Genomic DNA, 111,991 nt, shown 5'->3' on the forward strand with positions numbered 1-111,991 from the left:
CGGCGACGAGATTGTCGTACCCCTGGGGCAGGGTTGTTGTCAGGGGTGCTGCGAATGTCCGATTTGCCGACAACCGCCGAGACACACCCCTTTCACGTTCGAGGGCCCGGCATCGCACCGCGATGCCGGGCCCTGTCGCGTGCGGAGCCTAGTCGTCGGCGGCCTGGACCAGGTCGATCTCGACCACGATGTTGCCGCGCGTGGCGTTCGAGTAGGGGCAGACCATGTGCGCCTTCTCGACGAGGCCCTCGGCCACGTCGCGGACGGCGCCGGGGGTGGAGACCTCGAGGATGGCGTTGAGCCCGAAGCCCTCCCCCTCCTTGCCGATGCCGACGCTGGCCTCCACGGTGGAGGCGCCGAGGTCGACCTTGGCCTGGCGGGCGACCGCCTGGAGGGCGCTGTGGAAGCAGGCCGCGTAGCCTGCGGCGAACAGCTGCTCGGGGTTGGCCTTGCCGCCGGGGCCCCCGAGCTCCTTCTGGATGGCGAGTTCGAGGTCGATGATGCCGTCGTCGGTGGCGACGCGGCCGTTGCGGCCCTCACCGGAGGAGACGGCGTGCGCGACGTAGAGCGGTTCCATGTGGTGTTCCCTTACTCGTTGGAGGATTCGCGGGTTCGGATGGCGTGGGTGAACTCGTTGAGCCGGTCGCGCAGGGCGACGAGCTCGTCGTAGGACATGCCGGAGGCGGAGCCGACGACCTGGGTGATCTCGCAGCCCTGGCTCTCGAGCGCGGCCCCGGTCGCGGTGAGGTGGACGGTGACGCGGCGCTCGTCGTCCGACTCTCGGCGGCGCTCGACGAACCCGGCGGCCTCGAGCCGCTTGAGGAGCGGGGAGACGGTGCCGGAGTCGAGCTGGAGCTCGTCGCCGAGCTCGGAGACGGTGCGGCCGTCGGTCTCCCACAGCGACATGAGGACCAGGAACTGCGGGTAGGTGAGCCCGAGGCGGTCGAGCATGGGCCGGTACAGCCCGATCACCGCGCGCGAGGCGGTGTACAGGGCGAAGCAGGCCTGCTCGCGGAGTCTCGGTGTCGCTTCCATGCCGAGAACTCTAGTGCACAACTCAGTTGTCCACAACTCAATCGGGCGTGAGGCATCTCCTACCGAGCCCGGGACCGTAGGAAGCCGCGGGCGGCCCTGGGGCGGCGCGGGCAGCCGCGCCGAGCCCCGGCTCGGTATCGGGCTATTCCACTTCGAAGCGGGTCACGGTCGCGACGGCGCGGAAGGCCGCGTCGGGGTCGTCGGCGACGGCCTGCGGGAAGTTCCCGGCGAGCAGCAGCTCGGCGAAGCCGTGGACGAGGGACCAGGCCGCGAGCGCGGTCGGGTTGTAGCCGCCGTCGGCGGGCGGGTCGCCGGCGCCGCGGTAGAGGCCGGCGCGCGAGCGCGCCTCGGCGCGTTGGAGGTCGGGGTCGTCGGGGTGCAGGAGCTCGGGTCGGAACATCGTCTCGAAGTAGGGCCGGTTGTCGATGGCGAAGCGCACGTACGCGGCGCCGACGGCGTAGAAGTCGCCGGTGGTCCGCCAGGCGCGGTCGAGGGCGTCGGCGAGGCGCTCGAACCCCTCGGTGGCGACCGCGGTGAGGAGCCCGGCCTTGTCGCCGAAGTGGTGGGCCGGGGCGGCGTGCGAGACGCCGGCGCGCTTGGCGACGGCGCGCAGGCTGAGGGCGCTCGGGCCGGTCTCGCCCAGCGCCTCGACGGCGGCCTCGATGAGGGCGCGGCGGAGGTCGCCGTGGTGGTAGCGGTCGGTCACGGGACCACCGTACCCCAAATCTTGACAGTGTCAAATACCGCGGGCTACAATCACCGAGGAAACTTGACACTGTCAAGACGGCGGCGCGCCTTCCGACTCCGCGCCGCCGTCAGATCGGAGCCCCTGATGTTCGAATCCGCCTTCGCCCTGAGCGACGCCTCCCGGCTGCTCGCGGGGATCGTCCTGCTCACCGTCGTCACCATCGAGTTCGGCGGCACGTTCCTCGTCCGCGTCGTCTCCGGGAAGGTGCCGCTGACCGAGTTCCAGAAGTCCTTCTCGCGCGCCGGGCACGCCCACGCCGGCGTCCTGGTGATCCTCAGCCTCGTCGGCCTGGTCCTCGCCGACGCCACCGGGCTGGAGGGGTTCTGGGGCTGGACCGCCCGCGCGGCGATCCCGCTCGCCGCGATCCTCATGTCCGGCGGATTCTTCGCCGCGATGGCCGGCGCGGGCCGCACCGAGCCCAACCGGGCGATCGCGGTCCTCTACCTCGGGGCCGCGAGCCTCGCCGCCGGCACGCTGACGCTCGGGATCGGCCTCCTCGCCGCCTGAGCCGGCGGGCGCCCGCCCGCGGGACGGACCCCGGCCGCCCGACCCCCGCCCCGCAGGTGGGCGCCCCCTCCTTCCGAGGTCGCGCCGCAGGGCCGCGCCGCGGCGCCGCCTACACTTGACTCTCGTGAAACTCAGCATCGGTATCGTCGGCCTGCCCAACGTCGGCAAGAGCACGCTGTTCAACGCGCTGACCCGCTCGGACATCCTCGCGGCGAACTACCCGTTCGCGACGATCGAGCCGAACGTCGGCGTCGTCGCCGTCCCGGACGACCGGCTGCCGAAGCTGGCCGAGATCTACGACTCCGAGAAGATCCTCCCGGCCACCGTCACGTTCGTCGACATCGCGGGCCTGGTCAAGGGCGCCTCCGAGGGCGCTGGCAAGGGCAACCAGTTCCTGTCGAACATCCGCGAGACCTCGGCGATCGCCCAGGTCGTGCGCGTCTTCGAGGACGGCAACGTCACCCACGTCGACGGCAAGGTCTCCCCCGTGGACGACATCGAGACGATCAACACCGAGCTGATCCTCGCCGACCTCCAGACCGTCGAGAACGCCCTCAAGCGCCTCGAGCGCGAGGCGCGCATGAACAAGGACGCCCGGGCCAAGCTGGAGGCCGTCCAGACCGCGCAGCAGGTCCTCGACGGCGGCAAGACGATCTTCGCCGCCGGCCTCGACACCGAGCTGCTGTACGACCTGCACCTGCTCACGGCCAAGCCGTTCATCTACGTGTTCAACGTCGACGAGGACCAGGTCTCGGACGAGGAGCTGGCCGCGAAGCTGCGGGCGCTGGTGGCCCCGGCGCAGGCGGTGATCCTCGACGCCAAGTTCGAGTCCGAGCTCATCGACCTCGACGAGGCGGAGGCGCGCGAGCTGCTCGAGTCGACCGGGCAGACCGAGCCGGGCCTGGACCGCCTCGCGAGCGTCGGGTTCGAGACCCTCGGCCTCCAGACGTACCTGACGGCCGGGCCGAAGGAGACGCGCGCCTGGACGATCAAGCGCGGCGCGACCGCCCCCGAGGCGGCCGGCGAGATCCACACGGACTTCCAGCGCGGCTTCATCAAGGCCGAGATCGTGTCCTTCGGCGACCTGGTGGAGGCCGGCACGATGCAGGCGGCCAAGGCCGCGGGCAAGGTCCGCATGGAGGGCAAGGACTACGTCATGGCCGACGGCGACGTGGTGGAGTTCCGCTTCAACGTGTGAGCCGCGGCATTCGTTGCCGCGCAAGCGAGGAGGCCCGCACGATGTGCGGGCCTCCTCGCTGTGCGGCGGATCGCCGGGAGGTGGGGTTCCCGGCGGTCCGCCTTGTCGGTGTCGGCCGCCCGCGGGCGGCCATTCGGCTATTCGCCGCGCCTGAGCCATCGGAAGCGGCCCTTGGAGAGGTGGGTCTCCTGGGTCGCGAGGTCCCCTGCGATGGTGATGTAGGCGGTCTCGACGCGGCCGGCGAAGGTCACGTCGGTGAGGCTGAACCCGCCTTCACGGGCGAGCACGATGAGCGTGGCCTCGTCGGTCCGCCGCACGTCCGGGCGGACGCCGAGCGTGTCGGCGAAGATCTTGATCTGCTCCGCGAGCTCGGCGTGCTGGGAGTCGTCGAGCGGCAGCGACCGCGAGAGGCGGCCGTCGTCCGCTACCCAACCGTTGAGCTCCCTCAGTGCGTCCAGCAGCACGTTGTCGTCTTGCTCCGTTCTCCCCATGGCACCGTCGCCATTCGTCGTCGCCGTTCCGAAGTGCCGCGTTCAGCAGAGCTGCGCCCTGCCGGAGCAGGGCCGCGACCGATCAGTAAGGTTGGTCTGACAAGCGACCCGGCAGGCACGAGGGGCGTTCGTGTCTGAATTGTCGCCGGATCTTTATCATTTCTGAACCGAGTCTTCCCCGTTGTTCAGCTTCTGTCCAGGGCGGCAAACGGGATTAATCGGGTATCGCGGACTTCCCAGGACGGTTCTGCTCTTCTTTTGTGCCGACGGACACGATTCCTGACCGCCCGGGCCATGCAACATCATCCGAACGTATGAGCAACACGATGCTCACTGGTGTTCACGCATCGTTATGGCTCGTACGAAAGATAACGAAACGACGTCATCCCGGTCACAGCCCCCAGCGCCACCGCCCGATCCCATAGCGGCCGGCACGCCCCGCGCCTCACCCCCGGCGGCCCGCATCCCGGCCACACCCAGCGCCACCGGGCGGCCCCAAAACGCTCCGCACGCCCCGCGCCCCGCCCCTGCGGCCCGCTTCAGCTCCCCTTCAGGTTCCCCCGGCTACGGTCGAAACCGGGGGCCCTTTCCCAGACGGCGACCGCCCCGTCGCCATGCCCCGGAACCCGCCTAGACTCCGGCCGGTGAGCGAAGCAAGCACCGCCGGACCGCGCGTCGTCGTCGGCGCCGCGATCCTCGACGGCCGCGCCGTCCTGGCCGCCGCCCGCGCCTACCCGCCCGAACTCGCCGGCCTGTGGGAGTTCCCCGGCGGCAAGCTCGAACCGGGCGAGACCGAGGCCGAGGCGCTGCGCCGCGAGTGCCGCGAGGAGCTCGGCGTCGAGATCGAGGTGGGCGAACGCGTCACCGGCGACCTCGCGACCGGCGGCGGCCGGTTCCTGTTGCGCGTCTACTACGCCGCCGTCGCCCGCGGCGAGCCGCACGCGAAGGAGCACGCCGAGCTGCGCTGGCTCCTCCCCGGCGAACTCGACTCCGTCCCCTGGCTGCCGGGCAACCGGCCCGCGGTCGACGCGCTGCGGGAGGCGTTGGACGCCTGAAGCCTTCGAGCGAGGAGCGGCACGGAGCCGCGCCGATGCCGCGCTCGGCGCGGCGATCGTGTGGGCGGCGTTCGCCGAGAGGGTCCGCGTCCCGGTGGCGGCCGCGGCGATCGTCACGAAGTCGACGTTCCTAGCGCTCCTGCTCCCCGACCCCGTACTGCGGGCCGACGTCGCCGCGTTCAGCGTGTACTTCGCCCTGGCCTGCATCGTGCTGCTGGGCGTCCTCATCGTCCTCGAATCGGCCGGTCGGCGCGGACAGATGAACGCCCGGGCCGAGTCGGACCGGGTCGCGCCTTAGAAGAAGGTGTGGATCGCGTCGACCACGACGCCGCGCTCATCGTCGACGACGGGGATCAGCCGCCACTTGTCGAAGCTCGTGCACGGGTGCGAGAGGCCGAGTCGAACGGTGTCGCCGACTCGGAGGTCTTCCGTTGCGCCCGTGAGGAACAGGTGCTGGTCGCTGATCTGAGGGCAGGCGGTTCCGCTGCGGCCCAGCGGGATCGGAAGATCCTGATCGTAGGGGAAGTCGCGTCGGCCGCCGTCGAGGATCGCCAGGCCCGGCTCGGGCCGGGAGAGGACTCGGGCGCGGCCTTCGAGGGCCGGCAGGAGGTGCGGCCCGTCGCCGCCGCGGGCGGTCGGGGTCGTGCGGGCGTAGCAGCCGTGGTCGTGGACGAGGTAGGAGCCGGAGCGCAGCAGCACTTCGGCTTCGCCCGCGAGCGGCCCGAGGACGGCGGCGACCCGGTCGAAGTAGGCGCTGCCGCCCGCGCTGACGACGGGCCGGTCGACCTCGAAGTCCAAGGCGGCGTAGAGCGTTGCGAGGTCGTCGAGGTAGGCGTCGACGGCCGCGATCGCGGCCGGGTCGGTCCCGGCGGTCACTGAGCCCTCGTACCCGGCGACGCCCGCGAGCCGCAGGTTCGGCGCGGCGGCGACGCGCAAGGCGACGGCGAGCGCGGCCTCGATCCCCCGCGCACCGGCGCGGCCGCCGGGGGTGCCGAGCTCGACGATGACGTCGATGGTCGTAGAGAAGGCCGCGGAATACCTGTCGATAGTCAGGGTCGAATCGGAAAAAAGTCCGATGGCAGTGCCTGAGCCGGCCCATACGCTTAGTTGTGCCAGGGTGGCGGGATCAGCGACCTGGTTGGCGATGAGGATGCGCGGCACGCCGAAGCGGCGGGCCACGCCGGCTTGAAAGGGGGTGGCGACGGTGATGGCGGCGGCTCCGGCTTCGAGTTGCCGGTGCCAGAGCTGAGGGGCCATGGTGGCCTTGCCATGGGGCGCGAGCGAGAGACCACGCTCGGCGCACCAGGCGGCCATGGCATGGAGGTTGTGCTCAAGCGCTTGAGCGGAGATGGTCACGAGGGGGGTGGGGAGGGTGGGGGTGGGGGGCCCCGAAGCGATCCACTCGGCGATGGTCCGGCCGTGGGCCGAGGCGGGGATGCCCTTGTGGCGCCAGTCGAGGACTTCGTCGTAGAGCTCGGCGAGCCGGGCGGTGTCCATGGCCGGAGGGGTGGCGGTGGTCGGGTGCGGGTGCGGGATCAGGCTCAGAGGCGGGCCGGCCGCGGCTGCGGAGCGTGTCTCGGGATCGAACCGGGGCTGGAGCGCAGCGTTAGTAAGAGTGCCGGGACTAAGCGGCGACTGCGGAGGTTGGGCCGCGGCCGCGTGGCGGGCGTCGGGGCCGGGGCCGACCGGAGTTCGGGCCGCAGTCGCGAGACGGGCCCCGGGATCGAGCGGCGGCTGGGCCACCGTAACCGCGCTGGCGCTAGTACCGGTGCCAGGGCGAGGGCCGATCGGAGCCGGGGCCGCGGAGCCACCGCGGGCTGCGGGGTCGAGCGGAGACTGGGCCACTGGCTCGAGGCGGGCGGCGGAATCGGGCGCGGGTCGGGCCACAATCGCGGAGCTGGGCGGCGGCACCGCGGGCTCGCTCGGTCGCGAGGTCGGTTCGGGCTCGGTCATGGTCACCGCCGTCGCTCGGGTCGGAATCAATAGGAAGGTATCTTCACTATATGTCTGAGAAGATCGCGATCCGCACCGACGCCGCTCCCGCCCCCGCGCACGCCTTCCCGCAGGGGGTGCGCAAGGGCCCGCTGCTCACCGTCTCCGGTCAGGGCCCGGTCGACCCCGCCAGCGGCGAGTACCTGTTCCCCGGCGACGTGCGGGCGCAGACGCGGCGGACGCTGGAGAACGTCGCCGCGGTCGTCGAGGCCGGCGGGGCCGAGTTCGCCGACGTGATGATGCTCCGCGTGTACCTCAAGGACCGCGCCGACTTCGCCGCGATGAACGAGGTCTACGAGGCGTTCCTCGCCGAGCGGATCGGCGACCGCGCGCCCTACCCGACCCGCACCACCGTCGTCTGCACGCTCCCGAGGGCCGAGATGCTGGTGGAGATCGACGCCCTGGCCTGCGTAGACTGACCCGACGTGCCAGTCGGGGAGGGCGTCGCATGACCGAAACGGACTTCGTGATCCGGGGCGCCGAGATCGCGGACGGGACCGGCGCGCCCGTGTACCGGGCCGACGTCGCGGTCCGGGACGGCCGCATCGCCGGGATCGGCGAGCGCCTCGACGGCGCCGAGGCGATCGACGCCGGCGGGCTCGTGCTCGCGCCCGGGTTCATCGACATGCACGCCCACTCCGAGCTCGCGGTCCTCACCGACCGCGAGCACCTCGCCAAGCTCGGCCAGGGCGTCACCCTCGAAGTGCTCGGCCAGGACGGCCTCTCCTACGCGCCCGTCGACGAGACGACCGCGCCGCAGATGTGGGAGGCGATCGCCGCGTGGAACGGCCGCCTCGACGTCGACTTCGACTGGCGCACCGTCGGCGAGTACCTCGACCGCCTCGACCGGGGCGTCGACGGCGAGGGCCTGCCCGTGAACGCCGCCTACCTGGTCCCCCACGGCACGGTGCGGATGCTCGCGATGGGCTGGGACGACCGGCCGCCGACCGCCGCCGAGCTGGAGGTCATGAAAGCCCAAGTGGCGCAAGGCATGGAGGAGGGCGCGTTCGGGCTCTCGGCCGGGCTGAGCTACACGCCGGGCATGTACGCGGCGACCGCGGAGCTCGTCGAGCTGTGCAGGGTCGTGGCGCGGTACGGCGGCTACTTCGGCCCCCACCAGCGCAGCTACGGCGCCGGCGCGATGGAGGGCTACGCGGAGATGATCCAGATCGGCCGCGAGTCCGGCTGCGCCCTGCACCTCGCGCACGCCACCTTGAACTACGAGGTGAACGCGGGCCGCGCGGCCGAGCTGCTCAAGCTCGTCGACGAGGCCCTGGACGAGGGCGTGCCGGTCAGCCTCGACACGTACCCGTACCTGCCGGGCATGACGATGCTCGCCGCGCTCCTGCCGAGCTGGTCGCTCGCGGGCGGCTACGGGGCCCTGCGTGAGCGGCTCGCGGACGAGGCGGTGCGGGCGCGGATCGTGCACGAGCTCGACGTGACCGGCACCGACGGCGCGAACGGGGTGCCCGCCGACTGGGCGAGGTACGAGATCGCGAGCGTCGCGGACCCGCGGTTGCGCGGGTACGTCGGGAAGTCCGTCGCCGAGGCCGCCGGGGAGCGGCGGCCCGCCGAGTTCTTCCTCGACCTGATCGTGCGCGACGACTTCGGGACCGGCTGCCTCATGCACGTCGGGAACGAGGAGAACGTGCGCGCCATCATGCGTCACGGCGTCCACACCGGATCGTCGGACGGGGTGCTCGCCGGCGACAAGATCCACCCCCGCGCGTGGGGCTCGTTCGCGCGCTACCTCGGGCACTACACGCGGGAGCTGGGGCTGTTCAGCGTCGAGGAGTGCGTGGCGCACCTGAGCGGCCGCCCGGCCGCTGTGCTGGGCCTGACCGACCGGGGCCTCGTGCGGGAGGGCTACGCGGCCGACCTCGTGCTCTTCGATCCGGCCACTGTGGACGCCAGGTCGACGTTCGAGGAGCCGCGGCGCCAGGCCGCCGGGGTCCCGTACGTGTTCGTCAACGGCGCCTTGGCGATCCGGGACGGACGGCGGACCGGTGCCCTGGCCGGCCGGTCGGTGCGCCGCCCCCGGCGGTGACCGGCGCGCCCGGTGGAGCGCGGTACGCCGCGGGCGCTGCGGCCGTCTACGGCGGCCGGGTCAGTCGCCGCCGCCCCGCACCCCCGAGTTTCCCCCACCAGAGATCGAGGTTCCCTTGGACATCGCCAGCATCGAGACCTTCTTCGTCCGCCCCCGGTGGCTGTTCGTCCGCATCGAGACCGCGGACGGGATCGTCGGCTGGGGCGAGCCGATCGTCGAAGGCCGCGCCGAAGCGGTGGCCGCGGTCGTCGAGATCCTCGCCGAGCGGCTCGTCGGCGCCGACGCCTCCCGGATCGAGGACCACTGGCAGGTCATGACCAAGGGCGGGTTCTACCGCGGCGGCCCGGTGCTCTCCAGCGCCGTCGCCGGGATCGACCAGGCCCTGTGGGACATCAAGGGCAAGGCCCTCGGCGTCCCCGTGTACGACCTCCTCGGCGGCGCCGTCCGCGACAAGGTCCGCGTCTACACGTGGGTCGGCGGCGACACCGTCCAAGCGCTCGCCGAAGACGCCCTGCGCGCCAAGGAGAGCGGCTTCGACGCCGTCAAGTGCAACGGCGCGGCCCAGCTCGGGCCGATCGAGTCCCCCGCGGCCGTGCGCCGGATCGCCGCGCAGTTCACCGAGCTGCGCGCCGCGGTCGGCGACGACTTCGACATCGCGATCGACTTCCACGGCCGGTTCTCCACCGCGATGACGCGCCGGGTCCTGCCGCTCCTCGAACCGGTCCTGCCCCTGTTCGTCGAGGAGCCCGTCCTGCCGGAGTTCTCGCGCGACCTCGCGGCGGTCACCGCCGGCACCTCGATCCCGATCGCCACGGGCGAGCGGCTGTTCTCGCGCGCCGACTTCCGGGACGTGCTCCCCACCGGGATCGCGGTGGCGCAGCCCGACCTCTCGCACGCGGGCGGGATCTCCGAAGTGCGGCGGATCGCGGCCATGGCCGAGGCGTACGACGTGGCGCTCGCGCCGCACTGCCCGCTCGGGCCGATCGCGCTCGCCGCGAGCCTCCAGGTGGACTTCGCGACCCCGAACTTCCTCATCCAGGAGCAGAGCCTCGGCATCCACTACAACCAGGGCAACGACCTGCTCGACTACCTGGTGGACCCCGCGGTGTTCGCATTCGACGAAGGGTACGTCGCACGTCCGACGAAACCGGGCCTCGGCATCGAGGTCGACGAGGCGGCGGTCCGCCAGGCCGCGCGGGAGCCGCACCGCTGGCGCAACCAGGTGTGGCGCCTCAGGGACGGCACGTTCGCGGAGTGGTAGCGGCCGGGCGGAACAAAAGGCGTTCCGCCCCTTGCCTACCGGGCCGGCGCGGGTTCCGGCAGCGCCGCCGTCGCGATGACCTCGTCCAGGATGGACCTGGTGCGCTGGAGGTCCGCGATGGTGCGGTCGATCCGGTCGCGCTCGGCCATGAGCTCCCGGGCGAGGCTCTCCGTGGTGTGCTCGTTCGGGCCGCCGTCCTCGTCGTGGATGCACGGCAGGACCGAGGCCACCGTGGTCGAGTCGAGCCCGGCGGCGAACAGGACCTGGATGCGGATGACCCGGTCGACGGCCCGCTCCGCGTACTCGCGGTGGCCCCCGGGCGTCCGCTCCGAGGCGAGGAGGCCGCGCTCCTCGTAGTAGCGCAGCGAGCGGACGCTGACGCCGGTCCGCTTGGCGAGCTCCCCGATTCGCATGGCGTGCCTCACAATCCCTTGAACCTCACATCGGTGTCAGGTTCTACCGTACCCGTATGACGAACGAAACGACCGCCCGGCGCCTCTTCGAGCCGACGACGCTCGGGGCCCTGGAGCTCCCCAACCGCATGGTCATGGCCCCGATGACGCGCAACCGCGCCACGTTCGAGGGCGTCCCGCTGCCGCTCATGGCCGAGTACTACGGCCAGCGCGCCACCGCCGGCCTCATCGTCGGCGAGGCGTCCACGCCGAGCCCGTTCGGGTTCACGTACCCCGAGATCGCGGGCCTCTACGACGACGAGCAGGTCGAGGGCTGGCGGGCCGTGGCCGACGCCGTGCACGCCGGCGGCGGGCGCCTGGTCCTCCAGATCGAGCACGGGGGCCGGATCGGCCACCCGGACAACAACCCGGGCGGGCACCTGCCGCAGGCGCCGTCGGCGGTGCGGCTGCCGGGCGGGATCCACACGCCCACCGGGCATCAGGAGGCGCCGGTCCCGGTCGAGATGACCGCGGCGGACCTGGAGCGGACGCGGGGCGAGTTCGTCGCGGCGGCGCGGAACGCGCTGCGGGCGGGCGCGGACGGCGTGGAGGTCCACGCGGCGAACGGGTACCTGCTCAACCAGTTCCTGTCGTCGAGCACGAACCGGCGCACCGACGCGTACGGCGGTTCGGCGGCGAACAAGATCCGGTTCGTGGTGGAGGTCGTGGAGGCGGTGGCGGCGGAGGTCGGCGCGGAGCGGACGGGGCTGCGGATCTCGCCGTGGAACACGGGGAACGGGATCGACGTCTCGGACGGCGACGAGGTGTTCCCGGCGCTGCTGGACGCGGTGTCGCACCTGGGCCTCGCCTACCTCCACATCGCGCGGGCGCTGCCGGGGGAGCCGCTGTTCGGGAAGCTGCGGGGGCGCTGGACGGGCCCGCTGGTGGCGAATCCGGAGCTGGGCGAGGAGCTGCCGATCCCGGCGGACGGGGGGCTGGCGAAGGGGGTGGAGCTGCTGGAGGCGGGCGCGGACCTGATCGCGTTCGGGCGCGCGTTCCTGGCGAACCCGGACCTGGTCGAGCGGTACCGGACGGGCGCGCCGCTGAATCCGGTGCGGGAGGACCGGTCGATGTACGGGCGGGGCCCGGAGGCGTACACGGACTATCCGTTCCTCGCTTCCTGAAGCGCCGCAGGAGGATTCGGGACGTGAAGGAAGGGGCTCCCCGCCGCGGCGGGGAGCCCCTCGTGCGTCGGTTCGCTTAGGACTCGGCCTCCAGTTCGGCGTCGGCGCCGGTGACCTCGCCGTCGGCGACGGCCGCGTCGACGGTGGCGGTCGCGTAGCCGTCGGCGCTCACTTCGAGGGCGCGGTCGCCGGGGTCGGTGAAGAGGACGTACTCGCCGTCGGCGCCGGTGACGGCGGCCTGGCCGGAGGCCGCGTCGAGGACGCGGGCGCCGGCGACCGGGTCGCCGGTGGCGGCGTCGGTGACGGTGCCGCGCACCAGTCCGCCGTCGAGGGCGTCGCAACCGCCGACGCGGACGTTGTCGACCATCCACCAGTAGGCCCAGGTGGCGTTGTCGGTGAAGTGGAACTTCAGCTGGACGGCGGTCTGGTCGGCCCACGCGGAGAGGTCGACGGTCTCGACCGTGGCCTCGAGGTCCTCGTTGGTGTACCAGACCTGCTCCCAGGTCGCCCCGCCGTCGGCGGAGAGGAGCACCTCGGCTTCGGAGCCGATCCCGTCGTCCACGAAGAAGTTCGCGAAGGACAGCGTGGGCTCCGAGGCGGCGCTCAGGTCGAACGGCGCGGTGATCATGTCGGTGTCGGTGAGCAGTTCGATCTCGGACGCGTCGGAGTTGGCCTCGGCGTAGCCGCCGGAGCCGGGGGTCATGTTGCCGTAGCCCCACGGGTCGTCGAACACCCACGGGAACTCGTCCTCGCCGTTGTTGACGACCTCCCAGCCGGCGGGGGCCGCCAGGGACTCGAAGCGCTCGTCGAGCACGTCGGACCCGTAGCCGGGGGCCAGGCAGCCCGCGGCGAGCGGCACTTCGACGAGTGCGGCGTCGTCGGGGTCCACGGTGAGGGCCTCGTAGCCGGGGTAGTCGGTCTCGACGGTGAGCGGCCAGTCCCCTTCGGCGGGGATGACGAGGCTGTACTCGCCGGTGAACGAGTCGGTCTCGGCGGCGGCCTCGCCGCCGGCGGTCTCGACCGTGGCGTCGAGCGGCCAGCCCTGGCCGCCACCGTCGACGACCCTGCCGGCGACCGTCCGGGTCTCCAGCAGTTCGATCTCGGCGTCGAAGACCGCGGCGGCGTTGCGGTTCACGCGGACGGTGCCGGTGGCCTCGCCGTAGAGGAACTTCGAGACGGTGACGCGGTAGCGGCCGGCGGGGATGCGCTCGAACGCGTACTCGCCGTCGGCGTTCGTGGCGGTCTCGCGGACGACGCCGCCCTCGAAGACGAGGCGCGCCCCGGCGACCGGGTCGCCGTGCTGGTCGGTGACGGTGCCGGAGAGGGAGCCGAACTTGCCGGCCGGGGCCTCGTCGACGGCGTCCTCGACGTCGACGCGGCCGTGGCCGTAGACGTTGTTCGCCTCCTTGTCGCCGGTGCACTGGTCGTCGGCGGTGTCGACGGCGGTGCCGGTGACGGTCTCGTAGACGGCCTCGTAGTCGCCCTCCAGGGTGGGCGACGCCGACATGAGGAGGGCGATGGCGCCGGCGACGTGCGGCGCGGCCATGGAGGTGCCGTCGCCGGTGCCGTACTCGTCGCCGGGGAGCGCGGAGAGGACCTCGACGCCGGGCGCGGACAGGTCCGGCTTCAGGGTCCCGTTCAGGCCGTGGCCGCGGGAGGAGAAGTCGGCGATCTCGTGGTTCTCGTCGTAGGCGCCGACGGCGATCACGTTCTCGTACACGCCCGGGGTGCTCATGGTCAGGCACGCGTCGCCGTTGTTGCCGGCGGCGAAGACCGGGATGATGCCCGAGGCGTGCCACAGCTCGACGACCTCGGCGTAGATCGGGTCGTACCCGGGGAGGGTGGTGCCCCAGGAATTGTTGACGACGTGCGGGGCCTTCAGCGGGTCCGGGTTGCGGCCCTCCGAGTCCGTGGGGGCGGCGATCCACTGGCCGGCCTCGATGAGCGTCTCGATGCTCGGGCAGCAGCCGTTGACCGCGATCCACTCGGCGTCGGGCGCGACCCCGATGCCGTCGTTGCCGACCATGGTGCCCATGGTGTGGGTGCCGTGGCCGTCGGAGTCGCACGGGTCGTCGCCGACGCAGGCGTCCTGGATGTCGTAGAAGTTGTAGTCGTGCGTGTAGGTCCCGTCGCCGTTGTTGCCGCGGTAGGAGTCCGCGAGCGCGGGGTGGTCGAACTGCACGCCGGTGTCGATGTTGGCGACGACGATGCCCTCGCCGGTGAAGCCGTCCTCCCAGACCTCGGGGGCGCCGACGTCGGCCACGCCCCATTCGGCGGCGGCGGTCTGGACGGCGTCCCAGGTCTGGAACCCGCCGGTCGCCTCCTCCTTGCCGCCGGGCGCGACCGGCTCGATCATGCCGTACTCGGGGGCGGCCACGATCTGCTCGACGGTGTCGAGGGCGACGAGGTCGGCGAGGAGGTCCTCGTCGGCCCGGACCTTGATGGTCGAGGCGCCCCAGTAGGTCTCGTAGTCGGCGCCGGCCGCTTCGAGGGCGGCGACGGCCTCCTGCTGGGAGGTCTCGGCGTAGGCCTTGGCGGCCGCGACCGCGGCGGCGCCCTTCTGCTCCTTCGTGTCGGCGGCGAGCGCCGCGTCGTAGTCGGGGGCGCCGGTGAAGAGGAGCCACAGCTCCGCGTCGCCCGCGTCGCCGATCTCGGCGACGATGTCGGGGGCGACCTTCTCGGCGATGAGGGCTTCGGTGGTCTCGGCCTCCTGGGCGGCCGCGCCGGAGGCGACCGCCGCCGGGACGAGCGCGCCCGCGAGGGCGGCGGCGAGGATGCGGCGCGAGCGCCGCTGTGCAACTGTCACGAACTCTCCTTTGGGGGGGTGGCCCCGGCGGCGCCGGGGCCGTTGGGTGTGTTGTCCGGAGTAGTGGGTTTGGTGACTATTGACATGTTGGCAGGGGTAGCTCCACTTTGGGGTCCCCAACGGCTGTACGCCCCGAAGGCCCGTCCGGGTTGCATTGGTTGTGATTTAGGCACAACGGGAACCGCCCCCCGGCGCGGTGCGGCGGGGGGCGGTTTCACTTGCGTCTCAGCAGTTCAGCTCCTCCAGGGTGAAGCTCAGGTCGGCGGTGTCGCCGGCGGGGAGGGCGATGTTGCCGAAGTCGGCGGCGTAGCCGTCCTTGGAGGCGATGATCGTGAAGTCGCCTTCGGGGAACCAGTACGCGTACGTGCCGTCCTCGGCGGTCCAGAAGTGGAACGCGTCGCCGTCGGCGGAGCGGACCTGGACCTGGGCGTCGCCGATGGGGACGGTCTCGCCCTCGCAGGTGGCGGCGAGGACGGTGCCGGTCACCTTGCCCTGTTCGACCGTGGGGACGACGAGCATGGACACGTCGATGACGGGCGAGGGGTGGGGGCTGACGACGTTCGCGGTCAGCTGGGCGGTGTAGGTGCCCGGCTGGTCGACGCCGCCGGCGGCGGTGGCGCTGGTCTTCACGGTGACGGTGACGGAGCCGCCGGCGGGGACGACGACGGAGTCGGCGCTCGTGGTCAGCCAGGAGGTGTCGCCGGGGTACTCGTAGCCGAGGATCGCGAACCCGCCGCCGCCGGTCGAGAACGTGACCGTCCCGTCGGCGGTGCCGGTGTTCGTGAGCCTGACCCGGGTCGACCAGGACGCGCCCTGCTGCACGTAGGTGCTGATGCTCGTCGTGCTGGCGCTGATGTTCGCGACGCCGATCGCGAAGTCGGCGACGGTGACGGCGTCGGGGGCGATCGCGACCTGCTCGGTGGCGGAGCCGTGGTCGGCGACGACGGCGGTGAACTCGGACGGGCCCGAGCCGGGAGCGAACATCCAGTAGGCGCCGTCGGCGCCGGTGGTCGCCTGGTACCCGGAGGCGGTGTGGGTGACCGCGGCGCCGGCGAAGGGCTCGCCGGTCTCGAGGTCGGTCACGGTGCCGCGCACCAGGCCGCCGTCGAGCGGGGCGCAGTCGCGGGAGGTGCCGACGAACACGTCGTCGATCTGCCACCACCAGGCCCAGGTGCGGTTGTCGTGGTAGTGGAACTTGACCTGCGCGGCGGTCGCGTCGGCCCATTCGGACAGGTCGATCGTGACGGTCTGGTTGCGGGCGTTGGCGGTCGGGGCCCACACGGTCTCCCAGGTGACGCCGGCGTCGGGGCTGAAGAGGACCTCGGCGACGGTGTTGTAGGAGCCCTTGTAGTAGTCGGTCGCGAACGTCAGGACCGGTTCGTCGGCGGCGGAGAGGTCGAACACCGGGGAGACGAGGTCGGAGTCGAACAGCTTGCTGCCCGAGCCCTGCTCGTCGGAGTCGGCGATCGCGAACCCGCCGGAGCCGGGGGTGCGGTTGCCGCGGGCGCCCGGGTCGTCGAACTCCCAGGGGGTGACGCCGCGGTCGACGACGGTCCACCCGGCCGGGGCGGCCCCGGTCGCGAAGCGGTTGCCGAGCGGCGCGTACCCGTACCCGGGCGCGGTGCAGTCCTCCCCGATCGGGACCTCGACGACGAGGTCGGCCGCGGCGACGGCGTCCACGGTGACGTCCTGGTAGCCGGGGTAGTCGGCTTCGACGAGGAGTTCCCATTCGCCTTCGGGGAGGGTCAGGGAGAACTCGCCGGTGACCGGGTCGGTGGTGGTGGAGACCTCGCCGCCGGTGGTGCTCACGGTGGCCGCGAGCGGCCAGCCGTGGCCGCCGCCGTCGACGACGGTGCCGCTGACGGTGCCGGAGGGGACGGCGGTGAGGACGGCGTCGAAGACGGCGTCCTGGTCGGCGGCGACGGTCACCGAGCCGGTGGTCTCGCCGTACCCGAACTTGGTCACGGTCGCCGCGTAGGTGCCGGCGGGGATGACGGGGATGGTGAACGTCCCGTCGTCGCCGGTGGTCGCGGTGCGGGTGAACGCGCCGGTGAAGGCGAGTTCGGCGCCGGCGACGGGCGCGCCGTCCTGGTCGGTGACGGTGCCGGAGATCGAGCCGGTGTCGCCGATCGGGGACGCGAGGACGGCCGCGAGCGCGTCGAGCTTCCCGTGGCCCCACACGTTGTTGAGGTCGGCGGCGCCGCCGCACTGGTCGTCGTCGACGGGGACGGCGGTGCCGGTGAGGGCCTCGTAGACGCCGTCGTAGTCGCCGTCGAGCGCGGGCGCGGCCGAGAGCATGAGCGCGATCGCGCCGACGACGTGCGGGGCGGCCATGGAGGTGCCGTTCTTGAGGCCGTAGCCGGTCCCGGGGACCGCGGAGCGGACCGCGACGCCGGGGGCGGCGAGGTCGGGTTTGACCTGGCCGTCGCGGCCGGGGCCGCGGGCGGAGAAGTACGCGATCTCGCCGGCCGAGTCGTAGGCGCCGACGCCGATCACGTTCGGGTACAGGCCGGGCGAGCCGGCCGATTCGCAGCCCTCTTCGCCGTTGTTGCCCAGGGACATGACGGGGATGATCCCGGCGGCGTGCCAGAGCGCGACGACGTCCTCGTAGAAGGGGTCGTCGACGGACTGGGTGGTGCCCCAGGAGTTGTTGACGACGTCGGGCGCCTTGGACGGGTCGGGGTCGGAGCCGTCGGCCTTGGTGGGCGCGGCGATCCACTCGCCGGCGTCCAGGAGCGCGGCGGCGCTGGGGCAGCAGCCGTTGACGGCGATCCACTCGGCGCCGGGGGCGACGCCGATCTGGTTGGCGCCGCCGTCGTCGCCGACCATGGTGCCCATGGTGTGGGTGCCGTGGCCGTTGGTGTCGCAGGGGGCGTCTCCGGCGCAGGTGTTGGCGACGTCGTAGAAGTTGTAGTCGTGGGTGAAGGTGCCGTCGCCGTCGTTGCCGCGGTACTGGTTCACCAGGGCCGGGTGGTCGTAGTCGACGCCGGTGTCGATGGAGGCGACGACGACGCCGGTCCCGTCGTAGCCGAGGTCCCACACGTCGGGGGCGTTGATCGCGTCGACGCCCCACTCGGCGGCGGTGGTCCCGAAGCCGGAGCCGGCGACGGGCTCGATGAGCTCGTACTCGGGGGCCTGGACGAGGGCGTCCACATTGTCGATCTGGACGAGGTCGGCGACGAGGTCCTTGCCGCCGACGGCGCGGACGGTGTTCGAGCCCCAGTAGGATTCGTACTCGACACCGGACCGCTCCAGGAGGTCGATCACGTCCTTCTGCGAGGTCTCGGCGAACTCCCGGGCCGCTGCAACGGCTTCGGAGCCCTTCTCGGTCTTGGTGTCTGCGGCGAGGGCGGGGCCGAAGTCGGGGGCTCCTTCGAAGCGCACCCAGAGTTCGGCCTCGCCTTCGGTCTCGATGAGCGCGAGGAGGTCGGCGGCGGCCTTCTCCTCGATGAGGGCGTCGGTGTCGGACTCGGCGAGGGCGGCGGTACCGGGCATGGCCGATACCAGCAGGCCCGCGGCCGAAGCGGCGAGGATTCGACGCCATCGTCGTTGCGGATTCGTCACGACGGCTCCTGTTCTGTTGGGCTCCGGGCGCGGGGTGCCGCCCCGGAGCAAGGGGGGTCGCGCGGCGCTCGCGTGGATGCGCGCACGCCGACCAGGACACGGTGCCAGTCCACAAACGAACGCACAAGGCCCCACTTTGCATGGTTCGGGCAGGCGTTCACAGAACTCCGGTAACGGCCAGATGATCCAAAGTGAACGAAAGGCCCGTACCGGGAGGGTCGGTCAGAGCCCGTGAACTCGGGAGATTCCCGTGCAGCGCGGCGGAACCGGGACGCTCCGGCGGCGGAGGTAACGCTTCGTCAACCGCGCGGAAACGGACCGTCGACATTGAATAGTGACCAAGATCACAAGGAAGGTTGCGCATATCCGTTGGGGCCCTTGGGACTCGCAGCGAGTAGTGGCCGCATTACCCGTTCTGCACCCTGCCGGGGCCCGGACGCGGCGAGGCCTCCCGCCGGGAGCGGCGGGGGCCTGGAGTCCGTGCGGGCGGGGCTACTCGAAGCCGCCGCCGAAGTCGCCGCCCCCGAAGTCACCGCCGCCGAAGTCGCCGCCGCCCGCGTCGCCGGCGTCCCCGCCCGCGTCGCCGCCGCCGTCGGCGTAGCCGTCCTGGTAGCCGTCGGCGTACCCGCCCTCGACCGCGCCCATCGCGTACGCGGGCGTGATCAGGGCGTCGAGCACCATCATGCCGACGAACGCGCCCGCCGCGCCCGCGAGCGCGGGCTGCCACCACGGCGTGTTGTACCAGCCGGCCGGGACGGGGCGTCCGTCCACATTGCCGCCCGGGTAGTAGTGGCGGTTCTCGTCGCTGGGGTCGGGCGAGCCGGTGTACCGGCGGCCCTCGACCTCGGCGCTCACCGGCTCGGTGAGCGCGCCGGTGCGGCGCTGCCCGCGCATCTGGGGGATCTCCGGACCCGGGTCGAGGTCCATCGCGGTGCGGGCGGCCCGCACGTAGTGCAGGCCCTCGATCGCGGTCTCGGCCGCGAGCCGGTACTGGTTGATCGTGCGCGCCTGCTCCAGCTGGGAGCCGGCCGCGGTGTAGCGCTCGCCGGCGTCGGCGAGGGCCTGCCCGGCCGGGAGGTTGTCCCCCGGCGCGGTGAGGTTCATGGTCTGGCCGCCGAGGCGCTCGTGCAGGCGGCGCGCTTCGGCCTGCGCGTCGGCGAGCTCGGCCTCGGCGCGCTTCTTGTTGTTCCGCGACACGAGGAAGACGACCACGATCGCGACCACCAGCAGGGACAACCACAGCTCCATGTACCGAGCCTACCCGTGGCCGCACGCCTACACTGGCCCGTATGACGTGGGTCCTATTGGCGGCGGTGTGCCTCGCGGCGGGCGGCGTCGGCGGCTGGTTCGCGGGCCGCTCGCGGCAGGCCGCGGAGCTGGCGGCGGCGACGGCCCGGCTGGAGGCCGCGGCCGAGAACGAGCACCGGCTGGAGGCCACGCTCCGCGCCGTCGCGTACGAGGCGACCGACCACTCCCGCGACGCCGTCGGGCAGGTCCTCGCGCCGATCGCGGAGACGCTGGCGCGCTACGAGAACCGGCTCGGGGACGTGGAGCGGGCGCGCGTCGACGCGTACGCGCAGCTGCGCATCCAGCTCTCCGGCGTCGCCGACATCTCCGAGGGCCTGCGCGAGCAGACCGGGCGGCTCCTCGGCGCGCTCCGGTCGCCGCAGGTGCGCGGCCAGTGGGGCGAGGTGCAGCTGCGGCGCATCGTCGAGGCCGCCGGGATGGTCGAGCACTGCGACTTCTCCGAGCAGCACACCGGGTCCGTGGACGGGCGCGGCGTCCGGCCCGACCTGGTGGTGCGGCTCTCGGGCGGGCGGACCCTCGTGGTCGACGCGAAGGCGCCCCTCCAGGCGTACCTCCAGGCCCTCGAGGTCGAGGACGAGGCCGGGCGCGACGACCTGCTGCGCACCCACGCGAAGCACCTGCGCCGGCACGTCGAGTCCTTGGCGGGCAAGGAGTACTGGCGCGCGTTCGACGACACGCCGGAGATGGTGGTGCTGTTCGTGCCCGCCGACGCGTTCCTGGACGCGGCCCTGCGCGGCGACCCGTCGCTGCTGGAGGACGCGTTCGCGCGCGGCGTGGTGATCGCCTCCCCGGCGACGCTCATGGCGCTGCTGCGGACCGTGGCGCACACGTGGCGGCAGGAGGCGCTGGCGCGGCACGCGAAGGAGGTGCACCGGCTCGGGCGCGAGCTGCACGAGCGGCTCGGCTCGGTCGCGGGGCACTTCGCGCGGCTCGGCTCGTCGCTGGAGGCGGCGGTCGGGTCGTACAACGCGGCGGTCGCGAGCGTGGAGACGCGGCTGCTGGTGACGGCGCGGCGCTTCAGCGAACTCGAGGTCGCGGGCGACCCGCCCGAGTCGCCGGCGCCGGTGGTGACCCCGGCGCGGCGCCCGTCGTGGGACGAGCGGATCGGCTGACTCGCGGTCGTGCGCCATCCACAGGCGTTCGTGCGCCACCCACAGGGTGGGTGGGCCAGGTATGAGACCATCCCCAACCCCCACCCACCCGGGGAAGCATGGCTGCCACTCTGCCGGCGGGTCCGACAGGACGCGCCGCCTGCGGCGCGCGTGTCACCCGATCGGGCGAGGCCCCGGGTCAGGCCCGGCCGGCGGCGCGGAGGTCGGTGACGAGCTCGCGCGGGAGCTGGAAGGTGATCTTCTCGGTCACCGGCTCGAACTCCTCGACGGAGGTGAAGCCGCGCTCGGCGAGGTGCGCGAGGACGTCCTGCACGAGGTTGTCGGGCACCGACGCGCCCGAGGACAGGCCCACGGTGGTGGCGCCCTCGAGCCAGGCCTCGTCGATCTCGTGCGCGAAGTCGATGAGGTGCCCGGACCGCGCGCCGTGCTGCACCGCGACCTCGACCAGGCGCACCGAGTTCGAGGAGTTCTTCGACCCGACCACGAGCATCACGTCGCAGTCGGCCGCGATGTCCTTGACCACCTGCTGGCGGTTCTGGGTGGCGTAGCAGATGTCGTCGCTCGGCGGGCTCTGGAGCAGCGGGAGGCGCTTCTTGAGCCGGTCGACGGTCTCCATGGTCTCGTCCACCGAGAGCGTCGTCTGCGACAGCCACACGACCTTCTCGGGGTCGCGGATCGTGACGCCGTCGACCGCGTCGGGGCCGTCGACGAGCTGGATGTGCTCGGGGGCCTCGCCGGAGGTGCCGATGACCTCCTCGTGGCCCTCGTGGCCGATGAGGAGGATGTCGTAGTCCTCCTCGGCGTACCGGCGCGCCTCCTTGTGGACCTTCGTCACCAGCGGGCACGTCGCGTCGATCGCCTTGAGGCCGCGCTCGGCGGCCTGGTCGTGGACCTCGGGCGCCACGCCGTGCGCGGAGAACACGACGACGGACCCCGGCGGGACCTCCTCGTTCTCCTCCACGAACACCGCGCCCTTCGCGGCGAGCGTGTCGACGACGTGGCGGTTGTGCACGATCTCCTTGCGCACGTAGACGGGAGCGCCGTAGAGCTCCAGCGCCTTCTCGACGGTCACCACGGCCCGGTCCACGCCCGCGCAGTACCCGCGCGGCTTGGCCAACAACACTCGCTTCGGGTCTGCCACGCCTCGATGGTATCCGCACGCCCGGTTTGGTCACACCCCACAGTTACGCTTGCCACGTGACCGCCGCAGAGCAGAGCAGCGCAGGACCGCCCGCCCAGCCGGGCGCCCCGGACCAGGCCGCGAGGCCGGCCACCGGGCCCGGCGCGCCGATGAGCGCCGAGAACCCGTGGCCGCTGCGCGTCGTGTCGAAGAAGATCGGCGACTGGCTCGCGCGCCTCGGCGAGGTGTGGACCGAGGGGCAGATCACCGAGATCAGCCACCGCGGCCGCACCGTCTACCTGACGCTGCGCGACCCCGCCGCCGAGGTCTCGATGCGCGTCGTCGACTTCACCGGCGCGGTCGCCGCCTGCGACCCGCCGCTGCGCGACGGCGCCCAGGTCGTCGTCCGGGCCCAGGCCCAGTGGTGGGACAAGAACGGGTCCCTCTCGCTGCACGTGCGCGAGATCCGCCAGGTCGGCCTCGGCGAGCTCCTCGCGCGGCTCGAGCGCCTCAAGAAGCTGCTCGCCGCCGAGGGCCTGTTCGCGGCCGACCGGAAGAAGACGCTGCCGTTCCTGCCGTACCGGATCGGGCTCATCACCGGCCGCGCCTCCGACGCGATGCGCGACGTCCTCAAGAACGCCAAGGCCCGCCTGCCGTCCGCGGACTTCGAGGTCCGCGAGGTGGCCGTCCAGGGGCCGCGCGCGGTCACCGAGGTGTGCGCGGCGCTCGCCGAGCTCGACCGCGACCCCGAGATCGAGGTCATCGTCATCGCCCGCGGCGGCGGCTCGATGGAGGACCTGCTGCCGTTCTCCGACGAGACCCTGTGCCGGGCCGTGGCCGAGGCCGTCACGCCCGTCGTCTCCGCGATCGGGCACGAGCCCGACACGCCGATCCTCGACTACGTCGCCGACTGGCGCGCCTCCACGCCCACCGAGGCCGGGAAGAAGGTGGTCCCCGACCTCGCCGAGGAGCAGCGCGGCCTGAACATCAGCCGCACCCGGCTGCGCCAGGCGCTCAACGCGATGCTCACCCGCGAGTCCGACGCGCTCGCGGCGATGCGCGCGCGGCCGGTCCTGGCCCGGCCCGAGACGATGCTCGAGGCCCGGTCCGAGGCGGTCCAGAACCTGGTGCACCGCATCCGGTCCCGCACCAGTTCGCGGCTGGAGCGGTCCTTCGACGACCTGGTGCACCTGCGGGCCCGGCTCCGGGCCCTCTCGCCGCAGTCCACACTGGACCGCGGCTATGCGATCGTCACGGACGCGGCGTCGGGAGCGGTCCTGCGGGACGCCGCCGACGCCGGCGAGGCGGTCGAGGTGCGGCTCGCGGCGGGCGCGCTGCGCGCCGCGGTGGTGCAGACGATCACGGACACAAGGGAGGACGACGAGTGAACGACGAGCGGTTGACGTACGAGGAGGCCCGGGCCGAACTGGTGGCCACGGTGGAGCGGCTCGAGGCGGGCGGCGCCACGCTCGAGGAGTCGCTCAAGCTCTGGGAGCGCGGCGAGGCGCTCGCCGACCTGTGCCAGGCCCACCTCGAAGGCGCCCGCGAGCGCCTCCAGGCCCGCACCGGCGGCGAGGCCGGCGAGGACTGAGCCGGCGGCGCGCTACCGGGCCGCGGCCACGCCTTCGGCGAGCTCGTCGAGGTCCGGGATGCCGTCCGGCTCGGCCGACAGGACGACCGTGGCGCCGTCGATCTCGGCCACCCACGCCTCGCCGCTGTCGAGCTCGTACGAGGTCCACTGGATGCCGCCGGCCTCGACCGGGGTCCCGGCGCCGGTGAGGTCCTCGTCGACCTCGGTCGCGGCCCCGCTGGTCTCCGACATCTGGAGGCCGTTGCCGTCCGGCGAGTACCAGCCGGTCCGCAGGGTCGCGGTCTCGCCCTCGGCGGCGAGGTGCGTCGAGATCGGCTTCCAGTCCTCCGAGAGCTCCGGCTCGATCGCCGGCAGGCCCAGGCTCGCGGCCGTCGCGAGGTTCCCGGCCGTGTCGACCACGCTCACCTGGCGGTCCGCGGCGATCCAGCCCCAGCCCCAGTACACGAGCCCCAGGGGCACGAGCAGCACCGCCATCGACAGCGCCATGTCGCGCATCCGCCGGTGCTTCGGGCGGGCCGCCTTCACGGCCTCCGCGTTCGCCTCGGCCGCGGCCTGCGCCGCGTCGGCCTCCCCGGCCCGCTCGGCCTTGACCTCTTCGCTGGACATGACCCCATCCTGACCGACCGCCGCGCCGGCCCGGGCACCGCCCCGGCGCGGCGTGGCCCACGAGTCCCCCGCCGGGCGCGGCGAACCGGGACGCGGCCGGGCACGAGGCGCGAATGCGACTTCCGGGCCCGCACCGCCCTGGCATAACCTCTCCGCAGCACTCGCCCCCGATCGGAAGGAGCCCCCGTTGATCCTCGTGGCAGGCGAGAACGTCATCGACCTCGTGCCCGCACCCGGAGGACAGCTCCGGCCCACCTGCGGCGGCGGCCCCGCCAACACCGCCGTCGCCCTCGCCAGGCGCGGCATCCCCACCGCGCTCGTCGGCTCGGTCGGCGGCGACCACTTCGGCCGCCGCGTCTGGCGCCGCCACATCTCCGCCGGCGTGCGCCGCGACTGGCTCCAGCGCACCGACCTGCCCTCGACGCTCGGCCTCGCCGTCGTCAACGGCGACGGCACCGCCCACTACGACTACTGGACCACCGGCACCGCCGACTTCGCGTGGGAGGGCCGGCCCCTCCCCAAAGCCGACCCCGGCAGCGTCGACCTCGTCCACTTCGGGTCCCTCGCGGCCTACCTCGAGCCCTCCGCGCGCGCCATCGAGCACTGGGTCAACCGCGCCCGCGGGTCCGTCCCCGTCACCTTCGACCCGAACATCCGCCTCAGCGCCATGGGCGAGGCCGCGAAGGTCCGCGAGCGCACCGAGCGCCTCGTGGGCCTTTCGACCCTCGTGCGCGTCTCCGAGCGCGACCTCGCCCAGCTCTACCCCGAAACGCCCGTCGACCGCGTCGCCCGCGAATGGCTCGGCCTCGGGCCCGAACTCGTCGTCGTCACCCTCGGCGACGCCGGGTCGGTCGCGTTCCACCGCAACCACGTCACCGAGGCGACCGCGCCGCCCGTGGACGTCGTCGACGCGATCGGCGCCGGCGACGCGTTCACCTCCGGGCTCCTCGGCTGGCTCACCTCCGCGGGCTGGATGCGCCTCGACCGGCTCCCGTCCTGGGGCAACCCGACCGTGGTCGCCGCGGCCCTGCGGTACGCGTCCCAGATCGCCGCGCAGGCGTGCACCGTCCCCGGAGCGCCCTGACGCGGCTCGTTCACTCCGCCGCAACTCGGACAATCGCGGACTAGAATCGTCTTGTGCCTCAACCGGAACTGCGGATCTGCCTCGCGGACGACGATCTCGACGCGAGCCTCCGCCTCGACGCGCGGCGCGGCCTGACCTCGCGCCCCAAGCACCTCCCGATGCGCCTCCACTACGACGGCCGCGGCTCCGGCCTCTTCGGGAAGCTCACGGAGCAGCCCGAGTACTACCAGACCCGCAGCGAGCGCGCGATCCTGCGCGACCGCGCCCGCGAGATCGCCGCCGCGCTCGGCGCCGAGCCGGTCTCGGTGATCGAGCTCGGCGCCGGCCGGGCCGAGAAGATCCGGCCCGTGCTCGACGCGCTCGCCGCCGCCGGGCGCCTGGACGCGTTCTGGCCCTTCGACGTCGCCGAGGGCGAGGTGCGGGACGTGCTGGCGGAGCTCGCCACCGCGTACCCGGACGCGCACCTCGGGGGGATCGTCGGGGACTTCACCCGGCACCTCGCGCACCTGCCCGACCACCGCGACACGCGCCTCGTCGCGTTCCTCGGCGGGACCTTCGGGAACCTCCCCGGGCCCGAGCGGGCGCGGTTCCTGCTCGACCTGCGCGAGGCCCTGCGCCCGGGCGACCGGTTCCTGCTCGGCGCCGACCTCGTCAAGGACCCGCGGGTGATCCTGGCGGCGTACAACGACGCGGCAGGGGTGACCGCCGAGTTCAACCGGAACGTGCTGCACGTGCTCAACCACCGCCTCGACGCCGACTTCGAGCCCGGGAACTTCGAGCACGTCGTCACCTGGGACGCCCCGGCGGCCACCGTCGACATGCGGCTGCGCGCGATGAAGCCGATGGAGGTCGACGTCGCCGGGCTCGGCCTGGAGGTGCGGTTCGCGGTGGGCGAGGAGATCCACACCGGCATCTCCGTCAAGTTCCGGCCGGCCGAGCTCGAGGAGGACCTGCGCACGGCCGGGTTCGCGCCGTCGGCGTCGTGGACGGACGCGCGGGCGAACATGGGCGTGTTCCTCGCCGAAGCGGTCTAACGCGGGTGCCGGTCGCGTCCGCGGTTTAGGCTGGCGGGCATGGGAGAGATCGTGCTCATCCGCCACGGCGAGACGACCTGGTCGGCCTCGGGCCGCCACACCTCGGTCACCGACCTCGAACTCACCGACAACGGTGTGGCGCAAGCGAAAGCGCTGGGACCGCTGCTGGCGGGCCGCCGCTTCGCGGCGGTGTGGTCGAGTCCGCGCAAGCGCGCCCTGGTCACCGCCGGCCTCGCCGGGCTCGAGGTCTCGGCCGTGGTCCCCGAGCTGGCCGAGTGGGCGTACGGCGACTTCGAGGGCCTCACCAGCGAGGAGATCCAGGCCGACGACCCCGAGTGGACACTGTGGACGCACGGTGGGCGGGGCGAGGGCGGCGAGCGCCCCGAGGCGGTCGCGGAGCGCCTCGACCGGGCCCTCGCCGCGGCCGAGCCGCTGCTCGACGGCGGCGACGTCGCGTTCATCGCCCACGGGCACAGCCTCCGCGTCGCCGCCGCCCGCTGGCTCGGCCGCCCCGCGCGCGACGGCCGCGACTTCCGCATCGACACCGCGTCCATCGGCGCGCTCGGCTACGAGCACGGCGGCCACGCGATCAGCATGTGGAACCTGACGGCGGCGATGGCGGCGGGCTGACCGCCGCGGCGGCAGCGCCGGCCCCGCGGGGCGCGCGGGTCTGGTAGCGTTCCGGACCCATGAGCCCTCCCCTCCTCCTGCTGCGCTCCCAGGTCGCCCGCGTGCGGGCCCGCACCTGGCTGCTGGCGTTCGCGGTCGTCCTCGCCGTCGAGCTGGCCGCGGTCGCGCTCGGCTTCGACGCGGTGCGCTGGGTCAGCAAGCCGCTCCTGACGCTGCTGCTCCTCGGCCACCTCATCGTCTCGGTCGCGCCCGGTCAGGCGCCCGCGCGCCTGTTCGGGCTGGGCCTCCTCGTCGCGTGCGCCGCCGACACCGCGCTCCTGTTCGACGGCACCGCCGCGTTCCTGACCGGCATGGGGCTCTTCGCGGTCATGCAGGCCCTGTACATCGCCGCGTTCCTCAAGCTCGGCGCACTGCGCGCCTTCGGGCCCCGGTACCTGGTGCCCACCTGCTACCTGGCGTTCTGGGCCGGGCTCATCACCGCGCTGTGGACGCGGCTGGGCCCGCTCGCGGCGCCCGTCGCCGTCTACAGCCTGCTGCTGGTGGCGATGGCCGCGCTCGCGGCGGGACTCGGCATGGTCCGCGCGGGTCGCCTCGCCGGGATCGGCGGGGCCCTGTTCGTCGTCTCCGACCTGATCCTGGGCCTCGGGGTCGCCGGCTTCGACCTGCCCGGCGCCGACCTGGCCGTCATGTCGACGTACGGCGCGGCGCAGCTGCTCCTGGTCGTCGGCGTGCGTGGGCACCTGCGACCGCCTGCCGCGCACTAGGGTCGAGGCATGAAACGCGTCCTGTGGACCCTGGCGTTCGTCGTCGGCGGGTTCTTCATCGTGCGGGCCCTCATGGAGCCCTTCGTCATCGACTTCTCCGACCCGTCGAGCTACGAGGCCGACTGGGGCGGCCCGAGCCTCGCCGGGGTGCTCCTGGTCCACATGGGCCCCGGCGTCCTCGCCGCGGCGCTGCTGGTGTGGATGGTGCGGCGGGCCGGCCGCAGGGAGGCCGGGCCCGCCGACGAGTGAGCGTCAGCCCAGGTCGATGCGCTTGAGCCGCTGGGTGGCGCGGGTGAGCACCACGTAGGCGACGCCGGGGCCGTGCGACTTGGCGACCGCGTCGAGGTCGACGGCGATCACCGCGTCCCACTCCAGGCCCTTGGACTCCAAGGGGCCCACCAGGGTCACGCGGCCGTCGTGGACGGCGGCCGCGAGCTCGGCGTGCCGGTCGTACGGCGCGATGACGCCGACCGTGCCCTCCACGGACTCGAGCGCCTCGGCCACCGCGCTCGCGAGCTCCGGCAGGAGCGCCTGCGGGTCGACCGTGCGGGACTCGACGGGCACGCCGGTCTCGCGCACGGCCTCCGGGAGGTCGATGCTGCGCAGGCGCGGCTTCGCCCACTCGGCGGCGTACTCGAAGACCTCCTTGGAGTTCCGGTAGTTCTTCGTCAGGTGGAACTCGTGGAGGCGGCCGCTGGGGACGGCGCGGCGGCGGGCGTCGGCGCTCTCCTTCGGGCGCGGCCAGCTCGACTGGGCCTCGTCGCCGACGATCGTCCACCCGGCGGCGCGGCCGCGGCGGCCGAGCATCCGCCACTGCATCGGCGAGAGGTCCTGGGCCTCGTCGACGATGACGTGCGCGTAGTCCTCGTAGAACGCGTCGCGGGCCTGGCGCTCGGGCCGGTCGTAGAAGCGGTCCTGGGCGGTCGAGACCTCCTGGATGCCGTCCCACGAGCGGATGCGGTCGCGCCCGCGCGGCTGCGGCTTGACGCCGAGGAGGAGGCGCAGCTCGTCGAGGAGCGCCACGTCCGGGATCGAGAAGTCCGCCTCGCGCAGCGACGCGGCGACCGCCTCGATGGACTCGCGCTTGAGGTGGCCCTCGGCCGCCGAGGCGAGGCGGCGCTCGTCGCCGGCCCAGCCCAGGACCTCGGCCGGGTCGAGGTCGGGCCACCAGTGGTCGAGGAACGTGAGGAACTCCCCGCGCGAGCCGACGTCCCGTGAGAACTTCGCGGGCTCGGCGTCCGGGATCACCGGCTTCACCTTGCGCCACAAGGCGACCAGGAGCGCACGGCCGGCCTCGGTCTTGGCGAGGTTGGGGCGCGGCTCCTTCTCGAACACGCGGGCGCGGGCGGCGGCGAGGTCGGCGGCGTCGAGCTTGAACACGTCGCCGCGGTAGACGATCCGCAGCTCGCTCGGGGCGTCCGGCGGGGTCTGGCGGATCAGGCGGCGCAGGATCGGGAGCATCACGGTGCCGCCCTTCACGGCCGCGACCGCGGGCCGGTCCTGGCGGACCGCCTCGACGCCGGCGTACAGCTCGCCGAGCGAGTACAGGGCGGCGGTCTCCTCGCCGAGGCTGGGGAGGACGCGGCCGATGTACTTCATGAACACCGCGGAGGGGCCGACGACGAGGATGCCGGCGGCCTCGTAGCGGCTGCGGTCCTGGTACAGCAGGAACGCGGCGCGGTGCAGGGCCACCACGGTCTTGCCGGTGCCGGGGCCGCCGGTGATGATCGTGGCGCCGCGCCCGGGCGCGCGGATCGCGGCGTCCTGCTCGGCCTGGATCGTGGCCACGATGTCGCGCATCCGGCCGGTGCGCTTGCGGCCCAGGGCGGCCATGAGCGCGCCGTCGCCGATCACGGGGAGGCGCTCGGCGGCGTCCTCGTTGAGGAGGTCGTCGCTGATCTCCTCCACGGCGCGGCCGAACGAGCGGATGACGCGGCGCCGGGCCACGTCCTGGCGGTCGACGGCGGTCGCGCGGTAGAACGGGGCGGCGGCGGGCGCGCGCCAGTCGACCAGGAGCGTGCGGTACTCCTCGTCGCGCACGCCGAGGCGTCCGATGTGGCGGACCTTGCCGTCGTCGAAGTCGAGGCGGCCGAAGACGAGGCCCTCGTGCTGGGAGTCGAGGTCGGCGATGCGGCGGGCGGCGCGGTAGACGAACACGTCGCGCTCGAACTGGGCGCCGGGCACGGTCGCGGCGAGATGGCGGTAACCGGCGTCGCGGTCGCCCACGGCGTCGGCGCGCAGCACGTCGACCCGGTCGTAGACGCGGTCGACGAAGGCCTGCTCGATCGCGATCTCCTGCTCGGGGGTGTTCGCGGGATCGGGATCGGGCACTGCGTGGGAGGTGTCGACGTCCTCCGGCTGGCGGGCGTCGGCGGGGCCTGGTTCCTGGGACACGGCGCTCCTCGCTCGAATTCGGGACGCACCAGCCTAGCGCGCCCCCGCGACACCCGTCCGCCGAAGTTGGACTAGGGACGGGTGTCCCACACCCGGTACATCCAGGAGTAGTCGTCGGCGATGTCGTCGAAGCCGAACTGGCGGTACAGGCCCTGGGCGTCGCCGGTGGCGAGGAGGACGCGCTTGAGGCCCATCCGCTCGGCGTCGGCGACGATGCGCTCCATGACGAGCTTGCTCAGGCCCCTGCCGCGGGCGGCGCGGTCGACGAAGACGTCGCTGAGCCAGGCGAAGTAGGTCCGGTCGGTGACCAGGCGCGCGAACGCGACCTGCTTCCCGGAGCCGTCGTAGACGCCGTACGGGAGCGAGTGGTCGATCGCGTGGTCCATGTCCTCGCGGGTGCGGCCCTCGGCCCAGTACGTGTCGGTCGAGATGACCCGGTGGATCCACTCGCGGTCGAGCCGGTCGGGATCGGTCGAGATCTCGTACGCTTCGCTGCCCATGCTGCTCCTCCTCGCGGTCAGGCCCTCGCCCCGAGCGTGCCGCGACCTGCCTTGCGCCGCAAATGGATTTCGATGAACACGAGGTTGAGCACGATCGAGGAGACGATCGCCGCAGTGTAGGCGGTGTCGAACAGGGGCCCGAAGTCGCCGCCGTAGTAGCCGTCGAGCAGCGGCAGCTGCACGGCGATGAACAGGCCGAGGTAGACGCGCAGGTTGACGGCGGCGAACGTCGCGGCGAAGTTGCGCAGCATCCAGCGGCGGTGCGACTCGAAGTCCCGGGCGCGGACCGCGCGGTAGGCGCGCAGCGCTGAGTAGAACCAGAACACGTCGAGGAGGACGAACGTCACCAGCGCGATCGGCCCGGCCGTGGTGAGCACCGCGACGACGATGCCGCTGAGGCTGCCGGGCAGGACGCCGGCGAGGAGGTAGACGCGGCCGAGGACGCGGTGGACCCGCGGGTGCCTGCGGCGGATCGAGCCGAAGAACTGGAAGGGCCCCACCAGGAGCGCGATCCCGGCGGTCACGGCGTGGACGATGAGGAACGGCAGGTGGAACGGCACGTCCTCGCGGATGCCGACGCGGGATTCGACGTCGGGGACGAGGTAGGCGGGCAGGGAGTAGAGGACGATCGCGACGCTGAGGATCGCGACGACCGCGACGGCGACGCGTCCGCGGCGCGCGGGGCGCTTCGTTTCGAGGGTGGCGGTCATGGGGGGTGCTCCAGGTGTGAGTCATACTATCGATAGTGACGCTATCACTCTGAACGAGCCGGAGTCAACCGCGCTTCGGGTAAGAAGGAGCCATGCGAATCGGAGAGCTCAGCGCGCGGACCGGGGTGCCGGCGGCCACCATCAAGTACTACGTGCGCGAGGGCCTGCTCTCCGGCGGCGAGCGCCGCAGCCACAACCAGGTCGAGTACGGCGAGGACCACGTGCGGCGGCTGCGGCTCGTGCGGGCCATGGTCGAGGTCGGCTCGCTGCCGATCGCGAAGGTCCGGGAGGTGCTGGCCGAGATCGAGGAGCCCGACCGCGACCTCGACAGCACGCTGGGCGTCACCAGTCGGGCGCTCTCGCATCACCGCGTGCCCGCGGAGGAGCCGGCCGAGGAGGACCTCGCACTCGCGCGCGCCATCGTGCGCCGCCGCGGCTGGGACGCCGTGCCCGCCGACCACGCCCACATCCGGACCCTCGCCGACGCCATCGGGCGCCTCCGCGAGCTCGGCCTGGCCGACATGGTCGACATGACCGGCGAGTACGCCCGCGCGGCCGAGATCGTCGCCGAGATCGACCTCTCCCTCCTGTCCACCCGGCGGGAGCGCGACGAGATCCTCGAGGCCATGGTCGTCGGCACGGTCCTGGGCGACGCGATGTTCGAGGCGCTGCGCCGCATCGCGCAGGTCGAGGTCTCGGCGCGGGTATACCTACGTGGACAACAGGACCCGCAGGGAAGCGAGTAACACTCATCCACACAGGACCGTCTCCGGCCCTCCCCCATGCCCGTTCATGCGCGAATGGCAATGTCTGCACTTGTCGGGTTTTTGACTTCGCAAGTCGATTGGGTGGTTCTACGCTGATTGCACGCCCGGAAATGGCGTGGCGGCAAGCTCCAAGCCTGCTCGACAAGAGACTTTGCCGCCATCACCAGGAGGCCGTCCGCCGAAGTGGGGTAGACGGACGGCCCGCGGCGGGGTCCCGATCACCTGGCCCGGGGCCCCGCCGCCTTTTGGCGGGGCCGGCCAGGCGACCCGAAGGTCAGGTGCCGCCGACACGTCAGGGCCGGTTGAGCCATTCGATCAGTTCGGGAGGGCCCATCGTCCGCACGCGCTCGGAGTAGCACTCGAGATCGGCCTCGCTCAAGACCTCTGCCGCCGCCCCCGATCCTCCCCTCCGGAAGAACGCCTCGCGGCTCTTCATCACGCCCGACGGGTCGGGCGCGAAGCGGTCGGCCTTCGACTTCATGTCCGCGAAGGTCGCGGCCTTCACCAGTTCCGGCCAGCGCTCCGGATCGACCTCGATCTCGAGCCAGTCCGCGATGCGCCGCATCTCGCGCTCGAGGTCCGCGGCGAGGTCGGCATAGTGGACGAGCAGGAGGTTCGGTTGGTCGCGCCGGTTCCAGGCGTCGCCGAGATGGTGCATGACGCCGGGAAGGGCGTCGAGGTCGTCGCGCGGGCCGGCTTCCCTGCGGATCCAGCCGGCGAGCCACTGGGCGAGCGGCCACGGCGGCTTCGGCTTGCTGCCGGGTTCGGGTCGGGGAGCGCCGACGAGGGCGCGGATGCGGTCGTGATCGAGGTTGTTGCCCTGGTGGTAGAGGGATACTGCGGCGTCGAGGGGGTGCCGGGCGGCGACGATGTAGCGGGTGTCGGGGCGCAGGGGAATGCCGTCGAGCGGAGTGTGGGTCTTCATGACGCGGCGGTGGGACTGGGCCGCGAGGCGGGCGTGCATCTCGGCTTCGGGGACGACGAGCCAGTCGACCCACGGGGAGAGTTCGTGCAGGGGCGCGCCGAGGTCGGGCGTCTGGAGCACGAGGAGGGCGACGATGGCCTGGGTCCAGGTGGTGCCGTGCTTGGAGCGGGTGCTGATGACGATGTCGCCGGAGCGGGGCGGGAGGCGGAGCCAGCGGGCGGAGTCCTCGTCGCGGGACTGGTACCGGTGCGGTGCGTCGGGCATGCCCGGAGCGTAGGCCGGGTCCGCCAACGCGGCGATCGGATTCGGTCGCCTGCCGCCGCGGCGGTTGAGCGGGGGCGGGCGGCTCTCTACGATGGAGTCGACGACCGTCTATCTCCAGGAGTGCGATTCCCGTGGCCCTCAACTCGTCCATGGTCCCGCTCGGCACGGCCGCGCCGGACTTCTCGCTGCCGGACCTCGACGGCGCGCTGCGGTCGCTGGCGGACTTCGACGCCCCGGCGCTGCTGGTGGCGTTCACGTGCAACCACTGCCCGTACGTGCGGCACATCGAGCAGGTCTTCGGGTCGTTCGCGGCCGGGCGGGCGGACCTCGACGTGGTGGCGGTGTGCTCGAACGACGCCGAGAGCCACCCCGACGACGGGCCGGTGGGCCTCGCGGAGCAGGCGGCGCGGGCGCAGTGGGCGTTCCCGTACCTGGTGGACGCGTCGCAGGAGGTCGCGCGGGCGTACAGCGCGGCCTGCACGCCCGACTTCTTCCTGTACGGCCCCGACCGCAAGCTCGCGTACCGGGGCGCGTTCGACGGTTCGACGCCGGGCAACGGGGTGCCGGTGACCGGGGAGTACCTCGCGGCGGCGATCGAGCAGGTCCGCAAGGGCCGGCCGGTGCCCGAGCCGCACTACCCCTCGACGGGGTGCGGCATCAAGTGGCGGGCCTAGACGAGGGCGCCGTCGCGGGCGACGACGCGGCCGCCCTTGACGACGAGCCGGCGCGGGTGGTGTTCGAGGACGGCCTCTGAAGGGTTGCGGCCCTTGACGGCCACGAGGTCGGCGGTGTCGCCCGGTGCGAGGCCGTAGCCCTCGATCTTGAGCAGGCGCGCGCCGCCGAACGTCGCCGCTTCGAGGGCGAGTTCGATGTCCGCGTCGCGGCTGAAGCCGGCGTTGCGGGCGAACCACTGGGTGCGCTGGAGCAGGTCGCCGGTGCCGTAGGGGCTCCACAGGTCGCGCACGCCGTCGTTGCCGATCCCCATGGTGACGCCGGCGGCGTCGAGTTCGCGCAGGGGCAGGATCTGCTTGGGCGCCACGGAGGTCAGGCCGATCTCGAGTTCGGCGAGGTCGGCGATGAGGCGGGCGCGGGTGGCGTCGTCGGCGTCGCAGAGGGCGAAGGCGTGGCTGATGACGACCTTGCCGGCGTAGCCGAGGGCGCGGGTGCGCTCGATGATGAGGTCGAACTCGTGGACGCCGAGGTCGCCGCCGTCGTGGAGGTGGATGTCGATCTCGGCGCCGTACTGGGCCGCGAGGGCGAACACGAGGTCGAGGTGGGTCTCGGCGTCGAGGTCGAACCCGGCCGGGTCGATGCCGCCGATGCACTTGACGCCGGCCTTGAGGGCCTCCTCGAGGAGGTCGGCGGTGCCGGGGCTGACGAGGATGCCGGTCTGCGGGAAGGCCACGAGCTCGACGTCGATGCGCCCGTCGAGGCGGCCGGCGGCTTCGAGGACCGCGTCCACGGCGCCGGTGCCGATCCCGGGGTCCACGTCGACGTGCGAGCGGGCGTGGGTGGTGCCGGAGGCGACCATGTTCGCCAGGAGCGCGGTGATGTAGTCGGGGTTCGGGACGCCGAACTCCGCGCGGCGGTCGCGGCCGTAGGCGATGGCGGCGGCCAGGCCCGGGCCGGCGGTGCGCGGCACCCACGGCCCGCCCCACAGCGTCTTGTCGACATGGGCGTGCGCGTCGACCAGCCCGGGGATGACGACGGCGCCGTCGAGGTCCTCGACGTGCGCGCCCTCGGCGTCGAGCGCGTCGCCGAGGGCGGCGATGCGGCCGTCCCGGACGAGGAGGTCGGTGCGGCCCTCGCGGCCCCAGAGCCGGGCGTCGCGCAGGAGCAGGTCGGTCATGGGTCGGTCCTTTCGCCACCGGGCACCGCAGTTAGCGGTATACCGTTAACTCAGACGGTATACCTTTGACGGGTTTCCGTCCACCGAGAGGGAGCGAGATGAGCCGAGCCGACCAGGTCTACCGGGCGCTGCGCGAGCGCATCGTCACCGTCGGGCTGCGCCCCGGCGCGCGGCTCATCGAGCGCGACCTCGCCGCCGAGTTCGAGGTCTCCCGCATCCCGCTGCGCGAGGCGCTCCAGCGGCTCGCCGCCGACGGCCTCGTCACCGCCGTCCCCGGCCAGGGCAGCATCGTCACCGTCCCCACCCCGAAGGACATCGCGGACCTGTTCGACGTGCGCGCCGGGCTCGAACCGGTCGCCGCGCGGCTCGCCGCCGCGAACGCCGGACCCGAGGACCTGCTCCGGCTCAAGGAGTGCGTCCTCCCCCGCGCCGACCCCGAGTCGCGCACCGAGGCGAACGCGGCCTTCCACCGCGAGCTCGTGGCCGCCGCCGGGAACCCGCTCCTCGCGCAGATCATGGAGCCGCTGGAGGCCCGCATGCGGTGGGTCTTCCACCTCACCGTCGAACGCGACCCCGTGCGCCAGCGCGAGGAGCACGCCGAACTCCTCGACGCGCTCATGGAGCCGGACCCGGACCGGGCCGCGGCGATCGCGTACGCGCACGTCGAGGACGGCCGGGCGTTCACCCTGGAGGCGGCCCGCCGCTGGCAGCTGGAGGCCGTGGACGCGCGGGAGGCGACCCGCACGCGCCGCCGCCGGGTGGGCGCGGAGTTAGCGCCAGAGCTGGTGCAGGGCGATCTCGAGTTCGCCGAGCATGTTGCGCAGCAAGGGCATCGAGAGGCCGATCACGGTGCCGGGGTCGCCGTCGATGCGGTCGATGAAGGCGGAGCCGTAGCCGTCGAGGGTGAAGGACCCGGCGACGTGGAGCGGCTCGCCGGTGGCGACGTAGGCGGCGATCTCCTCGTCGGAGACCTCCGCGAAGTGCACGACGGTGCCGGAGGCGCGCACGATCTGCCGGTCGGCCTCGGTGTCGATGAGGCAGTGCCCGGTGTACAGGGTCCCGGAGTTGCCGCGCATGCGCTTCCAGCGGGAGGCGGCCTCCTCGGGGCCTTCGGGCTTGCCGAGGATCTCGTGCCCGAAGTGGAGCACGGAGTCGCAGCCGAGGACGAGGGAGCCGGGGGCGACCTGGTCGAGGACGGCCTGGGCCTTGAGCTCGGCGAGGGTGCTCGCGAGCTCGGCCGGGTCGTGGCCCATGACGCGGCTCTCGTCGACGCCGGAGACGATGACGAGCGGCTCGATGCCGGCGGCCTTGAGCAGTTCGCGGCGCGCGGGCGACTGCGAGGCCAGGACGAACGGGCGCGCCGCCTCGCTCCGCGGAGCGGGCCGGCTCAACGGTCCATCCCGCGGCGGGCGGGGACGGCGGTGTCGCGCCAGGAGCGGCGCACGCGCAGCTTCAGGCCGGGGTTCTGCCAGGAGGCGCGGCGCGCGGGCGCCTCGGACTCCTCGACCGGCCGCGGCAGGGCGGTGATGAGGCCGACCAGGGCGGCCAGCTCCTCGTCGGTCGGGTTGCCCCGGAGGACCTTGAGCTCCAGACCCATCGCGCTACTCCTCGTCGTAGTCGAACTCGCGGTGCACCCGCTCCCAGAACCCGTCGCGGACCCAGATCCGCGCTTCGGGGTGGTCGCGTAGAGAGTAGCCGAGTTCCTTCTCGGCTTCCACCAGCAGCTCCTTGTCGATGACGGTGGGCAGCTGGGGGCCGGGCAGGAGGTCGGCTATGTTGTCGGCGCCCCTGGTCAGGAGCCATTTGTGGCCGACGTACTCGCCGATGGAGCGCACGGTCTCGGGGTCGAGCTTCTCCCCGGTCTGGGTGGTGCGCACGAACTTGGGCCGGGCCGACTCGGCCTGGGCGAGCGCGTCGGCGGCGGTCATGGTGACGGCCACGGACTGGCGGGTGCCGAAGACGACCGCGGGGTTGGGGACGCGCGGCTCGGGCTGGGCCATGGGGGCGCCGACCATGCCGTGGGTGGCCGCGGCGGCGGTGCCGCTCTTGGTGAAGTACGCCCGGAGCTCCTCGGCCTCGATGGTCTCGACGGTGTCGGACTCCCACACGAGGCGTTCGGCCTGGTTGGTGCCGTAGGGGGGTTCGACGCCCCAGAGGTGGACGCGGACGCCGTAGGCCTGGGCGACCTCGACGGCAGGGACCATGTCCTCGTCGCCGGCGAGGAGGATGGCCTCGTGGATGGCGCGGTGGCGGGCCAGGAGCTCCAGGTCGGAGCGGATCTGGGCGTCGACGCCCTTCTGCTGGCCGCGCGAGTTGAGGTTGCCGAGGCGGACCTTGACGTAGTCCATGTTCGCGATGACGCGCTGGTCGACGGTGGGGACGCGGTCGCGGGCGGCGTCGAACCAGTAGAGGCGCAGCAGCTCGCCGTCGGAGAGGCGGATCGCGGCGCGTTCGATGAGGGACTTGATGAGCTTCTCGGCGTCGACGCGGTAGTCGCGGCGGGAGGTGGCGTCCAAGAGGAGTTCGGCCGCGGCGGCGTAGAGGTAGCCGACGTCGATCAGGATCGCGTACCGCCGGGACGGCAGTCCGGGAAGCACTCCTCCGATTGGTGTCATCGCCCACACTCCCAACATCCGGCGGGACGATTCGTCCCGCTTCCCCCAGCTGTATAAGACGGTACCCGGATCGGACTCCGGGGATGGGAGTGGTGCGTGCCGCTTCGCGCGGAAATGCGGTTTCCGCCGGTAGCCGGGGCGCGGACGGGGCGGGACGCGGGGAGTCCTCACCGGATCGGGTGAGACGGGGGCGGCGCGGCCCGGCCGCGCCGCCCGTCCGGTCTAGAGCGGGATGTTGCCGTGCTTCTTCGCCGGCAGCTCGTCGCGCTTGGAGGCGTTCATGCGCAGGCCGCGCACGAGCTGGGCGCGGGTCTCGCGCGGCTGGATGACCGCGTCGATGAGGCCGAGCTCGGCCGCGACGTACGGGTTGTTCAGCTTCTCCTCGTACTCGGACATGAGCTCGGCACGCTTGGCCTGCTCGTCGTCGGCCTTCGCGAGCTCGCGGCGGTAGAGGATGTTCACCGCGCCCTGCGAGCCCATGACCGCGATCTCGGCGGTCGGCCACGCCAGGCACAGGTCGGCGCCGACGCCCTTGGAGCCCATGACGCAGTACGCGCCGCCGTAGTCCTTGCGGCAGACGACGGTGAGCTTGGGGACGGTGGCCTCGGCGTACGCGTAGATGAGCTTCGCGCCGCGGCGGATGATGCCGTCGTGCTCCTGCGAGGTGCCCGGGAGGAAGCCGGGGACGTCGACGAAGGAGATGATCGGGATGTTGAACGCGTCGCAGAAGCGGATGAAGCGCGCGGCCTTCTCGGAGGCGTCGATGTCGAGGCAGCCGGCGAAGTGCATCGGCTGGTTCGCGACGACGCCGACGGGCCGGCCGTCGAGGCGCCCGAACCCGGTGAGGATGTTCTTCGCGAACAGCGACTGCGTCTCGAGGAACTCGCCGTCGTCGAGGACGGCCTCGACGATCTTGTGCATGTCGTACGGCTGGTTCGCGGAGTTCGGGATGACCGTGTCCAGCGCGAGGTCGTCGGCGGTGAGGTCGAGCTCGAAGTCCTTGGACTCGTAGGCCGGGGGCTCGTCGAGGTTGTTCGACGGCAGGTACGACAGCAGGTGCTTGACGTACTCGAGCGCGTCGGACTCGTCGGAGGCGAGGTAGTGGGCGTTGCCCGCGACCGCGTTGTGGGTGCGCGCGCCGCCGAGCTCCTCCATGCCGACGTCCTCGCCGGTCACCGCCCGGACCACGTCGGGCCCGGTGATGAACATGTGGCTGGTCTGGTCGACCATGACGGTGAAGTCGGTGATCGCCGGCGAGTACACGGCGCCGCCCGCGCAGGGGCCCATGATGAGCGAGATCTGCGGGATGACGCCGGAGGCGCGCACGTTCCGGAAGAAGATGTCGGCGTACCCGCCGAGGGACGCGACGCCCTCCTGGATGCGGGCGCCGCCGGAGTCGGAGATGCCGATGATCGGGCGGCCGGTGCGCAGCGCCAGCTCCTGGATCTTGGTGATCTTCTCGCCCGAGACCTGCCCGAGCGAGCCGCCGAGGACGGTGAAGTCCTGGGCGTAGACGCACACCTCGCGGCCCTCGATGGTGCCGTAGCCGGTGACGACGCCGTCGCCGTAGGGCCGGTTGGCCTCCATGCCGAAGCTGGTGGAGTGGTGGCGGCGCAGGCTGTCGAGTTCGACGAACGACCCCTCGTCGAGCAGTTCCTCCAGCCGCTCGCGCGCGGTGCGCTTGCCCTTCTCGTGCTGCTTCTCGATCGCCCGGGGGTTCCCGGTGGCCGCTTCGGAGAGGCGCTCGGCCAGGTCGGCGAGCCGCCCGGCGGTCGTGTGGAAGTCGATGTCGGTCACGCTTCGGATCGTATCGACTGCCCGAGTGGCTACGCTATGCGCGTGGACACACCGACGAGAAAGCCACTGGACCGGCACGCCCTCTGGTCGCTGTTGTCGGAGAAGTCCGACTTCTGGACCGAGGTCGACGTGGTCGGCGTCACTGGCTCGACGAACGCGGACCTGGCGGAGGCCGCCCGGCACGGCGCCGGGCAGGGCCGGGTGCTCCTCGCCGAGGAACAGGTGAGCGGCCGCGGGCGCCTCGACCGGCGCTGGGAGAGCCCGGCGCGGGCGAGCCTGATGATGTCGTTCCTGCTGCGGCCGACGCTGCCGCGCGAGCAGTGGGGGACGCTGAGCATCGCCGCCGCGGTCGCGCTCGAGGAGGCCCTGCACGCCGTGTGCGCGGTCCGCGCGAAGCTGAAGTGGCCCAACGACGTCCTCATCGGCGGCAGGAAGGTGTGCGGCATCCTCGCGCAGGCCGAGGGGAGCGCGGTGGTCGTGGGCGCGGGCCTGAACGTGTCGCAGACCGAGGCGGAGCTGCCGGTCCCGGGGGCGACCTCGCTGCTGCTGGCCGGGGCGGCGACGCTCGACAGGGAGGAGATCGCGGCGGCGTTCCTCGCGCACGTCGCGGCCGTGTACCGCACCTGGGAGGAGCAGGGCCCGGCCTCGGTCGTCGAGCGCTGGGAGCGGAACTCGGACACCCTGGGCCGCCAGGTCGCGGTATCGTTCCCGAACGGCCGCAGCCTCACCGGCCGAGCCGTCGGCATCGACGCCGACGGCCGCCTGCGAGTGGACCCCGGGGACGGGCCGGTGGAGACGGTCGCCGCCGGCGACGTCGTCCACCTGCGGCCGCGGGCGTGAACCCGCGTCCGAGAGGAGTGGCGCATTGACCGACCAGGCGAACGGCGGGCAGGCGGCGCCCGGGACCCGGCCGGCCCGGCAGCCTCCGGGCGCGCGCACCGGCCTCGACGCCGACGGCGAAGGGCTGTACCGGCTCCTGCTGTCCCGCGCCGACGCGACCGTGGCGCAGCTCGCGGCCGAGTCGGGGCGCTCGATCGAGCACGTCCGCACCGTCCTGGCGCGCCTCGTCGACGAGGGCTTCGCGGTGATGGTCGCCGACTCGCGCTTCCGGGCCGTGGGCCCCGACGCGGTCCTCGGCGGGCGGATCGCCTCCCAGCTCGGGGAGGTCCTCGGCGAGTACGAGGCGCTGCGCGAGCTGCTGGAGATCCACCGGGCCGGGCCCGGCGGCGCGTCCGGCGGGCACTGGGAGGTCGTGACCGGGGCCGTCGCGATCCGCTCCCGGCTGCGCCAGCTCAAGGCCGGGGCCGAGCGCAGCCTGCGCACGTTCGTGCGCCCGCCGATGGTGCTCCCGGTCCCCGAGGACCGGCTGCACCAGGACCTCCAGGCCCGCGGCGTGTGCCACAAGATCCTGTTCGACCGCTCGGTGCTCGACATCGACCCGTACGCCGAGTACCTGCGGCACGCGCTCGACTCCGGCGACGAGGTCCGGTTCGCCAAGCGCCTGCCGCTCAAGCTCCTCGTCGTGGACGACCGCACCATCGTCATGGAGGAGCCCGGCGGGGGCCGGCCGCGCGCGATCGTCACCGGGAACCGCGCGATCGTGGAGCTGGCCGCGGCCCTGTTCGAGCAGCTGTGGTCGAGCGGCATCCCCGCCACGACCGCGGCCTCGGACGGCGTGCGCCTCGACGAGGACGACGCGGTGCTCCTCGGCCTGCTGATCGCGGGCCTGACGGACCAGTCCATCGCGTCCAAACTGGGCATCGGACTGCGGACCGTGCAGCGGCGGGTCCGCGAGCTCATGGACCTGGCCGATGTGGACACCCGCATCCAGCTCGGCTGGCACGCGGCGAAGAACGGCTGGGTGCCTTAGGGTCCGGGCGCGAGCGTCGCTCGGGACCGCGCGCAATCGTGGGGAAAGGGCCGGTGACGAAGTGTTGTACTGTGCTTTTGAACAATTCACACCGCCCCCGCCCGTTTCTCACTCCTGGAGGTCCGCAGTGGGATATCCCGACGACCAGCTCGCCCGCGGCGAGGTTGTCAAGCTCCACACCCACCCGCACTGGAAGGAAGGCGTCGCCCCGATCCTGTGGTTCGTGGTCTTCCTGGCGATCGGCGCCATCGCGATCACGTACACGACCCAGCTCGACTGGGACGGCAAGATCTGGCTCGTCCTCGCCGAGGTCGTCATCACGCTCGCCCTGCTGGTCTGGCTCTCGGTCATTCCGTGGATCCGCTGGCGCTCGACCCACTACGTCATCACCGACCAGCGCATCATGTGGCGCGAGGGCCTCGTGACCCGCGAGAGCCGCCACATCCCGCTCGCCCGCGTGAACACCGTCTCCTACACCCAGAACGTCTGGGAGCGGATCTTCGGCTTCGGCGACATGAACATCGACTCGGCCTCCGACGACGGCGAGATCAACCTGGTCGACGTCCCGCGCGTCGACAAGACCAAGGCGCTGCTGTACCAGCTCGCAGAGGACGACCGCGCCCGCCGCGCCGGCGAGGGCGACGGCGCCTAGCCCGACGCACGCCCAAGGCCCGCACCGGATTCGGTGCGGGCCTTCGTCGTCCGCGGGCTCAGGCGCGCTCGAGGGCCTCGCCGGGCAGCGCCTCGGCGGACTCGGGGCTGTTGAAGATCCAGGTGCGGTAGGCGAAGAAGCGGAAGACCGAGCCGAGGCCGACGCCGAAGACGTTGGCGGCCAGGTTCACCGCGATCGCGTTGTCGAAGTACTGCGGCCACACCTGCGCGAGTCCCGCGTTGGCCCAGATGCAGGCGAGCGCGATGAGCAGGCCGATGCCGTTGAAGAAGAAGTAGAGGGCGTACTGGCGGTGGGCGGCGGCGGTGCCGCGGCGCTCGCGCCAGGTCCAGTGCCGGTTCCCGAAGAACGCGAGCGTCATCGCCAGGACGGCGGAGAGGATCTTCGCGTACCAGTACGACCAGTCCATGCCGAGGTACAGCAGGTTGAACAGGCCGACGTCGACCACGTAGGCCGTGCCGCCGACCCCGGCGAACTTGAGGAGCTCGCCGGCGTGGCGCTTGACGAGGCCGGCGGCGCGCGCGATCGGGCCCCGGTCTCGCTCCGGGGATGCAGGGGTCTCGGTCGTGGTCATCAGGGCCAAGCCTACCCGCCGGGGCGCCCGCGCGGGACGGCCGAGCGGGCCCCCTACGGCGCGACCGCGGGCTGGGCGACGGCGACGACGCCGACGACGAACGGGTCGTCGCCGCGCTCGAAGCGGACCACGGCCTCCTCGCCGGTGTGCGCGCGGTGGACGCGCACGTCGACGCCGAACGCGTACCAGTCGGGGTTGTCGACGGCGCCGTTCGCGTGGCAGGTGGCGGGCTCGCCGAGGCTCTGGCCGCCGGCGCTGAGGTCGTCGCCGCGCAGGTACGCGGAGCCGCCCCACAGGGTCGCGGCGACCTCGACCTCGCCGCCGCCCTCGATCTCGATCTCGGTGTCCGCGGCGGCCGCGCCGTCGTAGACCGCGACCTCCCTGGCATCGGCGCCGGGCTCGGCGTAGACGACCGTGAGCGACCAGCCGGCCCAGTGCGGCTCCAGGCAGTGCGCGCCCGCGTCGACCGGCCAGGCCTGGCACGGCGAGGTCGGCAGCTGGTGGTTGTCGGCGGCGACCCAGTACTCGCCGCCGCCCGCGACGAGGCCGGTGACGTCGGCGAACGCCTGCACGCCCGGCTCGGCGTCGGTGAGCGCGTCGGCCGCGAGGTCGGTCCAGGAGCCGCCGGGGCCGTGAAACGACACCGAGGTCGGCAGGTCCTCGTGGACGCCGGCCCAGTACAGGCCCGCCCAGCGGATCTCGGCGCCGCCGGGGACGTCAAGGACCGCGCCGGAGGCGGCCTCGCCTTCCCGGCCGGCGGGCGCGTCCCCGGGCTTGTACGCCTTCATCGGCCAGCGGTCGCCCGCGCCGAGGAGCGCCGCCTCGCGGCAGCCGGGCAGGGAGCAGGTGAGCCAGGTGTTGCCGGAGGCGGTGACGCCGGTGGCGTCGAGGCTGGCGTAGCCGACGGTGCTGCCGGCGGGGGCGATCGGGACCTGGAGCGCGGTGGTGCCGGAGATCCCCGGGCCCTCGACGGTGACCTGAAAGGTCTGGTAGCCGCTGACGTCCTCGCCGATGCTGATGCGCACGTTCGCCTCCGCGGGGCTCGGCATGCGCGCGATCGAGCACTGCACGGTGGCGCCCTCGACGCAGGTCCAGCCGGGGTCGGCGGTCTCGGAGGCGAGGGCGACGCCTTCGGGGAGGACGATGTCGAGCAGGACGCGGTCGCTCGCGGCGGCCTGGCCGTGGCCGAGCCGCGCGGACTCGGGGGCGCGCTCGGTGCGGGGCGCGGCGGCGCCGCCAGTGCCGTCGGCGGCTTCGCCGGTGCCGCCGGGGGCTTCGAGCCGAATCGGGAGGACCGCTTCGCCGCCCGCGACGAGGCCGCTGGTGCCGAGGCCGTGCGCGATGCCGTACGAGGCGGGCTCGGCCCCGGGCGCGGGCTCCTCGGCCGGGTCCTCGGGGTCCGGTTCCGGCGCCGGGTCGGCCGGGTCCTCGGGCGCGGGGTCCTCCGGGTCGGGTTCGGGCTCCTCGTCCTCGGGTTCGGGTCCGGGCTCGGCGGGCTCGGTGACGGCGGGCGCCTCGGGCGCGGCCTGCGGCTCGTCCTCCTCCTCGCCGGAGGTGAGCGCGAAGACGGCGACGGCGGCGACCACGGCGGCCGCGGTGCCGGCCGCGAGGGAGCCCTTGGTGCCGAGCTGCTGCACGATCCGGCGGATCCAGTTCGCGGCCGCGACGAACGGCGCGCCCACGGCCGCGAGGAACCCGCCGACGGCGACCCCGGCCGCGGAGACCGCGCCGGCCGCGAGGTACGGGGACGCGGCGCCGCCGAGGAAGACCGCGGCGACGACGACGCGCAGGCCCGAGTTCAGCTCGGTGAGCTCCGCGAACAGGAGGTTGCAGGTGACGCACGAGTCGAGGTGGTCGTCGACCTTCTGCACCTCGCGCTCGCCGAGCTTGCCGCGCACGCGCGCGCCGAGCCGGTCGACGGTCCAGCGGCACTCCTCGCGCGGGGAGTCGGCGGCGTGCTCGGTGAGGTAGTTCTGGCGGAGCTTCTCGCGGGCCCGGTACGCGAGCGCGGAGACCCCGTTCGGGGTCATGCCGAGCATCGTGGCGATCTTGGCCGGGGAGTCCTCCTCGACCTCGGTGTGCCACAGGACCATCCGCCAGCGCTCGGGGAGCTTGCCGAAGGCGAGGGCGGCGTAGCGGCGCTCCTGGCCCTCGACGGCGGGGTCGACGAAGACCTCGCCGGGGTCGTGGGGCGAGAGGTCGTCGGTGAACTCGACCTTCTTGTCGCGGCGGAGCCGGTCGTAGAAGGTGTTGCGGAGGGTCTGGAGCATGTAGGGCCGGAAGGCGAGGTCGGGGCCGCCGCCGTCGCGGAAGGTGTGGAGGAGCTTGGCGAAGGTCTCGGAGACGAGGTCGTCGGCGCCGGCGGGGTCGCGGGAGAGGATGCGCGAGAGGCGGCGGGCGGCATGGACGTGGCGCTCGTAGAGGACGGCGTACGCGGTGGTGTCGCCGCGGCGGGTGGCGGCGATGAGCTCGGGGTCGGAGCGGTTCGCGGGGTCGTCGTCGGGGTCGCGGGGGGCCTGGTCAGGCGCGGCGCCGGGTTCTAGGCCGCGGGGATCGCCGGCGGGTACGGTCTCGGGCATCGTGCGCCGGTGCTCCTTCCTGGTTGCGCCGAGCTCGTACGATCGGGGGGCTCGGAGGCGTCTCTCTGCGAGAGCGGGCGGGTCGACTGGATTGGAGGAGTTCTCGCTGTCTCCCTTGGCTTAACGATCGAGTCGGCCTCCGGTTGCGCCTTGGACGCACGGTGTCCCCGAACGGGACATTCCACGGAGTTTAGGGCAAAAACCCGCCATAGTCGTGAATTGTGATGCGATTGTGACCAGGTGTGATGGTATTGGGACTTCCCGCCCGGGTTCCAGCGGTCTGTCGGAAATACGTCAGGCGATTGCGTACCGTGGGGTAACGCAGACTGTGACGCGAACGACGCAAGGAGGTGAGCGATGCCCGCTTCGGTACTGCTGGCGCTGCTGGTCGGCACGGCCCTGCTGGCCCTGACCCCGGCCCTGGTCCGCCGGTACGACCCCGACGAGCGGATGATCGAGGACCGCTCGACCTCCGACGCGCGGGTGCTCACCCGGGAGGGGGCCCGGCCCCCGCGTCCCGCCGCGCACCGGACCGTCCCGCTCGATCCCGCCACCACCCCGGACGAATCGGGTGAAACGGGCGCTTCGCTCGACGACATGCTTGCGTCCCAAGGATCTCGGCGCACGCCGAACGCGCGCGGGTGGGAGCGGCGCGGCACGCGCCGCGGCGACTCGGTACGGTTGGAGACCGACCAGTCGTTGACCGGCGAGGACCCCGAGATGCACGAGCAGGCCAGGCTCCGGCAGATGCGCGCCGAGTGGTGGCGGCGGCGCCACCGCCGCATCCTCTACGTGCTCATCGCACTGACCCTGCTGGAGCTCGCCGGCGTCGCCGTCGCGGGCCCCGGCTTCTGGATCGGCGCCGGCGTCGCCATCGCGGCCCTCGGCGGGTACGTGTGGTTCCTGCGCGAGCGCGCCAAGAGCCTGCGCCCCCGCCGCCGCCCCAAGGCGATGCTCACCGCCGAGCCCGAGCACGAGGAGGTCGGCCCGCCGACCTACGTGCCCGAGCAGCCCGACGGCGACTACGTCGAGGAGGACACCCGCGAGTCGTTCCTCTTCGCGGACGACGACGAGGACGACGAGCCCGCCCCGCCGCCGCGCCCCGACCCGCGCCGCCCCGACGGCCCCGCGGGCGTGCGCGGGCGCTCCTACGAGGCCCCGGCCAAGCTCGAGCGCTGACCAGGGCCCTACACTTGCCCGGTTATGCCTGATGAGGAACCGCAGCACCGCCACATCCTGACGTTCAACTTCCGCCAGGGCCGCAACAAGCCCCGCCACGACGAGGCCTTCGCGCGCCTGTGGCCGCGCTACGGCCTGGAGTGGCGGCCGGAGGACGGTCGGCTCGACTTCGCGGCGCTGTTCGGGCGCACCGCGCCGGTGGTGCTCGAGATCGGCTCCGGCAACGGCGAGGCCGCCGCCGCGATGGGCGACGCCGACCGCGACCGCGACCTCCTCGCCGTCGAGGTCTACCCGCAGGGCATCGCCGACCTCATGGACCGCGCCGAGGAGCGCGGCCTCGACAACCTGCGCATCTACCAGGGCGACGCGCTGCCGCTGCTGTGGCACGGGATCGCGCCGGAGGCCCTCGACGAGATCCGGGTGTACTTCCCCGACCCCTGGCCCAAGAAGCGCCACCACAAGCGCCGCATCATCCAGACCGAGCACGCGCGCACCATGGCCGGACTGCTGCGCCCGGGCGGACTCCTCCACTGCGCCACCGACATCGCCGACTACGCCGAGCAGATGCTCGAGGTGCTCACGGCCGAGCCCGCGCTGGAGAACACCGCCGAGGGCTACGCACCGCGGCCCGAGCGGCGGCCGGTGACCAAGTTCGAGCGCCGCGGCGTCAAGGCCGGCCGCGACATCTTCGACCTCGTCTTCCGGAAGCGGTAGAGCGGCGCCGCTCAGGCGGCGGTGAGCCGCCGGTGCCACGACTCCGCCGACGCGTCCGTCAGCGACGCGACCTGGTCCACGACCGCCCGCAGGCGCGCCGCGTCGTCCCCGGCGCGCGCGTACGCCTCGGCGAACATCGGGTCGAGCGCGTCCGCGCCCCGGTCGCACAGGAGCGCGACGAGGTCGTGGAGGATCTCGCGCTGGCGCGTGTACCAGGAGGCGGAGGTGCGCGGCTGCATGACGTACCGCCAGGCGATCCCCTTGAGGAGGGCGCACTGGACGCGCTCCTCGGCGGGGACGACGAGGTCGGCGTCGTAGCGGCGCAGCTGCCCGTCGCCGAACTGCTCGCGGGTGGCCCGCGCGGCGGCCTTCACGAAGCGGCCCACGGTGTTCGAGGTGAAGTTCTTCAGGGCGACCTGGGCGCCGAAGGAGCCGTCGTAGTCGTGGAGGGCCGCGAGCGCGGGGTCGCGCAGGAGGTCCTTCAGGGCCTCGCCGAGGGCCGCGGGCGACTCGTCGGTGTAGCGGCCGGCGGCGGCCTCGCAGACGGCGGCCTGCTCGCCGGCGTCGTCGAGGAGCTTCGCGAGGTTGATGTACTCGCCGTAGATGCCGTCCTCGACGTCGTGCACGGAGTAGGCGACGTCGTCGGACCAGTCCATGACCTGCGCCTCGAGGCACTTGGCGCCGGCGGGGGCGCCGCCGCGGAACCATTCGAAGACCGCCCGGTCGTCCTCGTAGAACCCGAACTTGCGGACGCCTTCGTCTGCGGCCCAAGGGTATTTGCACATCGCGTCGAGTGAGGCGCGGGTGAGGTTGAGGCCCACGGACGCGCCGTGCTCGTCGAGGGTCTTCGCTTCGAGGCGGGAGACGACGCGGAGGGTCTGGGCGTTGCCCTCGTAGCCGCCGCAGGGCCCGGACACCTCGTGGAGGGCGTCCTCGCCGTTGTGGCCGAACGGCGGGTGGCCGAGGTCGTGGGCGAGGCCGGCGACGTCGGCGACGTCGGGGTCGCAGCCGAGCGCGGAGCCGAGCTCGCGGGAGATCTGGGCGACCTCGAGGGAGTGGGTGAGGCGGGTGCGCAGGAAGTCGTCGGTGCCCGCGGTGTGGACCTGGGTCTTGTCGGCGAGGCGCCGGAACCCGGCGGAGTGGAGGATGCGGGCGCGGTCGCGCTGGAAGGGGCTGCGCGTCGACCCGGGTTCGGCCACCAGCCGCGCCGCCGAGGGCCAGCGCTTGGCCAGCGGGTGCAGTGCGGGATCGGTCACGCTGTCGAGCCTAGCGCGACCGATCCCCGGCACCGCGTCTCAATCGGTCAGGTACAGGCGCAGGACGCCGGTGCCGTCGCCGCCGTCGGAGCCGTGGGCCCACGCGAACGCCGAGAGCGGTTCGCCGCCGTCGAAGTCCTCCGGGTAGGTCTCGACGGCCGCGGCGAGGTCGACCCAGACCGCGACGGCGGCCTGGTCGGGCGCGGCGGCGGCGAAGTCGCTGAAGCGGGCGTCCTCGGCGAGGGTCCCGGAGGCGGTCTCGCCGCCGGTGTAGGAGATCTCGGCGCCGTCGGCGGTGACGCCCTCGGGGAGGGCGCCGCCCTCCTCGGCGACGAGCTCCTCGACGAGGGCCTGGAGGTCGGCGGCGCGGTCCTCGGCGAGGTGGGCGGAGAGCAGCATCGACTCGGGGTTGACGCCCTCGTCGGCGCTGAAGTCGCCGGCGACGCTGAGGTCGGCGCCCGCGAGGAGGTCGGTGATCTCGGTGACCTGGGCCTGGATCTCCTCGGCGGTGGGCCCGGTGTCGTAGTCGTCGACCCAGGGGTCCTCCTCGGTGCCGGCGGTCCAGTACCGGTTCTCGAGTTCGAAGTAGCGGGACTCCTCTTCGGGGGTGAGGGTCCCGGCGTAGTAGCCGGTCTCGAGTTCGAGGTACTCGGCGTACTCCTCGGCGGTGAGGGGGTCGAGGGCCGGTTCGGCGGGTTCGGCGGTGGCCTCGCCGTAGAGGAGGCCGTAGGCGCCGAGCCACTCCTCAGTGAGCTCGCCGATGTCCTCGGGGACGTGCACGGTGGCGGCGAAGTCGGCGGCGGGCAGCTCGCCCATGCCGGCGAGGAGGTCGCCGGAGCCGGTCCAGGGGTCGTCCCGGTCGCCGAAGAGGCGGTAGGAGAGCTCGAAGCCCTGGTCGAAGGCGGAGAAGCCGGCGATGAGCTGCCCGGAGTAGAACTCGGAGAACATGTCGGCGTCCTCGCCGGTCATCTCGGCGAGCTCGGCGACGGCGTCCATGTCGACCCAGTAGACGGCGAGCTGGTCGCCGTCGAGCCAGGAGCGGGCCTCGTCGTAGTCGGCGGAGGCCGAGAGCGGGTCGGCGCCGGCCTCGCTCCGGGCGGCCTCGAGCGCGGCGGCGGCGTCCTGCTCGCCGACGACCATGAGGACGTGGTCGTCCTCGACGGTGTAGGCCATCTGGTCCTCGGTGGCGCCGGCGGCGGCGCGGATGCTCGCGAGGCCGTCCTCGGCGGCGCCCGCGTCGGTGCTCGCGAGGCTCACGACCGCGTACGGCTGGTCCTGGTAGGTCCACATGGCGAGGCCGTGGCGGTTGCCGATCCAGGAGGTGAGGTCCTCCTCGGCGTCCACGCCTTCGAGGCCGGTCTCCTCGAGGAGGTCGGTCAGGAGGTCGTCGGTGGAGTCGTAGTCGAGGTCCTCGAACTTCGAGAGGTGCTCGAGGAGCTTCGGGGTCTGGTCGAGCGAGGGGTCGAGGTTGACCTCGAGGTACATGCCCGCGGACGCGGGGAAGCTCTCGGCCGGGTCGGGGCCGCCCTTGAGGACGAACTTGAAGAGCACGACCGCGCCGACGGCGGCGATGAGGACGACGGAGAGGATCGCGGCGACCGCGACCTTCGCGCCGCGGCCGCCGCGGGGCTGGGGCGGCGGCACCGGGACGTACGCGCCCGGCGGGAGGTACGGCGGCTGGCCGGCCTGGGGCGCACCGGGTTCGACGTACGGGACGGGCTGGTAGGCGCCCTGCGGGGACTGCTGGGGCTGGTAGGCGCCCGGCGGAGACTGCTGAGGCTGGTACGCGCCCGGCGGCGGCTGCTGCGGGCCGGGGCTGCCGTACGCGGGGCCGCTGGGCGGGCCCGGGTACTGCTGGGGGTTGGCGTCGCTCGACATCCTTCGACGCTACGGCACGTGTGCAACGGCCGTATCCCGCGAACGTGCCAATACGGCCGCAGTGGACGCCCGCAGGCCCTCAGAACTCGAAGACCTGCCCGGGGCGGACGACGTCGACGGGGCCGGTGTAGGCGGCCTTCGCCTCGGCGAGGGTCGCCTCGCGGGAGTTCCACGGCTCGACCAGGTGGGTGAGGAGGAGGCGTCCGGCGCCGGTCTTGGTGGCGTACTCCCCCGCCTCCTTGCCGGTGAGGTGGACGTCCTTCGGGTTGTCGCGGCCCTCGATGTAGGAGGCCTCGGCGAGGAACACGTCGCAGTGCGCGGCGAGGGACTCCAGGGCCTGGCAGGGGCCGGAGTCGGAGGTGTACGCCAGGGACGAGCCGGCGTGCTCGACGCGGACGCCGTAGGTCTCGACCGGGTGCGCGACGCGCTCGACGGCGACCGAGAGCGGGCCGAGCCGGAACGAGCCGGTGCGCAGTTCGCGGAAGTCGTAGACGTCGCGCAGCGACGGGTGGCACAGCTCGCCCTGGCCGCCGTACGCGGCGACGATGCGGTCGGCGACGCCGGTGGGCCCGTACATGGGGACCGGGTGCTTGGGGGCCTCGGGCGCGTAGCGGCGCATGACGGCGTAGCCGCAGGCGTCGAAGAAGTGGTCGGCGTGGAGGTGCGTGACGATCACGGCGTCGATCAGGTGCGGGTCGACGTGCTTCTGGAGCTCACCGAGCGAGCCGGTCCCGAAGTCGATCAGCAGCCGGTAGCCGCCCGCCTCGACCAGGTAGGCCGAGCAGGGCGTGTCGGGCGCCGGGAACGAGCCGGCGCATCCGATGACCGTGAGTTTCATGGCAGATCACACCTTGTCCAGTACGGCTGCGGCCGCGCTCGGGAACAGGTTCCCCAGGAACCTCCGGGAGGTCCTGGTGAACGCCTCCGGGTCCCCCGTGGCGAGGAACCGGTGCGCGGGCGGGTCGGTCCTGGCGGTCAGCAGCTCGTGCTCGGTGAGCACGCGGTAGAGTTCGCGGGCGCACTCGCTTGCGGAGTTCACCAGTGTCACGTCCTCTCCCATCACCAGTCCTATGAGTCCCGACAGCAGCGGATAGTGGGTGCAGCCCAACACGACCGTGTCGACGCCGGACTGCTGTAGCGGCTCAAGGTACCCCTGGGCGAGGCCCAGGAGCTGTCGGCCGGTTGTCACACCGCGTTCCACGAAATCCACGAACGCCGGGCAGGCGACCGCGGTCACCTCGACGTCCGGGACGGCGTTGAAGGCGTCCAGGTACGCGCCCGAGGAGATCGTGGAGACCGTCCCGAGGACCCCGACCCGGCCGGTGCGCGTCGTGGCGACGGCGCGGCGGACGGCGGGCCGGATGACCTCCACGACCGGGATGTCGTAGCGGTCGCGGATGTCGGCCAGGCTCGCCGCCGAGGCCGAGTTGCAGGCGATCACGAGCGCCTTGACCTCCTGTTGGACCAGGTGGTCGCAGACGTCGAGCGACAGCTTGCGGACCTCGGCGATGGGCCTGGGACCGTACGGGACATGGGCGGTGTCGCCGACGTAGACGAGTCGCTCGGCCGGCAGCAGTTCGCTGATCGCCCGCGCGACGGTCAAACCTCCGACACCGGAGTCGAAGATCCCGATGGGCGCGTCGTTCATGGGCTCCGAGCGTACGTCCAAACCGCCGTTCAGCGCCCCTGCTCGGCACGGGAATGTCGCCAAAATGACAACGTGTCGATCGCCACACCGACAGTGCGCGGCGCGCGGATATGTCGGGGTCGGCGGGCACGATCGGGAGGCGGTCCCCGCCTCGGGGAGGGCGCCCCTCCCACCCTGGGCGGGAGGTCCGCCCGCGGGCGTGCGGGGCCACTCGGGCGGCGGGCGCGGCGGGGCTCAGGCCAGGCGCAGCATCATGAACGCGGCCAGGAGCGTGACCGTCGAGGCGGCCATGAACATCCAGGGCACGCCCTTGAAGCGCACGGTCGCGAAGGCCATCATCGCCAGCATCATGCCGACGACGCCCACGGTGATGAACGCGGGCGTGAACCAGGCGGGGCCCTCGCCGAAGATCTTGAACAGGCCCACGATCGACGAGGCGACGCCCGCGAGCACGAGGACCAGGGCCCAGGCCGCGACGCCCGCGAGGCGGCGCAGCCGGACCGCCGGCTTCTCGGGGAGGCGCGGGCCCGAGACGGCGGCGCCCTCCACCTTGAGCGACAGCCCCTGCTGCGGGGCCGCCTCCGGTTGCGGCGCAGCGCCTTGGCGCGGGACGCCGCCGGGCTTGCCGATGGTGAACGTGCGCGGGTCGCCGGTGGTCATCCACTCAGGCTAGCAACCCACTGAGGACTCCTCAGGAGTGCGTCCGGCGGCGGTGGGGCGGGCCTCGCGGACCCGGGCGCGCACGCGACGGGGCCGGACCGCGCGGTGCGCGGTCCGGCCCCGTCGGTCGCTCAGGCCCAGACCTGGCCGTCGAGGGCGTCGACCGCGTCGTCCAGGACCTCGGAGTACGCGCCGGTCGACAGGTACTTCCAGCCGCCGTCGGCGACCAGCAGCGCGATGTCCGCGCGTCGGCCGGCCTTCGCGGCCTCCTTCGCCAGCGCGAGCCCCGCGTGCAGGACCGCGCCGGTCGACAGGCCCACGAACAGGCCCTCCTCGGAGAGCACCTCGCGGGTGCGGCGCAGCGCGTCCTCGGTGCCCACCGAGAGGCGCCGGTCGAGGACCCGCTCGTCGTACAGCTCGGGCACGAAGCCCTCGTCGAGGTTCCGCAGGCCGTAGACCAGCTCGCCGTAGCGCGGCTCGGCCGCGACGATCTGGACGCCGGGCGCGTGCTCGCGCAGGTAGCGCCCCACCCCCATGAGGGTCGCGGTGGTGCCGAGGCCGGCGACGAAGTGCGTGATCTCCGGCAGGTCGCGCAGGAGCTCCGGGCCGGTGCCCTCGTAGTGCGCGGCGGCGTTCGCCGGGTTCGCGTACTGGTTGAGCATGACCCAGTCGGGCCGCTCGGCGGCCATCGCGCGGGCCTTCGCGACCGCGGCGTTCGACCCGCCGGCGGCCGGGGAGAACACGATCTCGGCGCCGAACGCCGAGAGCAGCTGCCGCCGCTCCAGGGACGTGTTCTCCGGCATGACCGCGACGAGCTTGTAGCCCTTGCGGCGGGCGATCATCGCGACCGCGATGCCGGTGTTGCCCGAGGTCGGCTCCAGGATGGTCGCGCCCGGGTGCAGCAGGCCGTCGGCCTCGGCGGCCGCGATCATTTTGGCGGCGACGCGGTCCTTAACCGAGCCGGTCGGGTTCGCGCCCTCCAGCTTCGCCCACAGCCGCACCTCGGGCGAGGGCGACAGCCGCGGCAGTCCCACCAGGGGCGTGTCGCCCACGGTGGCGGTGATGTCGTCGAAGCGCGCCACGGACCGTCCCCTTTCCGGCTTTACATGCCGCCCGCGACGGCGGGCAGGATGGTCACGGAGTCGCCGTCGGCGAGCTTGGCCTCGAGGCCGCCGATGAAGCGGACGTCCTCGTCGTTGATGTAGACGTTGACGAAGCGGTGCAGGGCCCCCTCCTCGGTCACCACGCGGGCGCGCAGGCCCGAGTAGCGGGTGTCGAGGTCGGCGAAGAGCTCGCCGACGGTCTCGCCCTCGCCGGTCACGACCTTCTCGTTCTTGGTGTGCGGGCGCAGGATGGTGGGGATGCGGACTTCGATGGACATGCGGGTTTCCTTTGCTGTTCGAGCGGACGCGGGGCCGCTCTGTGTGTCTGGCGCGGTGTCTCGAGAGCACGACCGAGCGCTGTGTGGACCGGGCCGCCCCGGGGGGCGGGGAGCTCAGTGACAGTCGTAGACCGTGGAGTCGGGCGTGTGCGCGAACTTGTAGCTCTGCACGGCCTCGGGCGCGCCGGTGACCTCGATGGGCTCCTCGGTGACGACGCCGTCGGCGATGCGGAAGGACCGGACCTCGGCGATCTCGGGGTCCTTCGTCGTCACGAGCACGTAGTGGGCGCCGGGCAGGCCCAGCTGGGAGGCGATGCCGGCGTCGGAGCGCGACGGGTAGGCCTCGGTGTGGGTGTGGGAGTGGTAGGCCACGACGACTTCCTCGTCGTTGTCCCACATGCGGTCGTACTCGCGCTTCCACTCTTCCGCGTCGAACTCGTAGAAGGTGGTGGAGCGGGCAGCGTTCGTCATCGGGATGTGCCTCTTCGGCTCTCCCGTGCCCTCGGGGCCGGCGATGAGGCCGCACGCCTCGTCGGGATGGTCCGCGCGGGCGTGCGCGACCATCGCCTCGACCAGCTCATGCGCGATCCGCAACACGTCAGCAAGCGTACACGCGCCGACACCGCCGCTCCAGCCCTCGTTCAGAGCGTGAGACGAAGCTCGCGACCTGGGGCGGAAGGGAATAAGGAGCGGTCCGTGAGCGCCGCTCGCGCAGGAGGCCCGCGCCTCGGCGGGGTGCATTACGCTCACCCCTATGTCCGTCACGCTCCCGCGCACGCCCCTGTACACCGACCACTACGAGTACACGATGCTGGAGGCCGCCCTCCGGGACGGCACCGCCGAGCTGCCGTGCGTGTTCGAGGTGTTCGGGCGCCGCCTGCCCACCGGCCGCCGCTACGGCGTCGTCGCCGGGATCGGGCGCCTCTCGGAGGCGATCGAGCGCTTCCGCTTCGAGGACGACGACCTCGAGGACCTGACCTCCCGCGGGGTGGTGCGGGAGTCGACGGCCGAGTGGCTCTCCGGCTACCGGTTCAAGGGCGACATCGACGTGTACGCCGAAGGCGAGCTGTACTTCCCCGGGTCGCCGATCGTCACGGTGACGGGGACGTTCGCCGAGTGCGTGCTGCTGGAGACGCTGACGCTCTCGATCCTCAACCACGACAGCGCGATCGCGAGCGCGGCGGCGCGCATGGTGACCGCCGCGCGCGGGCGCCCGATCCTGGAGATGGGGTCGCGGCGCACGCACGAGGCGGCGGCGATCGCGGCCTCGCGGGCGGCGTACCTGGCCGGGTTCGCGGCGACGTCGAACCTGGAGGCGGGCCGCCGGTACGGGGTGCCGACCTCGGGCACGAGCGCGCACGCGTTCACGCTGCTGCACGTCTCGGAGACGGCGGCGTTCCAGGCGCAGATCGACGCGTTCGGGACCGACACGACGCTCCTGGTGGACACGTACGACATCTCGCAGGGCATCCGGAACGCGATCGCGGTCGCGGGGCCGCGGCTGCGGGCGATCCGGATCGACTCGGGCGACCTCGACGTGATGGCCACGAGCGCCCGGGAGCTGCTCGACGAGCTGGGCGCCAAGGACACCAAGATCGTGGTCTCCGGCGACCTGGACGAGTACTCGATCGCGGCGCTGGCGGCGGCGCCGGTGGACATCTACGGCGCGGGCACCGCGGTCGTGGTCGGCTCGGGCGCGCCGACGGCGCAGCTGGTCTACAAGCTCGTCGAAGTGGAGGGCCGGGCGGTCGCGAAGCGCTCGGAGCACAAGGGCACCAACGGGGGCCGCAAGATCGCGGTGCGCCGGCACAAGCCGACCGGGACCGCGGTGGAGGAGGTCGTGGTGTCCCAGGGGGAGCCGGACGCGCAGCCCGGTGACAAGCGGCTCCAGACGCCGCTGTTCCGGGGCGGGGAGCTCACCGCGCAGCCGTCGCTGGAGCAGTCGCGGGAGCTGCTGCGCCAGCGGTTGATCTCGATCCCTTGGGAGGGACTGAAACTGTCGCCCGGGGACCCGGCGATCCCGGTGGTCCAGAAGCACGGCGGCGAATAGTCCCGTTCGCCCCCAGGGCCCGCGACCGGGAGTCGGGCGGCCGTGACGCTGTGCCTGTCACACCCGACCTGCGCTTCCGGGATACGATGCCGTTGCCCCCTGTCCGTGTTCCCCCGCGACGTTCCCGCGATCCTCCGAAAGGAACCGCCCCAATGGTCTTCAGCAAGCTCAAAGCCATTCTCGGTAGTGGCATCCAAGTCGACACGCTCCTGCACGAGAAGCACGTCGTCCCCGGCGGGACCCTCAAGGGCGAGGTGCGGATCTCCGGGGCCGAAGTGGACGCCTCCGTCGAGAGCGTCGAGATCGAGTTCACCGCCCTGGTCGAGGACGACAGCAAGGGCGAGGACGCGGCCGGCGCGGTCCACGACTACTTCAAGACCGAGATCTCGGGCAAGTTCGACCTCGCGAAGGGCGCGGCGCACCCGATCCCGTTCGAGGTGCAGGTCCCCTGGGAGACCCCGTTCAACAACGTAGAGGAGCGCCCGCTGGTGGGCGGCATGAAGCTCGGCGTCTCGACGCACCTCGCGCTGGACCAGGCCCTGGACAAGGGCGACCTCGACTGGCTGACGGTGGAGGCGCTGCCGGTCCACAAGGCGGTGTGGGAGGCGCTGGAGTCCCTCGGCTTCGCGTTCCAGGAGACCGACCTGGAGCTCGGGACGATCCAGGGGGCGACCGTGCCGTTCTACCAGGAGGTCGAGTTCTGGGCGACCGAGGGCGAGTTCCACGGGCGCATCCGCGAGCTGGAGGTCGTGTTCGTGGCCGGCGAGGCGAACACCGACGTGGTGTTCGCGGCCGACAACGCCGCCGAGCTCCTGGCGCCCGACCTGAACTCGACGATCCGGTTCTCGGTGCCGACCGCGTCGACCGACGCGGTGGAGACCGTCAAGGCGCAGCTGACCCAGCTGGCGGCCCAGAAGGGCGTGTAAGCCCAGCTCAAGACGTCCGGAGGGCGGTCCCGCGAGTCATCGCGGGGCCGCCTTTCCGCGTGTCCGGCGAAAACCCGGGGCCCGGGCTTGCGCATCCGTCTACGTATACGTATAGTCTATACGTATACGGAGGGCACCCCTGGAAAGGAGGTTAAGATGCCGCTATGCCCAACAAGACGATCTACGTCTCCGACAGCGACCTGCCGATCTACAACCGGGCGCAGGAGCTGGCCGGAGGGAACCTCTCCAAGGCGATCTCGATGGCGCTCAAGCGCTACGTGGACGCCGAGGAGGGGCGCCTGGAGGGCTACAAGGAGATCACCGTCCACGTCGGCCCGGGCACCGGCCGCAACCGGCAGCGCCAGCGCTTCACCGGCGTCAAGCTCGGCGAATGGGTCTGGTCGAACCAGAACAAGGCCGAGATCTACCGCGTCTACCGCTCGCGGTCGGGCAAGTTCGTCGTGCACGTCGAGAAGACGCCCGACTACGTGCAGGTCACCAATGAGACCGGGCTGCGCAAGCTCCTCGGCCTGGGCGAGCAGGTCTTCGCCTCCAACACCGGGGACTCGACCCTCGAAGTGGTCGAGACGCTCGAGGAGCTGAAGACGAAGATCCCCGCCGAGCTGTACGAGATGGTCGCCGCGACCGCCGAGGCCCCGCCCGTGCAGGACCTCGACATCTAAGCGCCGCAAGGCCCCCGCGCCTCACGCGATCCCGAACCGCGTCCGACCGGGGCGGAGCCCTGCCCGCTGAAAGTCCACAGTAGACAAGTCCACAGTATACATGAGACTGCGAGTCGGCCCGTGATCGACCTCGGGATGCTCCTCACCCTCTACCCGCCGCGCCGCGGCCTGACGGCCCCCGAGGGCCCGCGTCAGGACGGTGTCAGCACCGTGTCAGCGGACACGGCCACAGTACCCACATGCCCGGCGCGGGACACCGCGCCGGAACCGGAACCCGAACCACCGCGAAAGAAGGAAGCATGACCGCCAAGCCCCTGGCCATCGAGGCCCGGAACCTCGCCAAGTCCTACGGCGAGAACGACGTGCTCAAGGGCATCGACATCGAGGTCCCCGCCGGCACCGTCTTCTCCCTGCTCGGCCCGAACGGCGCCGGCAAGACCACCACCGTGAACATCCTCTCGACGCTCATCCCCGCCTCCGGCGGCCGGGCGAGCGTCGGCGGGCACGACGTGGCCGCCCAGGCCGACGCGGTGCGCGGGTCCATCGGCGTCACCGGCCAGTTCGCCGCCGTCGACGGCCTGCTCACCGGCCGCGAGAACCTCCACCTCATGGGCCGCCTCAACCACCTGCCCAAGCAGGAGGTCCGCCGCCGCACCGAGGACCTGCTCGAGCGCTTCGACCTGGTCGAGGCCGCCAAGCGCCCGCCGGCCACCTACTCCGGCGGCATGAAGCGCCGCCTCGACATCGCGATGTGCCTCATGGGCGACCCGAAGATCATCTTCCTCGACGAGCCCACCACCGGCCTCGACCCGCGCAGCCGCCGCACCATGTGGTCGATCATCCGCGACCTCGTCAAGGCCGGCACCACGATCTTCCTGACCACGCAGTACCTCGAGGAGGCCGACGAGCTCGCCGACCGCATCGCGGTCCTCGACGGCGGCAGGATCGTCGCCGAGGGCACGCCCGAGCAGCTCAAGCGCATGATCCCCGGCGGCCACGTGGGCCTGCGGCTCCACCGCGCCGACCAGGTCGAGCGCACCGCCCGGGCCCTGGGCGCCGGCTCCTTCGACGCCGAGCAGCTCACCGTGCAGGTCCCCTCGGACGCGTCCGTGGACTCCCTGCGCAAGATCCTCGACACCCTCGACCGCGAGGGCATCGAAGTGGACGAGTTCACCGTCCACACCCCCGACCTCGACGACGTCTTCCTCGCCCTCACCGGCCAGGCCAAGGCCGACGCGTAACCCGCCCCGAACCACGACTTCCCAGAAGGAGACGCTTCCATGAGCACCCTCGCCCACTCCGTGTCCGACACCTCCACCATGCTCCGCCGCCAGCTCAAGCACATGCTGCGCTACCCGTCCCTGACGCTCATGCTCGTCGGCATGCCGGTGGTCTTCCTGCTCCTGTTCGTGTACGTCTTCGGCGGCACCATCGGCGACGGCCTCGGCGGCCCCACCGGCGGACGCGAGGCGTACCTGACCTACCTGACACCCGGCATGCTGCTGATGGCGATCGTCGCCGCGGTGCAGGGCACCGCGATCAGCGTGGCCATGGACATGACCGAAGGCATCGTCGACCGGTTCCGCACCATGTCGATCGCCCGCGTCTCCGTCCTCACCGGACACGTGATCGCCTCGATGATCCAGTCGTTCCTGTGCATGGTCGTGCTCATGGCCGTCGCCGTCGCGATCGGCTTCCGGCCCGAGGCCGACGCGCTCGGCTGGCTCGGACTCGTCGGCGTCCTCGCCCTGATCTCCTTCGGCCTCACCTGGCTGACCGTGGGCCTCGGCATGACCGCCAAGACCGTCGAGGAGGCGTCGAACACCCCGATGCCGCTCATGCTGCTGCCGTTCCTCGGCTCGGCGTTCGTCCCCACCGACTCGATGCCGACCGCGATCCAGTACTTCGCCGACTACCAGCCCTTCACCCCGTTCATCGAGGTCACCCGCTCGCTCCTGTTCGGGAACGCGGTGGACGGCGTCAACCTGGCCCTCACGGTCGCCTGGTCGCTGGCCTTCGCGCTGATCGGCTACCTGGTCTCGAAGAAGAAGTTCAACAAGCGCTGAGCGCCGCGAGGCTGACACAGGAGATCCCACCCGGAGGCGGGCCGCGACCGCGGCCCGCCTCGCCGCGTCGCGGGGAGCGCGGACGCCGCGACGGGGGCGCCCGTTCCGGGCGCCCCCGTCGCGGTCGTGCGGATGGCGGGCGCTACCAGCGCCACCAGAGGAAGCGGCGTTCGTAGCGGACGACGACGCGGCCGTAGCGGCTCGTCCCGGTGAGGTGGATCCGGGGTCCGTCGACGGCCTTGTGGCACTTGTTGACCACGGTGCCGCCGTGGAGGTCGACGCCGTCGTCCACCGCGGAGGCGTTCGGCGGGAGGATCACGGTGACATGCGAGTGGACGAGGTCGACGTCGAGTTCGACGTCGTCGGCGGCGAACACGGCCTCGCGGCAGTCGAGCCGGACGCCGCTGTGCTTCTGCCGGGTGGTGATGCGGGCCGGGACGGTCCAGGCGCCCTGGCGCCTCACCTGGCTGTGCACCGGGTTGAGCACCAGGGCGGGGGTGTCGGCGACGGGCTTGGGCCGCTTGGGGACCGCGAGCGCGCGGCCGTCCTCGGGGAGGTCGGCGAGGAGGCGCTCGACGTCGCGGTAGGTCTTGGCCTCGTACACGCGGCTGGAGCGCTCGGCGAACTCGTCGAGGTCGAGCCGGCCCTCCTCGGTGGCGGCCTGGAGGCGGCCGATCAGGGCCTCGCGGTCGGCGTTGGAGAGGCGGATGTCGGGATCGGGTGCGGACATGGCGGTTTCCTTCTGCTGGTTCCGCCACCGAACATACCGGTTCCCCGGTTCCCGCTCCAGTCCTCTCCGGAGCTCAGGCGTGGCAGCAGAACTCGTTGCCCTCGGGGTCGGCCATGAGGATCCACTTGGCGCCGTCCTCGTCGAAGGCGCCGAGGCGGATCGCGCCCAGGGCCTCGAGGCGGTCGGCCTCGGCCTCGTACCGGTCGGGGCCGTAGTGGAGGTCGAGGTGGAGGCGGTTCTTCACGGTCTTGGCCTCGGGCACGGTCTGGAACAGCAGGCGCATGCCCTTGCCGACGCCGCTGTGCGGGTCGAAGGGGGCGTCGGGGTCGCGGACGGCGGCGGCGGTCCTCCAGCCCTTGCGGCCGTGGACCTCGACGGTCTGGTCCTCGGTGACGACCCCCTGCTCGAGCAGGGTGGCGATGAGCCCGGAGTGGTCCTCCACGACGTACCCCATCGCCCCGGCCCAGAAGTCGGCGAGGCGGTGCGGGTCGGCGCAGTCGATGCAGATCTTGAATTTGACGGCCATGCCCCGATCGTAGGACGGGGGTCCGACACCCGCGCCGCTATTCGCCTTCGATGTACGCCTGGGCGTTGGCGAAGTACCCGTCGATCTCCTCCTGCCAGGCCACGATCTCGGTCTCCTTGCCGATCAGGCGCTCGGTGTACATGCGGGCCCAGTCCTCCTCGGGGCCGTCGCGCAGGCCGGCGTCCTCGGCGCAGCGGGCGAAGTCGAGGGCGATGGTGGTCTCCAGGGCCTGCGGGTCGTCGGTGCGGTCCCGGACCTCGTCCGGGATCTCCGGGACGACGACCTCCTCGCCGTCGAGCTCGGCCGTCAATCCGGCGTCGAAGACGCCGTTGGCGATGAAGTCGTAGGTGTCGAGCCAGCCGTACTCGTCGAACTCGAAGCCCTCGTATCCGCCGTCGACCAGGCAGTCGAGGAACGCCTCCTCCTCGTCGGCGTAGTCCTCGGACAGCTCCGCGTACAGCTCGCCGTCGCCGACCGAGGTCAGCGGGCTCTCGCCGGGCCCGGGCTCGACCCAGTAGTCGCCGTCCTCGCCCTCGTGGAGCTCCGGCTCCCCGTAGACGGCGGTGATCGTCTCGAGCTCGCAGCCGCCGAAGGGCGGCTGCTCGAGGTCGAACCCGTCGTCCCCGGCCTCGAACGCCTCGCTCGCGGCCTGCTGGTACTCGTAGCGCTCGTCGCCCATGAAGGCGCGCTCCCACTCCTCCCGGTACTCCTCGGTCTGCGCGTCGAACTCGGCGCCGCCCTCGTCGAAGGACGGGTCCCACCAGCCCTGGTCGTCGGCGGTGAACGCGATGAACTCCGGGTCGGCGCGCATCTCCTCGGCGGCGGGGGTGTCGAGGAAGAAGGGCCACATGGCGAAGCCGAACCGCTCGGCCTGCTCGACGGTGGGGATGCGGGCGTACGGCGAGGCGAAGCCGGTGAAGCGGTCGGGGATCGTGTTGCCGGACAGGGCGAGCGGGTCGTGGACGGTGAAGCCGTGGTCCTGCATGCACAGCGAGCCGATGCGCTGCTCGAGGAGGACCAGCTCCCAGGCGGTCTCGGAGCCGTTCACGATCGCCTGCTCGATGCGGGCGACGTCCTCGTCGGTGACCTCGGCCGGCTCCTCTGCGGTGCAGGCGGTCAGGAGGAGCGGTAGGGCGAGGAGCGGGAGTGCGGTTCGGCGCATCGGCGGAGCCTTCCGGAGATCGGCGGTCGGGGCGGCAGTCCCTAATATGCGCCCCGTCCGCCGGCCGGTTGCCTCCGGCCCGGGTGTTCCGGATCAGACGTGGTCGCGCCAGGAGTGCCGCGGATCGTAGCCGAGCACGGTGCGCGCCTTGTCGATCGACAGGAGCGTCTCGTTGCCGGAGACGGGCCGCCGGAGCTCCAGGTCGGGGTAGTAGCGGGCGACGAGGTCGGCGGTGGGGGTGGTCATGACGGTGTCCGGGGAGGCGATCACGAAGACCTCCTTGCCGGTGCCCTCGCGTTCGAGGGCGCGGCGGACCGCCAGGGCGCCGTCCCTGGCGTCGATGTAGGACCACAGGTTCCACCGGCGCAGCTCGGGGTCGGCGTCGAACGCGGGGAAGGCGGCGTAGTCCTCGGGGTACATGACGTTCGAGAAGCGCAGGCCGGTGGCCTTGAGCCGCGGGTCCCAGCGGCAGAACTGGTCGACCATGGCCTCCTCCATGGTCTTCACCAGGGAGTAGGTGGACTCGGGGCGCGGGGCGTACTCCTCGTCGACCGGGAGGTACGGCGGCGGGGTCTCGAACGGGAGGCCGAGGACGGTCTCGCTGGAGGCCCACACGATGTTGGTGATGCCGGCGAGGCGCGCGGCCGCGAACACGTGGTAGGTGGTGAGCATGTTGTTGCGGAACACCGCCGAGTTCGGCTGGAGCCCGGGCGCGGGGACCGCGGCGAGGTGGACGACCGCGTCGAAGCCGTCGAAGCGGTCGTCGATGCGGGTCAGGGCCTCGACGGCCTGGCCGTAGTCCGTGAAGTCCACATTGGAGTAGGGGAAGGCGAAGGGGTCCGGGTGGTCGGGCGAGGGCCGCCGGTCGAGGTTGACGACCTCCCAGCCGTGCTCGACCAGGTCCCGCACGCAGGCCCTGCCGAGCTTGCCGCTGCCTCCGGTGACCGCCACGCGCGCCATCGCGCTCCCCCTTCGTCGGTGTGAACGCTCGCAGCCTACGTCCTGGAGTGCACTCCATGACAACCCCGCAGGTCGCGGGTGGCGACCGGTCGTCCGCCGAGCGCGTCAGGGGCGCCCGACGGCGAGGGCCTCGAAGTCGACGACGAGGTCGGCGCGGTGGCGGGTGGCGCGGATGCGCGCCGCGTTGCGCTCGTCGACCTCGGCCACCCAGCGGCGCGCGGCCTCGGGGCTCTTGCCGAAGCGCTCATGGCGGGCCACCAGGCGCTCCAGGCGCAGCGGCTCGGGCGTCTCGCAGTACCAGACCTCGGTGAGCGCGGCGCGCACCGCGGGCCAGGGGCCGTCCTCGTCGAGCAGGTAGTTCCCCTCGGTCGCCACGACCTCGGCCTCAGGCGGGACCGCGATCGACCCGGCCACGGGCTCCTCGACGCGGCGGTCGTACTCGGGCGCGTAGACGACGGCGCCGCGGTCGGCCGCGAGGCGTTCGAGGAGGGCGCGGTAGCCGTGGCCGTCGAAGGTGTCGATCGCGCCCTTGCGGTCGCGCCGGCCCAGGCGCACCAGCTCGGCGTTCGCGAGGTGGAAGCCGTCCATGGGGACCTGCACGGCCGGGGTGCCGGCCGCGGCGAGGGCGCGCGCGAGCCAGGCGGCCGCGGTCGTCTTGCCGGCGCCGGGGCAGCCGGCGATGCCGATGAGGGTGCGCCCGTCCGCGCCGCCGAGGGCCTTGACGCGGTCCAGGAGCGCCTGGGGGTCGTCTGCGTAGTCCACGCGCCGAACTTAGCCCAGGGCGCGCCGGGCGGGCGGCGCCGGTGCGCGGTGCGGTCGCGGGCGCGTCCGGGGACGGGTTGACGGCCACTGGACCCTAGAGCTACGATGCATAGAACAGCAAGGCATAGAAGTTCTAGGTAACGAAGGAGGCGCTCCCCTCATGCACATCGCAAAAGACCTCGTGGCGGCCTCGGCCACCCCGCTCGTCCTCGGCATCCTCGCCGAGGAGGAGAGCTACGGGTACGCGATCCTCAAGGAGATCAGCGACCGCTCCGGCGGCCGCCTGGAGTGGACCGAGGGCCTGCTCTACCCGCTCCTGCACCGGCTCGAGCGGCTCGGCCACGTCGAGTCGTCCTGGCGCACGCCCGAAGGCGGGCGGCGCCGCAAGTACTACGCGATCACCGAGGAGGGGCTGCGCGAGCTCGCCGAGCAGCGCAAGCAGTGGGCCGCCGTCACCGACGCGCTCCAGGACGTCTGGAAGGCCACCCGCGCCCTCGCTCCCGTCGCCCCACCGGCCCTGGAGGCATGACATGACCGGCACCGACACCGAACTCGAGGCCCAGATCGCCGAATGGCGCTCGTACATGCTGCGCCGCAAGGCGATCAGCGAAGCCGACGTCGACGAGCTGGAGGACCACCTGCGCGAGCGGGTGGGCGACCTGACCGAGTCGGGACTCAAGTCCGACGAGGCGTTCCTCATCGCCGTCAAGCGCATGGGCCGCATGGACGAGCTCTCGCGGGAGTTCGCCCGCGAGCACTCCGACCGGCTCTGGAAGCAGCTCGTGCTCGACCCCGACCGGGACGCCGCCGCGGAGGCCGAGCGGCGCCGCGGCCTCCTCGTCATGCTCGCCTGCGCGGCCCTCGGCGTCGTCGCGGTCAAGCTCCCGGCCCTGTTCGGGTACGGCTTCGACGGGAGCGGGGACTTCTACGGCCGCAACCTGGGCCTGCTCGTGCTCGCGCCGCTCGCGGCGTACTTCGCGTGGCGCCGGCGCCTCGGGGCCGGCGCGATCGGCGCCGTCGCGGGCCTGTTCGCGCTCGGCGCGGTCGCGAACAACGCCTACCCGCTCGACGCCGACTCGCAGTCGATCGTCCTCAGCGCCATCCACCTGCCGCTGCTGCTGTGGTTCGTCGTCGGCGTCGCCTACGCGGGCGGCGAGTGGCGCTCGGGGCAGCGGCGCATGGACTTCATCCGGTTCACCGGCGAGTGGTTCATCTACCTCGTCCTCATCGGACTCGGCGGCGGCGTGCTCACCGCGTTCACCGTCGGCGTGTTCGGCGCCATCGGCGTCGACGCGGAGGTGTTCATCTCGGAGTGGCTCATGCCCTGCGGGCTCGCGGCCGCGATCGTGGTGGCGGCGTGGCTCGTCGAGGCGAAGCAGAGCGTCATCGAGAACATGGCGCCGGTCCTCACCCGCGTGTTCACGCCCCTGTTCGCCGTCACACTCGTGGCGGTGCTCGTGGCGATCGGCGTGACCACCAATGCGATCGACGTCGAACGCGACATGCTCATCCTGTTCGACCTGCTGCTCGCGGTCGTGCTCGGCCTGGTCCTGTACTCGATCTCGGCGCGCGACGCCGCGGCGAAGCCGGGGGTGTTCGACTGGATGCAGCTCGCGCTCGTCGTCAGCGCCCTGCTCATCGACGTGCTGGTGCTCGTGGCGATCCTGGGCCGCATCACCGAGTGGGGCTTCACGCCGAACAAGAGCGCCGCGCTCGGCGAGAACCTGGTCCTGTTCGTCAACCTCGCCTGGACGGCCTGGCTGTACGTCGCGATCATCAGGCGCCGCAAGCGGTTCGCGGTGCTGGAGAACTGGCAGACCGGGTACATGCCGGTCTACGCCGCCTGGGCCGCGGTCGTGGTGCTGGTCTTCCCGCCGCTGTTCGCCTTCGCGTAGCGGGGGAACCGGGCCCGGGCCGCCCCGCGCGGGGCGGCCCGGGCCCGCGCCTACTTGGACCCGAACGCGGCGTCGAAGGACGCGGCGGGCGGGTCGAAGTTCAAGCCGCGCACGAACTCCACGGCCTCGGCGGCGCCGCGGAGGCGGTCCATGCCGGCGTCCTCCCACTCGACCGAGATCGGCCCGGCGTACCCGATGCGGTTGAGCACGCGGAAGCAGTCCTCCCACGGCACGTCGCCGTGGCCGGTCGAGACGAAGTCCCAGCCGCGCCGCGGGTCGCCCCACGGCAGGTGCGAGCCGAGCCGGCCGTTGCGCCCGTCGAGGCGCCTGCGGGTGTCCTTGCAGTCCACGTGGTAGATCCGGTCGCGGAAGTCCCACAGGAACGCGGCCGGGTCGATGTCCTGCCACACCATGTGGCTCGGGTCCCAGTTGAGCCCGAACGCGGTCCGGTGCCCCACGGCCTCCAGCGCGCGGTGCGTCGACCAGTAGTCGTAGGCGATCTCCGAGGGGTGCACCTCGTGCGCGAAGCGGACCCCGACCTCGTCGAACACGTCGAGGATCGGGTTCCAGCGGGCCGCGAAGTCGTCGTAGCCGGCCTCGATGACCGCCTCGGACACCGGCGGGAACATCGCCACGTACTTCCACACGGCCGAACCGGTGAAGCCGATGACGGTGTCCACGCCGAGCTTCGCGGCGGCCCGCGCGGTCGCCTGCATCTCCTCGGCCGCGCGGCGGCGGACCCCTTCGGGCTCGCCGTCGCCCCACACGTGCGCGGGCACGATCGCCTTGTGCCGGTCGTCGATCGGGTCGTCGCAGACCGCTTGGCCCACCAGGTGGTTCGAGATCGCCCACAGGCCGAGCCCGTGCGATTCGAGGATCGCCTTGCGCTCGGCGACGTACTCGTCGTCGGTGGCGGCGCGGCGCACGTCGAGGTGGTCGCCCCAGCACGCGACCTCGAGGCCGTCGTAGCCCCACGAGGCCGCGAGCCGGCACACCTCCTCGAACGGCAGGTCCGCCCACTGTCCGGTGAACAACGTGATCGGTCTAGGCATCGAGACTCCTCAGATAGGTCAGGCCGTCGACGGCGATGGCGTCCTGGGTCGGCGCGAGCGGCCGCCAGATCGAGGCGGCGGTCGCGATGGTCGCATTGTGCGCCGTGAACGACTCGATGACAAGGGGCCCTGCGTATCCGGCGTCCCCGAGGGCGCGCAGGAGCGCGGGCCAGTCGAGGTGGTCGCGGCCGGGCGCGCCCCGGTCGTTCGCGGAGACCTGGACGTGTGCGATCCGCCCGGCGGCCCTGGCGATCGCCGCCGGGAGGTCGGTCTCCTCGATGTTCATGTGGTAGACGTCGAGCGCCAGGCCGACGCCGTCGAGGCCGTCGAGCGCCTCCAGGGCCTGGTCGACGGTGTTGATCAGGCTCGTCTCGTAGCGGTTGAGCGGCTCCACGGCGACGGTGACGCCCCGCTCGGCGGCGTACTCGGCGACGGGCCGGAGGTTGGCCCGCAGCTCCCGGTACGCCGCCGCGCGGTCCCCGATCCGCCAGGTGCGGCCCACCGACGCGTACGCGGGCCCGGCGATCACGCCGGAGCCGACCGCGGCGGCGGCGTCCACGACGCGGCGCAGGTACTCCTGCGTCGCGGCGACGACTTCCGCTGGGGCCGCGACGAGCTCGCGCCCAGGGCCCATGACGAGGACCACCGTGGCGGCGAGGCCGAGCCGTTCGAGGAGCCCGGCCGCGCGCGCGGCGTCCCAGTCACCGGGGGACTCGACCGGGAGCTCGATGACGTCGAACCCCCAGTCGCGCACGCGCGGCGCGAGCCGGGCCAGGGCCTCGTCGTCGAGCGGCGAGGCCCAGACCCAGGTGTTGACGCCGAGGCGGGTCAACGGTCCTGCCAGGCGTCGGGGAAGCCGGGCAGGTCCTCGCCGCCGAACTTGGCGTAGTGCAGCGAGGGCATGTCCGCGTTCGTCTCCAGGTACTGGTCGAGCTCGGCCTCGGTGATCGGCTCCTGCGGGAGCACCCACTCGGCCGGGACCTGCTCGCCCGCGAGGATCATCGTCGCGGCGATCACCGGGGTGCGCCACTGGAAGTTCGAGTACACGGGCGCGAGCGCGGTCATGCCGGTCTCCTGCCACTTGCGCATGAACGACAGCTCGTCCTCGCCGGTCATGACCGGGTAGGGCGCGCCGGCGTCCTCGAACGCCTCGATGGCCGCGACGGCGCCGTCGCCGGCGTCCATCCAGATGCCGTCGACCTCGCCGCGCTGGAGGTACTGCGTGACGATGTTCTTGATCTCGGCGGCGTCGCCGCCGGTGAACTCGTCGCCGAGGATCTCCAGCTCGGAGTCGGCGAAGATCTCCTCCGCGGCGGCCCAGCGGTTCTCGAGGACGTCGACGCCCGGGAGGATGCGCAGGGCGAGCACGGTCGAGCCGGGCTCCAGGTTCTCCACCAGGAACTCGGCGGCGTCGGCGCCGAAGGCGTAGCCGCCGATCGGGTGGATGAACGTGACGGCGCAGTCGGTGTTGACGCCGCGGTCGAAGATGATGACGGGCACGCCGGACTCGCAGGCCGCCTCGACGGCGGGCGTGAGGGTCGCGGTGGTCGACGGGGAGATGATGAGGGCGTCGCAGTCGCCGGAGTCGACGAACGCCTGGATGTCGCTGATCTGCTGGTCGTCGTCGTCCCCGGCGTCGGAGTGGCGGAACTCGCCGATCTGGCCGGACTCCTGGAGGACCTGGACCTGCTGCTGCATGGTGATCCAGCCGGTGACGCGCCACGGGTTGGAGACCGAGGCGTTCGAGAAGCAGACGGTGGCGTCGCCGCCCTCCTGCGCGAACGCGCTCGTGTCGACCCATTCGGGCTCGATGGCCTGGAGCCACGGCGTGGCCGGGTCCCCTTCGGGTTCGATGTCGCGCTGGGCGAGCTGCCGGTCGTAGTCGGCCTGCACGAACCACTCGTCGCCTGATTCGGCCTCGGTGGCGGTGTCCTCGGCCTCCTCGGTGGGGGCGTCGGTGGTGCAGGCGGTCGCGAGCAGGATGCCGAGGGCTGCCGCGGCGGCCGCGGCGATACGGGTTGTCCGCATGGTTGACCTTCTTCTCATGAGGGAGTGGGAGTTGCGGTGGCGGTCGGAACGGGTCGGCGCCGGGCCGCGTACGCGACGGCGGCGATGATGATGGCGCCCTGCACGGCGGGCCGGAGCGTCGCGGGGAGCGCCATCTGGTTGAACAGGGTGAACAGGGCCTCGATGACGAGGGCGCCGGCCATGGCGGCGAGGACGGAGCCGCGGCCGCCGCCGAGGACGACGCCGCCGAGCACCACTGCGGTGATCACGGTGAACTCGAGGCCGTCGCCGACTTGGGCGCTGACGCCGGCGAAGCCGCCGATGAGGACGCCCGCGATCGTCGCCGACAGTCCTGAGAGGACGAAGGCGAGGGTGCGGGCGGCGCCGACGCGGGCGCCGGAGAGCGCGGCGGCGCGCTCGTTGTCCCCCGCGGCCATGAGGACGCGGCCGAAGCGGGTGCGCATGAGCAGGACGGAGCCGGCGCCGACGGCGATCATGATGAGCAGGGCCCACGGGATCTGGCCGAGGACGGGGACGTCCTCGATGCCCATGCGCCCGAAGACGCGGAAGGACTCCGAGAGCGAGCCGGTGGGGGCGCCGCCGGTCCACAGGCGGATCGCGCCGTAGAGGACCAGGAGCATCCCGAGGGTGGTGATGAACGACTGGACCTTGAGCGCGGTGGTGATGAGGCCGTTGACGAGGCCGACGCCGATCCCGAAGAGCACCATGGCGACGAGCACGGGGGCGGTGCGGGACTCCTCGCCGTCGATGAGGCGGGCGGCGATGACGACCTGGGCGCCGACGAGCGCGCCGACGGACAGGTCGAAGTTGCCCGACACGATGACGAAGTACTGGCCGGCGGCGAGGATCACCAGGGGCGCGGCCTGCTTGAGGAAGGCCATGAGCGAGGGGCCCTGGAAGAAGCCGGGGTTCATCGCGAACACGGCGGCGAACACGAGGACGAGCAGGACGAAGACCGTGGCGGTCGGGTTCGTCGCGCGCAGCAGCAGGTCCTTGGCGCGGGTCATGACGCCCTCCCTTCTGCGAAGCGGGGCCTGCGGGCGGCGGGGTCGAGCTGGCGGCGGGCGTAGATGGCGACGGCCGCGATGATGACGGCGCCGCGCAGCACGTCCTTGGCGAACGGGTCGATCTGCATGACGTTGAAGACGGTGTCGAGGACGGCGAGGATCGCCACGCCCGCGACGGTGCCGGCGACGCCGCCCTTGCCGCCGAGGAGGAGGGTGCCGCCGAGGACGACCGCGGCGATCGCGTCGAGCTCGTACAGGTTGGTGTACGCCTCGGCCGAGCCGGTGCCGAAGCGGGCGGCCAGGAGCAGGCCCGCGACGCCGGCGGTCATGCCGCACAGGACGTGCGCGGCCATGAGGGTGCGGCCGGTGCGGATGCCGGACATGCGGGCGACGTCGGCGTCGCCGCCGACGGCGTACATGTGGTGGCCGGTGCGCGTCGAGCGCAGGAACCAGATCGCGGCCGCGGCGACGGCGAGCATGACCACTGTGGAGACGGGCACGGGCCCGATGCGGGTGTAGCCGAACTGCTGGAACAGCGCGGGCACGTCCCCGGCGGGGCCCTTGTACTGGGTGTCGAGGTAGCCCTTGATGATCAGGCCGGTGCCGAGGGTGGTGATGAACGGGTTAACGCCGAGGTAGGCGGTGACGGCGCCGTTGGCGGCGCCGATGAGGCCGGAGACGAGGAGGACGGCGGCGACGGCGAGCGGGATGTTCGCCACCTGTCCGTCCATGGTGGTCGCGGCGACGAGGCTGGAGAGCGCCGCGGTGTACCCGACCGAGAGGTCGAGGGAGCGGCACAGGATCACCAGGGTCATGCCGATGGCGAGGAACCCGGTGAGGCTGGTGCGGGTGAGCATGTCGACGAGGTTCGCGGTGGCGAACAGGTTCCCGCCGTCGATCGCGGTCGCGACGGCGCCGGCGGCGAGGACGCCGGCGAGCGCGAGGTAGATGAGGGCGGTGGTGCCGAGGCGGGGCTGGTGGGGGCGCTGGGTCATTCCGGTGCCCTTCCGGTCGCGTAGGCCATGACCTGCTGCTCGGTGGCGCCGCCGGGGAGCTCGCCGGCGATGCGGCCGTCGTGGAGGACGACGATCCGGTCGGCGAGGCCGATGACCTCGATGAGCTCGGAGGCGATGAGGAGCACCGCGAGTCCTTCGGCGGCGAGGTCGCGGACGACGGAGTAGAGCTTGTGCTTGGCGCCCACGTCGATGCCGCGGGTGGGCTCGTCGAGGACGATGACGCCGGGCTCGGCGGCGAGCCATTTGGCGACGACGACCTTCTGCTGGTTGCCGCCGGAGAGGAAGCGGACCTCCTGGTCCTCGCCGCGGGCGACGAGGTCGAGGCTGGAGAGGATGCCGGAGACGCGGGCGAGGCGGCGGCGGGAGTGGACGCGGGCGTTCGCGTCGAGGACCATGCGGGCGTTGGCGCGCACCGACTGCCGCAGGGCCAGGCCCTGGGCCTTGCGGTCCTCGGTGACGAGGGCGATGCCGGCGCCGATCGCCTTGCGGGGGCCGGTGATCCGGACGGGCCGGCCGTCGACTTCGACGGCGCCGCGGGTGAAGGGCGCGATGCCGAAGACGGCCTCGGCGATCTCGGTGCGGCCGGAGCCCTGGAGCCCGGCGAGGCCGACGATCTCGCCGGCGCGCACCTCCAGGTCGATCCCGTCGACCCAGTCGTTCCCGCCGCCGGCGACCTTCAGGCGGACCTCGCCGGGCGCGGTGCCGGGCAGGGGCGCGGGGAACTGGGCCTCGATGCGGCGGCCGACCATCTTGGCGACGAGGTCGTCGGGGGTGGTGTCGGCGGTGGCGGTGGTGTCGACCAGTCGGCCGTCCTTGAGGACGGTGATGCGGTCGCACAGGTCGAAGATCTCCTTGAGCCGGTGGGAGACGTAGAGGACGGCGGTGCCGCGCTCGCGCAGGCGGCCGACGAGGCGGTAGAGGAGTTCGACCTCGGCGTCGGCGAGCGCGGCGGTCGGCTCGTCCATGCAGACGAGGCCGGCGCCCTGGGAGAGGGCCTTGGCGATCTCGGTGATCTGCTGGTGCGCGACCGAGAGGGAGCCGACCTTGGCGGTGGGGGCGAGGTCCTCGACGCCGAGGTCGGCGAGGACCGCGGCGGTCGCGTCGACCATGGCGCGGCGGTCGATGAGGCCGCGCCGCTTGGGTTCGCGGCCGAGGTGGACGTTCTCGGCGACGGTGAGCTCGGGCAGGAGGTTGAACTCCTGGAAGACCGAGGCGACGCCGGCGTGCTGGGCCTGGAGGGGGTGGGTGAAGGAGACGGCGCGGCCGTCCAGCTCGATGGTGCCGGCGTCGGCGGTGTGGACGCCGGCGAGGATCTTCATGAGCGTGGACTTGCCGGCGCCGTTCTCCCCCACCAGGGCGTGGACCTCGCCGCGGGCCACGGTGAGATCCACTGAGGAGAGCACGGGGACGCCGAGGAACGCCTTGTCGATGCCGCGCATGGCGAGCAGCGGCGCGGTGGCGCTCATGCGGGCACCTCCGCCCAGTCCCTGGCGCGGGCCGAGGCGGCGACGGCCTCGGCGATGCGGGCGGCGCGGAGGCCGTCCGCGAACACCGGCAGCCCGTCGGGGGCGTCGCCCGCGATGGCCGCGCCGGTGTCGGCGACGAAGGCGTTGAAGCAGTCCTGGTAGCCCTGGGCGTGGCCGCCGGGGACGCGGGCGAGGCGGGCGGCGTCGGGGCTGAGGTGGTCGGGGTCGCGCATGAGGACGCCGTTGACCTCGCGGCCGCCGATCCACAGCGTCTCGGGCCGCTCCTGGTCGAAGGCGAGGGTGGCCTCGGTGCCGGAGACCTCGAGCAGGAGGCGGTTCTTGCGCCCGGCGGAGACCTGGCTGACGACCGTGGAGCCGATCATGCCGCCGGCGGTGGCGAACTGGAGCGTCACGATGTCCTCTGTGGAGACGTCGCGGCCGCCGCGGCGGCGGTTGGCGGTCGCGAGCTGCGCGGAGACGGCGGTGATGCGGTCGCCGGTGACGAACTCGAGAAGGTCGCACCAGTGGGAGCCGATGTCGCCGAAGGCCCGCAGGGCCCCGCCCTTGTCGGCGTCCACGCGCCAGTTGTCGTCGTCGGGTCGCAGCAGCCAGTCCTGGAGGTAGGAGCCGTGGGCGAGGGTGAGGCGCCCGATGCGGCCGGCGGCGACGCGGGCGCGGGCCTCGCGGACCATCGGGTGGAAGCGGTAGACGAACGGCACGGTCGCCACCACCCCCGCCGCGGCGGCGGCCTCGGTCATGGCGCGGGCCGTGTCGAGGTCGGTGGCGAGGGGCTTCTCGCACACCACGTGCTTGCCGGCGGCGATGGCGGCCAAGGCGATCGGGGCGTGGAGGTGGTTGGGGACGCAGACGTGGACGACGTCGGCGGCGTCGATGAGCGCGCCGATGTCGTCGAAGACCGCTTCGGCCCGCAGCGCGGGGGCGGCGCGGCGGGCCCGCTCGGGGGTCGAGCCGGCGATCCCGGCGACCGTGCCGCCGGCGGCGGCGATGGCGTGGGAGTGCACCCGCCCCATGAAGCCGGTGCCGATGACGGCGGCGCGGTAGGTCGTCGGCCGAGTGATCGTGACGTGAGCCATATGACGACCGTAGGGCAGACTTATGACGAAGCACAAGCAAAAGTTGCCCGCGTTATGAAACAGTTATGACATGAGCACGACCGAACCCGTGTGGTTCACTAGTCCCGTGACAGATGGTTCGACCGAGCGGCACCGGCCGGCCCCAGCGGCCGCCGCCGGGGCCGGCACCCTGCTCCAGCTGCTGCGGGACGGCGTGCCCCGCACCAGGTCCGAACTGTCCGCCCTCACCGGCCTCGCCCGCTCCACCGTCACCGGCCGCGTCGACGCGCTCCTCGCCGCCGGGCTCATCGCCCCCTCCGGCGAGACCGCCTCCACCGGCGGCCGGCCCCCGGCCACGTTCGCGTTCAACCCCGCCGCGAAGATCGTCCTCGGCGCCGACCTCGGCGCCACGCACGCCCGCCTCGCCGTCACCGACCTCGCCGGGACCGTCCTCGCCGCCGTCAACGCCGACCTCGAGATCGCCTTGGGCCCCAAGGCCGTCCTCGACTGGGTCGTCGAGCACGGCCGCAAGCTCCTCGACGAGGTCGACCGGCCCGCCGCCGACCTCCTCGGCATCGGCGTCGGCCTCCCCGGGCCCGTCGAACACTCTGCCGGGCGCGCCGTGAACCCGCCGATCATGCCCGGCTGGGACGGCTTCGACGTCCCCTCCTATGTGCGCGAACGGCTCCCGGTGCCGGTCCTGGTCGACAACGACGTGAACATCATGGCCCTCGGCGAGCACTTCACCGCCTGGCCCGAGTACGAGCACCTGCTCTTCATCAAGGCCGCCACCGGCATCGGCTGCGGCATCATCGTCGGCGGCCAGGTCTACCGCGGAGCCCAGGGCGCCGCCGGCGACATGGGGCACATCCGCGTCGCGGGCGCCGACGACGCCCAGTGCCGCTGCGGGAACACCGGCTGCCTCGAAGCCGTCGCCTCCGGGGCCGCGATCGCCGCGGCGCTCACCGCCGAGGGGATCCCCGCGGGCGGCTCGCTCGACGTCGTCGAGCTCGCCCGCTCCGGCTCCGTCCCGGCCCTGCGGCGGGTGCGCCAGGCCGGACGCGACATCGGCGAGGTCCTCGCCGGGGCCGTCAACTTCTTCAACCCGTCGATCATCGTCATCGGCGGCTCCCTCGCGCTCGCGGGCGACCACCTCATCGCGGGCGTCCGCGAGGTCATCTACCAGCGCTCGCTCCCGCTCGCCACCAGGCACCTGCGCATCGCCGCCGCCCGCACCGGGGAGTCGAGCGGCGCGATCGGCGCGGGCGTCATGGTCATCGAGCACGCCCTCGACCCGGCCCGCCTGAACGCGGGCACCGCGATCTGAATACCAACTCGATAGGACGGACCACCATGCAGCGCAACACCCTCGGCAAGACCGGACTCGAAGTCGGCCCGCTGTGCATCGGCACCAGCACCATCGCCGGGTTCACCGAGACGTACGGGTACGACGTGGACGACGAGCGGGCGGTCGAGACCATCCTCGCGGTCTTCGACAGCGACGTGAACTACCTCGACACCGGCAACAACTACGGCAAGGACGGCCTCGCCGAGCGCCGGGTCGGCGAGGCGATCCGCCGCCGCGGCGGCCTCCCCGACGGCTTCGTCCTACAGACCAAAGTGGACGCCGACCCGGTGACCGGCGACTACTCGGGCGCGCGGGTGCGCCGCTCGGTGGAGGAGAGCCTGGAGCGCCTCGGCGTCGACCGCCTCCCGATCCTGGCCCTGCACGACCCCGAGTTCATGTCCGGCGGCCAGGACGGCTTCGGCCCCGGCGGCGCGCTGGAGGCGCTGGTGGAGCTGCGGGACGCGGGCGTGGCCGACCACCTCGCGGTCGCGTCGGGCTCGGTGGAGGTCTCGCAGCGGTTCCTGGACACCGGCGAGTTCGACGTGGTCCTCAACCACAACCGGTTCACGCTGCTCAACCGCGAGGCGCAGGGCCTGTTCGAGGGCGCGCGGGCCAAGGGCCTGGGCGTGCTCAACGCGGCTCCGTACGGCGGCGGCATGCTCGCGAAGGGCCCGGCGCGGCAGCCGAAGTACTGCTACGGCGAGCGCGACGAGGCGTTCGCCGCGAGCGCCTTCGCGATGGCGGAGGCGTGCGAGGCGGCGGGCGTCCCGCTCGCGGCGGCGGCCCTCCAGTTCTCGACGCGCTCGCCGCTCGTGGACGCCACGGTGGTCGGCGTCTCGCGGCCCGAGCGCATCCGCGAGACCCTCGACCTGCTCGCCGTCGAGATCCCCGACGCGCTGTGGGAGGAACTCGAATCCCTGCGCCCCGAGGCCCGCATCTGACCGAGCCCGGCCCGGTGCCGGTGCGCCGGCCACCCTGAAGGCCCGTCGGGGCCCTGGGGTTGGGCCCCCGGTCTGCAATGGTGCCCGGCGGGTACGACAGTCCGCCGGGGTCTGACGGCGTTCAGCGGCGGCCGCCGCTCGCCGGGCACCACGCAGGTCTTCCGGGACCCCGGGGTTGGGCCCCCGATGTCCAAGCGTGCCCGGCGGGTACGACAACCCGCCGGGCGCGGGCTCAGTTCGAGCGCGAGAGGCGCGTCACGGTCCGGAGCGCCTCGGAGATCCGCACCGGGTCGACCTCGCCCGTCTCGGGCAGGCCGACCGAGATCTTCGTGATCGTCTGCTCGCCGTCGTCGTAGCCGTACCCGGGGTGGACGCCCGGGTCCGAGTTGATGAGCAGGTAGCCGCCCTCGGGGAACCGGCAGAACACGCCGTAGGCGCCCTGCGCGGCCTCGCCGAAGTGCCAGCCGCGCTTGAGCAGGCCGATGATCGGGCCCGCGCCGGTCTTCGCGCCCTCGAACCGGGCGACCCGCCCGGACTCGCGCTCCTCCGCCGTCAGCTCGAACACCGGCCGCACCAGCTGCTCGAACGGCTGGAGGATCTCGTAGTCCGCGAAGACCTCGGCCCACGCCTCGACCCCCTTGCCGAGGCTCAGGGGGTGCGCGATGCGCACCTGCGCGTCCTCCGGCAGGTCGAACGGCTCGTCCTCGACGTCGGCCGGCGTGCGGTCCTCGGCGAGCCGGAACGACCGCCAGCCGTCCTCAGTGGAGTACTCCCAGACGAGGCGGCCGGTGAGCTGCCACGTCACCGGGTGCTCCACCAGGTAGCGCCGGAACTCCGCCACCGTCCAGCTGCGGCACTGCACCATCGCGTCCTCCAGGCGCTTGACCTGCTCGGTCGCCGCGGACTTGATCTCCTTGCGCAGCAGCGCGAACCGCTCGTACGCGGGCTGGGCCAGGTCGGGGTCGTCGCTCACGGCCGGCTTCGGCGCGCTCGCGCGGCGCTTGCCCTTGGCGTCGACGACGTACGGCTTCAGCGCCTCGTCGAACTTCACGGTGAACGCGCGCGGCCCGTAGTCGAGGACGAGCGGCGCGTCCGAGGAGAGCCCGAAGTCCGGCACCAGCCGGTCGGCGAGCTGGTCGAGGGTGAGCTCCAGCCGCTCGGCGATGACCTCGATCTGCGCGGCCGCGGTCTTCTTGAGCGCCTTGAACTTCGCGTTCGAGGCGATCGACTGCACCGACCGCAGCGCGGCCTCCGACCCGATGTGGCCGAGGATCTCCAGGCCCCGCACCGCCTTGCGGTTCTGGCTCTGGCCGGGCCATTCGCGGATGAGCGCGGTCAGGCCCCGCACGGTGCGGTCGTCGGCGAACCGGCGCAGCTGGTCCATCGCCCAGCCGTCCTTCGACGGCGAGCCCACCGAGAGCCACAGCTCGAACAGGCCCCACGAGAACGCGGTGAGCGACACCGGGTCGCATTCGGCCGCAAGGAGGTCCGCGCCCGGGTAGAGCCGGTCGGGGTCGTCGAGCGCGAGCGCCGCGATGAACGTGCGCACCGCGTCGGCCGGCAGCGCGGCCCCGCGCCCCCGCAGCAGCAGCGGCGGGAGCATCCCGGGGTCGGCCCAGGCCGGGGCCTTGGAGACGCGGCGCTGCGGGTCGAGCGGGTCGGCGTCGACGATCGCGGCGACCGCCGCGGCGGCTTCGGGCCCGTACGCGGCGGCCTGCTCGTCGAGGACGGGCCGGTGCGCGGCGGCGAGGTGCCGGAGCGCCTCGGCCGCGCTCAGGCGGCGCTTGGCGTCCTTGCCGAGGGCGTCGGGGATGAGCAGCGCCGCGGCGTCGGCGGCGTGCCGGTCGAGCCAGGCGCGGCCGAGCGCGCGGTCGCCGCGGGGGCGGGCGACGAGGTCGGCCGCGACGCGGGCGGCCTCGACGTGCACGAAGGGCAGCAGGACGCTGCGCATCGAGGGCCGCTTCTTCGCGAGTTCGAGGACCCGCGAGGCGGCCTCGTCGCCGAACCTGGCGAGGATGGCGCGGAGGGTCCCGACGTTCTCCAGCTCGGAGAGCCCGCCCTCCCACAGCGCCAGCGCGGCGCGGGCCTCCTCGTTGCTGGACCAGGCGAGGTACTGGCCGAAGTAGTAGTGCTTCGGGTCGGGGCCGTTCGGCATCATGCGGCCCCACCGCGCGGGGTCGTTGATGAAGTAGGAGGCCCAGGAGCCCGGCACGATCTTCCGCCACTCCTCGCGTTCACCCGGGGCCCAGCGGAGTTCGTTGACGTCGGGGGCGGCGAGTCCGGCGACGGCGGTCTTGGCGGCCTTCCCGAACGGCGCCCACGGGGGCGTGGCGAAGGCGTCGGGGAGCGTCTCGGCGACGGGGTGGCGGCGGGTCGAGGCGAGGAGCTCCTCGACCACCGCGCGCCGTTCGGCGTCGAGGTCGGGCAGGCGGTGCTTGAGGCCGAGTTCGATGACGAGACCGGCGATGCGGGCCCGGGCGTGGGGCGGGGCCGTCGGCGCGGTCGCGGCGACGGCGCGGAGCGTGCGCACCGGGAACCGGCCGGCGGCCTCGCGCAGTGCGGCCAGCGCCTGGGGGCGGACGGTGTGCTCGGTGAGGTAGGCGATGCCGTCGTCGGAGGGGAGCCGGGCGATGAGGTCGTAGATGCGCTCGCGGTTGTCGGCGCTGGGCTTCGCGTCGCCGTCGAGGGTGGCGGTGAGGAGCGGGAGGGCGTCGGTGCCGAGGGTGTGGGCGAGCCTGGCGAAGGAGGGCTCGTCGAGCCAGGGCTCGTCGTCGAGGGCCTTGATGCCGATGAGGTCGAGGTGCTCGGCGGTGGAGGCGATCGCCCAGACGATGTTGGCGCCGTGGGTGTAGCGGCGGTGGGAGGCGAAGACCGTGCAGGCGTCGCGGACCCAGTCGTCCTGCTTGGGCATGAGCATGGCGGCCACGAGCACGTGCGCGTCGGAGGTGCGCCTCGCGGCGAGGGCGTTCCGGGCCCGCTCGTAGTCCTCATCGGACATCGCGGCGAGGAGTGAGCGGGTCTCGGCGAGGGCCGTGAAGGCGTGGAAGCGGTGCCGGGTGATGCTGTAGACCGAGTGCGGGCTGAAGTCGAATCGGGAGCCGGTCGGGTGGTGCTCCCTGCTGCGGTGCCAGACCAGGGAGTTGGCGAACAGCTCGGCGACGGCCTCGACGGCGAACACGGCGCCGTGCCGGGCCGTCCAGGCGCGCATTGCGATGCGGTGGATCTCCTCCTGCCGGCCGCCGGTCACGGAGCGGAGGTAGTGGGGGGTCCCCTTGTGCGCCAGGCGGTCGAGGAGGGCGACGGCGAGCGCGGCGGCGTGGGGGTCGGTCTCCTGGGCGATGCCGGAGCGCAGCGTCTGCTCGACCGGGGTCCCCTTGACCACCTCGAACGGGGCTTCGAGGGCTTCGGAGTGGGCGGTGAAGAGGTCGAGGAGGCGTTGGGGCGCATCGGGTTCGGCGGGGACGGGCCGGGGCGTGCCGCGGCCGCGGCGGTCGAGGAGGTGTTCGGCCCAGTCCTGCGGGAGCGCGGGCGCGTCTTCACCGGGGACGGAGGAGGAGCGGTTCAGGTTCACGTGAGCGAGCATAGGAACCCGGTACGACACGGGCGGGCCGGGGAGCGGCGGCGTCCGGTGCGCCGCGGCGGGCCCGGGAACGGGGGTCCCGGGGGCCGCGCCGCGGCGTGTTCGTCCTCATCGGACTGGTTGGCGGGTGTTCATGGCGCTCACCGCTTCCGGTAGGTCTGGACGGTCATGCCGGAGTCGAAGGTGCGGTTCTCGACGAGGTCGAAGCGCAGGGGCGCGTAGGGGCCGTCGAAGAGCGGGAGGCCGCCGCCGAGGACGAGCGGGTACCGCTTGAGGACGATCTCGTCGATCTCGTCGACCAGGGAGGCGGCGAGCTTGCCGCCGCCGCAGAGCCAGATGCCCTTGCCCTCTCGGCGTTTGAGTTCGCGGACGGTCGCCACCGCGTCGCCGGCGACGAAGGTGACGTCGGGGGCGAGCGCGGGGTCGAGGGTCGCGGAGAACACGTACTGCTCGAGGTGGGCGTACGGACTCGGGTAGCCGGTCTCCAGGCCGGGCAGGTAGGTGCCGCGGCCCATGATCACGGTGTCGTACAGGCGGTTCGGGGCCCCGGCGAGGCCGACCGCCTCGCGCGCGGCGGTCGGGACGGTCTCGGGCCGCACCTCGTTGATGAACTCGACGAGGTCGGGCTCGATGGGGAGCCGGTCGTATTCGCCGTTCGGGCCGGCGATGTAGCCGTCGAGGGTGGCGCCGACGTAGTAGGTCAGCTCGCGCATATACACTCCGTTTGAAGTACTATGAATGAAGTGGTTTCAAGTTACCACTACACTCGGAGTGGTGTCAACCCAGGATCGAGGAGCCCGATGCGACAGAACCCCGAACGCCGGACCGCCCTGACGGACGCGGCCATCGAAGTGCTCGCCGAGCAGGGGGCCCGCGGGCTCACGTTCCGCGCCGTGGACCAGCGCGCGGGCGTGCCGACCGGCACGGCCTCGAACTACTTCCCCAACCGCGATGCCCTGCTCACGCAGGCCGGCCGCCGGGTGTTCGAACGCCTCGACCCCGGCCCCGAGGCCGTGGGCGAGGCCCTCGCACTCCCCCGCACCCGCGCGTCGGTCGACCGGCTCATGCACGAGATGGTCGACCGCATCACGGCCTTCCCCTCGGGCCACCTCGCGATGCTCGAACTGCGCCTGGAGTCGACCCGCCGCCCCGAGCTGCGCGCCGTCCTCACCGAGCAGATCCGCGCGAACCTCCAGGAGAACATCGACTTCCACCTCGCCTCGGGCCTCCCCGGCGACGCCGAGACGGTCGTCCACCTCTACCTGGCCCTGAGCTGGCTCATCGTCGAGCGCCTCACCCTCCCCGACCTCTTCGACGCCGACCGCACCGCCGACCTCATCACCACCCTCGTCGCCCGCCTCATCCCCTGAAAGACAAGCCGACGCCTCAGCCGGAAGAGCACACGCGGGCCGCGTTCCCGCACGGCGGTAGGGTGCTTGCCATGCGTTTGTTGGTGGCTCGTTGCCAGGTCGACTACACGGGGCGCCTGTCCGCCCACCTCCCGATGGCTACCCGCCTCATCATCTGGAAGGCGGACGGGAGCGTGCTGGTGCACGCCGACGGGGGGTCGTACAAGCCGTTGAACTGGATGACGCCGCCGTGCACGGTGGTGGAGGGCGCGACCGAGTGGACCGTCACCTCGAAGAAGACCGGCGACCAGCTGAAGATCTCGATCGAGGAGGTCCTGCACGACTCCAGCCATGAGCTCGGGGTCGACCCGGGGCTCCAGAAGGACGGCGTCGAGGCGCACCTCCAGGAGCTGCTGGCGGCCGACACCGCGCCGCTCGGCAAGGGGTGGACGCTGGTGCGGCGGGAGTACCCGACCGCGATCGGGCCGGTGGACCTCATGTGCCGCAACGCGGACGGCAGGCACGTCGCGGTCGAGATCAAGCGGCGCGGGGAGATCGACGGCGTCGAGCAGTTGACCAGGTACCTGGAGCTGCTCAACCGCGACCCGCTGCTCGCGCCGGTCGACGGGGTGTTCGCCGCCCAGGCCATCAAGCCGCAGGCGCGGGTGCTCGCCGAGGACCGCGGGATCCGGTGCGTCGTCCTCGACTACGACGACCTGCGCGGCGCGGTGGACGAGAGCCAGCCCCGGCTGTTCTGAGCGAAAGCGCGAAGGGCCGCAGCGCGTTCGCGCTGCGGCCCTTTCGTTTGGGGGTCTACTCGCCGTAGACGGAGTCCTCGGCGTCCTCCCAGATCTGCTCGCACTCCTCCTGGGTGCCCGCGCCGGAGTCGACGCAGTCCTGGATCGTCTGCTCGCGGATGTCGTCGGCGGCCTTGCCGATCTCGTTGAACACCAGGGCGTTCATGGCGAAGGTGACGCCGATGGCGAGGATGCCGAGCACGAGGCCGGTGCCGCCGGTCCCCTTGCCCTTGCCGGCGCGCTTGCCGGCGGCGACGAGGCCGATGATGCCGAAGATGACGGCGAGGATGCCGAGGGGGAGGGCGGTGAAGACGTTCGCGATCGGGATGAACGCGAAGACGAGGCCGATGATGCCCAGCACGAGGGCGGTGACGCCGAAGCCGTTGCCCTGCTTCACGGGGACGGGCTGGGGGACGGGCGCCGGGGCAGGCGGGTAAGCCACGGGGGAACTCCTTGGTACTCGTTCTCTTTGGGTGGGCGGAACTGCGGCGAGTCTAAGGGGTCGCTGCAAGTGCGCGGCATTCCCATACCGGCGGAAAACCGAGATACCGCTCAGCGGTGACCGCTCGGACCAGGACCATCACCGACCGTGTCGATCCTGTGTGTACTCACCCAAAGCGCCCTCGGCGCCACGGTGCGCAGTCCCGGGGTCGCGGAGTGCCCGCGGCGGCGGCCCGGGCGGACCGGGGCCGGGCCGGCGCACCTGCGTGCACGGGACGCCAGGGCTCCGGCGGACCGGGGCCGCGCGAGAAGTGTCGGCAAGCGGTATCTCCGCTCGTCGGCGGCGAGAATTGACCGCGACTTCACCCCGCGGCAACGGCCGCGTCACCGCGGCGGCGCCGTCGCGGGGGTGAACACGCACGTGGGAGCGGCATGTAAGACTAGTGGCATGCTTCACGCGGTGGTCCCCGCAGGCGGTTCCGGAACCCGGCTCTGGCCCCTGTCTCGCGCGCAACGACCCAAGTTCCTCCTGCCGCTCACCGGCACGGACTCGTCGCTGCTCCAGTCGACGGTGGAGCGGGTCCGGCTGCTGTCGCGCCCCGACCAGGTCTACGTCGTCACCGGCGCCGCGCACGCGGTCGACGTGGCGCGCCAGCTCCCTGAGGTGCCCGGCGACAACATCCTCGTCGAGCCCTCCCCGCGCGACTCCGCGGCCGCGATCAGCCTCGCCGCCGCCGTCATCGCCGAGCGCGAGCCGAAGGCGGTGATGGGCGCGTTCGCCGCCGACCATCTCGTGCAGGACGGCGAGGCGTTCGCGAAGACCGTCGAGCGCGCCATGGAGCTGGCCGAGACCGGCCTGCTCATGACCATCGGCATCAACCCGACCGGCCCCGACACCGGCTACGGCTACCTGCGGCTCGGCTCGGCCGTCGGCCCCGGCTACCAGCTGGAGGCGTTCGTCGAGAAGCCCGACCAGGTCTCGGCGGTCGAGTACGTCTCGGCCGGGAACTACCTGTGGAACGCCGGCATGTTCGTGTGGCGCGTCGACGTGTTCCTGGAGGAGCTCGCCCGCCGCCGCCCCGCGCTCCACGACGCGGTCCGCACCCTCGCCGGCGCCTGGGACTCCACCGGCCGCGAGGCCCTGTTCTCGCAGCTGTGGCCGACGCTGGAGAAGATCTCGATCGACTACGCCGTCATGGAGCCGGCGGCCGCCGCCGGGCGCGTCGGCGTCGTCCCCGGCGACTTCGACTGGCACGACGTGGGCGACTACAACACGCTCGGCCAGGTCCTCAAGGCCGCCGACAAGGTCGGCAACGTCGTCGTCGGCAACCGCGGCGCGGGCGAGGCGCTGCTGACCGAGTCGAAGCGGAACGTCGTCGTGCCCGCGGCCGGGCGCCTCGTCGCCGCCGTGGGCGTGGACGACCTCATCATCGTCGACACCCCCGACGCGCTCCTGGTGTGCCCCCGGGACCGCGCGCAGGAAGTGAAGGGCCTGGTCGAGGAGTTGAAGCAGTCCCAGCGGGACGACCTGGTCTGATGGCGCCCCCGCAGCTCGGGCCGCGCGCCCGCACCGTCCTCGCCGCCGTCCTGCTCGTCTTCGCCGCGACCGTGATCGCGGTCGCGGTGTCGCAGTGGCTGACCGGGGCCGGGAGCGACCCGCGCGACGACGTGCTCAGCCGCGCCGCCGGCATCGGGTTCACCGACGAGGCCCGCGGCACGCTCTTCTCGATCCTGCCGGTCGCTTTGCCCCCCTTCGCGGCGGTTCTCGTGCCCGGGACGCGACCCGGACGGGTGATCGGCGGCCTGGCCCGTCTCGTGTCCGTCGCCTATCTCGTTATCGGAGTGCTGCTGGCGCTGTCGGCGGCGCGCTACGGATTCGACGACGCCAGGCAACTGGCGGAGGAGGGACAGGTCTTCATCGACACGCGGGCGGCGGTCGAGCGACTGGTGCTCGACGGCGTCTGGCTCGCTTTGGCGGGAATCGGACTCGCGTTCGCCGTGAAGGCGCGTCCACGCGAGCGAAACTCCACTGCGGAGGCTGTCAAGCAAGGTCCCCCGCAAGCGTGAGTCTGAGGGGTCCTTCCATCGTTCGGATCACTGTGCGCTATCGTCTGATATCGAACCGTTATCGAATAGCGATGAGGACTCATCGTCCATAGAGATGAGTCAGGCGGCGCGGCCCCATCTTCAGGCCGCCCGCGGGGGCACCGGGCTTTGTAGAAGCACAGTATTCGGATTTGACCGAGCGGGCGACCGGCGCGCCCGCCGCAGGGCCGTACGCGTTTCAGGGGAGGGGACGCGTCCGCGCTCCGAGTCCGCGTACCCGGTGCCGTGCAAGTGATTGCAAGGGGGGAGCACCGGTTCACCGGTGCGCGAACGAGGAGGCGGACGTATATGGACGGCCGTGACTACTTGGCCGACCTGTTGGGTAACGTTCCGGAGTGGCAGGTTCGCGCATTGTGCGCGCAGACCGACCCGGAGGCGTTCTTCCCCGAGAAGGGGGGCTCCACGCGCGATGCGAAGCGCATCTGCGCGCGGTGCGAGGTCAAAGAGAACTGTCTGCAGTACGCACTCGACCACGACGAGCGCTTCGGGATCTGGGGCGGGCTCTCCGAACGGGAGCGCCGCAAGATCAAGCGCCAGGCCAGGGAGGCGGCGCGCCGGCGCCACGAGCGGCTGCCGGTCGTGGTGTGCCTGCCGAGCCCGATGATCAACCCCGCGCTCGCGTCGGAGTTCGCCTTCACGGCCGAGACTCCGCACCCGGAGCCGGTCCTCACGGGCGGGTTCCGCAGCGAGGCGCTGATGGACGAACTGGTCGGCCCCCGCCGGGGCGAGCCGGCCGCGACGCGGGCATCCGAGCCCGCGCCCGAGCGCGCGATGGTGGCGGCTTAGGGACATCCCTGCGAGCGGATTGAGGGGGCGGGATCGCGCGATCCCGCCCCGTCGCCGTCTCAGAACTCCAGGTCCTCCGGCGGCAGGTTCAGCAGGGACGCGAGCTGCTCCACGAGCACCGACCGCACCAGCGACTCCATGTCCGGCTTGCTCTCGGCCCGCAGCTCGATCGGCCTGCGGTAGAGCACGATCCGCGGCGCGGCCGCGACCGTGCCGGGCTGGGCCGGGTAGAGCTTGGAGAGCGGCACGCCCCGGTCCTCGACGATGTCGGCGTCGTACGTCTGCGACTCCGGCGGCACCTCGTCGACCGCGAACTCGATGTGCCGCAGGTCGGTGAACTTCGAGCCCAGGGTCTCGGCCAGGCGCCGCTCGATCGCGACGACCGACTCCATCACCAGCGCGTCGAACTCCTCGACGGGCGTGCGCCGCAGCGGCAGGGCGCCGGGCGCGAGCGGGCCCCGCATGCCCCGTCCGTGTCGATCTCTGCGCATGGGGCCACCTTAGCGTCCGGGTCGGACGAAACCGGCCCCCGAGACCCGCCGGCCGCGAATCGATCCGCGGCCACTGGTCAGCAACACCGACTTCGACACCGCGAGTGGTAGTTTCGTGGGGTGAGGTCGGATCGGCGTTGCTCCCGGAACGGCTGCCGCCAGCCTGCGGTGGCCACTTTGACATATATCTACTCGGATTCGACGGCTGTGGTCGGCCCGCTCTCCACGACGCGGGAGCCCCACAGCTACGACCTGTGTGATGCGCACGCCCGGCGCCTCACCGTGCCCCACGGCTGGGAGCTCGTCAGGCACCAGGGCGACTACGCCGTGCCCATGCCCACCGACGACGACCTGGTCGCCCTGGCCAACGCCGTGCGCGAGGCCGCCGCCGGCGACCGGCACGAGGCCGACCCCGGTGCGCCCGACGACGCCGCCACCCTGGCGAGCCGCCGCCTCGCCGAGACCGAACCGGCTCCGCGCCAGGGCTTCCGGCCCGCGGGCCCCCAGTTCGGTGCCCGGCGTCACCTCCGGGTGGTGTCCGGCGACGAGGACATGCAGGGATAGTCTCGTCTGCGGGGCGGCCCCTCCGCAGCGGCGCGGCGCGGCCGCGGAGGCCGACTCCCCCGACAGGCCCCGCACGACCGGAAAGGCGGCATCGACCGTGGCTCCCAAGCTCAGTGAATTCGTGAAGGCCTACGACGTCCGCGGACTCGTCGGTTCGCAGCTCACGCCCGAGGTCATGGAGGCGATCGGCGCTGCCGCCGTCGCCGTCACCGGCGAGACGACGTGGGCCGTCGGCCACGACATGCGCGACTCGGGGCCCGGCTTCGCCGAGGCGTTCGCGCGCGGCGCCGCCCGCGCCGGAGCCGACGTCGTCGACGCCGGCCTGTGCTCCACCGACATGCTGTACTTCATCGCCGGGCAGCGGAACGTCGCCGGCGCGATGTTCACCGCCAGCCACAACCCCGCCGAGTACAACGGCCTCAAGATGTGCCTGCCCGCCGCGCGGCCCATCGGCCTCGACACCGGCCTGGCCGACATCCGCGACAAGGCGCAGGCGATCCTCGACGGCGAGCCGGCGCCGGTCTCCGACAAGCCCGGGACGACCACCAGCGAGGACTTCCTCGCCGCGTACGCCGCCTACATGCGCGAACTCGTCGACCTCTCCGGCATCCGCCCGCTCAAGATCGTCGTCGACGCGGGCAACGGCATGGGCGGCCACACCGTGCCGGCCGTCCTCGGGGACCAGCTCCTCGACGCGCTGCCGCTCGAGATCGACGCGCTCTACTTCGAACTCGACGGCACCTTCCCCAACCACGAGGCGAACCCGCTCGAGCCGGCGAACCTCGTCGACCTCCAGGCCCGCGTCAAGGAGGTCGGCGCCGACCTCGGCCTGGCCTTCGACGGCGACGCCGACCGCTGCTTCGTCGTGGACGCCGAGGGCGCGCCCGTCACCCCGTCCGCGATCACCGCGCTCATCGCGACCCGCGAGCTCGAGAAGCACCCCGGCTCCGCCGTGTGCCACAACCTCATCACCTCGAAGGCCGTCCCCGAGATCATCGCCGAGCACGGCGGCCGCCCGCTGCGCACCCGCGTCGGCCACTCCTACATCAAGGCCGTCATGGCCGAGGAGGACGCCGTCTTCGGCGGCGAGCACTCCGGGCACTACTACTTCAAGGACTTCTGGTTCGCCGACACCGGCATGCTCGCGGCGATGCACGTGCTCGCCGCGGTGGGCGGCTCCGACCAGACGCTCGCCGAGCTGGCCCAGGACTACGTCCGATACACCGCCTCCGGCGAGATCAACTCCAAGGTGGACGACCCCGGCGCGAAGATCGACGAGGTCGCCGCGCACTACGCCGGCCAGGGCGGCGTCGAGACCGATCTCCTGGACGGCCTCACCGTCTCCTTCGCAGACGGCTCCTGGGCCAACCTGCGCCCCTCCAACACCGAACCGCTGCTGCGGCTGAACGTCGAAGGCCCCGACCAGGCCTCGATGGAACGGCTGCGCGACGACATCCTCCGCATCGTAAGGAACTAGCCCATGCCCGCCACCGCGCCCAAGCCAGTGCTCCTCGAACTGCTGCGCTGCCCCGAGCCCCACCACGCCCCGCTCTCGTTCGACCGCGAGACCAACGCGCTCACGTGCTCCGAGTGCGCCAAGGTCTTCCGCGTCGAGGACGGCATCCCGGTGATGCTCCTCGACGGCGCCGGCGACCAGGACTGACCAGGGCGCGGCGGGCCGGCCCCGACGGCGATCCCCACCCGGCAACCGAAGCGAACCGCGACGGCCGCGAAGGCCAAGGAGGAACAGCATGGGTCTTGACGACGACGGCATCGCCGGCATCACCGGCGACCGTCTCCCCGACGAGCGCCGCATCGAAGGCGACCTGAGCGAGTCGATCCGACCCGGCGGGGCCCTCTGGGCGCTCGCGTCGGCCGGACCGCAGCTGCGCGAGTCGGCCGCGCTCGCCGCCGACGCCGGACTCGGCGCCCTCGCCGAGGAGGGCCGGCCCCGGGCGCTCGTCGTCGCGGGCGTCGGCACCGCCGCCCGGACCGGCGACATCCTCGCAACCGTCGCCGGGCCCCGCTGCCCGGTCCCGATCCTCGGCCACCGCTCCGCCGGCGTCCCCGGCTGGGTCGGCGCCGCCGACGTCGTCATCGCCGTGTCCGCGTCAGGGCGCAGCCCCGAGGCGCTCGCGGCAGCCGAGGCCGCCGCCCGCCGCGGCGCCCGCCTCGTCGCCATCGGCGCCCCCGACTCCGAACTCCAGTCGCTCGCGGAGCGCGCCCGCGCCCCGTTCGTGGCCGTCCCGCGCCGCGCCCCCGCGCGCCTGAGCCTGTGGGCGCTCACCGTCCCGGTCCTCATGGCCGCCAGGGAGCTCGGGCTCGTCAGCCTCGTCGAGGCCGACATCGCCGAGACCGCCCGCCGGCTCGACGAGGACGCCGAGCGGTGCCGCCCCGACGCCGACGCGTACGTCAACCCGGCGAAGGAGCTCGCGATGAACCTCGCCGGGTCCATCCCGGTCGTGTGGGGCTCCAGCCCGCTCGCGGGCGTCGCCGCCCGCCGCTTCGGCGACATGCTCGCCGCGAACTCCCGCTACCCGGTCGTCTCCGGCGAGCTCGGCGAGGTCGGGCGCGGCCGCGTCGGCCTCCTCGACGGCGTCTTCGGCTCGCTCGCCGAGGGCCAGAAGGACATCTTCGCCGACCCGGAGGAGGACGAGGACCTGACGCGGCTGCGGATCGTGCTCATGCGCGACGACGGCCTCGACGGCGACGACTCCACCCCCAAGCCCGACACGCGCCGCGCCGACGCCGTCGCCGACCTCGCCTCGCGCCGCGGCATCCGCTGCGACGTGATCCCGGCCGAGGGCGGCTGCGCCCTCGAGCGGCTCGCCTCGCTCATCGCGGTGCCCGACTTCGCGTCCGTGTACCTCGCGCTCGCCCACGGCCTCGACCCGATGCGGGTCCCGGCCGTCTCCGAGATGAAGGACCTCACGCTCGGCGCCGAGTAGCGGACCGCGCGCTCCAGGCCGCGGACGGCACCGCCGTCCGCGGCCTTCCGCGTCCGAGGCCGTGAGAGACGCGAGGGCCGAACCGATAGAGTTGAGGCCTCCGGACAGAGACAGGTGAGGAGCGGCGGTGCAGGGGCTCTACGGCGTCATCCGCAACTACGCGTGGGGATCGCAGGACGACATCGCCAGGCTCCAGGGCCGGGAGGTCCCCGCGGACCTGCCCGAGGCCGAGGAGTGGTTCGGCGCCCACCACAGCGCGCCGTCGACCCTCCACGACGGGCGGCCCCTCGACGCCGCGATCGCCTCCGACCCGGCCGGGATGCTCGGCGAGCGGACCCTCGCGCGGTTCGGCCCCAAGCTCCCGTTCCTGCTCAAGCTGCTCGCCGCCGGCAAGCCCCTGTCGCTCCAGGCGCACCCGAACGCCCGCCAGGCCCACTCCGGCCACCAGCGGGAGATGCGCATCGGCATCGACGCGGCCTACCGCAACTACGTGGACGACAACCACAAGCCCGAGATGCTGGTGGCGCTCACCGAGTTCCGCGCCATGTGCGGCTTCCGCGACCCGCTCGCGGCCGCCGCCGACATCGAGGCCCTCGGCGTCACCGAGCTCGAAGGGCTCGCCGCGACCCTCCGCGACCGCAAGGCCGGGCTCCGCAAGGCCGTCCCCGACCTCCTCGGGCTCGCCCGCGACGAGTGCCGCGCGATCATCGACGCCGCCGCGAAGGCCGCCTCCGAACTCGACACCGACGACGGCGCCGACCTCGTCATGCTCGCCCGCACCTACCCCGACGACCCGGGCGTCCTGGTGAGCCTCCTGCTCAACCACATCACGCTCCAGCCCGGCGAGGCCGTGTACATGCCGGCCGGGAACCTGCACGCGTACCTGCACGGTTTCGGCGTCGAGGTCATGGCCGCCAGCGACAACGTGCTCCGCGGCGGCCTCACGAACAAGCGCGTGGACGTCCCCGAGCTGCTGCGCGTCCTCGACTTCCAGGCCATGGCCGACCCGCGCGCGGCCGCCGAGGACGACGGCCCGGTCCGCACCTGGCCCGTCCCCATCGAGGACTTCGCGCTCCGCCGCGTCGAGCTCACCGGCGGGCCGCAGACCATCGCCGTCGACGGCCCCCGCATCTGCCTGTCCACCGGCGGCAGCGTGACCGTCGCCGACGACGACGGCGAGTCCGCCCTCGCCCCCGGCCGCGCCGCGTTCTCCACCGGCACCGCCGGCCCGCTCGTCGCGAGCGGCGAAGGCGAACTCTTCATCGCCAGCGCCTAGGTCTCCAGACGAGAAGACCGGCCCGGCCTCGACGAGGCCGGGCCGGTTCCCATCTGCAACGCGGGAATCTCCGGGCTAGGAGAGCTTCTTCTGGACGTCGAAGTCGCGGCACAGCGGCCGGTAGCCGATGGCCTCGTTGATCGCGATCATGTGGTCGTTCGACTCGGCGTTCCAGGTGTGGACGTACCGCAGCTTCGGCCGGTACTGGCGCAGCGCCCGCTGGTTCGCGATCTTGAGGATGGTGCCGAGGCGGTGGCCGCGGTGCCGCTCCTCCACGATCGTGTCGTTCTGGCCGGCGTGGTCCTCGTCGCCGGGGAAGACGATGATGTCGGTCAGGCCGGCGATCTCGCCGCTCTCGACGTGCCGGACGGCGGCGGCGAGCTGGAGCTGGCCGCGGTCGGCGAAGGTGCGCTCCTCGTCGCGGACGCGCGCGACGTCGTAGACGGAGGGGCGCATGTCGAGCTCCTCGCCCATGGGCGGGTCGGTGGACATGCGCTGGCGCATGGCGGCGACGCCTTCGACGATGTCGTCGGGGGCGTGGTTGACCCACTGGACGAGCTCGTACCCGGCGGCCTTCTCCCAGGCGTCGGCGTAGAGCTTCGCGAGGTGGTCGTCGTCGACGGCGAAGAGGTCGTTGCGGCGGTGGATCTCCTGGTCGACGACGGCGTAGCCGCGGGCCTTCGCGAAGTGCTGGCCGGCGTGGTCCTGCGGGGGCGCCCCGTCGAGGGAGTCGGAGGCGAACGCGAGGAACGTGTCGCGGCCGAGTTCGGCGGCGCGGCGCTCGGCGTGCTCGAGGAGCGCGGTGCCGACGCCCTTGCGGCGGTGGCCGGGGTGGACCAGGATCTCGAAGTTCGCGAGGTGCTGGTTGTCGGTCAGGAAGAAGACGCTCTCGGCGTAGCCGACGACGGCGCCGTCCACGAGCGCGACGTGCCGCTCGGGCTGGACCGAGGCGGGGTGCAGCAGGAGGCGCAGGCGCTGGAGGGCGGGCCGGGTCTGGGGCGCACCGGGGTTGTCGTGCGCGTACACGGCCCGCTCGACGTCGATCCAGCCGTCGACCTGTGCGCGGTCGAAGGGATCGATCGGAACGATCTTGATGTCAGGGTTGCTCACGCCCCGACCCTCCCGCATCTCGGGAGGGCTCGCAAACGAATTTCAGGATGACGCTTGCCAATCGGGGCAAAAATGTGCCGGGCGGCCACCCCAGACCGCCCGGCACTCCCCCCGGTTTGGTTTCCCCGTGGCGCCTGCGGTGATGGTCTGGAACCCGGTGGATTCCCGCATCTCCGTGACGCTGCGTATCTGCAATATTACCCACCGCCTCAGCAGTGTCAAGCAGAAACAGGGGTTGCGGCAAATTTTTTTCCGTGGCCCCTGCCACGGGGGTTGCACGGGTGCTCCGGGCCCAAACCCCGGCGTGTCGCGCGCCTCGTTCGGGGCCCGCCGCGTGGTCGGGCCCACGGTGCCGTTTCACCGGGGCCCATGGGGCGGCGCGTAGCATTTCAGGCATGACGAACACGCTGCGAGCCGACGACTACAAGGTCGCCGATCTCAAGCTGGCCGACTTCGGCCGCCACGAGATCCGACTGGCCGAACACGAGATGCCCGGCCTGATGGCCCTGCGCGAGCGCTACGGCGCGGACCGCCCGCTGGAGGGCGCCCGCATCACCGGTTCGCTGCACATGACGATCCAGACCGCGGTGCTCATCGAGACGCTGACCGCGCTCGGCGCGCGCGTGCGCTGGGCGTCGTGCAACATCTTCTCCACGCAGGACCACGCCGCGGCGGCGATCGCGGTCGGGCAGGGCACTCCGGAGCGGCCGCAGGGCGTCCCGGTGTTCGCGTGGAAGGGCGAGACGCTCGAGGAGTACTGGTGGTGCACCGAGCGCGCCCTCGACTGGGGCGGCGAGGAGCCGAACCTGATCCTGGACGACGGCGGCGACGCCACGATGCTCGTGGTCAACGGCGCGCGGTTCGAGGCGGCCGGCGCCGTGCCGGACGCGTCGAGCGCCGAGAGCGAGGAGGAGGCCGTGGTGCTCGCGCTGCTGGCCCGCTCGCTCAAGGAGGACCCGCAGCGCTTCACCCGCAAGGCGGGGGCCGTCAAGGGCGTCACCGAGGAGACCACCACCGGCGTGCACCGGCTGTACGAGCTCGAGCGCGAGGGCCGGCTGCCGTTCCCGGCGATCAACGTGAACGACTCGGTCACGAAGTCGAAGTTCGACAACAAGTACGGCGTGCGGCACTCGCTCATCGACGGCATCAACCGCGCCACCGACGTGCTCATCGGCGGCAAGGTGGCCGTGGTCTGCGGCTACGGCGACGTCGGCAAGGGCTCGGCGGAGTCGCTGCGCGGCCAGGGCGCGCGCGTCATCGTCACCGAGGTCGACCCGATCTGCGCGCTCCAGGCCGCGATGGACGGCTACCAGGTCCTCACCATCGAGGACGCGGTCGAGTACGCCGACATCTTCATCACGGCCACCGGCAACAAGGACATCATCTCGGTCGAGCACATGCGCCGGATGAAGCACCAGGCGATCGTCGGCAACATCGGCCACTTCGACAACGAGATCGACATGGCCGGCCTCGCCGCCGAGCCGGGCATCAAGAAGCTCGAGGTGAAGCCGCAGGTCCACGAGTGGCAGTTCGCGGACGGGCACTCGGTCATCGTGCTCAGCGAGGGCCGCCTGCTCAACCTCGGCAACGCCACCGGGCACCCGAGCTTCGTGATGAGCAACAGCTTCACGAACCAGGTGCTCGCGCAGATCGAGCTGCACACCCGGCTCGAGCAATACCCGATCGGCGTGTACACGCTGCCGAAGCACCTCGACGAGGAGGTCGCGCGCCTGCACCTCGACGCCCTCGGCGTCAAGCTGACGACCCTCACCAAGGCCCAGGCCGACTACATCGGCGTCAAGGTCGAGGGGCCGTTCAAGCCGGATCACTACAGGTACTGAGCGAAGCGAGGGGACGGTAGCCGAGGCGCAGCCGGCACTACCTCGCGCAGGAACGGCCCGGTCCGCAGTGGACCGGGCCGTTCCGCTCGTTCAGACGACCGCCTTCATGATGACCGACCGGGAGATCTTGGCGAGCTGCTCGACGATCGTGACGCCCTTGGCGTAGTCGGGGGCCTTGCTCGTGAGGATGGCCATCCGCACGTCGTGCTTGTTCGGGATGCTGATGTAGCCGACGGAGTGGACGACCCACAGGCCGCCGAGGGACGAGCGGGAGTCCCAGCCGTTCTTGAGCCACACCGTGTCCCCGCTGTTCGCGGCGGCCGTGACGCCCCAGTCCTGCGAGTCGACCACGGCGCCCAGCAGGGAGCGGGCGTAGTCGACCTTCTCCTGGTTGAAGTAGCCCGTGGCGGTGAGCATGTTCAGGACGCGGAGCTGGTCGGGGGCGGTGGTCGTGGTGAGGCCCCAGCGGCAGTCCGCGGACGCCGCCGTGTTCTTGAGGCCGTAGCGCACGTGCGCGGCCTTGAGCGCGTCGCAGCCGCCGAGGAAGTTGTAGAGCTTCGTCGTGTTGTCGTTGTGCGACTGGGTGATCATCGTCCGCGCCCATTCCTTCTTCTCGGCGGGGATGGACGAGACCTTGGAGTACTTCTCCAGGAGCATCGCGAGGATCTCCATCTTCACGAGCGACGCCGTGTCGTGGATGCGGCTCTTGTTGGTCGTGATGACGCGGTTCGCGCGCCCGACGATGATCGACGCCTGGGTCTGCGTCGCGGTGGTCGCCAGGTACGCCTTGGTGCGTTCGGTGAGTTCGACGGCCAGCTCGGTGTCGGTCGGGCCGGCCGCCCAGGCCGTCGTGCCGACCCAGGCACTGGCTCCGGCGAGGGCGATGGCGCCCGGGATCGCGGCGCGGAGGACCGCGCGGCGGGAGGGCCGGGGACGGGGGGTCGGTTCTGCCTGGGGGGATTGCAGAGTCATGCGCTTCCTAGCTATTCGTACTGGATGACGTCGCGGGCGATCTTCGCGATCTCCTCCACCACCGGGACGCCTTCGACGTCGTCCACCGCGCCGCTGGTGAGGACGGCCATGGCGACGGGGTCGTCGCCGTCGCCGCCGAGGACGCCGAGCGAGTTGACGACCCAGAGGCCGTCGAGCTGCGACTCGACGTCCCAGCCGTTCTTGAGCCAGACCGTCTCGCCTTCGCTCGCGGCGGCCGAGACGCCCCACGCCTGCTCCTCGATCACCGTGCCCATGAGCTCGCGGGCGAGGTCGGTCTGGGCGGCGTCGAGGACGCTCTCGTTGAGGGCGAGACCGGTGAGGAGGAGCTGGTCCGGGGCGCTGGTCCAGCCGACGCCCCAGCGGCCTTCGGCATCCGGGGTGGTGTCCTCAAGACCGTACCGCCCGTGCGCGGCGACGAGTGCGTCGACTCCGCCGAGGTAGTTGTAGAGGGTGGTCGCGGAGTCGTTGTGGGACTCGCGGATCATGCGTTCGAGGGCCTCGCGGTGGTCCTCGGGGATCGCGTCCACCGAGCCCCAGTACTCCATCGTCATGAGCATGATCTCGACCTTGACGATCGAGGCGGTGATGTGGGTCTGCCCGGGGTTGTAGTGGAGCCGCATGTCGCCGCGCTGCACGGCGACCGAGGCCTCGATCTTCGTGCCGCTCTCGGCGAGGTGCCCGTCGATCCGGGTCGCGAGCTCCGCTTCGAGCTCCTCGCGGGAGGGCCCGAAAATCGACTCGAGGCCGTTCTCGGAGGCGTTCGCCGCGACCGTGGCCACGGCTCCGGCGCCGACCAGGGCGGCCGCGGCGGGCACGCCGAACCGCAGCAGGTTGCGACGGGAGGGGCGGAGCAGACGGGAGGAGGGTTCGCTTCGGCGGATCATCCGTCCAAGGCTAGGGAACCGGTCAAGCGGGAGTCAACGCGCCCGGAACGGAAACCTCCGTGCAGGCGTGTCTGAAATGTCATAGGGGCCCGAGGCAACCCCGAACGGGACGAAGGGCGTGCGGCCGGTGCCGCACGCCCTCCGGGAGTCCTCGCCTAGTAGGTCGGCAGGCTCGGGTCGACCTGGTTGATCCAGCCGAGCACGCCGCCCTGGACGTGGACGGCGTTCTTCAGCCCGGCGGCCTTCGCGGCGGCCAGGGCCTCGGCCGAGCGGACGCCGGCCTTGCAGTAGAACACCGCCTGGCGCTCGGTCGGCAGGTCGCTCAAGGCCGCACCGGAGACGATGTCGCCCTTGGGGATCAGCCGGGAGCCGGGGATGCGCACGATCTCGTACTCGGCGGGCTCGCGCACGTCGATGAGGTCGATGTCGCGGCCCTCCTTGAGCCACTCGGCCAGCTCGCGCGCCGTGATGGTGGAGCCGACGACGGCCTCGGCGGCCTCGTCGGAGACCGACCCGCAGAAGTCCTCGTAGTCGATGAGCTCCTTGACGGTGGCGTTCGGGCCGCAGACCGCGCAGTTCGGGTCCTTGCGGACCTTGATCTTGCGGTAGGTCATCTCCAGCGCGTCGTAGACCATGAGCGAGCCGACGAGCGGGTCGCCGACGCCGGTGAGCAGCTTGATGGCCTCGGTGACCTGGATCGAGCCGATCGAGGCGCACAGGACGCCGAGGACGCCGCCCTCGGCGCAGCTCGGGACCATGCCGGGCGGCGGGGGCTCGGGGTAGAGGCAGCGGTAGCAGGGGCCGTGCTCGGCCCAGAAGACACTCGCCTGGCCGTCGAAGCGGTAGATCGAGCCCCACACGTACGGCTTGCCGAGGAGGACCGCGGCGTCGTTGACCATGTAGCGGGTCGCGAAGTTGTCGGTGCCGTCGACGATGAGGTCGTACTGCTCGAAGATCCCGAAGACGTTGTCGTTGTCGAGCACCGTGTTGTGGATGACCACGTTCACGTACGGGTTGATCTCGCGGATCGAGGCGGCCGCGGACTCGGCCTTGGGGCGGCCGATGTCGGACTGGCCGTGGATGATCTGGCGCTGGAGGTTCGACTCGTCGACCGTGTCGAACTCGGCGATGCCGATCGTGCCCACCCCGGCCGCGGCCAGGTACATCAGCGCGGGGGACCCGAGGCCGCCCGCGCCCACGCAGAGCACCTTGGCGTTCTTGAGTCGTTTCTGACCGTCCATGGCGACGTCGGGGATGATGAGGTGGCGCGAATAGCGGCGCACCTCGTCGACCGACAGCTCGGAGGCTGGTTCGACCAGCGGCGGCAAACTCATACGGTCAATAATGCATAACCGGCCATGGGTTATTCCACCCGGAGCGCCCCTGTGCTCGGATTCACGCCTTGAGATTCGCTGTCCCGCATGACGGGACGCTACCGGTCGACGAAGTCGTCCGGCGGGAGGTCGGGCCCGTTGTAGTCCCCCGCAGGGCCGGACACGTACGTCTCGCCGTCGGGGTAGGGCCAGGCGTTGCCGGTGCAGCCGGCGAGCTGGTAGGTCTGCTGGGCCATGACCGGCGAGGGCTCCCCCTCCGCGGGGCACACCTCGTGGCCGTGGCCGAGGCGGTGGCCGACCTCGTGGTTCACCGCGTACTGGCGGTAGGTGTCGAGGGTGCCGTCCCAGTGCTCGACGCCGGTGATCCAGCGGGCCGAGTTGATGACGACGTTGTCGCCGTTGCGGCACGAGACCGTCGTGTTCTGGGAGCCGCACAGGTACGCGCGCTGCTCGGGGCTGGCGAGGTAGACGGTGAAGTCCGCGTCGCCGCCGCCGACCTGCTGGAAGCGCCAGGCGCCGCCCGCGGTCCAGGAGCGCGCGTCGGCGAGGGTCGCGTGCACGAACGCGCCGAACTCGGCCGGGTCGAGCTCGATGCCGTCCTCGACGGCGACGTTGTAGCGCAGGAGGGTCCCGGCGTCGCCGACGATGTCCGAGCTCGTCGGCTCGGCGTACGTCCAGGTGCCGGTGCCGGAGAAGTAGAGCGGGACGTTCACGGCCGCCGGGGAGGGGGACGCGGAGGTGGTGGGGACGAGGTCCTCGGGGAGGGCCTCGGCTTCGGTGGTGGCGGCCGGCTCGTCCTCGTCGAAGGCCTGCGGCTGCCCGCCGGTGACGGCGGCGCCGAGCGCGAAGGAGGCGCCGGTGCCGGCCATGAGGAGGAGGATCGCGAGCAGCACGAGGCGCCGTCGTCTGCGGAGCCTGCGGTTGCGATCCAGCCGTCCCTCAGTCACACCGGCGAGTCTAAGTCCTGGAGCGCCCCGAGAGGCCCAGCCCCGGCGGATCTGTGAGTTCACAATGCGGACATCGCGTCCCTCGCGTCGTCGGGCTCCTCTTCCCTCACCTCGTCGAGCATCGCGGCCATCGCGCGGGCGACGGCCTGCGGGCGCTCCATCATCGCCACGTGCCCGGTGCGGTCGAGGATGAGCAGCCGCGAGTCGGGGATCGCGAGCGCGGTGGGCGGGGCCTGGCGGACGTCGATGACGCGGTCCTGCTTGCCCCAGATGACGAGTGCCGGGCAGGCGATGTCGCGGGCGAGGCGCCACAGCGAGTGCGTGCCGGGGATGAGGGCCTGCATGAACGAGGCCATGAGGCCCCGGTAGGTCTGGAAGTAGGCGCGGTTGTTCCACGGCACGGCGAGGCGGTGGCGGGCCTCGGCGATCGCCTCGCGGCGGCGCTGCGGGTGGATCGAGTCGGGGTCGGCCCAGGTGCCGCGGATGATGTCGTCGACGACCTGCTGCGGGGTGCGCCCGCGCATGGCGCGGTCGGCGAGCCAGGCGATGTTCGGGACGGCGAGCATCGGCAGGTAGCGGGACTGGTGGGAGCGCCGCGGGTTGCCGAAGGGCATCGCGGGCGAGACGAGCGTGAGCGTGCGGACCAGGTTGGGGCGGGTCGCGGCGAGATAGACGGCGACGGCGCCGCCGAGCGAGTGGCCGGCGAGGTGGACGGCGCCGCGGCCGGACTCGATGATCCAGGCGGCGACGTCCTGCGCCAGGAGCGGGATGGTGACGCGCGGGGCCGGCGCGGAGTGGCCGAAGCCGGGGAGGTCGAGGGCGTCGACCTCGAGCCGGTCGGAGAGCGCGTCGGCGAGGTCGGTCCAGTTCTGGGCGGAGCCGCCGAGGCCGTGGACGAACACGGCGGGCTCGGCGCCGGGCGCGGTGGCGGGGGTGTGGCGGATGAAGAGGCGGCGGCGGCTGACCTGGTGTTCGATGCCGGGCCAGGGCGGGTGCGGGCGCCGAGGGGTGCGGACCTCCTCGGCGCCTGCAAGCCGCGCCCGTTTCATGGAAGCTAGTGTGCCACTTCGGCTGCGAGCGCGCCCAAAGTAGCCGAAACCACCGCGCGGGCGCGCTCGGCGGTGACGACCGCGGCCCCGGAGAGGCGGCGCACGGAGCGGCCGTCGAGCCACAGGATGACGACGACGGCGGTCTTGACCGGCCCGGTGGGGACGATCGAGGCGTGCTCGACCTCGACGCGGACGTCGCCGGTGCCCAGGCGCGGACGCAGGGCCTCCACTGTGGCCGCCGCGGCGGCGTGCTGGATGTGCCAGTCGATCGGCGGGACGGCGACCTTGCCGGTGGACTCGGTGTCGCCGAGGGCGAGCGTGACGCTCACTTCGGCTTCGAGGCCGGCGGACTCGATCTCGACGCGGCGCAGCTCGACCGGGCCGACCGAGGCGACCTCGACGTCGGTGGAGGCGGACTCGACGTGGCCGCGGACCTCGGGCTCCTCGGAGGACTGCGGGCCGGGCTCGACGGCGCGCTGCTCGTTGACGACGGCGGAGACCACGGCGTGGACCTCGTCCGGGTCGACGCCCTCCTCGAGTTCGAGCCGCAGGCTGGAGGCGCCGTCGGGGGCGGTCACGTGGAACGCGTCGCGGACGCCGGGGACCTGGCGGACGGCGTCGACGAGGCGGGCGGACTCGGTGTCGGGCGCGCCGGCGCCGACCGGGTTCACGGCTCCTGGCATGGGTTTCGGGTTCTCTACGGTCGTGGGCGGCGTGGGCTCGGCGATCGGCGGGCGGTTCGCCGGGATGGCGCGCAGCGGGGCCTGCTCGGTGACCGGCGGGCTGGGGACCGCCGCGGGCGAGACCTCGGTGAGGGGCGGCGGCTGGACGATCGGGAACTGGTCGGTCTGCTGCTCGACGACCGGCGCGGGCGGCGGCGGGGTCGCGGGCGCGGGGGGCGCGCTCGGGACGGGCGGCTGCTGGGCCTCGGCGGGCTGCGGCGGCGCCGCGGGGGGCTCGGCCGCTTCGGGCGCCTGCGGCTCGGGCGGGGCCGCGGGCGCGCTCGGCGCGGGGAGCGGCGGCGCGCTCGGAGCGGCGGCGGCCTGCGGGACCTCGATCGGCCCGGTGGGCTGCGGCGGCTGGGCCGGAGCGCTGAAGTGCTGCGGCGCTTGGGGTTCGGGTGCCGGGGGTTGGACGAACTCCTGGTTGGGGCCGGGCGGGGCCGCGGGCGGCTGCGGGGGCGCGTAGTCGCCGGGCAGCGGCGGGGCGCTGTAGCCGGGGTGCTGCTGCGGGACGCCGAAGTCCTGGGCGGGGGCGCTGTAGAACTGCTGGGCCGGCGGTCCGGGCGGCGAGACGGCGGGGGCGGGCGGCTGCGGCGGGGCGGCGTGGTGCGGGGGCGGCGCGTACTCCTGGTTCGGCGGGGCCGGCTCCGGCGCGGGCGGGGCGCTGGTCGGCTGCGGGGCGTACGACTGGTTGGGCGGGGCGCTGAACTGCTGGTTCGCGGGCGGTGCGAACGGGTTCACGGGCGCCTGCTCGCCCGGGTGCTGGGGCGCGGCCGGGATCGGCTCGAACTGCTCGCCGGGCGAGGGGCGGCGGGTCGCGGGGACCATCGGGCCGGTCTCGGTCATCTCGACCGGCACGTTCGGGACCTGTCCGGTGGGGTCCTCGCTGTAGCGGTGGCGCCGTCCCCGGTCCGGGTCGAACCGGTACTGCTCGGGCGCCTGACCCATCCCCTGGCGGGCCGCGTCGGCGGTCTCGGCTCCCTCGTCGGCGGGCGGGCCCCAGGACCTGCCGATCCGCCTGCGGGCTGCCCGTTCCTCCCCGCTCGGACGCTGCTCATCCGGTCGGTTCTGGTCATACACCACTAGACAACTCCTTCATATTCCCGCCCTCAAGGTACCGTGGCGCGCCCAGTGACTCGAACCCGCGTTTGTCGCCCCCGTACGCTGGGAGACTGTATTTAAGGTTTCCGTAAACTTCGTTCGGGTCGCAAGTGCAGGCGGCTGACGGATGGGCGACATGAGCCGAAGAGAGGTACCGGGGTGAACAGCGCTGGTGAGGGCCGGGTCCGACTCCCCAGGAGCGAGCGCCGCGCGCAGCTGCTGCGGGCCGCTCAGGACGTCTTCGTCTCCAAGGGGTACCACAGCACTTCGATGGACGACATCGCCGAGAACGCCGGGGTCTCGAAACCGGTGCTCTACCAGCACTTCACGTCGAAGCTGGAGCTGTACCTGGCGCTGCTGGACGGCCGGGCGGCCGAGCTGGTTGGGCAGGTGCGCGACGCCTTGCAGTCCACTGAGGACAACAAGGAACGGGTGAACCGCGCGATGCGGGCGTACTTCGAGTTCGTCGACGCGCAGGGCGAGGCGTTCCGCCTGGTGTTCGAGTCCGACCAGCGCAACGACCCCGAGGTGGCCGAGCGGGTGCTGAAGATGGAGGCCGAGTGCGTCGCGGCCATGGCCGACACGATCATGGCCGACACCCATGTGGACAAGGCGCGGGCCGAGCTGCTGGCGACGGGCCTCCTCGGGACCGCCGAGGTCTCGGCGCGCAAGTGGATCGCCTCGGGCCGCGCCATCCCGAAGGACGAGGCGGTGCAGCTCATGAGCACCCTCGCCTGGCGCGGGATTTCGCATTTCCCGCGAGAAGGCGAAGCCTGAGCGGGAACAGGAGGCGCGGCCCGCGAGAAGGCGAAGCCTGAGCGGGAACAGAGGGCGCGGCCCGCGAGAAGGCGAAGCCTGAGCGGGGAGCCACCTCGCAGGTGCATTCTCGGGGCGGCGTTCGCTCTCGGCGCAGCGCTCCGTGCAGTGGAGCGGGGGTCGCCGCGAGTAGTCTTGCATCGGACTGAAGGTCAGAGTATTTCGATTGAGGAGGGCCCGTGGAGGTCAAGATCGGTGTCCAGTACGCCCCACGCGAACTGGTGTTGGAGAGCAAGCTGTCGCCGAAGGACCTGTCCGACACGATCGAGCAGGCCGTCGAGGGCGGCGGGGTCCTGCGCCTCGAGGACGACAAGGGCCGCCAGGTGATCGTCCCGGTCGAGAAGATCGCCTACGTCGAGATCGCCGCGACCAATGTGCGGTCGGTCGGCTTCACGGTCGACGCCTGAGCTTGCGAAGGCTTCGCGCCGTGAACGAAAAGCGCAGCACGGTCGACGCCTGAGCTTGCGAAGGCTCGGGCCGTGAACTAGAAGCGCAGCACGGTCGACGCCTGAGCTTGCGAGGGCTTCGCGCCGTGAACAAAGAGCGCAGCGCGGTCGACGCGTAGTTCGGAAGGCCGAACAGGCAGACTTCGAGGGCCCGGGGCTTCGGCTCCGGGCCCTTCGGCTACTGGACGACCGTGAACGGGGCGCTGCCGCCCACCGCCGCGTTGCCGTTGCGCACGCCCGTGGGGCCGCTGGCGGTGTGGATCCGGTACAGCGTCTGGTTCGCCACGGCCAGGACCGGGTCGCCGCGGTTGAGGATCGACTCGACCGGGTCGGCCGGATTCGCGGCGATCTCGGAGAACACCAGGCCCGAGGTGTCCGGCTGCGCCGTGGTGCGCGAGTTGTCGATCGCGATGGTGAACAGCGTGTCGTTGCCGCGCTGCCCGGCCACCCACAGGTAGTTCTCGGAGCTCCAGGCCACGTCGGTGACCGCTTCGACGTCGCCGCCGATGCGGCGCGGCTCGCCCGCCTGGAGGTTCTTGTCGGCGTCGACCTTGAGCGGCGCGACCCAGGCGTGGCCGTCCTCGACGTACGCGAGGCGCCGCCCGTCGGCCGAGAGCGACATCGCGGTGACGTGCTCCCCCACCGTGAGCCCCTGGACCGCGGTGCGCGTGTTCGGGTCGACGACGGTGGGCACGCCGTCGGAGACGACGATGACCGCCGCGTCCGGATGCCACTGCGGATCGGTGAGCTCGCTCCCGAGGCCCTCGACCGCGCCGAGCGACTCGCCGGTCGGACCGGTCTGGAGCACGACGCCGGAGCCGCCCGCGACGACCGCCGCGATCTGGCCGGCCGGACCGACCGCGACCTCCTGGAGCCCGGGCGCGGTGAAGCCGACCCAGGGGTGCTCGGCGGAGGCCGAGGACACCTCGTCGCCCGAGTACTCCCACACCGTCTGCTCGAAGATGAAGTACGCCGTCTGGGGCAGGTTCTCGGGGATCGCGTTCCAGCCGCGCCAGTCCTCGAGGCTGCCCTCGGCGACGGTGTTCCCGTCGGCGATGAGCGCGAAGTCCTCGGTGAGGCCGAGGCTCCACGCGACCTGCGCGGCCATGGCCTCCTCGGCGGCCCGGTCGTCCACCGGCTCGCCGAGGGCGAGGTCGATCTCGATGGCGCCGTCCCGCGAGGAGATGCTGCCGGTCGTGCGGTTCGGGATCGCGCTCCGCGCCGACAGGCTCGCGAACTCCGTGGGCCCGCTCAGGAGCCAGTCGAGCTGGAGCTGGCGGCGCCGCTCGGCCTCGAGGTCGCCGTAGACCCAGCGCAGGTCCGGGACGAGGAGCTCGGCCTGCTCGGCCTGGAAGTACAGCGGCGACTCGGTGTAGGCGTCGAGGAAGTACTGGTAGTCGAGGGAGACCTGGGACGGCTGGCTCTGGATCTCCCACGTGTCCTGGAGGCCGCCGTCGCGGCGGAGCATGAACGTCTCCTCATACGGGATCGGCGCGCGCATCCGCACCGAGCCGCCCTCCTCGTAGGCGCCGATGATCGTGCCGGTGACCGTGACGGTCGCCGACTCGATCGGGTTGCCGCCGCCCTCGATCGCGATGGTCACGCCGTCGATCAGGCTGATGCCGGAGCTCGCCTCGGAGAACTCCTCGTTCCGCGAGGCGGTGAACAGGTTCAGGCGGTCGTCGCGGCCGTCCGGGTCGCCGGCGGCGGCCTTGAGGAAGTTCCGGACCGTCTCGCCCGCGTCGGTGGTCGGCTCGAACGTCTCGGGGCTGATGCCCGAGGACTCGCCGAAGTCGGTCGGCGCGTCGTCGATGACCTCCGGGTCCCTCCCGGTGGGGATGCCGCAGGCCGCGGCGGCCCAGGCGGTGCCGATCGCGAGCGCGGCGGCGAGGCTAGTCCTGCGTCGCACGGGTGGCCTCCTTTCCGGCGCTCCGCGGGCCGTCGAGGCGCAGCGGGATCGGCGAGGTGATGACGCGGTTGCCGGCCTGGAGCGGCAGCGTGAGCACGAACAGCGTGCCCTTGCCGCGCTCGCCGACGGCCTGGAGCGTCCCGGAGTGGAGCTTGGCGTCCTCCAGGCTGATCGCGAGGCCGAGGCCGGTGCCGCCGGTCTTGCGGTTGCGGGACGGGTCGGCGCGCCAGAAGCGGTCGAAGACGCGGTCGGCGTGGCCGGGCTTGAGGCCCACGCCGTGGTCGCGGACCGCGACCGCGACGGCCGTGTCCGACTCGGCGACCGTGACGCGGACCGGGCGGCCCTCGGCGTGCTCGATCGCGTTCGAGACGAGGTTGCGCAGGATGCGCTGGACGCGGCGCGGGTCGACCTCGGCGATGACGCGCCGCGCGGGCCGGTCCACGGTCACCTCGACGCCGCACTCGGACGCGAGGTGCGAGAGGCCCTCGACGACGTCGTCGGCGATGCGGCCGACGTCCACGGCGTCGACCTCGAGGGACGCGAACCCGGAGTCGAAGCGGGAGATCTCCAGCAGCTCCTGGAGCAGGTCCTCGAAGCGGTCGATCTCGTGCTGGAGGAGCTCGGTGGAGCGCTTGGTGACCGGGTCGAAGTCGTCGCGGTTGTCGTAGAGGAGGTCGGCGGCCATCCGGATCGTCGCGAGCGGGGTGCGCAGCTCGTGCGAGACGTCGGAGGTGAAGCGGCGCTGCATCATCGACATCTCCTCCAGGCGCCGGATCTGGTTCTGGAGGTTCTCGGCCATGAGGTTGAACGAGCCGGCGAGGCGGGCGAGGTCGTCGGAGCCGCGGACCTCCATGCGCTCGTGGAGGAGCCCGGCGGCGAGCCGCTGGGAGGTGCGGGCGGCCTCGCGCACCGGCGTGACGACCAGGCGCGTGACGAGCGCGGCGATCACGCCGAGGAGGAGGACGAGCGCGACCCCGGCGAGCGCGAGGTTCGTGCGCAGGAGGCTGATCGCGTCCTGCTGCGACTCCAGCGGGTAGAACGCGTACAGCTCGAAGTCCAGGCTCAGGTCGATGTACGAGCCGACGACGAGGTACGGCATGGAGCCCTCCTCGTCGACGGTGAAGTTCCCGTACTGGGCCGCGGTGTTGCGGTCGGCGACGTCCTCCTGGAGCGCCTCCGAGGGCTCGACCTGGGCCGACGCGGGGTGCGAGCGGGCGACCACCCCGTCGGCGGTGCGGAGCATGATGACCGGCGCGTAGACGGGGTCCTCGGCGAGCTCGTTGACGATCTTCTGCATGGTCGTGGCGAGCGCGGTGTCGGAGGAGGCGGTGTAGGTGCCGAGCTGCTCGGCGGCGCGCTCGACGGCGTTCAGGGTCTCCTCGACCGCGGTGTCCTTGCGCTCGGCGAGGAGCCCGGAGGTGACCGAGCCGGCCACGACGAAGCTGAAGATGAGGACGAGGACCGTGGAGGCGATGAGGGTCGAGGAGACGACCCGCAGCTGGAGGGAGGCGCGGAAGCGGTCGATCAGGGGCCGCGCGGCCCGGCCGGCCCAGCGGACGGTCTGCCGCCAGACCCGTCGGACCCACACCGGGCGCTCGCGCGCCCGGTCCCCCGCCGCGGCCATCTAGCCCAGTCCGGCCTTGTAGCCGACGCCGCGCACGGTCTGGATGAGCTGGGGCCGCTCGGGGTCGGGCTCGATCTTGGCGCGCAGGCGCTGGACGTGGACGTTCACCAGGCGCGTGTCGGCGGAGTGCCGGTAGCCCCAGACCTGCTCGAGCAGGACCTGGCGGGTGAAGACCTGGCGGGGCTTGCGGGCGAGCGCCACGAGCAGGTCGAACTCGAGCGGGGTCAGCTTGACCTCGGCGCCGTTGAGGGTGACCTGGTGGGCGGGCACGTCGATCTGGACCTGGAGGCCGGGCTTGCCGATCTCGAGGCGCTCGGGCGTGACGTCGTCGCCGCGGCGCAGGCGGGCGCGGATGCGGGCCACCAGCTCCTTGGGCTTGAACGGCTTCACGATGTAGTCGTCGGCGCCCGATTCGAGGCCGAGGACGATGTCCACGGTGTCGGATTTGGCGGTGAGCATCACGATCGGCACGCCGGACTCGCCGCGGATGGCCTTGGCGACGTCGATGCCGCTCATGCCCGGGAGCATGAGGTCGAGCAGGACGATGTCGGGGCGGTGCTCCTTGAACGCGGCGAGCGCCTTCTCGCCGTCGACGACGAAGGTGGGGGTGAAGCCTTCGGTGCGGAGGATGATGCCGAGCATCTCCGCCAGCGCCGGGTCGTCGTCAACGACGAGTACACGTGCTCTCATGGACACCAGTTTTCCACCTCGCAAAAGCCGAGAGCACCACGGGTGGACACCCGTGGTGCTCTAACTGTAACGACTATCCGACGGACTTGGCCGCTCGTGCGGGGTCGGTGCCTGCGGCGATGGCCTCGAACGGCTCGCGGCCGGCCTGGATCTCGCCGAGCTGGACCATCTCGCGCTTCGTGAAGAAGCCGACGATCCAGTCCGCGAGGACGCGGCCCTTGCGACCGGTGCCGGGCACGCGCGACAGGTGGTAGCCGCGGTGCATGAGCCAGGCGAGGAGGCCCTTGGCCTTGAAGCCGTAGGTGTTGGCGACGCCCTTGTAGAGGCCGAGGCCGGCGACCGAGCCGATGTACTTGTGCTCGTACGGCGTCAGCTCGCGGCCGACGTGGCTGCGGTAGACGTTGTCGGCGAGGGTCTTGGCCTGGCGGACGGCGTGCTGCGCGGACGGCGTGCACCAGTCCATCGGGAAGTCCGAGGTGTCGGGGACCTGGGCGGAGTCGCCCGCGCCCCACGCGCCCTCGACGACCTCGCCGACGGTGTGCTTGCCGGCCTCGACGCCGGTGGCGACCTGGAGGCGGGTGTTGCACTCGAGGTGGCCGCGCGGGCCGATCGGGAGGTCGGTCTGCTTGAGCAGCGGGTGCGGCATGACGCCGGCGGTCCAGATGATGGTGTCGGAGTCGAACTCCTCGCCGTCGGTGAGGACGACGTGGCCGCCCTCGCAGGACTTGAGGGTGGTGCCGAGGCGGATGTCGACGCCGCGCTTGGTGAGCTCGCGGGCGGCGTAGGCGCCCATCTCGGGGCCGACCTCGGGGAGGATCTTGTTCGCGTACTCGACGAGGTACCACTTGATCTCGGAGGCGTCGAGCATCGGGTAGTTCTTCACGATGTTCGCCGTCAGGTCCTCGAGCTCGCCGAGGGTCTCGGCGCCCGCGAAGCCGCCGCCGACGGTGAGGAACGTGAGGGCCTTGCGGCGCACGTCGGGGTCCTCGGTGGTGGCGGCGATGTCGAAGCGCTGGAGCACGTGGTTGCGGAGCCAGATGGCCTCGCCCATGGACTTGATGCCGATGGCCGTGTCGGCCAGGCCGGGGATGGGCAGGGGCCGGGAGACGGAGCCGGGGGCGACGATGACCTCGTCGTACTCGACCTCGCGGGCGGGGCCGACGTAGGGCTGCACGGTGAGCCTGCGCTCGGCGTGCTTGATCTCGGTGACCGCACCGGTGAGGATGGTGCAGTGCTTGAGGGCCTGTCGGAGCGGCACAACGCCGTGTCGCGGGGAGATGGAGCCAGCGGCCGCCTCGGGCAGGAACGGCTGGTAGGTCATGTGCTGGTTGGGGTCGATGACCATCAGTTCAACTTGACCGCGCTTGATGTCGCCCTTCAGCAGCTTGCTCAAGCGTTCGGCAACGTAAAAACCGACGTGACCGGCACCTATCACGACTATACGTTTCACGTGTTCAATTCTGGCCCTGCTCAGGGTGTCTTGTGTAGTGAACGCGCGAGGACGTAGATCACGGTGACAGCGGCCACGATGCCCGCGCCGACGGCGAGACCTGCGGTGAGACCGGTGAAATACGCGGTGAACAGCGCCAGGGTGAGGGCGGTGGCCACTGTCGACGCCAGGACCAGTCCGACGTGTTTCGCCCAGGTGAGGATGATCTCACCGTCCATTGCGGTAGTCGTTCGGAAACGCTGCGCGACGGCGGCCGCGGAGTGGGCGGTGTACAGCAGGCAGGCGAGGGCGGTGGCCGTCCACAATGTGGGAGTGCGGGGGCCGTCGAAGGCGTCGGCGAGGAGCCACGCCCCGAGGGTGAAGACGATCGCGACGAGGGTCGCGGCCCCGGCCGGGGCGAGGGCCGCGGCGGCCGACGTGAGGGCCGCGATCGCGATGTAGAGCCCGGCGCCGGCCCATGCGGGCGGCACGGCGAGCTCGGCGGCGGTGAAGAGCGCGAGGGCCGTCAGGAGGCGCAGCAGGACCGGGGCGGGGGCGACGCGGCGGGCCCAGGAGACCGAGTTCGCGCGCCCGGCCTTGGCGCGCTCGCGGGCGCCGTCGCGGAGGGCCTGGAGGAGGCCGCGCTGGACGTCAGCCATGTGCGGCTCGCAGGCGTCGCCGCGGGGACCCGGGTGCGGCTCGCGGTGCGTCGAGGGGGCTCATCGGTAGCGCCTCCGGTTGAGTTCGGCGAGCACGGTGTCGAGGGAGGCCGAGCCGCGCCAGGGTTCGACGGCCACGCCGAGGTCGCGCAGCTCCATGACGGTGTTGGCGCGGGCGAGGCGCCACAGCCGCTCCGCGTACGGAGTCCAATGTGAACGACTGGGCGGGGCGACGTGCGGCGGGAGGGTGTCGACGCACAGCACGGGCCGGCCGGCGCGGGCGATCGAGGCGACGAGCGCGATCGACCGGTCGGTGAGCAGCGGCGTGAAGACGACGTTGAGGCTGCGCTGCCCGGCGAGGCGGCGGCGCAGCAGCTCGGGCGAGGGCGGGATCGGGTCCGGCGGGATCTCGACCGACGCGAGCCAGCGGAGGGTCGCGGCGGCGTGGCGGCGCCCGGCCCCGGCGCGCATGCGGCGCCCGCGCGCCCCGAACTCGACGCAGGCGACCCGGTCGCCCTGGAGCGCGTAGTGGGAGGCGACGGCGCCGGCGGCGCGCACGGTGAGGTCGGCGATCGAGGCGTCGCCGTCGACGCCGCCGGAGACGCCGGCCTCGACCTGGAGGTCGAGGACCAGGGTGACGTCGGTGTCGCGCTCGGAGAGGGTCGCGTTGACGTACAGGTCCTGCGTGCGCGTGGAGGTGCGCCAGTCGATGCGGCGCAGCCGGTCGCCGGGCTGGTAGAGGCGGACCTCGGCGAGCTCGCCGGAGTCGCCGCCGCGGCGGGAGCGGTGGACGCCGGTGACGCCGTCGGCGAAGGGCAGCGACTCGGCGGACTCGAACCAGTCGGGCACCGGCAGGACCCACACGGGCGCGCCGGGCAGGCGCTGCACCGTGGTCTCGAGGAGGCCGCCGCACGCGATCGAGCGGACGTGCACGGGCCCGAGGTGGTGCTCGCCCCAGCGCTTCGCGGTCCCGGCGACGACGAGGTCGCGCCCGGACGCGGGCCCGATGCGCTCGGCGAAGTCGCCCTTGCCGGTGTGGAGCTCGATCCACGGGTCGGCGGCGGCGGTGACGAGCGTGGTGACCGCGACCGGCTCGGGGTTGGCGACGACGACGCGAGCGCCGGCGCTCGCGCCCTCGGCGCAGGTGAGGTCGTCCGCGTCGCCTTCGAGCGGGGCGAGCCGCGCGTGGGGCGCGCGGTGGGGGCGCTGCTGGAGGAGCAGGGCGGTGCCGATCGCGAACGGCGCGGCGATGAGCACGAGGTCGATGCGGCCGAAGGCGACAGCGGCGAGCAGGCAGGCCGCGGTGATCGCGACGGCGCGCGTGAGCGCCTTCGTGCGCCGCCACGTCACGGGCGGCTCGACCCGCGCCGGTCCGACCTGGCGGGCGTTGTCGGTGCGCAGGCTCAGGACCGGGTCGCGCGCGATGGTCATCGCGCGGAGTAGGTCGGGGCCTGGGCGGTCTGCGGGGCCTCGACGCCGCGGCAGATGTCGGTGACGACCGCGGCGGGGTCGATGCGGCGCATCCACAGCTCCGGCTTGAGCGTGATGCGGTGCGCGAGCGCGGCGGGGGCGACGCCCTTGACGTCGTCGGGGGTCACGAAGTCGCGTCCTGAGAGCACGGCGAGCGCGCGGGAGGCGAGGAGGAGCGCGAGCGAGCCGCGCGGGGAGGCGCCGACCTGGACCTGCGCGTGGCCGCGGGTGGCGGTGGCGACGGCGACCATGTAGCGGCCCACGGAGTCCTCGACGGTGACGTCCTCGAGCGCGCGCTGCATGGCGACGAGCGTCGGGGCGTCGATGACGGGTTCGAGGTCGACGGTCTCGGCGCGGCGCCCGATGCGGCGCTGGAGGACCTCCCACTCCTCCTCCGGCGTCGGGTAGCCGAAGGAGACGCGCAGCAGGAAGCGGTCGAGCTGGGCCTCGGGGAGCTGGTAGGTGCCCTCGAACTCGACGGGGTTCGAGGTGGCGAGGACGGTGAACGGCTCGGGCAGGAGGTGCGTCTCGCCCTCGACGGAGACCTGGCGCTCCTGCATGGCCTCCAGGAGCGCGGACTGGGTCTTCGGCGGGGTCCGGTTGATCTCGTCGGCGAGCAGGAGGTTGGTGTGGACCGGGCCCTTGCGGTAGACGAACTCGCCGGACTTCTGGTTGTAGAGCAGGGAGCCGGTGACGTCGGCGGGCAGTAGGTCGGGGGTGAACTGGAGCCGGCGGAAGTCGAGGCCGAGGCTCTGCGCGAAGCAGCGGGCGGTGAGGGTCTTGCCGAGGCCGGGGAGGTCCTCGATGAGGATGTGGCCGCCGGCGAGGATGCCGGCGAGGACCAGGCGCAGGGGCTCGTCCTTGCCGACGATGACCGACTGCACCGACTTCAAGACGGCGGCCGCGTGGTGGGCGACCTGGTCGAGGCTGATGCGGGGCGTGTCGGACATTAGATCTCCTCGATGGCGTTCAGGTGCTCGCCGAGCTGCCGCGGCGGCGGGCAGTCGGGGACGGGCCCGGTCAGGAACAGGTAGGTGGACTCGCCGAGGACGGCGCGGCACTCGGCGGGCTGCTCGGCGAGGGACAGGCCGCGGCGCAGCCGGAGCCGCTCGGCGGCGAGCGCGACGAGCTGCTCCTTCGCGTTCGTGGTGTCGAACCGGCCCGGTTTGGCCTCGGCGAAGATGAACCGGTCCTCCCAGCGGTTGACCTCGGTGAAGGGGCGCCAGGACGGTTCGTTGACGGTGTGGACGACGAGATCGGGGGCCGGCTCGGTGTCGGCGCGCATCCCGGAGACGACCGAGTACGCGAGGACGGCGGCGAGCGCGAGCAGGACGAGCTGCCAGAGCGCGAACTCGACGCCGGAGACGAGGGCGGCCGCCCACGCGAGCCCGGCCGCGGCGACGGCCGCGACGGCCGGCCACGGGCGGAGCCGCCCGAACGGCGCGAGGAAGTCCTTGACCTCGTTCACTGCGCCTCCCTGACGCCGAGCTGGGTCCGGAGCGCGACGAGCGCGTCGCGCGCCCGCTCCCGGTCGGCCTCGCCGACGTCGTGCGGCGAGTAGCGGGCCCGCAGGTACGCGTCGGTGAGGCGGTTGAGGTCCCGGCCGTTGAGGTCGTGGCGAGACAGGAGCTTGCGCACCAGGTCCGCGGGCGTGTCGGAGGGCTCGCGCTCGATCCCGACGCTCTCGGCGGCCCGCTCGAAGTGCACCCAGCAGGCCATGATCGCCGACCGGGCGTCGGCGCCGAGGTCCATCTCGGCGAGCGCGGCGGCGATGGCGTCCTCGACGAGCGCGAAGTCGCGGTGCAGGTACGCGGGTTCGGGCTCGGGCACGCCGGTGGACTCGGGGGCGTCGACGAGCCAGTCGACCACGCGCCGGGCCAGGAGGACAAGAATGATCAGGACCGGGACGCCCACGAGGACGCCGAGCAGGGCCCAGGTGATCCAGGCCGGCAGCGAGAACGTCTCCCCCGGTTCGCCGGGCGACAGCGACGGCGGCGGCTCCTGGCTCTGGACCGGGGGCGCGAACGTCACCGGGTCGCCGGACGCGGTGAACGGCTCGGCTTCCTCCCATTGCAGGCCGGTGCCCTGGGCGGCGATCCCGACGACGAGCAGCGCGGCCGCGACGACGCCGACCGGCAGCCACCGCCGCAGCGCCGGGCGCTCGGCTGGTGCGGGTTTCGTCATCGGCGACCTCAAGGGGTTGGTGCGGGGTGATGCGCGTCCCCACCCTATCCAACCGAGCGGAAACCGCCTACCGGTCAGGGCGCGAAGCGGGCGACGAACCGCCGCTGCCAGGGCGTCTCGACCGCTTTCGCGGCGTAGCCGTCCCTGACGTACCGCACGGCCTCGGCGGCGGGGACGCCGTCGAGGACGGCCAGGCACGCGAGCGCGGTCCCGGTGCGCCCGTGCCCGCCGTGGCAGGCGAACTCGACGCGCTCGGTCGCGGCCCGCTCCCAGGCGTCGCGGAGGGCCGCGGCGAACGCGGTCCTGTCGGCCGGGAGCCGGAAGTCGGGCCAGCGGACCCACACCGCCTCCCACGGCGTCGCGGGCGGCTCCTTCCCGAGGAGGTACAGCGCGAACGCCGGTTCGGGCCCCGCCGGCAGCGGCCGCGCGAGGCCCCGCCCGCGGACGAGCCGCCCCGAGGGCAGCCGCAGCACACCGGGCGCGCCAGGGTCCCAAGTCATGGCCCGATGCTACTGCGCCGCAGCAAGACCGCTACCGCACCTCGACGAGCCCGGTGCCCTCCTCGGGCAGCTCCTTGAGCGTCCGGATCGGGGTCTTGAGGAGGACCAGGCAGCCGGCGAAGAGCATGGCGGCGGCGATGAGGAGGACCGACTGCGCGCCGATCGCCTGGCCGACGAACCCGCCGGCGATCGAACCGAGCGCCATCGTGCCCCACGTGACGACGCGCTGCGTGGCGTTGACGCGGCCCTGGATCGAGTCGGGGGTGACCGCCTGGCGGTAGCTGACGACGTTCACGTTGAACACCACGATCGCGCCGACGAACAGCGCCTGCCCGAGGAACGCGACCACCGCGCCCCACCCGGGCCCCGAGAACGCCACGACCGCCATGCCGGGCCCGGAGAGCGCGAGCGCGACGAGTGCGGTGCGGCCCATGCCGAACCGCGCGGAGGCCTTCCCGACGAGCATCGCGCCGAGGACCCCGCCGGCGCCGGAGC

Annotated in this window: 108 protein-coding genes and 2 pseudogenes (1 of these 110 cut by a window edge); 46 read left to right on the forward strand and 64 right to left on the reverse strand. The window is 72.5% G+C overall.

Annotation, left to right across the window (positions count from 1 at the left end):
* Positions 1-148 precede the first annotated feature (148 nt).
* From EIW28_RS19260 to EIW28_RS19270, 3 genes are all read right to left on the reverse strand, one after another.
* Positions 149-577: an organic hydroperoxide resistance protein gene (locus EIW28_RS19260; RefSeq protein ID WP_125249330.1), complete on the reverse strand. Its 429-nt coding sequence runs from the start codon at positions 575-577 to the stop codon at positions 149-151.
* An 11-nt stretch (positions 578-588) separates the two neighbouring features.
* Positions 589-1,035 carry a MarR family winged helix-turn-helix transcriptional regulator gene (locus tag EIW28_RS19265; RefSeq protein WP_125249331.1) on the reverse strand — a complete coding sequence of 149 codons (447 nt, stop codon included), beginning with the start codon at positions 1,033-1,035 and terminating at the stop codon, positions 589-591.
* Positions 1,036-1,177: 142 nt separating this feature from the next.
* Complete coding sequence (locus EIW28_RS19270; protein ID WP_125249332.1) at positions 1,178-1,741, reverse strand: TetR/AcrR family transcriptional regulator; 564 nt, start codon at positions 1,739-1,741, stop codon at positions 1,178-1,180.
* Between the two features lie 126 nt (positions 1,742-1,867).
* Here EIW28_RS19270 and EIW28_RS19275 point away from each other — a divergent pair, with 126 nt between their 5' ends.
* Both EIW28_RS19275 and ychF read left to right on the forward strand, forming a co-directional pair.
* Positions 1,868-2,290 (forward strand): hypothetical protein, encoded by a 423-nt coding sequence (locus EIW28_RS19275; RefSeq protein WP_125249333.1) that lies wholly within the window; start codon positions 1,868-1,870, stop codon positions 2,288-2,290.
* A gap of 124 nt (positions 2,291-2,414) precedes the next feature.
* Positions 2,415-3,488 (forward strand): redox-regulated ATPase YchF, encoded by a 1,074-nt coding sequence (gene ychF, locus EIW28_RS19280; protein ID WP_187350631.1) that lies wholly within the window; start codon positions 2,415-2,417, stop codon positions 3,486-3,488.
* A 137-nt stretch (positions 3,489-3,625) separates the two neighbouring features.
* Here the strand turns inward: ychF and EIW28_RS19285 are convergent, their stop codons facing one another.
* A complete protein-coding gene (locus EIW28_RS19285; protein WP_187350632.1) occupies positions 3,626-3,979 on the reverse strand; it encodes a pterin dehydratase in 354 nt (117 codons plus the stop codon).
* Between the two features lie 644 nt (positions 3,980-4,623).
* On the opposite strand from EIW28_RS19285, the gene EIW28_RS19290 reads away from it, so the two are divergent.
* Together EIW28_RS19290 and EIW28_RS19295 are read left to right on the forward strand one after the other, a co-directional pair.
* Entirely contained in the window at positions 4,624-5,034 is a 411-nt protein-coding gene (locus EIW28_RS19290; protein ID WP_197717372.1) for a (deoxy)nucleoside triphosphate pyrophosphohydrolase, read from the forward strand.
* A gap of 58 nt (positions 5,035-5,092) precedes the next feature.
* A complete protein-coding gene (locus EIW28_RS19295; protein ID WP_125249336.1) occupies positions 5,093-5,332 on the forward strand; it encodes a hypothetical protein in 240 nt (79 codons plus the stop codon).
* Here EIW28_RS19295 and EIW28_RS19300 read toward each other — a convergent pair.
* Positions 5,329-6,531 carry an alanine racemase gene (locus EIW28_RS19300; protein WP_125249337.1) on the reverse strand — a complete coding sequence of 401 codons (1,203 nt, stop codon included), beginning with the start codon at positions 6,529-6,531 and terminating at the stop codon, positions 5,329-5,331. The genes EIW28_RS19295 and EIW28_RS19300 overlap by 4 nt on opposite strands.
* A 506-nt stretch (positions 6,532-7,037) precedes the next feature.
* Here EIW28_RS19300 and EIW28_RS19305 point away from each other — a divergent pair.
* The 3 genes from EIW28_RS19305 to dgoD all read left to right on the forward strand — a co-directional run bounded on the left by EIW28_RS19305 (position 7,038) and on the right by dgoD (position 10,334).
* Positions 7,038-7,445: a RidA family protein gene (locus tag EIW28_RS19305; protein ID WP_125249338.1), complete on the forward strand. Its 408-nt coding sequence runs from the start codon at positions 7,038-7,040 to the stop codon at positions 7,443-7,445.
* Positions 7,446-7,474: 29 nt separating this feature from the next.
* Complete coding sequence (locus EIW28_RS19310; RefSeq protein WP_125249339.1) at positions 7,475-9,073, forward strand: N-acyl-D-amino-acid deacylase family protein; 1,599 nt, start codon at positions 7,475-7,477, stop codon at positions 9,071-9,073.
* Between the two features lie 115 nt (positions 9,074-9,188).
* Positions 9,189-10,334: a galactonate dehydratase gene (gene dgoD, locus EIW28_RS19315; protein WP_125249340.1), complete on the forward strand. Its 1,146-nt coding sequence runs from the start codon at positions 9,189-9,191 to the stop codon at positions 10,332-10,334.
* A 35-nt stretch (positions 10,335-10,369) separates the two neighbouring features.
* On the opposite strand, the gene EIW28_RS19320 is transcribed toward dgoD, so the two are convergent.
* A complete protein-coding gene (locus EIW28_RS19320; RefSeq protein WP_125249341.1) occupies positions 10,370-10,747 on the reverse strand; it encodes a MerR family transcriptional regulator in 378 nt (125 codons plus the stop codon).
* A gap of 56 nt (positions 10,748-10,803) precedes the next feature.
* On the opposite strand from EIW28_RS19320, the gene EIW28_RS19325 reads away from it, so the two are divergent.
* Complete coding sequence (locus EIW28_RS19325; RefSeq protein WP_125249342.1) at positions 10,804-11,910, forward strand: alkene reductase; 1,107 nt, start codon at positions 10,804-10,806, stop codon at positions 11,908-11,910.
* A gap of 76 nt (positions 11,911-11,986) precedes the next feature.
* Here EIW28_RS19325 and EIW28_RS25485 read toward each other — a convergent pair whose 3' ends face one another.
* The 3 genes from EIW28_RS25485 to EIW28_RS19340 all read right to left on the reverse strand — a co-directional run bounded on the left by EIW28_RS25485 (position 11,987) and on the right by EIW28_RS19340 (position 19,528).
* A complete protein-coding gene (locus EIW28_RS25485; RefSeq protein ID WP_125249343.1) occupies positions 11,987-14,716 on the reverse strand; it encodes a S8 family serine peptidase in 2,730 nt (909 codons plus the stop codon).
* 225 nt (positions 14,717-14,941) lie between these two features.
* Positions 14,942-18,280 carry a S8 family serine peptidase gene (locus tag EIW28_RS19335; RefSeq protein WP_148102615.1) on the reverse strand — a complete coding sequence of 1,113 codons (3,339 nt, stop codon included), beginning with the start codon at positions 18,278-18,280 and terminating at the stop codon, positions 14,942-14,944.
* Positions 18,281-18,772: 492 nt separating this feature from the next.
* Entirely contained in the window at positions 18,773-19,528 is a 756-nt protein-coding gene (locus EIW28_RS19340; RefSeq protein ID WP_125249345.1) for a hypothetical protein, read from the reverse strand.
* Between the two features lie 41 nt (positions 19,529-19,569).
* On the opposite strand from EIW28_RS19340, the gene EIW28_RS19345 reads away from it, so the two are divergent.
* Positions 19,570-20,700, forward strand: a complete 1,131-nt coding sequence (locus EIW28_RS19345) for a DNA recombination protein RmuC (protein WP_125249346.1) — start codon at positions 19,570-19,572, stop codon at positions 20,698-20,700.
* Between the two features lie 178 nt (positions 20,701-20,878).
* On the opposite strand, the gene EIW28_RS19350 is transcribed toward EIW28_RS19345, so the two are convergent.
* Entirely contained in the window at positions 20,879-21,841 is a 963-nt protein-coding gene (locus EIW28_RS19350) for a 4-hydroxy-3-methylbut-2-enyl diphosphate reductase (RefSeq protein ID WP_125249347.1), read from the reverse strand.
* Between the two features lie 149 nt (positions 21,842-21,990).
* On the opposite strand from EIW28_RS19350, the gene xseA reads away from it, so the two are divergent.
* Together xseA and EIW28_RS19360 are read left to right on the forward strand one after the other, a co-directional pair.
* A complete protein-coding gene (xseA, locus tag EIW28_RS19355) occupies positions 21,991-23,208 on the forward strand; it encodes an exodeoxyribonuclease VII large subunit (protein WP_125249504.1) in 1,218 nt (405 codons plus the stop codon).
* Positions 23,205-23,411 (forward strand): exodeoxyribonuclease VII small subunit, encoded by a 207-nt coding sequence (locus EIW28_RS19360; RefSeq protein ID WP_125249348.1) that lies wholly within the window; start codon positions 23,205-23,207, stop codon positions 23,409-23,411. Before xseA ends, EIW28_RS19360 begins: the two co-directional genes overlap by 4 nt.
* A 12-nt stretch (positions 23,412-23,423) precedes the next feature.
* On the opposite strand, the gene EIW28_RS19365 is transcribed toward EIW28_RS19360, so the two are convergent.
* Positions 23,424-24,017: a DUF4245 family protein gene (locus tag EIW28_RS19365; protein ID WP_125249349.1), complete on the reverse strand. Its 594-nt coding sequence runs from the start codon at positions 24,015-24,017 to the stop codon at positions 23,424-23,426.
* A 196-nt stretch (positions 24,018-24,213) separates the two neighbouring features.
* Between EIW28_RS19365 and EIW28_RS19370 the strand changes: the two genes are divergently transcribed.
* From EIW28_RS19370 to EIW28_RS19390, 5 genes are read left to right on the forward strand one after another with little or no spacing between them, the layout of a single operon-like run.
* Positions 24,214-25,101, forward strand: coding sequence for a carbohydrate kinase family protein (locus tag EIW28_RS19370; protein ID WP_232014087.1), 888 nt, complete (start codon positions 24,214-24,216; stop codon positions 25,099-25,101).
* Positions 25,102-25,154: 53 nt separating this feature from the next.
* Positions 25,155-26,135 carry an L-histidine N(alpha)-methyltransferase gene (gene egtD, locus EIW28_RS19375; protein WP_125249351.1) on the forward strand — a complete coding sequence of 327 codons (981 nt, stop codon included), beginning with the start codon at positions 25,155-25,157 and terminating at the stop codon, positions 26,133-26,135.
* Between the two features lie 39 nt (positions 26,136-26,174).
* Positions 26,175-26,765, forward strand: coding sequence for a histidine phosphatase family protein (locus EIW28_RS19380; protein WP_125249352.1), 591 nt, complete (start codon positions 26,175-26,177; stop codon positions 26,763-26,765).
* 59 nt (positions 26,766-26,824) lie between these two features.
* Positions 26,825-27,529 carry a lysoplasmalogenase gene (locus tag EIW28_RS19385; protein WP_125249353.1) on the forward strand — a complete coding sequence of 235 codons (705 nt, stop codon included), beginning with the start codon at positions 26,825-26,827 and terminating at the stop codon, positions 27,527-27,529.
* A 9-nt stretch (positions 27,530-27,538) separates the two neighbouring features.
* Positions 27,539-27,778 (forward strand): hypothetical protein, encoded by a 240-nt coding sequence (locus EIW28_RS19390; protein WP_125249354.1) that lies wholly within the window; start codon positions 27,539-27,541, stop codon positions 27,776-27,778.
* A gap of 3 nt (positions 27,779-27,781) precedes the next feature.
* On the opposite strand, the gene EIW28_RS19395 is transcribed toward EIW28_RS19390, so the two are convergent.
* The 3 genes from EIW28_RS19395 to EIW28_RS19405 form a co-directional block, all read right to left on the reverse strand.
* Positions 27,782-29,923, reverse strand: a complete 2,142-nt coding sequence (locus EIW28_RS19395; protein WP_197717373.1) for a HelD family protein — start codon at positions 29,921-29,923, stop codon at positions 27,782-27,784.
* A gap of 71 nt (positions 29,924-29,994) precedes the next feature.
* Complete coding sequence (locus tag EIW28_RS19400; RefSeq protein WP_125249355.1) at positions 29,995-30,423, reverse strand: GNAT family N-acetyltransferase; 429 nt, start codon at positions 30,421-30,423, stop codon at positions 29,995-29,997.
* Between the two features lie 17 nt (positions 30,424-30,440).
* A complete protein-coding gene (locus tag EIW28_RS19405; RefSeq protein WP_125249356.1) occupies positions 30,441-31,133 on the reverse strand; it encodes a DUF2306 domain-containing protein in 693 nt (230 codons plus the stop codon).
* A 92-nt stretch (positions 31,134-31,225) separates the two neighbouring features.
* Here EIW28_RS19405 and EIW28_RS19410 point away from each other — a divergent pair, with 92 nt between their 5' ends.
* Complete coding sequence (locus tag EIW28_RS19410) at positions 31,226-31,879, forward strand: MerR family transcriptional regulator (protein ID WP_125249357.1); 654 nt, start codon at positions 31,226-31,228, stop codon at positions 31,877-31,879.
* A gap of 313 nt (positions 31,880-32,192) precedes the next feature.
* Here EIW28_RS19410 and EIW28_RS19415 read toward each other — a convergent pair whose 3' ends face one another.
* Positions 32,193-33,089: a sulfotransferase domain-containing protein gene (locus tag EIW28_RS19415; protein WP_125249358.1), complete on the reverse strand. Its 897-nt coding sequence runs from the start codon at positions 33,087-33,089 to the stop codon at positions 32,193-32,195.
* A 131-nt stretch (positions 33,090-33,220) separates the two neighbouring features.
* Between EIW28_RS19415 and EIW28_RS19420 the strand changes: the two genes are divergently transcribed.
* Positions 33,221-33,763 (forward strand): thioredoxin family protein, encoded by a 543-nt coding sequence (locus tag EIW28_RS19420; RefSeq protein WP_125249359.1) that lies wholly within the window; start codon positions 33,221-33,223, stop codon positions 33,761-33,763.
* Here EIW28_RS19420 and EIW28_RS19425 read toward each other — a convergent pair.
* Positions 33,760-34,938, reverse strand: coding sequence for an amidohydrolase (locus EIW28_RS19425; RefSeq protein WP_125249360.1), 1,179 nt, complete (start codon positions 34,936-34,938; stop codon positions 33,760-33,762). The two genes, EIW28_RS19420 and EIW28_RS19425, sit on opposite strands and share 4 nt — an antisense overlap.
* A 98-nt stretch (positions 34,939-35,036) precedes the next feature.
* Here EIW28_RS19425 and EIW28_RS25705 point away from each other — a divergent pair.
* Positions 35,037-35,546, forward strand: a pseudogene (locus EIW28_RS25705) (GntR family transcriptional regulator); the annotation flags it as partial.
* Between the two features lie 162 nt (positions 35,547-35,708).
* On the opposite strand, the gene EIW28_RS19435 reads toward EIW28_RS25705, so the two are convergent.
* From EIW28_RS19435 to EIW28_RS19450, 4 genes are all read right to left on the reverse strand, one after another.
* Positions 35,709-36,329 (reverse strand): Maf family protein, encoded by a 621-nt coding sequence (locus tag EIW28_RS19435; RefSeq protein ID WP_125249361.1) that lies wholly within the window; start codon positions 36,327-36,329, stop codon positions 35,709-35,711.
* A complete protein-coding gene (locus EIW28_RS19440) occupies positions 36,326-36,535 on the reverse strand; it encodes an acyl-CoA carboxylase subunit epsilon (RefSeq protein ID WP_125249362.1) in 210 nt (69 codons plus the stop codon). Before EIW28_RS19440 ends, EIW28_RS19435 begins: the two co-directional genes overlap by 4 nt.
* Before the next feature lie 4 nt (positions 36,536-36,539).
* Positions 36,540-37,553, reverse strand: coding sequence for an NYN domain-containing protein (locus EIW28_RS19445; protein WP_125249363.1), 1,014 nt, complete (start codon positions 37,551-37,553; stop codon positions 36,540-36,542).
* Between the two features lie 222 nt (positions 37,554-37,775).
* Positions 37,776-39,359 carry an acyl-CoA carboxylase subunit beta gene (locus EIW28_RS19450; protein ID WP_125249506.1) on the reverse strand — a complete coding sequence of 528 codons (1,584 nt, stop codon included), beginning with the start codon at positions 39,357-39,359 and terminating at the stop codon, positions 37,776-37,778.
* 33 nt (positions 39,360-39,392) lie between these two features.
* On the opposite strand from EIW28_RS19450, the gene EIW28_RS19455 reads away from it, so the two are divergent.
* From EIW28_RS19455 to EIW28_RS19465, 3 genes are all read left to right on the forward strand, one after another.
* Positions 39,393-40,190, forward strand: a complete 798-nt coding sequence (locus EIW28_RS19455; protein ID WP_158630469.1) for a biotin--[acetyl-CoA-carboxylase] ligase — start codon at positions 39,393-39,395, stop codon at positions 40,188-40,190.
* A 25-nt stretch (positions 40,191-40,215) separates the two neighbouring features.
* Positions 40,216-41,220 (forward strand): response regulator transcription factor, encoded by a 1,005-nt coding sequence (locus EIW28_RS19460; RefSeq protein WP_125249365.1) that lies wholly within the window; start codon positions 40,216-40,218, stop codon positions 41,218-41,220.
* Positions 41,221-41,347: 127 nt separating this feature from the next.
* Positions 41,348-41,872, forward strand: a complete 525-nt coding sequence (locus EIW28_RS19465) for a PH domain-containing protein (RefSeq protein WP_158630470.1) — start codon at positions 41,348-41,350, stop codon at positions 41,870-41,872.
* A 58-nt stretch (positions 41,873-41,930) separates the two neighbouring features.
* On the opposite strand, the gene EIW28_RS19470 is transcribed toward EIW28_RS19465, so the two are convergent.
* Together EIW28_RS19470 and EIW28_RS19475 are read right to left on the reverse strand one after the other, a co-directional pair.
* Positions 41,931-42,464 (reverse strand): GtrA family protein, encoded by a 534-nt coding sequence (locus EIW28_RS19470; RefSeq protein ID WP_125249367.1) that lies wholly within the window; start codon positions 42,462-42,464, stop codon positions 41,931-41,933.
* A gap of 53 nt (positions 42,465-42,517) precedes the next feature.
* Positions 42,518-45,043, reverse strand: a complete 2,526-nt coding sequence (locus EIW28_RS19475) for a sigma-70 family RNA polymerase sigma factor (protein ID WP_125249368.1) — start codon at positions 45,041-45,043, stop codon at positions 42,518-42,520.
* A 357-nt stretch (positions 45,044-45,400) separates the two neighbouring features.
* On the opposite strand from EIW28_RS19475, the gene EIW28_RS19480 reads away from it, so the two are divergent.
* Together EIW28_RS19480 and trmB are read left to right on the forward strand one after the other, a co-directional pair.
* Positions 45,401-46,222, forward strand: a complete 822-nt coding sequence (locus EIW28_RS19480) for a hypothetical protein (RefSeq protein ID WP_125249369.1) — start codon at positions 45,401-45,403, stop codon at positions 46,220-46,222.
* 24 nt (positions 46,223-46,246) lie between these two features.
* Positions 46,247-46,936 (forward strand): tRNA (guanosine(46)-N7)-methyltransferase TrmB, encoded by a 690-nt coding sequence (gene trmB, locus EIW28_RS19485; RefSeq protein ID WP_125249370.1) that lies wholly within the window; start codon positions 46,247-46,249, stop codon positions 46,934-46,936.
* Between the two features lie 11 nt (positions 46,937-46,947).
* Here the strand turns inward: trmB and EIW28_RS19490 are convergent, their stop codons facing one another.
* From EIW28_RS19490 to EIW28_RS25200, 8 genes are all read right to left on the reverse strand, one after another.
* Positions 46,948-48,177, reverse strand: coding sequence for a deoxyguanosinetriphosphate triphosphohydrolase (locus EIW28_RS19490; RefSeq protein ID WP_187350637.1), 1,230 nt, complete (start codon positions 48,175-48,177; stop codon positions 46,948-46,950).
* Between the two features lie 54 nt (positions 48,178-48,231).
* Positions 48,232-50,070, reverse strand: coding sequence for a hypothetical protein (locus tag EIW28_RS19495; RefSeq protein ID WP_125249371.1), 1,839 nt, complete (start codon positions 50,068-50,070; stop codon positions 48,232-48,234).
* Positions 50,071-50,149: 79 nt separating this feature from the next.
* The gene (locus EIW28_RS19500; protein ID WP_125249372.1) at positions 50,150-50,908 is read right to left on the reverse strand and encodes an MBL fold metallo-hydrolase; all 759 of its coding nucleotides are present in this window, start codon (positions 50,906-50,908) and stop codon (positions 50,150-50,152) included.
* Between the two features lie 6 nt (positions 50,909-50,914).
* Positions 50,915-51,718: a glutamate racemase gene (gene murI, locus EIW28_RS19505; protein ID WP_125249373.1), complete on the reverse strand. Its 804-nt coding sequence runs from the start codon at positions 51,716-51,718 to the stop codon at positions 50,915-50,917.
* Between the two features lie 234 nt (positions 51,719-51,952).
* Positions 51,953-52,378 (reverse strand): hypothetical protein, encoded by a 426-nt coding sequence (locus EIW28_RS19510; RefSeq protein ID WP_125249374.1) that lies wholly within the window; start codon positions 52,376-52,378, stop codon positions 51,953-51,955.
* Positions 52,379-52,509: 131 nt separating this feature from the next.
* Positions 52,510-53,460 carry a PLP-dependent cysteine synthase family protein gene (locus EIW28_RS19515; RefSeq protein ID WP_125249375.1) on the reverse strand — a complete coding sequence of 317 codons (951 nt, stop codon included), beginning with the start codon at positions 53,458-53,460 and terminating at the stop codon, positions 52,510-52,512.
* Between the two features lie 20 nt (positions 53,461-53,480).
* Positions 53,481-53,759, reverse strand: a complete 279-nt coding sequence (locus EIW28_RS19520) for a MoaD family protein (RefSeq protein ID WP_125249376.1) — start codon at positions 53,757-53,759, stop codon at positions 53,481-53,483.
* Positions 53,760-53,873: 114 nt separating this feature from the next.
* Entirely contained in the window at positions 53,874-54,356 is a 483-nt protein-coding gene (locus EIW28_RS25200) for a M67 family metallopeptidase (protein WP_269462613.1), read from the reverse strand.
* Between the two features lie 157 nt (positions 54,357-54,513).
* On the opposite strand from EIW28_RS25200, the gene EIW28_RS19530 reads away from it, so the two are divergent.
* The 5 genes from EIW28_RS19530 (at position 54,514) to EIW28_RS19550 (ending at position 59,484) form a co-directional block, all read left to right on the forward strand.
* Positions 54,514-55,809 (forward strand): nicotinate phosphoribosyltransferase, encoded by a 1,296-nt coding sequence (locus tag EIW28_RS19530; RefSeq protein ID WP_125249377.1) that lies wholly within the window; start codon positions 54,514-54,516, stop codon positions 55,807-55,809.
* Between the two features lie 152 nt (positions 55,810-55,961).
* Positions 55,962-56,735, forward strand: a complete 774-nt coding sequence (locus EIW28_RS19535; protein ID WP_158630471.1) for a sporulation protein — start codon at positions 55,962-55,964, stop codon at positions 56,733-56,735.
* Positions 56,736-56,899: 164 nt separating this feature from the next.
* A complete protein-coding gene (locus tag EIW28_RS19540; RefSeq protein WP_125249379.1) occupies positions 56,900-57,418 on the forward strand; it encodes an EXLDI protein in 519 nt (172 codons plus the stop codon).
* Between the two features lie 299 nt (positions 57,419-57,717).
* Positions 57,718-58,659 (forward strand): ATP-binding cassette domain-containing protein, encoded by a 942-nt coding sequence (locus EIW28_RS19545; RefSeq protein WP_125249380.1) that lies wholly within the window; start codon positions 57,718-57,720, stop codon positions 58,657-58,659.
* 39 nt (positions 58,660-58,698) lie between these two features.
* Entirely contained in the window at positions 58,699-59,484 is a 786-nt protein-coding gene (locus EIW28_RS19550; RefSeq protein WP_125249381.1) for an ABC transporter permease, read from the forward strand.
* Between the two features lie 142 nt (positions 59,485-59,626).
* Here the strand turns inward: EIW28_RS19550 and EIW28_RS19555 are convergent, their stop codons facing one another.
* The 5 genes from EIW28_RS19555 to EIW28_RS19575 form a co-directional block, all read right to left on the reverse strand.
* Positions 59,627-60,214 carry a DUF1707 SHOCT-like domain-containing protein gene (locus EIW28_RS19555; protein WP_125249382.1) on the reverse strand — a complete coding sequence of 196 codons (588 nt, stop codon included), beginning with the start codon at positions 60,212-60,214 and terminating at the stop codon, positions 59,627-59,629.
* 73 nt (positions 60,215-60,287) lie between these two features.
* The gene (locus EIW28_RS19560; RefSeq protein WP_125249383.1) at positions 60,288-60,740 is read right to left on the reverse strand and encodes a VOC family protein; all 453 of its coding nucleotides are present in this window, start codon (positions 60,738-60,740) and stop codon (positions 60,288-60,290) included.
* Between the two features lie 37 nt (positions 60,741-60,777).
* On the reverse strand, positions 60,778-61,902 hold the full coding sequence (locus EIW28_RS19565; protein ID WP_125249384.1) for a hypothetical protein: 1,125 nt from the start codon (positions 61,900-61,902) through the stop codon (positions 60,778-60,780).
* Between the two features lie 93 nt (positions 61,903-61,995).
* Positions 61,996-62,862, reverse strand: a complete 867-nt coding sequence (locus EIW28_RS19570; protein ID WP_125249385.1) for an NAD-dependent epimerase/dehydratase family protein — start codon at positions 62,860-62,862, stop codon at positions 61,996-61,998.
* A 105-nt stretch (positions 62,863-62,967) separates the two neighbouring features.
* Positions 62,968-63,624: a nucleoside/nucleotide kinase family protein gene (locus EIW28_RS19575; RefSeq protein ID WP_187350633.1), complete on the reverse strand. Its 657-nt coding sequence runs from the start codon at positions 63,622-63,624 to the stop codon at positions 62,968-62,970.
* Between the two features lie 160 nt (positions 63,625-63,784).
* On the opposite strand from EIW28_RS19575, the gene EIW28_RS19580 reads away from it, so the two are divergent.
* Both EIW28_RS19580 and EIW28_RS19585 read left to right on the forward strand, forming a co-directional pair.
* On the forward strand, positions 63,785-64,153 hold the full coding sequence (locus EIW28_RS19580; RefSeq protein ID WP_125249386.1) for a PadR family transcriptional regulator: 369 nt from the start codon (positions 63,785-63,787) through the stop codon (positions 64,151-64,153).
* Between the two features lies 1 nt (position 64,154).
* Positions 64,155-65,519 carry a permease prefix domain 1-containing protein gene (locus tag EIW28_RS19585; RefSeq protein ID WP_125249387.1) on the forward strand — a complete coding sequence of 455 codons (1,365 nt, stop codon included), beginning with the start codon at positions 64,155-64,157 and terminating at the stop codon, positions 65,517-65,519.
* 50 nt (positions 65,520-65,569) lie between these two features.
* Here EIW28_RS19585 and EIW28_RS19590 read toward each other — a convergent pair whose 3' ends face one another.
* Genes EIW28_RS19590 through EIW28_RS19620 form a run of 7 tightly spaced genes read right to left on the reverse strand, consistent with a single transcriptional unit; the run spans position 65,570 to position 73,182 of the window.
* A complete protein-coding gene (locus tag EIW28_RS19590) occupies positions 65,570-66,571 on the reverse strand; it encodes a sugar phosphate isomerase/epimerase family protein (protein WP_125249388.1) in 1,002 nt (333 codons plus the stop codon).
* Positions 66,564-67,403 carry a sugar phosphate isomerase/epimerase family protein gene (locus EIW28_RS19595; RefSeq protein WP_125249389.1) on the reverse strand — a complete coding sequence of 280 codons (840 nt, stop codon included), beginning with the start codon at positions 67,401-67,403 and terminating at the stop codon, positions 66,564-66,566. The genes EIW28_RS19590 and EIW28_RS19595 overlap by 8 nt, the downstream gene beginning before the upstream one ends.
* On the reverse strand, positions 67,400-68,599 hold the full coding sequence (locus EIW28_RS19600) for a substrate-binding domain-containing protein (protein ID WP_125249390.1): 1,200 nt from the start codon (positions 68,597-68,599) through the stop codon (positions 67,400-67,402). Before EIW28_RS19600 ends, EIW28_RS19595 begins: the two co-directional genes overlap by 4 nt.
* 14 nt (positions 68,600-68,613) lie before the next feature.
* A complete protein-coding gene (locus EIW28_RS19605; RefSeq protein WP_125249391.1) occupies positions 68,614-69,606 on the reverse strand; it encodes an ABC transporter permease in 993 nt (330 codons plus the stop codon).
* On the reverse strand, positions 69,603-70,601 hold the full coding sequence (locus tag EIW28_RS19610) for an ABC transporter permease (RefSeq protein WP_125249392.1): 999 nt from the start codon (positions 70,599-70,601) through the stop codon (positions 69,603-69,605). The genes EIW28_RS19605 and EIW28_RS19610 overlap by 4 nt, the downstream gene beginning before the upstream one ends.
* Positions 70,598-72,088: a sugar ABC transporter ATP-binding protein gene (locus tag EIW28_RS19615; RefSeq protein ID WP_125249393.1), complete on the reverse strand. Its 1,491-nt coding sequence runs from the start codon at positions 72,086-72,088 to the stop codon at positions 70,598-70,600. The genes EIW28_RS19610 and EIW28_RS19615 overlap by 4 nt, the downstream gene beginning before the upstream one ends.
* Positions 72,085-73,182, reverse strand: coding sequence for a Gfo/Idh/MocA family protein (locus tag EIW28_RS19620; protein WP_125249394.1), 1,098 nt, complete (start codon positions 73,180-73,182; stop codon positions 72,085-72,087). Before EIW28_RS19620 ends, EIW28_RS19615 begins: the two co-directional genes overlap by 4 nt.
* A gap of 70 nt (positions 73,183-73,252) precedes the next feature.
* On the opposite strand from EIW28_RS19620, the gene EIW28_RS19625 reads away from it, so the two are divergent.
* Positions 73,253-74,488, forward strand: coding sequence for an ROK family transcriptional regulator (locus EIW28_RS19625; RefSeq protein ID WP_125249395.1), 1,236 nt, complete (start codon positions 73,253-73,255; stop codon positions 74,486-74,488).
* 26 nt (positions 74,489-74,514) lie between these two features.
* Positions 74,515-75,450, forward strand: coding sequence for an aldo/keto reductase (locus tag EIW28_RS19630; RefSeq protein WP_125249396.1), 936 nt, complete (start codon positions 74,515-74,517; stop codon positions 75,448-75,450).
* A gap of 232 nt (positions 75,451-75,682) precedes the next feature.
* Here the strand turns inward: EIW28_RS19630 and EIW28_RS19635 are convergent, their stop codons facing one another.
* Together EIW28_RS19635 and EIW28_RS19640 are read right to left on the reverse strand one after the other, a co-directional pair.
* Positions 75,683-79,021: a DUF4132 domain-containing protein gene (locus EIW28_RS19635; protein ID WP_125249397.1), complete on the reverse strand. Its 3,339-nt coding sequence runs from the start codon at positions 79,019-79,021 to the stop codon at positions 75,683-75,685.
* Between the two features lie 149 nt (positions 79,022-79,170).
* Positions 79,171-79,743, reverse strand: a complete 573-nt coding sequence (locus EIW28_RS19640; protein ID WP_125249398.1) for a dihydrofolate reductase family protein — start codon at positions 79,741-79,743, stop codon at positions 79,171-79,173.
* A gap of 87 nt (positions 79,744-79,830) precedes the next feature.
* Here EIW28_RS19640 and EIW28_RS19645 point away from each other — a divergent pair, with 87 nt between their 5' ends.
* Together EIW28_RS19645 and nucS are read left to right on the forward strand one after the other, a co-directional pair.
* A complete protein-coding gene (locus tag EIW28_RS19645) occupies positions 79,831-80,400 on the forward strand; it encodes a TetR/AcrR family transcriptional regulator (RefSeq protein ID WP_125249399.1) in 570 nt (189 codons plus the stop codon).
* A 71-nt stretch (positions 80,401-80,471) separates the two neighbouring features.
* A complete protein-coding gene (gene nucS / locus EIW28_RS19650; RefSeq protein WP_125249400.1) occupies positions 80,472-81,137 on the forward strand; it encodes an endonuclease NucS in 666 nt (221 codons plus the stop codon).
* 55 nt (positions 81,138-81,192) lie between these two features.
* Here the strand turns inward: nucS and EIW28_RS19655 are convergent, their stop codons facing one another.
* Entirely contained in the window at positions 81,193-81,618 is a 426-nt protein-coding gene (locus EIW28_RS19655; RefSeq protein WP_125249401.1) for a hypothetical protein, read from the reverse strand.
* Positions 81,619-82,065: 447 nt separating this feature from the next.
* Between EIW28_RS19655 and EIW28_RS19660 the strand changes: the two genes are divergently transcribed.
* From EIW28_RS19660 to EIW28_RS25525, 3 genes and pseudogenes are all read left to right on the forward strand, one after another.
* Positions 82,066-83,154 (forward strand): mannose-1-phosphate guanylyltransferase, encoded by a 1,089-nt coding sequence (locus EIW28_RS19660; RefSeq protein ID WP_125249402.1) that lies wholly within the window; start codon positions 82,066-82,068, stop codon positions 83,152-83,154.
* Positions 83,154-83,684, forward strand: a complete 531-nt coding sequence (locus EIW28_RS19665; RefSeq protein WP_125249403.1) for a hypothetical protein — start codon at positions 83,154-83,156, stop codon at positions 83,682-83,684. Before EIW28_RS19660 ends, EIW28_RS19665 begins: the two co-directional genes overlap by 1 nt.
* A gap of 327 nt (positions 83,685-84,011) precedes the next feature.
* A pseudogene (locus EIW28_RS25525) lies at positions 84,012-84,263 on the forward strand (WhiB family transcriptional regulator); the annotation flags it as partial.
* 305 nt (positions 84,264-84,568) lie between these two features.
* Here EIW28_RS25525 and EIW28_RS19675 read toward each other — a convergent pair.
* On the reverse strand, positions 84,569-85,000 hold the full coding sequence (locus EIW28_RS19675; protein ID WP_125249404.1) for a metallopeptidase family protein: 432 nt from the start codon (positions 84,998-85,000) through the stop codon (positions 84,569-84,571).
* A gap of 120 nt (positions 85,001-85,120) precedes the next feature.
* Between EIW28_RS19675 and EIW28_RS19680 the strand changes: the two genes are divergently transcribed.
* The 5 genes from EIW28_RS19680 (at position 85,121) to manA (ending at position 89,788) form a co-directional block, all read left to right on the forward strand.
* Positions 85,121-85,564 (forward strand): DUF3499 domain-containing protein, encoded by a 444-nt coding sequence (locus EIW28_RS19680; RefSeq protein ID WP_125249405.1) that lies wholly within the window; start codon positions 85,121-85,123, stop codon positions 85,562-85,564.
* 97 nt (positions 85,565-85,661) lie between these two features.
* Entirely contained in the window at positions 85,662-87,041 is a 1,380-nt protein-coding gene (locus EIW28_RS19685; RefSeq protein WP_125249406.1) for a phosphomannomutase/phosphoglucomutase, read from the forward strand.
* A 3-nt stretch (positions 87,042-87,044) separates the two neighbouring features.
* A complete protein-coding gene (locus EIW28_RS19690; RefSeq protein ID WP_125249407.1) occupies positions 87,045-87,227 on the forward strand; it encodes a Trm112 family protein in 183 nt (60 codons plus the stop codon).
* An 88-nt stretch (positions 87,228-87,315) separates the two neighbouring features.
* Complete coding sequence (locus tag EIW28_RS19695) at positions 87,316-88,512, forward strand: SIS domain-containing protein (protein WP_125249408.1); 1,197 nt, start codon at positions 87,316-87,318, stop codon at positions 88,510-88,512.
* A gap of 127 nt (positions 88,513-88,639) precedes the next feature.
* The gene (manA, locus tag EIW28_RS19700; RefSeq protein WP_125249409.1) at positions 88,640-89,788 is read left to right on the forward strand and encodes a mannose-6-phosphate isomerase, class I; all 1,149 of its coding nucleotides are present in this window, start codon (positions 88,640-88,642) and stop codon (positions 89,786-89,788) included.
* A gap of 75 nt (positions 89,789-89,863) precedes the next feature.
* Here manA and EIW28_RS19705 read toward each other — a convergent pair whose 3' ends face one another.
* Positions 89,864-90,898, reverse strand: a complete 1,035-nt coding sequence (locus tag EIW28_RS19705) for a GNAT family N-acetyltransferase (RefSeq protein ID WP_158630472.1) — start codon at positions 90,896-90,898, stop codon at positions 89,864-89,866.
* A 395-nt stretch (positions 90,899-91,293) separates the two neighbouring features.
* Between EIW28_RS19705 and ahcY the strand changes: the two genes are divergently transcribed.
* A complete protein-coding gene (gene ahcY / locus EIW28_RS19710; protein ID WP_125249411.1) occupies positions 91,294-92,739 on the forward strand; it encodes an adenosylhomocysteinase in 1,446 nt (481 codons plus the stop codon).
* Positions 92,740-92,829: 90 nt separating this feature from the next.
* Here the strand turns inward: ahcY and EIW28_RS19715 are convergent, their stop codons facing one another.
* From EIW28_RS19715 to EIW28_RS19740, 6 genes are all read right to left on the reverse strand, one after another.
* Positions 92,830-93,711 (reverse strand): serine hydrolase, encoded by an 882-nt coding sequence (locus EIW28_RS19715; RefSeq protein ID WP_125249412.1) that lies wholly within the window; start codon positions 93,709-93,711, stop codon positions 92,830-92,832.
* A gap of 11 nt (positions 93,712-93,722) precedes the next feature.
* A complete protein-coding gene (locus tag EIW28_RS19720; RefSeq protein WP_125249413.1) occupies positions 93,723-94,616 on the reverse strand; it encodes a serine hydrolase in 894 nt (297 codons plus the stop codon).
* 155 nt (positions 94,617-94,771) lie between these two features.
* Entirely contained in the window at positions 94,772-95,950 is a 1,179-nt protein-coding gene (gene moeZ / locus EIW28_RS19725; protein ID WP_125249414.1) for an adenylyltransferase/sulfurtransferase MoeZ, read from the reverse strand.
* A 98-nt stretch (positions 95,951-96,048) separates the two neighbouring features.
* Positions 96,049-96,897, reverse strand: coding sequence for a DUF3152 domain-containing protein (locus EIW28_RS19730; RefSeq protein ID WP_125249415.1), 849 nt, complete (start codon positions 96,895-96,897; stop codon positions 96,049-96,051).
* A 59-nt stretch (positions 96,898-96,956) separates the two neighbouring features.
* The gene (locus tag EIW28_RS19735) at positions 96,957-97,946 is read right to left on the reverse strand and encodes an alpha/beta fold hydrolase (RefSeq protein ID WP_125249416.1); all 990 of its coding nucleotides are present in this window, start codon (positions 97,944-97,946) and stop codon (positions 96,957-96,959) included.
* 5 nt (positions 97,947-97,951) lie between these two features.
* Complete coding sequence (locus EIW28_RS19740) at positions 97,952-99,751, reverse strand: hypothetical protein (RefSeq protein WP_125249417.1); 1,800 nt, start codon at positions 99,749-99,751, stop codon at positions 97,952-97,954.
* Between the two features lie 177 nt (positions 99,752-99,928).
* Here EIW28_RS19740 and EIW28_RS19745 point away from each other — a divergent pair, with 177 nt between their 5' ends.
* Entirely contained in the window at positions 99,929-100,546 is a 618-nt protein-coding gene (locus tag EIW28_RS19745) for a TetR/AcrR family transcriptional regulator (RefSeq protein WP_125249418.1), read from the forward strand.
* Positions 100,547-100,764: 218 nt separating this feature from the next.
* Positions 100,765-100,992, forward strand: coding sequence for a DUF3107 domain-containing protein (locus EIW28_RS19750; protein ID WP_125249419.1), 228 nt, complete (start codon positions 100,765-100,767; stop codon positions 100,990-100,992).
* Positions 100,993-101,209: 217 nt separating this feature from the next.
* On the opposite strand, the gene EIW28_RS19755 is transcribed toward EIW28_RS19750, so the two are convergent.
* The 11 genes from EIW28_RS19755 to EIW28_RS19805 form a co-directional block, all read right to left on the reverse strand.
* Positions 101,210-102,940, reverse strand: coding sequence for an LpqB family beta-propeller domain-containing protein (locus tag EIW28_RS19755; RefSeq protein ID WP_125249420.1), 1,731 nt, complete (start codon positions 102,938-102,940; stop codon positions 101,210-101,212).
* Positions 102,924-104,564, reverse strand: a complete 1,641-nt coding sequence (mtrB, locus tag EIW28_RS19760) for an MtrAB system histidine kinase MtrB (protein ID WP_125249421.1) — start codon at positions 104,562-104,564, stop codon at positions 102,924-102,926. The genes EIW28_RS19755 and mtrB overlap by 17 nt, the downstream gene beginning before the upstream one ends.
* On the reverse strand, positions 104,565-105,254 hold the full coding sequence (gene mtrA, locus EIW28_RS19765) for an MtrAB system response regulator MtrA (RefSeq protein WP_091048055.1): 690 nt from the start codon (positions 105,252-105,254) through the stop codon (positions 104,565-104,567).
* A 73-nt stretch (positions 105,255-105,327) separates the two neighbouring features.
* Positions 105,328-106,704, reverse strand: coding sequence for an NAD(P)/FAD-dependent oxidoreductase (locus EIW28_RS19770; RefSeq protein ID WP_125249422.1), 1,377 nt, complete (start codon positions 106,702-106,704; stop codon positions 105,328-105,330).
* 20 nt (positions 106,705-106,724) lie between these two features.
* A complete protein-coding gene (locus tag EIW28_RS19775) occupies positions 106,725-107,342 on the reverse strand; it encodes a hypothetical protein (protein WP_125249423.1) in 618 nt (205 codons plus the stop codon).
* Between the two features lie 60 nt (positions 107,343-107,402).
* Positions 107,403-108,773, reverse strand: a complete 1,371-nt coding sequence (locus EIW28_RS19780) for a DUF58 domain-containing protein (RefSeq protein ID WP_125249424.1) — start codon at positions 108,771-108,773, stop codon at positions 107,403-107,405.
* Positions 108,770-109,762, reverse strand: a complete 993-nt coding sequence (locus EIW28_RS19785; protein ID WP_125249425.1) for an AAA family ATPase — start codon at positions 109,760-109,762, stop codon at positions 108,770-108,772. Before EIW28_RS19785 ends, EIW28_RS19780 begins: the two co-directional genes overlap by 4 nt.
* Complete coding sequence (locus EIW28_RS19790) at positions 109,762-110,280, reverse strand: hypothetical protein (RefSeq protein WP_125249426.1); 519 nt, start codon at positions 110,278-110,280, stop codon at positions 109,762-109,764. The genes EIW28_RS19785 and EIW28_RS19790 overlap by 1 nt, the downstream gene beginning before the upstream one ends.
* Entirely contained in the window at positions 110,277-110,996 is a 720-nt protein-coding gene (locus EIW28_RS19795) for a DUF4129 domain-containing protein (protein WP_125249427.1), read from the reverse strand. Before EIW28_RS19795 ends, EIW28_RS19790 begins: the two co-directional genes overlap by 4 nt.
* 74 nt (positions 110,997-111,070) lie before the next feature.
* Complete coding sequence (locus EIW28_RS19800) at positions 111,071-111,496, reverse strand: protein-tyrosine phosphatase family protein (RefSeq protein ID WP_125249428.1); 426 nt, start codon at positions 111,494-111,496, stop codon at positions 111,071-111,073.
* Between the two features lie 31 nt (positions 111,497-111,527).
* A protein-coding gene (locus EIW28_RS19805) for an MFS transporter (protein WP_125249429.1) crosses the window boundary here: on the reverse strand, positions 111,528-111,991 show its 3' portion. The gene runs 775 nt beyond the window's last position; the window shows 464 of its 1,239 coding nt (coding positions 776-1,239); its start codon lies beyond the right edge, outside the window; it ends in the stop codon at positions 111,528-111,530.

Origin of the sequence: Glycomyces terrestris (assembly GCF_003933745.1) — a bacterium.
Lineage (GTDB): Bacteria > Actinomycetota > Actinomycetes > Mycobacteriales > Micromonosporaceae > Glycomyces > Glycomyces terrestris.

What these genes read in the sequence shown, in the direction of transcription:
- EIW28_RS19285 (WP_187350632.1), bottom strand. Translation starts at nt 3,979, where the DNA reads ATGGGGAGAACGGAGCAAGACGACAACGTGCTGCTGGACGCACTGAGG.
- EIW28_RS19470 (WP_125249367.1), bottom strand. Translation starts at nt 42,464, where the DNA reads ATGACCACGACCGAGACCCCTGCATCCCCGGAGCGAGACCGGGGCCCG.
- EIW28_RS19665 (WP_125249403.1), top strand. Translation starts at nt 83,154, where the DNA reads ATGGCGCCCCCGCAGCTCGGGCCGCGCGCCCGCACCGTCCTCGCCGCC.
- EIW28_RS19520 (WP_125249376.1), bottom strand. Translation starts at nt 53,759, where the DNA reads ATGTCCATCGAAGTCCGCATCCCCACCATCCTGCGCCCGCACACCAAG.
- EIW28_RS19500 (WP_125249372.1), bottom strand. Translation starts at nt 50,908, where the DNA reads ATGAAACTCACGGTCATCGGATGCGCCGGCTCGTTCCCGGCGCCCGAC.
- EIW28_RS19410 (WP_125249357.1), top strand. Translation starts at nt 31,226, where the DNA reads ATGCGAATCGGAGAGCTCAGCGCGCGGACCGGGGTGCCGGCGGCCACC.
- EIW28_RS19300 (WP_125249337.1), bottom strand. Translation starts at nt 6,531, where the DNA reads ATGGACACCGCCCGGCTCGCCGAGCTCTACGACGAAGTCCTCGACTGG.
- EIW28_RS19580 (WP_125249386.1), top strand. Translation starts at nt 63,785, where the DNA reads ATGCACATCGCAAAAGACCTCGTGGCGGCCTCGGCCACCCCGCTCGTC.
- EIW28_RS19615 (WP_125249393.1), bottom strand. Translation starts at nt 72,088, where the DNA reads ATGAGCGCCACCGCGCCGCTGCTCGCCATGCGCGGCATCGACAAGGCG.
- EIW28_RS19620 (WP_125249394.1), bottom strand. Translation starts at nt 73,182, where the DNA reads ATGGCTCACGTCACGATCACTCGGCCGACGACCTACCGCGCCGCCGTC.
- xseA (WP_125249504.1), top strand. Translation starts at nt 21,991, where the DNA reads ATGAGCGCCGAGAACCCGTGGCCGCTGCGCGTCGTGTCGAAGAAGATC.
- EIW28_RS19320 (WP_125249341.1), bottom strand. Translation starts at nt 10,747, where the DNA reads ATGCGAATCGGGGAGCTCGCCAAGCGGACCGGCGTCAGCGTCCGCTCG.
- murI (WP_125249373.1), bottom strand. Translation starts at nt 51,718, where the DNA reads ATGAACGACGCGCCCATCGGGATCTTCGACTCCGGTGTCGGAGGTTTG.
- EIW28_RS19540 (WP_125249379.1), top strand. Translation starts at nt 56,900, where the DNA reads ATGCCCAACAAGACGATCTACGTCTCCGACAGCGACCTGCCGATCTAC.
- EIW28_RS19555 (WP_125249382.1), bottom strand. Translation starts at nt 60,214, where the DNA reads ATGTCCGCACCCGATCCCGACATCCGCCTCTCCAACGCCGACCGCGAG.
- EIW28_RS19660 (WP_125249402.1), top strand. Translation starts at nt 82,066, where the DNA reads ATGCTTCACGCGGTGGTCCCCGCAGGCGGTTCCGGAACCCGGCTCTGG.
- EIW28_RS19715 (WP_125249412.1), bottom strand. Translation starts at nt 93,711, where the DNA reads ATGACTCTGCAATCCCCCCAGGCAGAACCGACCCCCCGTCCCCGGCCC.
- EIW28_RS19445 (WP_125249363.1), bottom strand. Translation starts at nt 37,553, where the DNA reads ATGACACCAATCGGAGGAGTGCTTCCCGGACTGCCGTCCCGGCGGTAC.
- EIW28_RS19560 (WP_125249383.1), bottom strand. Translation starts at nt 60,740, where the DNA reads ATGGCCGTCAAATTCAAGATCTGCATCGACTGCGCCGACCCGCACCGC.
- nucS (WP_125249400.1), top strand. Translation starts at nt 80,472, where the DNA reads ATGCGTTTGTTGGTGGCTCGTTGCCAGGTCGACTACACGGGGCGCCTG.
- EIW28_RS19310 (WP_125249339.1), top strand. Translation starts at nt 7,475, where the DNA reads ATGACCGAAACGGACTTCGTGATCCGGGGCGCCGAGATCGCGGACGGG.
- EIW28_RS19610 (WP_125249392.1), bottom strand. Translation starts at nt 70,601, where the DNA reads ATGACCCAGCGCCCCCACCAGCCCCGCCTCGGCACCACCGCCCTCATC.
- EIW28_RS19475 (WP_125249368.1), bottom strand. Translation starts at nt 45,043, where the DNA reads ATGCCCGAGACCGTACCCGCCGGCGATCCCCGCGGCCTAGAACCCGGC.
- EIW28_RS19415 (WP_125249358.1), bottom strand. Translation starts at nt 33,089, where the DNA reads ATGCCCGACGCACCGCACCGGTACCAGTCCCGCGACGAGGACTCCGCC.
- ahcY (WP_125249411.1), top strand. Translation starts at nt 91,294, where the DNA reads ATGACGAACACGCTGCGAGCCGACGACTACAAGGTCGCCGATCTCAAG.
- EIW28_RS19275 (WP_125249333.1), top strand. Translation starts at nt 1,868, where the DNA reads ATGTTCGAATCCGCCTTCGCCCTGAGCGACGCCTCCCGGCTGCTCGCG.
- EIW28_RS19440 (WP_125249362.1), bottom strand. Translation starts at nt 36,535, where the DNA reads ATGGGTCTGGAGCTCAAGGTCCTCCGGGGCAACCCGACCGACGAGGAG.
- mtrB (WP_125249421.1), bottom strand. Translation starts at nt 104,564, where the DNA reads ATGGCCGCGGCGGGGGACCGGGCGCGCGAGCGCCCGGTGTGGGTCCGA.
- EIW28_RS19385 (WP_125249353.1), top strand. Translation starts at nt 26,825, where the DNA reads ATGAGCCCTCCCCTCCTCCTGCTGCGCTCCCAGGTCGCCCGCGTGCGG.
- EIW28_RS19345 (WP_125249346.1), top strand. Translation starts at nt 19,570, where the DNA reads ATGACGTGGGTCCTATTGGCGGCGGTGTGCCTCGCGGCGGGCGGCGTC.
- EIW28_RS19495 (WP_125249371.1), bottom strand. Translation starts at nt 50,070, where the DNA reads ATGTCGAGCGACGCCAACCCCCAGCAGTACCCGGGCCCGCCCAGCGGC.
- EIW28_RS19405 (WP_125249356.1), bottom strand. Translation starts at nt 31,133, where the DNA reads ATGACCGCCACCCTCGAAACGAAGCGCCCCGCGCGCCGCGGACGCGTC.
- EIW28_RS19510 (WP_125249374.1), bottom strand. Translation starts at nt 52,378, where the DNA reads ATGACCACCGGCGACCCGCGCACGTTCACCATCGGCAAGCCCGGCGGC.
- EIW28_RS19265 (WP_125249331.1), bottom strand. Translation starts at nt 1,035, where the DNA reads ATGGAAGCGACACCGAGACTCCGCGAGCAGGCCTGCTTCGCCCTGTAC.
- EIW28_RS19585 (WP_125249387.1), top strand. Translation starts at nt 64,155, where the DNA reads ATGACCGGCACCGACACCGAACTCGAGGCCCAGATCGCCGAATGGCGC.
- EIW28_RS19425 (WP_125249360.1), bottom strand. Translation starts at nt 34,938, where the DNA reads ATGACCGACCTGCTCCTGCGCGACGCCCGGCTCTGGGGCCGCGAGGGC.
- EIW28_RS19735 (WP_125249416.1), bottom strand. Translation starts at nt 97,946, where the DNA reads ATGAAACGGGCGCGGCTTGCAGGCGCCGAGGAGGTCCGCACCCCTCGG.
- EIW28_RS19535 (WP_158630471.1), top strand. Translation starts at nt 55,962, where the DNA reads ATGGTCTTCAGCAAGCTCAAAGCCATTCTCGGTAGTGGCATCCAAGTC.
- EIW28_RS19365 (WP_125249349.1), bottom strand. Translation starts at nt 24,017, where the DNA reads ATGTCCAGCGAAGAGGTCAAGGCCGAGCGGGCCGGGGAGGCCGACGCG.
- EIW28_RS19530 (WP_125249377.1), top strand. Translation starts at nt 54,514, where the DNA reads ATGTCCGTCACGCTCCCGCGCACGCCCCTGTACACCGACCACTACGAG.
- EIW28_RS19640 (WP_125249398.1), bottom strand. Translation starts at nt 79,743, where the DNA reads ATGCGCGAGCTGACCTACTACGTCGGCGCCACCCTCGACGGCTACATC.
- EIW28_RS19625 (WP_125249395.1), top strand. Translation starts at nt 73,253, where the DNA reads ATGAGCACGACCGAACCCGTGTGGTTCACTAGTCCCGTGACAGATGGT.
- EIW28_RS19795 (WP_125249427.1), bottom strand. Translation starts at nt 110,996, where the DNA reads ATGACGAAACCCGCACCAGCCGAGCGCCCGGCGCTGCGGCGGTGGCTG.
- EIW28_RS19480 (WP_125249369.1), top strand. Translation starts at nt 45,401, where the DNA reads ATGCCCGCTTCGGTACTGCTGGCGCTGCTGGTCGGCACGGCCCTGCTG.
- EIW28_RS19545 (WP_125249380.1), top strand. Translation starts at nt 57,718, where the DNA reads ATGACCGCCAAGCCCCTGGCCATCGAGGCCCGGAACCTCGCCAAGTCC.
- EIW28_RS19390 (WP_125249354.1), top strand. Translation starts at nt 27,539, where the DNA reads ATGAAACGCGTCCTGTGGACCCTGGCGTTCGTCGTCGGCGGGTTCTTC.
- EIW28_RS19780 (WP_125249424.1), bottom strand. Translation starts at nt 108,773, where the DNA reads ATGACCATCGCGCGCGACCCGGTCCTGAGCCTGCGCACCGACAACGCC.
- EIW28_RS19600 (WP_125249390.1), bottom strand. Translation starts at nt 68,599, where the DNA reads ATGCGGACAACCCGTATCGCCGCGGCCGCCGCGGCAGCCCTCGGCATC.
- EIW28_RS19630 (WP_125249396.1), top strand. Translation starts at nt 74,515, where the DNA reads ATGCAGCGCAACACCCTCGGCAAGACCGGACTCGAAGTCGGCCCGCTG.
- EIW28_RS19305 (WP_125249338.1), top strand. Translation starts at nt 7,038, where the DNA reads ATGTCTGAGAAGATCGCGATCCGCACCGACGCCGCTCCCGCCCCCGCG.
- EIW28_RS19785 (WP_125249425.1), bottom strand. Translation starts at nt 109,762, where the DNA reads ATGTCCGACACGCCCCGCATCAGCCTCGACCAGGTCGCCCACCACGCG.
- EIW28_RS19570 (WP_125249385.1), bottom strand. Translation starts at nt 62,862, where the DNA reads ATGGCGCGCGTGGCGGTCACCGGAGGCAGCGGCAAGCTCGGCAGGGCC.
- EIW28_RS19400 (WP_125249355.1), bottom strand. Translation starts at nt 30,423, where the DNA reads ATGGGCAGCGAAGCGTACGAGATCTCGACCGATCCCGACCGGCTCGAC.
- EIW28_RS19775 (WP_125249423.1), bottom strand. Translation starts at nt 107,342, where the DNA reads ATGGCTGACGTCCAGCGCGGCCTCCTCCAGGCCCTCCGCGACGGCGCC.
- EIW28_RS19720 (WP_125249413.1), bottom strand. Translation starts at nt 94,616, where the DNA reads ATGATCCGCCGAAGCGAACCCTCCTCCCGTCTGCTCCGCCCCTCCCGT.
- moeZ (WP_125249414.1), bottom strand. Translation starts at nt 95,950, where the DNA reads ATGAGTTTGCCGCCGCTGGTCGAACCAGCCTCCGAGCTGTCGGTCGAC.
- EIW28_RS19565 (WP_125249384.1), bottom strand. Translation starts at nt 61,902, where the DNA reads ATGCGCCGAACCGCACTCCCGCTCCTCGCCCTACCGCTCCTCCTGACC.
- mtrA (WP_091048055.1), bottom strand. Translation starts at nt 105,254, where the DNA reads ATGAGAGCACGTGTACTCGTCGTTGACGACGACCCGGCGCTGGCGGAG.
- trmB (WP_125249370.1), top strand. Translation starts at nt 46,247, where the DNA reads ATGCCTGATGAGGAACCGCAGCACCGCCACATCCTGACGTTCAACTTC.
- EIW28_RS19260 (WP_125249330.1), bottom strand. Translation starts at nt 577, where the DNA reads ATGGAACCGCTCTACGTCGCGCACGCCGTCTCCTCCGGTGAGGGCCGC.
- EIW28_RS19590 (WP_125249388.1), bottom strand. Translation starts at nt 66,571, where the DNA reads ATGCCTAGACCGATCACGTTGTTCACCGGACAGTGGGCGGACCTGCCG.
- EIW28_RS19340 (WP_125249345.1), bottom strand. Translation starts at nt 19,528, where the DNA reads ATGGAGCTGTGGTTGTCCCTGCTGGTGGTCGCGATCGTGGTCGTCTTC.
- EIW28_RS19380 (WP_125249352.1), top strand. Translation starts at nt 26,175, where the DNA reads ATGGGAGAGATCGTGCTCATCCGCCACGGCGAGACGACCTGGTCGGCC.
- EIW28_RS19690 (WP_125249407.1), top strand. Translation starts at nt 87,045, where the DNA reads ATGCCCGCCACCGCGCCCAAGCCAGTGCTCCTCGAACTGCTGCGCTGC.
- EIW28_RS19645 (WP_125249399.1), top strand. Translation starts at nt 79,831, where the DNA reads ATGCGACAGAACCCCGAACGCCGGACCGCCCTGACGGACGCGGCCATC.
- EIW28_RS19325 (WP_125249342.1), top strand. Translation starts at nt 10,804, where the DNA reads ATGACGAACGAAACGACCGCCCGGCGCCTCTTCGAGCCGACGACGCTC.
- EIW28_RS19550 (WP_125249381.1), top strand. Translation starts at nt 58,699, where the DNA reads ATGAGCACCCTCGCCCACTCCGTGTCCGACACCTCCACCATGCTCCGC.
- EIW28_RS19800 (WP_125249428.1), bottom strand. Translation starts at nt 111,496, where the DNA reads ATGACTTGGGACCCTGGCGCGCCCGGTGTGCTGCGGCTGCCCTCGGGG.
- EIW28_RS19675 (WP_125249404.1), bottom strand. Translation starts at nt 85,000, where the DNA reads ATGCGCAGAGATCGACACGGACGGGGCATGCGGGGCCCGCTCGCGCCC.
- EIW28_RS19605 (WP_125249391.1), bottom strand. Translation starts at nt 69,606, where the DNA reads ATGACCCGCGCCAAGGACCTGCTGCTGCGCGCGACGAACCCGACCGCC.
- EIW28_RS19695 (WP_125249408.1), top strand. Translation starts at nt 87,316, where the DNA reads ATGGGTCTTGACGACGACGGCATCGCCGGCATCACCGGCGACCGTCTC.